This window comes from Bradyrhizobium glycinis, assembly GCF_016031655.1.
In the GTDB taxonomy this organism is placed as follows: domain Bacteria; phylum Pseudomonadota; class Alphaproteobacteria; order Rhizobiales; family Xanthobacteraceae; genus Bradyrhizobium; species Bradyrhizobium glycinis.
The window spans coordinates 566430-678587 of the sequence record NZ_JACCHQ010000001.1 but is presented as its reverse complement, the minus strand read 5'-3'; the positions used below and the strand labels follow the sequence as shown (position 1 = coordinate 678587).

At 64.4% G+C, this 112158-nt stretch carries 111 protein-coding genes and 1 tRNA gene (2 of these 112 running past the window's edge); 42 read left to right on the top strand and 70 right to left on the bottom strand.

Annotation, left to right across the window (positions count from 1 at the left end):
- The 4 genes from HZZ16_RS03225 to HZZ16_RS03210 form a co-directional block, all read left to right on the top strand.
- Positions 1 to 87, top strand: the 3' portion of a protein-coding gene (locus HZZ16_RS03225; protein WP_197947046.1) for an enoyl-CoA hydratase. Its footprint begins 684 nt before the window's first position; the window shows 87 of its 771 coding nt (coding positions 685-771); its start codon lies beyond the left edge, outside the window; it ends in the stop codon at positions 85 to 87.
- A 279-nt stretch (positions 88 to 366) separates the two neighbouring features.
- Positions 367 to 1563, top strand: coding sequence for an acetyl-CoA C-acyltransferase (locus HZZ16_RS03220; protein ID WP_197947045.1), 1197 nt, complete (start codon positions 367 to 369; stop codon positions 1561 to 1563).
- A 151-nt stretch (positions 1564 to 1714) separates the two neighbouring features.
- On the top strand, positions 1715 to 3004 hold the full coding sequence (locus HZZ16_RS03215; RefSeq protein ID WP_197947044.1) for an MFS transporter: 1290 nt from the start codon (positions 1715 to 1717) through the stop codon (positions 3002 to 3004).
- A 166-nt stretch (positions 3005 to 3170) separates the two neighbouring features.
- Entirely contained in the window at positions 3171 to 4646 is a 1476-nt protein-coding gene (locus HZZ16_RS03210; RefSeq protein ID WP_197947043.1) for an FAD-binding oxidoreductase, read from the top strand.
- Positions 4647 to 5695: 1049 nt separating this feature from the next.
- Here the strand turns inward: HZZ16_RS03210 and HZZ16_RS03205 are convergent.
- Both HZZ16_RS03205 and HZZ16_RS03200 read right to left on the bottom strand, forming a co-directional pair.
- Entirely contained in the window at positions 5696 to 7255 is a 1560-nt protein-coding gene (locus HZZ16_RS03205) for an acyl-CoA carboxylase subunit beta (RefSeq protein WP_197947042.1), read from the bottom strand.
- A complete protein-coding gene (locus HZZ16_RS03200) occupies positions 7185 to 8159 on the bottom strand; it encodes an IclR family transcriptional regulator (protein ID WP_197947041.1) in 975 nt (324 codons plus the stop codon). The genes HZZ16_RS03205 and HZZ16_RS03200 overlap by 71 nt, the downstream gene beginning before the upstream one ends.
- A 96-nt stretch (positions 8160 to 8255) precedes the next feature.
- Here HZZ16_RS03200 and HZZ16_RS03195 point away from each other — a divergent pair, with 96 nt between their 5' ends.
- The 4 genes from HZZ16_RS03195 to glsA all read left to right on the top strand — a co-directional run bounded on the left by HZZ16_RS03195 (position 8256) and on the right by glsA (position 13974).
- Positions 8256 to 8477 carry a biotin/lipoyl-containing protein gene (locus tag HZZ16_RS03195; RefSeq protein WP_197947040.1) on the top strand — a complete coding sequence of 74 codons (222 nt, stop codon included), beginning with the start codon at positions 8256 to 8258 and terminating at the stop codon, positions 8475 to 8477.
- A 167-nt stretch (positions 8478 to 8644) separates the two neighbouring features.
- Positions 8645 to 9811, top strand: coding sequence for a TAXI family TRAP transporter solute-binding subunit (locus HZZ16_RS03190; RefSeq protein ID WP_197947039.1), 1167 nt, complete (start codon positions 8645 to 8647; stop codon positions 9809 to 9811).
- Between the two features lie 218 nt (positions 9812 to 10029).
- Positions 10030 to 12105, top strand: a complete 2076-nt coding sequence (locus HZZ16_RS03185) for a TRAP transporter permease (protein ID WP_197947038.1) — start codon at positions 10030 to 10032, stop codon at positions 12103 to 12105.
- A 21-nt stretch (positions 12106 to 12126) separates the two neighbouring features.
- The gene (gene glsA, locus HZZ16_RS03180; RefSeq protein ID WP_197947037.1) at positions 12127 to 13974 is read left to right on the top strand and encodes a glutaminase A; all 1848 of its coding nucleotides are present in this window, start codon (positions 12127 to 12129) and stop codon (positions 13972 to 13974) included.
- 8 nt (positions 13975 to 13982) lie between these two features.
- Here glsA and HZZ16_RS03175 read toward each other — a convergent pair whose 3' ends face one another.
- The 14 genes from HZZ16_RS03175 to HZZ16_RS03110 all read right to left on the bottom strand — a co-directional run bounded on the left by HZZ16_RS03175 (position 13983) and on the right by HZZ16_RS03110 (position 27114).
- Complete coding sequence (locus tag HZZ16_RS03175) at positions 13983 to 14285, bottom strand: nucleoside triphosphate pyrophosphohydrolase family protein (RefSeq protein WP_197947036.1); 303 nt, start codon at positions 14283 to 14285, stop codon at positions 13983 to 13985.
- A 126-nt stretch (positions 14286 to 14411) separates the two neighbouring features.
- Positions 14412 to 14939, bottom strand: a complete 528-nt coding sequence (locus tag HZZ16_RS03170) for a carboxymuconolactone decarboxylase family protein (RefSeq protein ID WP_197947035.1) — start codon at positions 14937 to 14939, stop codon at positions 14412 to 14414.
- A gap of 506 nt (positions 14940 to 15445) precedes the next feature.
- A complete protein-coding gene (locus tag HZZ16_RS03165) occupies positions 15446 to 15805 on the bottom strand; it encodes a Zn-ribbon domain-containing OB-fold protein (RefSeq protein WP_197947034.1) in 360 nt (119 codons plus the stop codon).
- Positions 15802 to 16938, bottom strand: a complete 1137-nt coding sequence (locus tag HZZ16_RS03160) for a thiolase family protein (RefSeq protein WP_197947033.1) — start codon at positions 16936 to 16938, stop codon at positions 15802 to 15804. The genes HZZ16_RS03165 and HZZ16_RS03160 overlap by 4 nt, the downstream gene beginning before the upstream one ends.
- Positions 16939 to 17101: 163 nt before the next feature.
- A complete protein-coding gene (locus tag HZZ16_RS03155) occupies positions 17102 to 18301 on the bottom strand; it encodes a CaiB/BaiF CoA transferase family protein (RefSeq protein WP_197947032.1) in 1200 nt (399 codons plus the stop codon).
- Between the two features lie 123 nt (positions 18302 to 18424).
- Positions 18425 to 18631, bottom strand: coding sequence for a hypothetical protein (locus tag HZZ16_RS03150; protein WP_197947031.1), 207 nt, complete (start codon positions 18629 to 18631; stop codon positions 18425 to 18427).
- A 122-nt stretch (positions 18632 to 18753) separates the two neighbouring features.
- On the bottom strand, positions 18754 to 19923 hold the full coding sequence (locus tag HZZ16_RS03145) for an acetyl-CoA acetyltransferase (protein ID WP_122403737.1): 1170 nt from the start codon (positions 19921 to 19923) through the stop codon (positions 18754 to 18756).
- A 60-nt stretch (positions 19924 to 19983) separates the two neighbouring features.
- Complete coding sequence (gene eda, locus HZZ16_RS03140; RefSeq protein WP_197947030.1) at positions 19984 to 20634, bottom strand: bifunctional 4-hydroxy-2-oxoglutarate aldolase/2-dehydro-3-deoxy-phosphogluconate aldolase; 651 nt, start codon at positions 20632 to 20634, stop codon at positions 19984 to 19986.
- 26 nt (positions 20635 to 20660) lie between these two features.
- Positions 20661 to 21629 carry a sugar kinase gene (locus tag HZZ16_RS03135; RefSeq protein ID WP_197947269.1) on the bottom strand — a complete coding sequence of 323 codons (969 nt, stop codon included), beginning with the start codon at positions 21627 to 21629 and terminating at the stop codon, positions 20661 to 20663.
- A 24-nt stretch (positions 21630 to 21653) separates the two neighbouring features.
- Positions 21654 to 22640 (bottom strand): D-erythronate dehydrogenase, encoded by a 987-nt coding sequence (gene denD, locus HZZ16_RS03130; RefSeq protein WP_197947029.1) that lies wholly within the window; start codon positions 22638 to 22640, stop codon positions 21654 to 21656.
- Positions 22641 to 22714: 74 nt separating this feature from the next.
- On the bottom strand, positions 22715 to 23650 hold the full coding sequence (locus HZZ16_RS03125; RefSeq protein WP_197947028.1) for a carbohydrate ABC transporter permease: 936 nt from the start codon (positions 23648 to 23650) through the stop codon (positions 22715 to 22717).
- The gene (locus tag HZZ16_RS03120; RefSeq protein WP_197947268.1) at positions 23643 to 24560 is read right to left on the bottom strand and encodes a carbohydrate ABC transporter permease; all 918 of its coding nucleotides are present in this window, start codon (positions 24558 to 24560) and stop codon (positions 23643 to 23645) included. Before HZZ16_RS03120 ends, HZZ16_RS03125 begins: the two co-directional genes overlap by 8 nt.
- Positions 24561 to 24660: 100 nt before the next feature.
- Complete coding sequence (locus tag HZZ16_RS03115) at positions 24661 to 25980, bottom strand: ABC transporter substrate-binding protein (protein ID WP_197947027.1); 1320 nt, start codon at positions 25978 to 25980, stop codon at positions 24661 to 24663.
- Positions 25981 to 26046: 66 nt separating this feature from the next.
- Complete coding sequence (locus tag HZZ16_RS03110) at positions 26047 to 27114, bottom strand: ABC transporter ATP-binding protein (protein WP_197947026.1); 1068 nt, start codon at positions 27112 to 27114, stop codon at positions 26047 to 26049.
- 201 nt (positions 27115 to 27315) lie between these two features.
- Between HZZ16_RS03110 and gntR the strand changes: the two genes are divergently transcribed.
- The 5 genes from gntR (at position 27316) to HZZ16_RS03085 (ending at position 32394) form a co-directional block, all read left to right on the top strand.
- Entirely contained in the window at positions 27316 to 28416 is a 1101-nt protein-coding gene (gene gntR, locus HZZ16_RS03105) for an HTH-type transcriptional regulator GntR (RefSeq protein ID WP_197947025.1), read from the top strand.
- Positions 28417 to 28538: 122 nt separating this feature from the next.
- Complete coding sequence (locus HZZ16_RS03100; RefSeq protein ID WP_197947024.1) at positions 28539 to 30368, top strand: IlvD/Edd family dehydratase; 1830 nt, start codon at positions 28539 to 28541, stop codon at positions 30366 to 30368.
- Positions 30369 to 30497: 129 nt separating this feature from the next.
- Complete coding sequence (locus HZZ16_RS03095; RefSeq protein ID WP_197947023.1) at positions 30498 to 31229, top strand: SDR family oxidoreductase; 732 nt, start codon at positions 30498 to 30500, stop codon at positions 31227 to 31229.
- Between the two features lie 18 nt (positions 31230 to 31247).
- The gene (locus tag HZZ16_RS03090) at positions 31248 to 31994 is read left to right on the top strand and encodes an SDR family NAD(P)-dependent oxidoreductase (protein WP_197947022.1); all 747 of its coding nucleotides are present in this window, start codon (positions 31248 to 31250) and stop codon (positions 31992 to 31994) included.
- 7 nt (positions 31995 to 32001) lie between these two features.
- On the top strand, positions 32002 to 32394 hold the full coding sequence (locus HZZ16_RS03085) for a GFA family protein (protein ID WP_197947021.1): 393 nt from the start codon (positions 32002 to 32004) through the stop codon (positions 32392 to 32394).
- An 8-nt stretch (positions 32395 to 32402) separates the two neighbouring features.
- Here the strand turns inward: HZZ16_RS03085 and HZZ16_RS03080 are convergent, their stop codons facing one another.
- Positions 32403 to 33302 (bottom strand): DMT family transporter, encoded by a 900-nt coding sequence (locus tag HZZ16_RS03080; RefSeq protein ID WP_197947020.1) that lies wholly within the window; start codon positions 33300 to 33302, stop codon positions 32403 to 32405.
- An 87-nt stretch (positions 33303 to 33389) separates the two neighbouring features.
- Here HZZ16_RS03080 and HZZ16_RS03075 point away from each other — a divergent pair, with 87 nt between their 5' ends.
- From HZZ16_RS03075 to HZZ16_RS03065, 3 genes are all read left to right on the top strand, one after another.
- Positions 33390 to 34250: a LysR family transcriptional regulator gene (locus tag HZZ16_RS03075; RefSeq protein WP_197947019.1), complete on the top strand. Its 861-nt coding sequence runs from the start codon at positions 33390 to 33392 to the stop codon at positions 34248 to 34250.
- A 77-nt stretch (positions 34251 to 34327) separates the two neighbouring features.
- Positions 34328 to 35008: a site-2 protease family protein gene (locus HZZ16_RS03070; protein WP_197947018.1), complete on the top strand. Its 681-nt coding sequence runs from the start codon at positions 34328 to 34330 to the stop codon at positions 35006 to 35008.
- A gap of 63 nt (positions 35009 to 35071) precedes the next feature.
- Positions 35072 to 35494 carry a hypothetical protein gene (locus HZZ16_RS03065; protein ID WP_197947267.1) on the top strand — a complete coding sequence of 141 codons (423 nt, stop codon included), beginning with the start codon at positions 35072 to 35074 and terminating at the stop codon, positions 35492 to 35494.
- Here the strand turns inward: HZZ16_RS03065 and HZZ16_RS03060 are convergent.
- The 6 genes from HZZ16_RS03060 to HZZ16_RS03035 form a co-directional block, all read right to left on the bottom strand.
- Positions 35482 to 36306 carry an energy transducer TonB gene (locus HZZ16_RS03060; RefSeq protein WP_197947017.1) on the bottom strand — a complete coding sequence of 275 codons (825 nt, stop codon included), beginning with the start codon at positions 36304 to 36306 and terminating at the stop codon, positions 35482 to 35484. The two genes, HZZ16_RS03065 and HZZ16_RS03060, sit on opposite strands and share 13 nt — an antisense overlap.
- A gap of 9 nt (positions 36307 to 36315) precedes the next feature.
- Positions 36316 to 36771: a TonB system transport protein ExbD gene (exbD, locus tag HZZ16_RS03055; protein ID WP_025035680.1), complete on the bottom strand. Its 456-nt coding sequence runs from the start codon at positions 36769 to 36771 to the stop codon at positions 36316 to 36318.
- Positions 36772 to 36774: 3 nt separating this feature from the next.
- On the bottom strand, positions 36775 to 37719 hold the full coding sequence (gene exbB / locus HZZ16_RS03050; protein ID WP_197947016.1) for a tonB-system energizer ExbB: 945 nt from the start codon (positions 37717 to 37719) through the stop codon (positions 36775 to 36777).
- Entirely contained in the window at positions 37716 to 38405 is a 690-nt protein-coding gene (locus tag HZZ16_RS03045; RefSeq protein WP_197947015.1) for a Fe2+-dependent dioxygenase, read from the bottom strand. Before HZZ16_RS03045 ends, exbB begins: the two co-directional genes overlap by 4 nt.
- Positions 38406 to 38407: 2 nt before the next feature.
- Positions 38408 to 40804, bottom strand: coding sequence for a TonB-dependent receptor (locus HZZ16_RS03040; RefSeq protein WP_197947266.1), 2397 nt, complete (start codon positions 40802 to 40804; stop codon positions 38408 to 38410).
- A 207-nt stretch (positions 40805 to 41011) separates the two neighbouring features.
- Positions 41012 to 41251 (bottom strand): hypothetical protein, encoded by a 240-nt coding sequence (locus tag HZZ16_RS03035; protein ID WP_027571757.1) that lies wholly within the window; start codon positions 41249 to 41251, stop codon positions 41012 to 41014.
- Positions 41252 to 41625: 374 nt separating this feature from the next.
- Here HZZ16_RS03035 and HZZ16_RS03030 point away from each other — a divergent pair, with 374 nt between their 5' ends.
- The 3 genes from HZZ16_RS03030 to HZZ16_RS03020 are packed head-to-tail and all read left to right on the top strand — an operon-like array spanning position 41626 to position 46565.
- Positions 41626 to 42798 (top strand): efflux RND transporter periplasmic adaptor subunit, encoded by a 1173-nt coding sequence (locus HZZ16_RS03030; protein ID WP_197947014.1) that lies wholly within the window; start codon positions 41626 to 41628, stop codon positions 42796 to 42798.
- Positions 42795 to 45938 carry a multidrug efflux RND transporter permease subunit gene (locus tag HZZ16_RS03025; RefSeq protein WP_197947013.1) on the top strand — a complete coding sequence of 1048 codons (3144 nt, stop codon included), beginning with the start codon at positions 42795 to 42797 and terminating at the stop codon, positions 45936 to 45938. Before HZZ16_RS03030 ends, HZZ16_RS03025 begins: the two co-directional genes overlap by 4 nt.
- Before the next feature lie 60 nt (positions 45939 to 45998).
- Positions 45999 to 46565, top strand: coding sequence for an invasion associated locus B family protein (locus HZZ16_RS03020; RefSeq protein WP_197947012.1), 567 nt, complete (start codon positions 45999 to 46001; stop codon positions 46563 to 46565).
- Positions 46566 to 46575: 10 nt separating this feature from the next.
- Here HZZ16_RS03020 and HZZ16_RS03015 read toward each other — a convergent pair whose 3' ends face one another.
- The 3 genes from HZZ16_RS03015 to HZZ16_RS03005 all read right to left on the bottom strand — a co-directional run bounded on the left by HZZ16_RS03015 (position 46576) and on the right by HZZ16_RS03005 (position 47831).
- Positions 46576 to 46938, bottom strand: a complete 363-nt coding sequence (locus HZZ16_RS03015; RefSeq protein WP_197947011.1) for a DUF1428 domain-containing protein — start codon at positions 46936 to 46938, stop codon at positions 46576 to 46578.
- Positions 46939 to 47106: 168 nt separating this feature from the next.
- A tRNA-Gln gene (locus tag HZZ16_RS03010) sits at positions 47107 to 47180 on the bottom strand.
- 330 nt (positions 47181 to 47510) lie between these two features.
- Positions 47511 to 47831 carry a hypothetical protein gene (locus HZZ16_RS03005; protein ID WP_197947010.1) on the bottom strand — a complete coding sequence of 107 codons (321 nt, stop codon included), beginning with the start codon at positions 47829 to 47831 and terminating at the stop codon, positions 47511 to 47513.
- Between the two features lie 521 nt (positions 47832 to 48352).
- Here HZZ16_RS03005 and HZZ16_RS03000 point away from each other — a divergent pair.
- Genes HZZ16_RS03000 through HZZ16_RS02990 form a run of 3 tightly spaced genes read left to right on the top strand, consistent with a single transcriptional unit; the run spans position 48353 to position 52340 of the window.
- Positions 48353 to 50407, top strand: coding sequence for a BTAD domain-containing putative transcriptional regulator (locus HZZ16_RS03000; protein ID WP_197947009.1), 2055 nt, complete (start codon positions 48353 to 48355; stop codon positions 50405 to 50407).
- Positions 50408 to 50422: 15 nt separating this feature from the next.
- Positions 50423 to 51373 (top strand): phosphatase PAP2 family protein, encoded by a 951-nt coding sequence (locus tag HZZ16_RS02995; protein WP_197947008.1) that lies wholly within the window; start codon positions 50423 to 50425, stop codon positions 51371 to 51373.
- Positions 51360 to 52340 carry a G1 family glutamic endopeptidase gene (locus HZZ16_RS02990; RefSeq protein ID WP_197947007.1) on the top strand — a complete coding sequence of 327 codons (981 nt, stop codon included), beginning with the start codon at positions 51360 to 51362 and terminating at the stop codon, positions 52338 to 52340. Before HZZ16_RS02995 ends, HZZ16_RS02990 begins: the two co-directional genes overlap by 14 nt.
- A gap of 61 nt (positions 52341 to 52401) precedes the next feature.
- On the opposite strand, the gene rnz is transcribed toward HZZ16_RS02990, so the two are convergent.
- Together rnz and HZZ16_RS02980 are read right to left on the bottom strand one after the other, a co-directional pair.
- On the bottom strand, positions 52402 to 53304 hold the full coding sequence (gene rnz / locus HZZ16_RS02985) for a ribonuclease Z (protein WP_197947006.1): 903 nt from the start codon (positions 53302 to 53304) through the stop codon (positions 52402 to 52404).
- A gap of 57 nt (positions 53305 to 53361) precedes the next feature.
- Positions 53362 to 53970: a TetR/AcrR family transcriptional regulator gene (locus tag HZZ16_RS02980; protein WP_197947005.1), complete on the bottom strand. Its 609-nt coding sequence runs from the start codon at positions 53968 to 53970 to the stop codon at positions 53362 to 53364.
- A 199-nt stretch (positions 53971 to 54169) separates the two neighbouring features.
- On the opposite strand from HZZ16_RS02980, the gene HZZ16_RS02975 reads away from it, so the two are divergent.
- Both HZZ16_RS02975 and HZZ16_RS02970 read left to right on the top strand, forming a co-directional pair.
- A complete protein-coding gene (locus tag HZZ16_RS02975; RefSeq protein WP_197947004.1) occupies positions 54170 to 55414 on the top strand; it encodes an efflux RND transporter periplasmic adaptor subunit in 1245 nt (414 codons plus the stop codon).
- Between the two features lie 160 nt (positions 55415 to 55574).
- On the top strand, positions 55575 to 58763 hold the full coding sequence (locus HZZ16_RS02970; protein ID WP_197947003.1) for an efflux RND transporter permease subunit: 3189 nt from the start codon (positions 55575 to 55577) through the stop codon (positions 58761 to 58763).
- Positions 58764 to 58814: 51 nt separating this feature from the next.
- On the opposite strand, the gene HZZ16_RS02965 is transcribed toward HZZ16_RS02970, so the two are convergent.
- From HZZ16_RS02965 to HZZ16_RS02940, 6 genes are all read right to left on the bottom strand, one after another.
- The gene (locus tag HZZ16_RS02965) at positions 58815 to 59321 is read right to left on the bottom strand and encodes a hypothetical protein (RefSeq protein WP_197947002.1); all 507 of its coding nucleotides are present in this window, start codon (positions 59319 to 59321) and stop codon (positions 58815 to 58817) included.
- 85 nt (positions 59322 to 59406) lie between these two features.
- Entirely contained in the window at positions 59407 to 59853 is a 447-nt protein-coding gene (locus tag HZZ16_RS02960; protein WP_197947001.1) for a MaoC family dehydratase, read from the bottom strand.
- A gap of 400 nt (positions 59854 to 60253) precedes the next feature.
- Entirely contained in the window at positions 60254 to 60676 is a 423-nt protein-coding gene (locus HZZ16_RS02955; protein WP_197947000.1) for a hypothetical protein, read from the bottom strand.
- A gap of 12 nt (positions 60677 to 60688) precedes the next feature.
- Positions 60689 to 60910, bottom strand: coding sequence for a hypothetical protein (locus HZZ16_RS02950; protein ID WP_007592399.1), 222 nt, complete (start codon positions 60908 to 60910; stop codon positions 60689 to 60691).
- A 113-nt stretch (positions 60911 to 61023) separates the two neighbouring features.
- Complete coding sequence (locus HZZ16_RS02945) at positions 61024 to 61842, bottom strand: lytic murein transglycosylase (RefSeq protein WP_197946999.1); 819 nt, start codon at positions 61840 to 61842, stop codon at positions 61024 to 61026.
- Between the two features lie 40 nt (positions 61843 to 61882).
- Positions 61883 to 63736: a flavin-containing monooxygenase gene (locus HZZ16_RS02940; protein WP_197946998.1), complete on the bottom strand. Its 1854-nt coding sequence runs from the start codon at positions 63734 to 63736 to the stop codon at positions 61883 to 61885.
- A 176-nt stretch (positions 63737 to 63912) separates the two neighbouring features.
- On the opposite strand from HZZ16_RS02940, the gene HZZ16_RS02935 reads away from it, so the two are divergent.
- Positions 63913 to 65538, top strand: coding sequence for a long-chain fatty acid--CoA ligase (locus HZZ16_RS02935; RefSeq protein ID WP_197946997.1), 1626 nt, complete (start codon positions 63913 to 63915; stop codon positions 65536 to 65538).
- A 221-nt stretch (positions 65539 to 65759) separates the two neighbouring features.
- On the opposite strand, the gene HZZ16_RS02930 is transcribed toward HZZ16_RS02935, so the two are convergent.
- The 5 genes from HZZ16_RS02930 to HZZ16_RS02910 all read right to left on the bottom strand — a co-directional run bounded on the left by HZZ16_RS02930 (position 65760) and on the right by HZZ16_RS02910 (position 70959).
- A complete protein-coding gene (locus tag HZZ16_RS02930) occupies positions 65760 to 66668 on the bottom strand; it encodes an amino acid ABC transporter substrate-binding protein (protein ID WP_197946996.1) in 909 nt (302 codons plus the stop codon).
- Positions 66669 to 66804: 136 nt separating this feature from the next.
- A complete protein-coding gene (locus HZZ16_RS02925; protein ID WP_197946995.1) occupies positions 66805 to 68238 on the bottom strand; it encodes an amidohydrolase family protein in 1434 nt (477 codons plus the stop codon).
- 16 nt (positions 68239 to 68254) lie between these two features.
- Entirely contained in the window at positions 68255 to 69280 is a 1026-nt protein-coding gene (locus HZZ16_RS02920; RefSeq protein ID WP_197946994.1) for an ABC transporter substrate-binding protein, read from the bottom strand.
- A gap of 39 nt (positions 69281 to 69319) precedes the next feature.
- Entirely contained in the window at positions 69320 to 70096 is a 777-nt protein-coding gene (locus HZZ16_RS02915; RefSeq protein WP_197946993.1) for an ABC transporter permease, read from the bottom strand.
- Entirely contained in the window at positions 70096 to 70959 is an 864-nt protein-coding gene (locus HZZ16_RS02910; RefSeq protein ID WP_197946992.1) for an ABC transporter ATP-binding protein, read from the bottom strand. Before HZZ16_RS02910 ends, HZZ16_RS02915 begins: the two co-directional genes overlap by 1 nt.
- A gap of 188 nt (positions 70960 to 71147) precedes the next feature.
- On the opposite strand from HZZ16_RS02910, the gene HZZ16_RS02905 reads away from it, so the two are divergent.
- Positions 71148 to 71906, top strand: a complete 759-nt coding sequence (locus HZZ16_RS02905) for a GntR family transcriptional regulator (protein WP_197946991.1) — start codon at positions 71148 to 71150, stop codon at positions 71904 to 71906.
- Here the strand turns inward: HZZ16_RS02905 and HZZ16_RS02900 are convergent.
- Positions 71903 to 72319, bottom strand: a complete 417-nt coding sequence (locus HZZ16_RS02900) for a nuclear transport factor 2-like protein (protein ID WP_197946990.1) — start codon at positions 72317 to 72319, stop codon at positions 71903 to 71905. The genes HZZ16_RS02905 and HZZ16_RS02900 overlap by 4 nt on opposite strands.
- A gap of 150 nt (positions 72320 to 72469) precedes the next feature.
- Between HZZ16_RS02900 and HZZ16_RS02895 the strand changes: the two genes are divergently transcribed.
- Positions 72470 to 73705 carry an amidohydrolase family protein gene (locus tag HZZ16_RS02895; RefSeq protein WP_197946989.1) on the top strand — a complete coding sequence of 412 codons (1236 nt, stop codon included), beginning with the start codon at positions 72470 to 72472 and terminating at the stop codon, positions 73703 to 73705.
- Positions 73706 to 73902: 197 nt separating this feature from the next.
- Positions 73903 to 74226: a hypothetical protein gene (locus HZZ16_RS02890; protein ID WP_311973637.1), complete on the top strand. Its 324-nt coding sequence runs from the start codon at positions 73903 to 73905 to the stop codon at positions 74224 to 74226.
- Positions 74227 to 74327: 101 nt separating this feature from the next.
- Here HZZ16_RS02890 and HZZ16_RS02885 read toward each other — a convergent pair whose 3' ends face one another.
- The 7 genes from HZZ16_RS02885 to HZZ16_RS02855 form a co-directional block, all read right to left on the bottom strand.
- Entirely contained in the window at positions 74328 to 75251 is a 924-nt protein-coding gene (locus tag HZZ16_RS02885) for a DUF1932 domain-containing protein (protein WP_197946988.1), read from the bottom strand.
- On the bottom strand, positions 75251 to 76120 hold the full coding sequence (locus HZZ16_RS02880) for a substrate-binding domain-containing protein (RefSeq protein ID WP_197946987.1): 870 nt from the start codon (positions 76118 to 76120) through the stop codon (positions 75251 to 75253). Before HZZ16_RS02880 ends, HZZ16_RS02885 begins: the two co-directional genes overlap by 1 nt.
- Before the next feature lie 14 nt (positions 76121 to 76134).
- Positions 76135 to 76818, bottom strand: coding sequence for a 4-carboxy-4-hydroxy-2-oxoadipate aldolase/oxaloacetate decarboxylase (locus HZZ16_RS02875; RefSeq protein WP_197946986.1), 684 nt, complete (start codon positions 76816 to 76818; stop codon positions 76135 to 76137).
- Positions 76815 to 77528, bottom strand: coding sequence for a PIG-L deacetylase family protein (locus HZZ16_RS02870; protein ID WP_197946985.1), 714 nt, complete (start codon positions 77526 to 77528; stop codon positions 76815 to 76817). The genes HZZ16_RS02875 and HZZ16_RS02870 overlap by 4 nt, the downstream gene beginning before the upstream one ends.
- Before the next feature lie 73 nt (positions 77529 to 77601).
- On the bottom strand, positions 77602 to 78486 hold the full coding sequence (locus tag HZZ16_RS02865; protein WP_197946984.1) for an amidohydrolase family protein: 885 nt from the start codon (positions 78484 to 78486) through the stop codon (positions 77602 to 77604).
- Between the two features lie 31 nt (positions 78487 to 78517).
- Entirely contained in the window at positions 78518 to 79228 is a 711-nt protein-coding gene (locus HZZ16_RS02860; RefSeq protein ID WP_197946983.1) for a TetR/AcrR family transcriptional regulator, read from the bottom strand.
- 165 nt (positions 79229 to 79393) lie between these two features.
- Complete coding sequence (locus HZZ16_RS02855; RefSeq protein ID WP_197946982.1) at positions 79394 to 80536, bottom strand: mechanosensitive ion channel family protein; 1143 nt, start codon at positions 80534 to 80536, stop codon at positions 79394 to 79396.
- A 125-nt stretch (positions 80537 to 80661) separates the two neighbouring features.
- On the opposite strand from HZZ16_RS02855, the gene HZZ16_RS02850 reads away from it, so the two are divergent.
- Positions 80662 to 81912, top strand: a complete 1251-nt coding sequence (locus HZZ16_RS02850; protein WP_197946981.1) for a DUF763 domain-containing protein — start codon at positions 80662 to 80664, stop codon at positions 81910 to 81912.
- A gap of 35 nt (positions 81913 to 81947) precedes the next feature.
- On the opposite strand, the gene HZZ16_RS02845 is transcribed toward HZZ16_RS02850, so the two are convergent.
- From HZZ16_RS02845 to HZZ16_RS02800, 10 genes are all read right to left on the bottom strand, one after another.
- Positions 81948 to 82190, bottom strand: a complete 243-nt coding sequence (locus HZZ16_RS02845; protein WP_197946980.1) for a hypothetical protein — start codon at positions 82188 to 82190, stop codon at positions 81948 to 81950.
- Between the two features lie 33 nt (positions 82191 to 82223).
- A complete protein-coding gene (locus HZZ16_RS02840; RefSeq protein WP_197946979.1) occupies positions 82224 to 82487 on the bottom strand; it encodes a hypothetical protein in 264 nt (87 codons plus the stop codon).
- Between the two features lie 15 nt (positions 82488 to 82502).
- A complete protein-coding gene (locus HZZ16_RS02835) occupies positions 82503 to 82730 on the bottom strand; it encodes a hypothetical protein (RefSeq protein ID WP_197946978.1) in 228 nt (75 codons plus the stop codon).
- Between the two features lies 1 nt (position 82731).
- Positions 82732 to 82932 (bottom strand): hypothetical protein, encoded by a 201-nt coding sequence (locus tag HZZ16_RS02830; protein WP_197946977.1) that lies wholly within the window; start codon positions 82930 to 82932, stop codon positions 82732 to 82734.
- 14 nt (positions 82933 to 82946) lie between these two features.
- Positions 82947 to 83132 (bottom strand): hypothetical protein, encoded by a 186-nt coding sequence (locus tag HZZ16_RS02825; RefSeq protein ID WP_197946976.1) that lies wholly within the window; start codon positions 83130 to 83132, stop codon positions 82947 to 82949.
- Between the two features lie 36 nt (positions 83133 to 83168).
- Positions 83169 to 83597 (bottom strand): CBS domain-containing protein, encoded by a 429-nt coding sequence (locus HZZ16_RS02820; RefSeq protein WP_197946975.1) that lies wholly within the window; start codon positions 83595 to 83597, stop codon positions 83169 to 83171.
- A gap of 71 nt (positions 83598 to 83668) precedes the next feature.
- Positions 83669 to 84130, bottom strand: coding sequence for a DUF2267 domain-containing protein (locus HZZ16_RS02815; RefSeq protein ID WP_197946974.1), 462 nt, complete (start codon positions 84128 to 84130; stop codon positions 83669 to 83671).
- 128 nt (positions 84131 to 84258) lie between these two features.
- Entirely contained in the window at positions 84259 to 85494 is a 1236-nt protein-coding gene (locus HZZ16_RS02810) for a cytochrome P450 family protein (RefSeq protein WP_197946973.1), read from the bottom strand.
- A 100-nt stretch (positions 85495 to 85594) separates the two neighbouring features.
- On the bottom strand, positions 85595 to 85918 hold the full coding sequence (locus HZZ16_RS02805) for a hypothetical protein (RefSeq protein ID WP_197946972.1): 324 nt from the start codon (positions 85916 to 85918) through the stop codon (positions 85595 to 85597).
- Positions 85919 to 86024: 106 nt separating this feature from the next.
- Complete coding sequence (locus HZZ16_RS02800) at positions 86025 to 86798, bottom strand: ferredoxin--NADP reductase (protein WP_197946971.1); 774 nt, start codon at positions 86796 to 86798, stop codon at positions 86025 to 86027.
- 157 nt (positions 86799 to 86955) lie between these two features.
- Here HZZ16_RS02800 and HZZ16_RS02795 point away from each other — a divergent pair, with 157 nt between their 5' ends.
- Positions 86956 to 88152, top strand: coding sequence for an amidohydrolase family protein (locus HZZ16_RS02795; protein ID WP_197946970.1), 1197 nt, complete (start codon positions 86956 to 86958; stop codon positions 88150 to 88152).
- Positions 88153 to 88266: 114 nt separating this feature from the next.
- Here HZZ16_RS02795 and HZZ16_RS02790 read toward each other — a convergent pair whose 3' ends face one another.
- The 8 genes from HZZ16_RS02790 to HZZ16_RS02755 all read right to left on the bottom strand — a co-directional run bounded on the left by HZZ16_RS02790 (position 88267) and on the right by HZZ16_RS02755 (position 96506).
- Positions 88267 to 88722 (bottom strand): MarR family winged helix-turn-helix transcriptional regulator, encoded by a 456-nt coding sequence (locus tag HZZ16_RS02790; protein WP_197946969.1) that lies wholly within the window; start codon positions 88720 to 88722, stop codon positions 88267 to 88269.
- Positions 88723 to 88745: 23 nt separating this feature from the next.
- Positions 88746 to 89450, bottom strand: a complete 705-nt coding sequence (locus HZZ16_RS02785; RefSeq protein WP_057028850.1) for an ABC transporter ATP-binding protein — start codon at positions 89448 to 89450, stop codon at positions 88746 to 88748.
- The gene (locus HZZ16_RS02780) at positions 89447 to 90238 is read right to left on the bottom strand and encodes an ABC transporter ATP-binding protein (protein WP_197946968.1); all 792 of its coding nucleotides are present in this window, start codon (positions 90236 to 90238) and stop codon (positions 89447 to 89449) included. The genes HZZ16_RS02785 and HZZ16_RS02780 overlap by 4 nt, the downstream gene beginning before the upstream one ends.
- Positions 90235 to 92124, bottom strand: a complete 1890-nt coding sequence (locus tag HZZ16_RS02775; RefSeq protein WP_197946967.1) for an ABC transporter permease — start codon at positions 92122 to 92124, stop codon at positions 90235 to 90237. The genes HZZ16_RS02780 and HZZ16_RS02775 overlap by 4 nt, the downstream gene beginning before the upstream one ends.
- Positions 92125 to 92304: 180 nt before the next feature.
- Positions 92305 to 93507, bottom strand: a complete 1203-nt coding sequence (locus tag HZZ16_RS02770) for an ABC transporter substrate-binding protein (RefSeq protein WP_197946966.1) — start codon at positions 93505 to 93507, stop codon at positions 92305 to 92307.
- 36 nt (positions 93508 to 93543) lie between these two features.
- A complete protein-coding gene (locus tag HZZ16_RS02765) occupies positions 93544 to 94128 on the bottom strand; it encodes an amino acid synthesis family protein (protein ID WP_025035619.1) in 585 nt (194 codons plus the stop codon).
- A gap of 27 nt (positions 94129 to 94155) precedes the next feature.
- Entirely contained in the window at positions 94156 to 95052 is an 897-nt protein-coding gene (locus HZZ16_RS02760) for a UPF0280 family protein (protein ID WP_197946965.1), read from the bottom strand.
- Positions 95049 to 96506 (bottom strand): 6-hydroxynicotinate reductase, encoded by a 1458-nt coding sequence (locus HZZ16_RS02755; protein ID WP_197947264.1) that lies wholly within the window; start codon positions 96504 to 96506, stop codon positions 95049 to 95051. Before HZZ16_RS02755 ends, HZZ16_RS02760 begins: the two co-directional genes overlap by 4 nt.
- A gap of 266 nt (positions 96507 to 96772) precedes the next feature.
- Here HZZ16_RS02755 and HZZ16_RS02750 point away from each other — a divergent pair, with 266 nt between their 5' ends.
- Both HZZ16_RS02750 and HZZ16_RS02745 read left to right on the top strand, forming a co-directional pair.
- The gene (locus HZZ16_RS02750; RefSeq protein WP_197946964.1) at positions 96773 to 97255 is read left to right on the top strand and encodes a (2Fe-2S)-binding protein; all 483 of its coding nucleotides are present in this window, start codon (positions 96773 to 96775) and stop codon (positions 97253 to 97255) included.
- Positions 97255 to 100782, top strand: a complete 3528-nt coding sequence (locus HZZ16_RS02745) for a molybdopterin cofactor-binding domain-containing protein (RefSeq protein ID WP_197946963.1) — start codon at positions 97255 to 97257, stop codon at positions 100780 to 100782. The genes HZZ16_RS02750 and HZZ16_RS02745 overlap by 1 nt, the downstream gene beginning before the upstream one ends.
- A 120-nt stretch (positions 100783 to 100902) precedes the next feature.
- Here HZZ16_RS02745 and HZZ16_RS02740 read toward each other — a convergent pair whose 3' ends face one another.
- Entirely contained in the window at positions 100903 to 101868 is a 966-nt protein-coding gene (locus tag HZZ16_RS02740) for a catechol 2,3-dioxygenase (RefSeq protein WP_197946962.1), read from the bottom strand.
- A 365-nt stretch (positions 101869 to 102233) separates the two neighbouring features.
- Here HZZ16_RS02740 and HZZ16_RS02735 point away from each other — a divergent pair, with 365 nt between their 5' ends.
- The 3 genes from HZZ16_RS02735 to HZZ16_RS02725 all read left to right on the top strand — a co-directional run bounded on the left by HZZ16_RS02735 (position 102234) and on the right by HZZ16_RS02725 (position 105277).
- A complete protein-coding gene (locus tag HZZ16_RS02735; RefSeq protein WP_197946961.1) occupies positions 102234 to 103973 on the top strand; it encodes an ATP-binding protein in 1740 nt (579 codons plus the stop codon).
- Positions 103974 to 104190: 217 nt separating this feature from the next.
- On the top strand, positions 104191 to 104772 hold the full coding sequence (locus HZZ16_RS02730) for a peroxidase-related enzyme (RefSeq protein ID WP_197946960.1): 582 nt from the start codon (positions 104191 to 104193) through the stop codon (positions 104770 to 104772).
- 10 nt (positions 104773 to 104782) lie between these two features.
- Positions 104783 to 105277: an MgtC/SapB family protein gene (locus HZZ16_RS02725; RefSeq protein WP_197946959.1), complete on the top strand. Its 495-nt coding sequence runs from the start codon at positions 104783 to 104785 to the stop codon at positions 105275 to 105277.
- Positions 105278 to 105337: 60 nt separating this feature from the next.
- Here the strand turns inward: HZZ16_RS02725 and HZZ16_RS02720 are convergent, their stop codons facing one another.
- Together HZZ16_RS02720 and HZZ16_RS02715 are read right to left on the bottom strand one after the other, a co-directional pair.
- Entirely contained in the window at positions 105338 to 105505 is a 168-nt protein-coding gene (locus tag HZZ16_RS02720) for a hypothetical protein (protein ID WP_197946958.1), read from the bottom strand.
- 221 nt (positions 105506 to 105726) lie between these two features.
- Entirely contained in the window at positions 105727 to 105963 is a 237-nt protein-coding gene (locus tag HZZ16_RS02715) for a hypothetical protein (RefSeq protein WP_197947282.1), read from the bottom strand.
- A 170-nt stretch (positions 105964 to 106133) separates the two neighbouring features.
- Between HZZ16_RS02715 and HZZ16_RS02710 the strand changes: the two genes are divergently transcribed.
- Positions 106134 to 106289, top strand: coding sequence for a hypothetical protein (locus HZZ16_RS02710; RefSeq protein ID WP_197946957.1), 156 nt, complete (start codon positions 106134 to 106136; stop codon positions 106287 to 106289).
- A gap of 10 nt (positions 106290 to 106299) precedes the next feature.
- On the opposite strand, the gene HZZ16_RS02705 is transcribed toward HZZ16_RS02710, so the two are convergent.
- Complete coding sequence (locus HZZ16_RS02705; RefSeq protein WP_197946956.1) at positions 106300 to 106929, bottom strand: ParB-like protein; 630 nt, start codon at positions 106927 to 106929, stop codon at positions 106300 to 106302.
- A gap of 318 nt (positions 106930 to 107247) precedes the next feature.
- Between HZZ16_RS02705 and HZZ16_RS02700 the strand changes: the two genes are divergently transcribed.
- The 6 genes from HZZ16_RS02700 (at position 107248) to HZZ16_RS02675 (ending at position 112032) form a co-directional block, all read left to right on the top strand.
- Positions 107248 to 107589, top strand: coding sequence for a hypothetical protein (locus tag HZZ16_RS02700; protein ID WP_197946955.1), 342 nt, complete (start codon positions 107248 to 107250; stop codon positions 107587 to 107589).
- Between the two features lie 232 nt (positions 107590 to 107821).
- Entirely contained in the window at positions 107822 to 108109 is a 288-nt protein-coding gene (locus HZZ16_RS02695) for an acyl carrier protein (protein WP_007592476.1), read from the top strand.
- Positions 108110 to 108119: 10 nt separating this feature from the next.
- Positions 108120 to 108590, top strand: coding sequence for a 3-hydroxyacyl-ACP dehydratase FabZ family protein (locus HZZ16_RS02690; protein WP_197946954.1), 471 nt, complete (start codon positions 108120 to 108122; stop codon positions 108588 to 108590).
- The gene (locus tag HZZ16_RS02685) at positions 108587 to 109792 is read left to right on the top strand and encodes a beta-ketoacyl-ACP synthase (RefSeq protein ID WP_197946953.1); all 1206 of its coding nucleotides are present in this window, start codon (positions 108587 to 108589) and stop codon (positions 109790 to 109792) included. Before HZZ16_RS02690 ends, HZZ16_RS02685 begins: the two co-directional genes overlap by 4 nt.
- A gap of 21 nt (positions 109793 to 109813) precedes the next feature.
- On the top strand, positions 109814 to 111091 hold the full coding sequence (locus tag HZZ16_RS02680) for a beta-ketoacyl-ACP synthase (protein WP_197946952.1): 1278 nt from the start codon (positions 109814 to 109816) through the stop codon (positions 111089 to 111091).
- A gap of 8 nt (positions 111092 to 111099) precedes the next feature.
- Positions 111100 to 112032, top strand: a complete 933-nt coding sequence (locus HZZ16_RS02675) for a lipid A biosynthesis lauroyl acyltransferase (RefSeq protein WP_197946951.1) — start codon at positions 111100 to 111102, stop codon at positions 112030 to 112032.
- A 100-nt stretch (positions 112033 to 112132) separates the two neighbouring features.
- On the opposite strand, the gene HZZ16_RS02670 is transcribed toward HZZ16_RS02675, so the two are convergent.
- On the bottom strand, positions 112133 to 112158 hold the final stretch of the coding sequence (locus HZZ16_RS02670; RefSeq protein ID WP_197946950.1) for a polyamine ABC transporter substrate-binding protein. The gene runs 1081 nt beyond the window's last position; only the last 26 of its 1107 coding nucleotides appear in the window; its start codon lies beyond the right edge, outside the window; its stop codon occupies positions 112133 to 112135.

The following is a 112158-nucleotide window of genomic DNA, read 5'->3' as shown; positions in this document are numbered from 1 at the left end:
AATTTGAGCGTGAAAGTCTTCGGCGAGTCGTTCCTGACCGACGAGCCGACGCGGCTGATGGGCGCGTTCGTGAACCGGAAGCGGTAGGACCCAGGTTTTCGGTGCCCCGGACGCAGCGCAGCGCACCTTTGCGTTGCGCTACTGAGCCGGGGCCCATGCACCAACAAGGCCGGCGCGAATCTGGGTCCCGGCTCTGCGTCGGAACGTTGCACGTTGCGCCGGGTCCGGGACACGCACGAGCAAGTCACCGCCCCAACAATTCTCATCCGACCCACGACATTTTCTCATCCCTGTCGCGGTTGCATTTTTTGCGTCGCATCATATGATGATCATAATCTTACACGTCATCGCCAGGGAGTTCTCATCATGGCCGAAGCCGCCGATCCCGTCGTCATCGTCTCTGCCGCCCGCACCCCGCTCGGCCGCTTCATGGGCGAATTGTCGCCGCTCCCCGCCCACAAGCTCGGCTCGCACGTGATCGGGGCGGCGCTGGAGCGCGCCAAGCTGGCGCCCGAGAAGGTGGACGAGGTCTTCATGGGCTGCGTGCTGCCGGCCGGCCAAGGCCAGGCGCCGGCGCGGCAGGCGGCGCGGAGCGCCGGGCTCCCCGACGCCACCGGCGCGACCACGGTCAACAAGGTCTGCGGTTCCGGCATGAAAGCGACCATGCTGGCGCACGACATCATCCGCGCCGGCTCGGCCGACATCGTCGTCTCCGGCGGCATGGAGAGCATGAGCAACGCGCCCTACCTGCTGGCCAAGGCGCGCGGCGGCTATCGCGTCGGCCACGACCGCATCATCGACCACATGATGATGGACGGTCTGGAAGACGCCTACGAGACCGGCCGTTCCATGGGCGATTTCGGCGAGGCCACCGCGGAAGCCTATCAATTCACCCGCAAGGACCAGGACGACTATGCGATGGAGTCGCTCAGCCGTGCCCGCAAGGCGGTCGAGGGCGGCGCCTTCAAGGCCGAGATCGCGCCGATCACGCTGACGGAGAAGGCGGGACCGCGCGTGGTCGCCAATGACGAGCATCCGCTCAAGGTCGATCCCGCCAAGATCCCCGGATTGAAGCCGGCGTTCCGCGCCAACGGCACCATCACGCCGGCCGCCTCCTCCGCCAATGCCGACGGCGCCGCCGCGCTGGTTCTGACGAAGCGCTCGCTTGCTGACCGGGACGGCCTGCCTATCCTCGCCCAGATTAAGGGCCACGCCACCCACAGCCAGGAGCCGCAATGGTTCACCACGGCGCCGATCCCGGCGATCCGCAAGCTGCTGGACAAGGTCGGCTGGAGCGCGGGCGACGTCGACCTGTTCGAGATCAACGAGGCTTTCGCGGTGGTGGCGATGGCAGCGCAGCGCGATCTCGGCATTCCCCGCGACAAGCTCAACGTCAATGGCAGCGCCTGCGCGCTCGGCCATCCGATCGGCGCGACCGGCGCGCGGTTGATCGTGACGCTGCTGCATGCGCTGGAGGCGCAGAACCTCAAGCGCGGTGTCGCGGCGCTGTGCATCGGCGGCGGCGAAGCCACCGCAATCGCCGTCGAGCGGCCGGCGCGCTGATCGTCAATGTCTGAAATTGAGGGAAGTTCGACATTTCAGACTTCCCCTCTTTGTGCCAGTTTGGCAGGCGTGGCGAGCCCGCTACTGACACAGTGTTGGCAGCAAACACGCTCTAAGTAATTCCCCTCCTTTCGGTCTCCAAGGAAATTCGATGATCTCGAACTGGCTCGCGGCAACCCTCAATCGCCGCAACATCCATTACGGCTGGGTGATGGTCGGCGTGACCTTCCTTGCCGCGCTGATCAGCGCCGGCACGGTCGGCGCGCCCGGCGTGTTCATCGTTCCCCTGCAGAAGGAGTTCGGCTGGAGCACGGCGGAGATCTCCTCCGCGCTGTCGATCCGCTTCATCCTGTTCGGACTGATGGCGCCGTTCGCGGCCGCCCTGCTCAACCGTTATGGCCTGCGCAACGTCACGCTGGCCGCCCAGCTGATCGTGGTCTCGGCGCTCGTGCTTTCGCTCGCCATGACGGAAGTCTGGCAGCTCATTGCCCTGTGGGGCGTGGTGATCGGGATCGGCACCGGCATGACTGCCTTGGTGCTCGGCGCGACGATCGCCACGCGCTGGTTCGCGGCAAGACGCGGCCTCGTCGTCGGCATCATGACCGCGAGCGTCGCCACAGGCCAACTCGTGTTCCTGCCGCTGCTGGCGAGCCTTACCGAACGCTATGGCTGGCGGCTCGCACTCGGCTTCGTCTGCGTCATGCTCGGCGTCTCAGCGCTGGCGGTGCTGCTCGCGATGCGCGACCGGCCGAGCGACGTGGGCCTGCGGCCATTCGGTGACGAGGGCACCGAGCCCCTGCCCGCGCCGCCGGTGAGCCACGGCTCGATCACGGGCGTTGCGCTCGGCACGCTGCGCCACGCCTCGACATCGATGGCATTCTGGATTTTGTTCGCGACCTTCTTCGTCTGCGGCGCCTCCACCAACGGCCTCGTGCAGGTTCACCTGATCCCGATGTGCCTCGATTTCGGCATCCCTCAGGTGCAGGCGGCGAGCCTGCTGGCGGCAATGGGCATCTTCGACTTCTTCGGCACGATCATGTCGGGCTGGCTGTCGGACCGCTACGACAATCGCTGGCTCCTGTTCTGGTACTACGGTTTGCGCGGGCTCTCGCTGATCTTCCTGCCGTTCAGCGATTTCTCGTTCTACGGCCTCTCGGTCTTCGCGATGTTCTATGGCCTCGACTGGATCGCGACAGTGCCGCCGACAGTGCGGCTCACCGCGCAAAAGTTCGGTCCCGAGCGCGCCAACCTGGTATTCGGCTGGATCTTCGCCGGCCATCAGCTCGGCGCCGGCACCGCGGCGTTCGGCGCCGGGTTGTCGCGGACGGTCTACCAGAGCTACCTGCCCGCCTTCTTCATCGCCGGCGCGCTCTGCGTGTTCGCGGCCCTGATCGTGCTGGCGCTGTCGCGGCAGCCGAAACTGCAGCCGGCGGCGGCCTGAAGCCGGTTTAGTACCTGATCGTGGTGGTGACGCCGAACACCGCGGCGTCACCGATCCGCAACACGCGCTCGGCCACATTCCCATTAGACTCCTCGCGCCAAACGTGGACAATGCCCTCCGCACGTCACCGTGCGCAGTGCACACCAAGATGCGCCAGAGGAAACAAATGCCGGCTGCCCTCCCAGCGTCCCCACCCGCAATTCCGACCGCTCCCCTGACCGCCGAGATGCGCGATGCATTGCGCGCGATCGTCGGCGAGAAAGGCCTGATCGAGGACGAGCACGGCAAGCAGCCGTTCGTGACGGATTGGCGGGGATTGTTGGTCGGCAGCGCCGGGGCCGTCGTTCGCCCTGGCAGCACCGAGGAGGTCTCGAAAGTGGTCCGGCTCTGCCATGAGCATGGCGTCGCAATCGTGCCGCAGGGCGGCAACACCGGCCTAATGGGCGGGGCGACGCCCTGGCCTGCCCACACCGGCATCGTGCTGTCGCTCGGCCGCATGAACCGCGTGCTGGATGTCGATCCCGTCGGCTATTCGATGACGGTCGAAGCCGGATGCGTGTTGCAGACGCTTCAGGAGACCGCAAGCGCGCACGACCGCTTCCTGCCGCTCAGCCTCGGTGCCCAAGGCTCCTGCATGATCGGCGGCAATCTCTCCACCAACGCCGGGGGCGTGCAGGTGCTGCGCTACGGCAATGCCCGCAATCTCGTGCTGGGACTCGAAGTCGTGCTGCCGAATGGCGAGGTCTGGGACGGATTGCGCGCGCTCAAGAAGGACAACACCGGCTACGACCTCAAGCACCTGTTCATGGGCGCCGAGGGGACGCTCGGCATCATCACCAAGGCCGTGCTCAAGCTGTGGCCGGCGCCCAAGGACGTCTGCACGGCGTGGCTGGCGGTCCGCGATCCCCGCGCGGCGCTGGAAATCCTGTCCGAGGCGCACGCGGCATCCGAGGACAATGTCGGCTCCTGCGAGCTGCTGAGCCGGGCGGCCATCGACCTTTCCCTGCGTCACATTCCCGGCACGCAGGATCCGCTGAAGGCGGACACGCCCTGGTATCTGCTGCTGGAATGGTCGTCGGCGCGCCCGCACCGGGACGGGACCGAGGGCATGTCCGGCAAGATGGAGCAGTTTCTCGCCGATCAGCTCGAAGCCGGCCGCGTGCTGGATGCGGTGATCGCGCACACATTCGGTCAATCGCGCAACATGTGGCGCATCCGCGAAGCCATGGCGGAGGCTTCCCGCGCCGAGGGACCGGGAATCAGCTTCGACGTGTCGGTGGCGATCTCCAGAATCCCGGAGTTCATCGACAAGGGCCTCAAGGCCGTGCTCGACATTCTCCCGACCATCCGGCCCTATCCACTCGGGCATATCGGCGACGGCAATCTGCACTTTTCGTTCATGGGGCCGAAGGGCATGGACCAGCAAACGCTGAGCCAATACGCGGCCGCCATCACGCGCGCCGTGAACGATCTCGTCACCTCGATGGGCGGCTCGATCTCGGCGGAGCACGGCATCGGCATCGACAAGCTCGACGAGCTCAGCCACTACCGCTCCAAGACCGAGCTCGACATCATGCGCACCATCAAACGCGCGCTCGATCCGCACAACATCATGAATCCCGGCAAGGTGATCCGGCTGTGATGGCTGGGCGCCCGGCGCCAACAATTTGTTCAGCGTTGGCGGGTCGCAAAGATGTTGCGACCCGTCCGCGGTTCTAAGGGTGCTGTCCGCTGTCCTCAAGCCACCGAGCCGCCGCGCGGGTTGACAATCGTATATCCTCGCAGCGAACGCGCGTGGATTCGCGTCGCGCGCCCGCCCGAGTTGGCGTCATAGGCCATCCAGACGTCGCCTCCGAGGTGCTGCTCCAGGACGAAAACGTGTCCTCGCCGCGCAGCAACCATTCCCGGTGCGGGTGACGTCCGCGGAAAGCGGAGCCAGTTGGACGCAAGATTTAATTCCGGCACGATACGGCCGAACACGCGCAGAGCCGCGCCGCAGCCGCAGAACGAAGAAGGGCAACCAGCCGGACGGCCACCGACAATGCGAGCGCCGTGGGCACCGGAGACGGTCGATGGCGTGGTCGCGCTCGCAGTATCAGTCACTGTAAGTTGTGTCGAGCGATACGCTTGCAATGTGGGCCTGGAAATCAGCGAAGATCTGGAAGCCACTGAGGGCCTGGAAGCGCGCTCGCGTCCCGTCTGCGAATACGAGAAGTCGCAGGGCATGGTGACGTTGCATTCAGGAGCTTGATGAACGCGATAAGGGCGCGCTTCCGAAGCGACAGAACCCAAGGCAACTAAGAGGCACGCAGAAAATACTCGCTTGAACATTGCAGGACTCCAAATGAGAGACCCTGCCCCGGGCAACGAGAAACCAATAACAGTTTGGCTGAAATTGGCCTAAAGAGCGGCTGAAAATGGCTGCGATCGCGCGCCACGACTGCAAGGTCTCATATCCTGCACGTAGCGCCTGAGATGATTAACTCGCAGCGCACGAATGCTCGTGAAGCCACCTTCTCTCGTGTCCCGGACGCGCCGGCGTTGCGACGCTGAGCCGGGACCCAGGAGGCTGCGAGCACGCTGTTGCATGGGCCCCGGCTCTGCAGCGCACCGCCGCCGGACGATGCTTCGCATCTCCGGCAGCGTTGCGCTGCGTCCGGGGCACGAGCGTCATGGCTTGGCACAAGGATGCTACGGCCTGATCGAAAAGTTCTCCGGCGGCCCCGCTTTGCGCAGCGGCTCCGCCAGCCGGGCGAACTCGCACAGAAGCGATCGCGTCTTTCTGGGATCGATGATCTCCTCGACCCAGAACTTTTCGGCCGAGCGGAACGGCGAGCGGAGCTTGTTGAGCCGCTCCTCGATCTCCTTCAGCTTCGCCGCCTTGTCTTCCGCCGCGTCGATGTCGGCGCGGTAGGCGGCTTCGATGCCGCCTTCGAGCGGCAGCGAGCCCCAATAAGCCGACGGCCAGGCATAGCGGATCGAGAAGCGATCGGCCGGCTGATGCACGACACCGGCGACACCGAAAGCGTTGCGCAGGATCACGGTGCACCAGGGCACGGTGGTCTGGTTAACCGCCGCCATGGCACGCACGCCGTGGCGGATGGTGGCCGCCTTCTCCGCATCGAGGCCGATCATGAAGCCGGGGCAGTCCATGAGATAGACGACCGGCAGGTGGAAGGTCTCGGCGAAGTCGACCCAGCGCACCACCTTCTGGCAGGCATCCGCGGTCCAGGATCCGCCATAGTGGAAGCTGTCGCTGGCGAGCAGCAGCACCGCCCTGCCCTCGAGCCGCGCGAGGCCGACAATGATCGGCTTGCCGAAGTTCTTGGCGACCTCGAAGAACGAGCCCTTGTCGACGACGGACTCGATGATGGGCCGCATCTTGTAGACCTGCTTGCGGTTGCGCGGCACTGCGTTCATCAGCGCTTCGTCGCTGCGCTCGGGGCTGTCCGTGCAGGGCAAGGTCGGCGGCAGCTCGTAGACCGACGACGGCAGGTAGGAAAGGAAGCGCCGCGCGCAGGCGAAGGCCTCCTCCTCGGTATCGACGGCATGATCCACCGCGCCGGCGCGGGTCTGGATCTCGGCGCCGCCAAGCTCCTCCTTGGTGAGATCCTGCCCCAGCGCCTTCACCACCGGCGGACCCGCGACGAACATCGCGGACTTCCGCGTCATGATCGAATAGTGGCTGGCGGCAAGACGCGCGGCGCCGAGGCCCGCCACCGAGCCGAGACCGAGCGCGACCACCGGCACGCGCGACAGGTTCTCCGTCGTGAAGCGATACCAGCGCGTGCCGCCGATGCCGCCGGGCAGATTGGCCGCGCCCTTGGTCTCGATGGTCTTGACCGAACCGCCGCCGCCGGAGCCTTCGATGATGCGGACGATCGGCAGACGGAAATCATGCGCCATCTCCTCCGCCATCAGCGGCTTGGCCGAGATCGACGCATCCGCCGAGCCGCCGCGCACGGTGAAATCGTCACCGACCACGACCACGGTGCGGCCGTCGACGCGCGCGCGGCCGAACACGCAATTGGCCGGCGTGAGCTTCTTCAGATCGCCGCTGGAATCGTACTCGCCGATGCCGGAGACGGCACCGATCTCGTGAAAGCTGCCTTTGTCGATCAGCTTATCGATGCGCTCCCGAACAGTCAGCCGGCCCTGGTCATGCTGTCGCTTGACCTTGTCAACGCCGCCCATCTCCCGCGCGAAGGCTTCGCGCCGGGCGAGCTCGTCGAGTTCCGGCTTCCAGTTCATTCACTCCCTCCGAATGGATCGGCTTGTTATTGTTGTGCACGGCCATGGCGACCGGCTTACGCGAGATACGGTTGTTGAAGGCGTCGCCTTCCGCGCCTTCCATCAGGCTGCCGAGCGAGCGGCCAAGCTGGAGCATCAGCGGTGCGACCTCGTCGTGCAGACGCTGCTCGTCATACATCGCCGACAGAAGGCCGATCGTGATGACGACGAAGGTCTGGTACTGCGGCGACCAGATCGGCACCGCGAGGCCGTTGATGTGCGGGCTCCAGAGGCCGCAGGCAACGACATAGCCGCGCTCGCGCAGCATCTGCCGGTTGGCTTCGATGCGGGGCTTGAGAATCTTCGCAGCCTCGGGCACCTCGCGCTCCATGTCTGCGATGAAGGCATCGCCGATCTCGGGCGCAAGCGCCGCGGTGTAGGCCGCGCCTGCCGCGGTCGAGGCCATCGAGATGCGGCTGCCGGTGCCCTCGTGCAAGCCGAGCGCGGTCGGCGAACGCGCGAACTGGAGGTAGACGAGATGGAAGCGGTCGGGGACGACGAAGCCGACCGTGCCCGGCAGCTGTTCGGCGACTTCCTGCAGCCGCTGGCGAATCATGCTGCGCAGCTGCGCGCCCTTCATCATCGAAGCGCTCATCGCCACCGCGCTCGGGCCAATGCGATACTTTTGATCGCGCGGAAGATACACGAGCTGGCCCATGCGGGTCAGCGTATGTGTGAGCCGCGATACCGTCGAGCGCGGCAAACCGCAGCGATTTGAAATCTCGAGATTGCCGAGTCGCGCCTCGTGGCCCTCGAAGCATCGCAGCACGTCGAACGCGCGCGACACCACCTGGATCACATCACCCTCACCAGCTTCGCCAGCGAGCGCACCTTGCCTACTCAACCGCTCCGAACGTCGTCCCATGATCCCTACCGTTTGTGTTCCGCTCTGCGGAATTAAATTCCACTTGCAGACGACGCTACCTCAGGCATTTTGCGGCGACAACAAAAAGGCGATGGCATGCCAGAAATTAAGATCGTCACCGAGGTCGCGGGACGCATCTGCGCAACTCCCGTGCAAGTTGGAGGAACCGTCGCGGATGGCGATGACGTTGTGGTGGTCGAAGCGATGAAGATGGAGATCCCAGTGCCCTCGCCCGCGAACGGCACGATTACATCGCTTCTGGTGAAGGTCGACGACGTCGTTGCCGAGGGACAGGCAATCGCGATTGTCGCGAACTAACTGCGTTGTCCGGTCGTTTCCGCGACAATGTGTCAGTCGCATTCCCGCCCGGGCGGGTACGGCGTTGCCATCGCTTGATCGCGGTGACATGATCGGTTTCAAACAAAACGTTGTTTCAAACAAAGAATGAAAATCTTCGCGTCAAGCGAGGATCATTGGAGGGAAACATGCTTCGTGGGCTGCTCGTGCTCGCGCCTGCTCTGGTGGCGGGCATTTCTTTTGCGTCTACACGCTATTCGTTCGCCGAAGACATCAAGCTGCCGGCGACATTGACCTTCACCGCCTATGACACCGGCACCGCCGGATTCAACATCGCGGTCGGCGTCGGCAAGATGATGAAGGACAAATACGGCACCGACGTGCGCGTGCTGCCCGCAGGCAACGACGTCGCGCGCCTCGCGCCGCTTCGCGCCAAGCGCGCGGCTTCCGCAGCGATGGGATCGGGCACCTACTTCGCGCAGGAAGGCGTGTTCGAGTTCGGCTCGAAGGAATGGGGTCCGCAAGCACTGCAGATCCTGCTCTCGTCCGTCGACTGCAATTGCGGTTCGCTCGCGGTCGCCGCCGACACCGGCGTGAAGGAGCTGAAGGACCTCAAGGGCAAGCGCGTCGGCTTCGTGGTCGGCTCGCCCGCGCTGAACCAGAACTCGCTCGCGGTGCTCGCTTTCGCCGGGCTGACCAAGAACGACGTCAAGGCCGTCGAGTTCGCAAGCTACGGCGCGATGTGGAAAGGCCTGATCAACAACGACGTCGATGCCGCCTTCGGCACCACCATCACCGGCCCCGCAAAGGAGGCCGAGACTTCGCCGCGCGGCCTGATCTGGCCGCCGCTGCCCGCCAAGGACAAGGAAGGCTGGGCGCGGATGCAGAAGGTCGGCTCGTTCTTCTTTCCGCAGCTTGCGACCTGCGGCGCCGGCATCTCGCCGGAGAAGCCGGTCGAGCTCGGCAATTATCCCTACCCGATCTTCGTCGCCTACGCCTCGCAACCGGCCGACCAGGTCTACGCCATCACCAAGGCGATGATCGTCAATTACGACGCCTACAAGGATTCCGCGCCCGGCGCCGGCGGGCTTGCGGCCGACCGCCAGACCAAGAACTGGGTGGTGCCGGTGCATCCCGGCGCGGTGAAGGCGCTGAAAGAGGCCGGGCACTGGAGCGATGCGCAGGAGGCGCACAACAATCAGCTGATCAAGCGCCAGGAGGTGCTGGCGGCCGCGTGGACGGAGTACGGCAAGTCCAATCCGCCGTCGGACGACAAGGCGTTCCTCGATGGCTGGATGAAGGCGCGCGCCGCGGCGCTGGCGAAAGCCGGCATGCCGAACGGGTTCGAGGAATAGTCTTGGTGAGGGCATTGATCGTCGCCACGAGGGAGCTGCGCCCCCTCTCCCGCTTGCGGGAGAGGGTTGGGGAGAGGTTGTCTCCGCGGAGGGACTCCCCGAGAGGAGAAAACCCTCACCCGCGCCTTCGGCGCGACCTCTCCCGCAAGCGGGAGAGGTTTGGTCGCCCGCGGCCCGACCGCTTCAAACCACTGCCATTCGCCTAACGCACTGGGTCGATGATGTCTTCTTCCACCACCACCGCCCCGCACGACGAGCCCAAGCGGATCGTGTTCGACGATCCGCATGGCGCGGTCGGCAACTTGCAGGAGGCGGAGGTGACGCGCGTGCGCACGTTGCGTGGCGCCTGGCGCTGGACGCTGATTGTTGCGACCGCCGCAACGATCCTGCTCTGCATCAATCAGCAATTCTCGCTGCGCTTCTTCGTCGGCTACACCCAGCTCAACACGGAATATTTCTATCTCCTGATCGCGTTGATGCTGCCGTTCACGTTCCTGATCTTTCCGGGCGCCGAACGCGCGCCACTCGACCGCGTTCCCTGGTATGACCTCGTCTTGTTCGTCGTGACCTTCGCGGCGGCGCTCATGCTGATGGTTAACGTGCGCAAGGCGGCGGAGGCAGGCTGGGAATTCGGCGGCGCGCCCAACACGGTGATCGCCGCAGGCCTCGTAATGTGGCTGATGCTGATGGAAGCGCTGCGTCGCACCGGCGGCTGGAGCCTGCTCTTGAGCGTGCTGCCCTTCACCGTCTATCCGCTGTTCGCCGAAGCCCGCTGGCTCGGACCGTTCCGCGGCACGCAATCGACGCTCGAGCAGGCGACCGCCTATCATGTGCTCTCCGGCGAGAGCCTGCTCGGCATTCCCATCCAGGCCTTCGCCGACACCGTGATCGGCTTTTTGGTGTTCGGCACTGCGCTGATGATGACGGGCGCCGGAAAATTCTTCATCAACCTCGCCTTCGCGCTGTGCGGCACCTTCCGCGGCGGCGCGGCAAAAGTCTGCATCTTTGCCAGCGGCCTGCTCGGCATGATGTCCGGCTCGATCATCTCCAACGTGCTCACCGCCGGCACCATGACCATCCCGGTGATGAAGAAGAGCGGCTTCCGCGCGTCCTATGCCGCCGCGATCGAGGCCTGCGCCTCGACCGGCGCGGTGCTGGCGCCGCCGGTGATGGGCGCGACCGCCTTCGTCATCGCGCAATTCCTCAACGTCAGCTACGCCGACGTCGCGGTCGCGGCGATCATTCCCGCAGTGCTCTACTATGTCGGGCTATTCATGCAGGTCGATGCCTATGCCGCGCGCCACAAGCTGAAGGGCATTCCGCGCGCCGAGCTGCCGCGGCTCATGGATACGATCAAGGACGGCTGGTACTACGTCTTCGTCATCGCGCTCCTGATCGTGATGCTGCTCTACTTCAAGCGCGAGAGCCACGCGCCGTTCTACGCCACCGCGCTGCTGCTCGTGCTCAACCAGTTCTTCTCCAAGGACACGCGCTGGACGTTCGCGACGATCGGCAAGTTCCTGGAGGTCAACGGCCGCACCTTCGTCGAGCTGGTCGGCATCCTCGCCGGCTGCGGCCTCTTGATCGGCGCGTTCTCGATGACGGGCGTGGTGTCGAGCCTTGCCAACGACCTCCTGCACATCGCCGGCGACAACGCCTTCCTGCTGCTCGGCATGTGCGCGCTCACCAGCCTCATTCTCGGCCTCGGCCTGACGACGACGGCCTGCTACATCTTCCTCGCCATCCTGGTCGCGCCCGCGCTGGAGAAGCTCGGGCTCAATCGCATGGCCGTGCACATGTTCATCTTCTACTGGGGCATGCTGTCGTCGATCACCCCGCCGGTCGCGATTGCGTCATTCGCGGCCGCCGGCATCGCCGGATCGCCGGCAATGAAGACCGGCTGGGAATCGATGTGGGTCGGCAGCATCATCTATTTCCTGCCGTTCTTCTTCGTGCTCAATCCGGCGCTGGTGCTGCAGGGCCCGAGCCCCTATCTCGCCGGTCTCGGCCTGATGGGCCTCGCCGCCTTCGGCACGCTCTTCATCTGCGGCGGCATCCAGGGCTACCAGCCGTTCGTCGGCGACTTGCGCGGCACAGGCAGCCTGCAATGGCCCATTCGCGTGCTGCTCGTGATCGGCGGCTTCGTGGTGGCGACCCCGGGCGGCGGCATCATGCCGCTGTCGCAGATGCAGGTGACGTTGCTCGGCCTTGGCATCCTGCTGCCGACAATTCTGGTCGCGTTTCTCCTGGTCCGGCGCCAGCCTGTGATGCCGGACGGGTTGCGCGTACCCTGATTGCGTTGCACAAGGGAGGCGATGAAACCGCTCTCGCCTCTCGCCACCGCTTGGACCCGCTCGAAGCCACCCTTGCTGCGGTTTCTGGACAATTGTCTCAGCGAATTCTCCGCCGAGACGTCGGGCCATGTCGCCGATTACATTCCCGAACTCGGCAAGGCCGACCCCGCCTATTTCGGCATCAGCCTGGCGACGCTGGACGGCCACGTCTATGAAGTCGGCGACTCCAGGGTGCCCTTCACCATCCAGTCGATGTCGAAACCCTTCGTGTTTGCGCTGGCGCTGGACCTGCTCGGCGCCGGCAAGGTCGAAGGCGCGATCGGCGTCGAGCCCTCCGGCGATCCCTTCAACTCGATCCGGCTCAATTCCGAGAACCATCCGTTCAACCCGATGGTCAATGCCGGGGCGATCGCCTGCACCGGGCTGATCTACGACAGCAAGGGCGCGGAGGCGTTCGAGCAAATCCGCCTTGCGCTCAGCCGTTTTGCGGGACGCGATCTTTCTGTCGACGAGGCCGTGTATGCTTCCGAAAGCCAGACCGGCGACCGCAACCGCGCCATCGGCTATCTCTTGAAGACCAACGCGGTCATCTCGGACAACGTCGCCGGCGTGCTCGACGTCTATTTCCGGCAATGCGCCGTGCTGGTGACCGCGCGCGACATCGCGGTGATGGCGGCGACGCTCGCCAATCGCGGCATCAATCCGGTCACCGGCGAGCAGGTGCTGAGCGCTTACGCGATCTCGCGCACGCTGTCGGTGATGACGTCCTCGGGCATGTACGACTATGCGGGCGAGTGGATCTACCGCATCGGCATCCCCGCCAAGAGCGGCGTCGGCGGCGGCATCCTGGCCGCGCTCCCTGCCCGCCTCGGGCTCGGCAGCTATTCGCCAAAGCTCGACAAGCACGGCAGCAGCGTGCGCGGCATCAAGGTCTGCGAGGCGCTGTCCTCGCATTACGACCTGCACATGCTCAACCGCAGCGACGACGCGCGCAACGTGGTCATCGCCGACTACGACATCGGCAAGAGCCCGTCGCGCCGCGTGCGCCGCCCGCAGGAGCGCGAGATCCTCGCCGCGCACGAGCAGGAGGTGCGCATCATCGAGCTGGTCGGCACGCTGTCGCTGTCGGCGGTGGATTACATCTCGCGCCGGCTGGCGGGACGAATGCGGCCGCAATTCGTGATCTTCGATCTCCACCGCGTGACCTCGACCACGCGGGCCGGCGCGCGGCTTGTGGCGGAAGCCTTCGAGGAGCTTGCGGCACTGAACGTGACCGTCGTGCTGTCAGGCGTCAGGCGCGCGTCCAAGGAATGGAACAGCTTGCGCGAATGGACCGCCGAGCTGAAGAACGTCCGCGACTTCTATCTGCTCGATACCGCGATCGAATGGGCCGAAGACCAGATCGTGTATCGCTACGGCGGCTCGATCGATTTTCACGAGACCACCGAGCTTGCCGAGCAGCCGCTGCTGACCGGACTGAGCGAGGAAGAGCTGACGGATCTCGCCTCGCTCTGCACCATCAGGACCTATCAATCCGGCGCGAAGATCCTCGCGGCCGGCGATCCCGCCGATGCCCTGTACTTCCTGCGCAGCGGCGCGGTGCACGTTACCCTGCCCGACGGCGTCAGGCTGGCGACGCTCACCGCCGGCATGGCGTTCGGCGAGATGGCGTTGCTGGAACAGACCCGCTCCGCCGACGTCTTCGCCGACATGGCAGCGACAGCCTGCGAGGTGCCGCTGAAGGATTTCGAGCGCTTCCGCAAGCAGCACCCCCGCGCCAGCGAATGCATCATGCGGAACCTGGCCCAGCTCCTGGCCGATCGCCTGATCGTTGCCAACGCCAAGGTGGATATTCTGACCTCAACGTGAGCCGCGGCCTACCGGCTCGCCGCTTCGCTGATGCGTCGCCTGATCTTGGCGGCACTGGCATCGAGCAGCGCAGATGGCCGCTGGCCGGTGGCGGCGCACAGGCAGGCCCAGTAGTAGACGACATCGCCGAGCTCTTCGACGAGACCCGCCTTATCGAGCCAATCGTCGCGCAAGAGCTTCTTGATGTGCTCGGCGACTTCGCCGGCCTCGCCGGCAAGGCCAAGGCCGAGATAGGACAGCCGCTCGTTGGACGGATGCTCTTCGACTTTCGCAATGGTTGCGGCCCAGGCCGCATATTCGTCGATCGTCATCGGCATCCCTCGCGCTTGCGTCTAGCGCTTCCGGTTCTGATTGAATCAGAACCGAAGCTCTAGATTCTTGTTTTGATGCGTTTTCTTCACGCGAACCGGTGCCCACTTCGCTCGAAAACGCTTTAGTCAGCCCACCACTTCGGTGACGGGCTGAAGATCGATCTCGAAAGTCTCCAGGAACTTCGAGGTCATGATGTAGAAGCCGACCGAGAGCTGGAGCTCGACCAGCGCGGACGGCGTCAGCTTCGATGCGATCGCCTTGAAGGTCGCATCCGTCGGCTTCTTCAGCTTCACGATCTCGTCGGTGAAGGCGAGCGCGGCGCGCTGCACCTCGTTGAAGCAGGATGCGGCCTGCCAGTTCTCGAGCGCCTCGTTCTGCTCGTCGGTGACGCCGACATTCTTGCCGATGCGCTTGTGCGCGACGATCTCATAGGGGGCCTCGCACAGGATGCCGGTGCGGGTGATCGCAAGCTCGCGCACGACAGGATCGAGCTCGCCCTTGTGCCTGATCGCGCCGCCTAGGCGGCAATATTGCTCAAAGTAACTCGGCGAATGCGCCATCATCCGGAAGATGTTGGCATGACGGTTCTTGTCGAGGATTTCGCGGGTGCGGTCGGATGCCTTGGACGGGTCGCTGTACTGAATGCGGGCCATGATTTTATTGAGGTTTTCCCTGATCTTTTGATGCTTCTTGTCGCGATCGGCGCGGGTTTCCGATGACTCTATTCGCGCGGGGACGCAGGAGCAACATCATCGAGTCAAATTGCCGCCGCATTGCTGATCGACCCTGACACAGTCGATATTCGCCGCGGGGGGACAAATCGCGGCGGATACTCGCAAGGGGTGTTCCGAGTAAAACATAATTGGCCGTCGTGTGCGCTCACCACGCAACGATGAGTCACGCCCAAGTCTAGGGAGAAAAAGGCATGAAGGAAGCCACCAAGGGGGCTGCCTCGGGAGCGTTCGCGCATATGCTGGCGGTGACGGCGATGCTCGTCATCGCCAGCATCTTGTTCTACGGGCGTTGAGTTCGGCGTTTGAGGAGTTTTCGTCATTCCGGGGTGGCTCTCGCACAAGCCAAGCCCAGAATTCCCGTTCCAGGCTCGGTCACATGACCGCCCCCGAATGACGGATCCCTCTCCTCGGTCCCCCCGTCTACACTATCTGGCTTTGGCGAAGAACGGCACGAGCTTGCCGGCGAACGGCTTGAAGCTCGCGACCACCGAATCACCGATGGCGAGGTCATTCTCGCCATGGGCCATCATGCGAAAACCCTCGGCGCAATCGACCAGCAGGATCGTATAGGGCACGTGCGCGCGCGTCTCGGGCGTTGCGGCGCGGCAAACAAGCGAGGTCGCATACACGCTGCCCTTGCCGCTGGCGCGCTGCTCGCGCGGGCCGGATGCACCGCAGGCCGAGCAGAAGGCGCGGTGAAAATACTGCACATGGCCGCAGGCGGCGCAGGTCTGGTAGGTGATGGCCTCTTCACCCTGGGTCCAGTCCGCCAGTCGCTCGGTCATCTGACCCGCTCCAGGAACATGCTGACGTGAGACGACAGCACGCCGCCGTCGCCATGCAGCAGCGCAATCGAGGCGTCGCGCACCTGGCGGTTCGCCGCCCGCCCCGTCATCTGCACATGCGCCTCGACCAGATGCGCCATGGCCCCGCCGACACCGCAATGGCCGTAGCTGAGCAGGCCGCCATGGGTGTTTAGCGGCATCGCGCCGCCACGGTTGAAATGGCCGGCTCGCACGCGCGCGGCCGCCTCGCCGCGGCCGGCCAGCCCGAGGTCTTCCAGCAGCATCGCAAGCGTGATCGTAAAACTGTCATAGATCGCAGCATAGCGCACGTCAGAAATCGCGAGACCCGTGGCCGCCTTCGCGCGGGCGATGGAGATCTCGGCCCCGAGCTCGCTGAGCGCGGGCGCTGCCGTGACATGCTGATGCGTGTGGGCCTGGGCGCAACCGCGGATGCGCACGCCCGCTTCCCCGGTCCGCTCGCGGCTGACGACGAACGCCGCGCCGCCGTCGGAGACCGGGCAGCAATCGAGCAGCTTGAGCGGCATCGCCACTGGCTTGGAGGCCATGACATCGGCGACCGCAATGGGATCGTGAAATTGCGCACCGGGATGGCTGCAGGCGTGGGCCCGCATCAGTACCGCGAACTCGGCGAGGTCCTCTTCGGTCACGCCATATTCGTGCATGTATCTGCTGGCGACGAGGCCGTAATAAGCGGGAATGGTCGGGCCGAGCGGCACCTCGTAATCGGGATGACCGACCTGCGCCAGCGCCTGGATCGAGGCATCGCGGCTCTGGCCGGTGAGCCGGTTCTCGCCGGCGACGACGAGCACGTGTTTTGCGACGCCGGCTTCCACGAGATGATGTGCGAGCATGGTCATGGCGAGGCCCGTAGCGCCGCCGACCTGAACGGCATGGGCGTAAGACGGGCAGATGCCAAAATGCTCGGCGAAGACGGTGGCGAGCATGATGTGCGGGAAGACGGTGGAATAGCCGCAGAGGATGCCGTCGATGTCGGTGCGCTCGAGGCCGGCATCGTCCAGCGCGGCTTGCGCCGCTTGGCTCATCAGGTCGAGCGAAGAGGAGCCCTCGTGCTTGCCGAAAGATGTGAGGCCGACGCCGGTGATGAAGCTCATGGCGCGCCCCCGCTGTCATTCCGGGGCGCGCCCCTTGGCGCGAGCTCCGGTGCGCAATTGCGCACCTGAGAATCCATACTCCCGATCGTGGTTATGGATTCCGGGCTCGCGACTTCGTCGCGCCCCGGAATGACGGATGAGAGAGTTTGCGCCATACCTTCCCCTACTCCGGCGCGTCACACGTGACGCCGTCACGGATCATGGCCGCGATCTCGGCGGCGGAATAGCCGATCTCGCGCAAGATCTCGGCGCCGTGCTCGTTGAGCCGCGGCGCCAGGCGCACCGGCTCGGCTTCGGTCTCGGACCAGGTCGCCGTCACCTTCATGCTGCGGATCGGCCCTTCGGTCGGATGTGTCACCACCGGGAAAAAGCCGGTCGCCTCCAGATGCGGATCGTGCAGGATCGAGGCGAGATCGTGCATCGGCATCACCGGCACGTCAGCTTTCGTCAGCAGGTCGATCCATTCGGCCGTGGGACGCGTCTCGAAGATGCGGGCGAGCTCGGCATAGACGAGGTCGATATTGGCGGCGCGGCCGGCGAAGGTCGCGAATTTGGTATCGGTGCGCAGGTCGTCGCGCCCCGTGGCCTTGAAGAAGTTCTCCCATTGCTTGTCGTTGTAGACGATGACGCTGAGGTAGCCGTCCGAGGTCTTGTAGGGCCTGCGGTCGCGCGAGAGATGGCGGGCATAGCCGCCCTTGTCGAGCGGCGGCTCGAAGGTGAGCCCGCCCATGTGATCGCCCATGACGAAGCCGGCCATGGTCTCGAACATCGGGACGTCCAGACGTTGGCCGCGGCCGGTGCGGTCGCGGTGCACCAGGCTGGCGCAGATCGCGCCGACCGCGGTAAGGCCGACGATCCGATCCACGAGCGCGTTCGGGACATAGCGCGGCACGCCATCGCCCGTCTGCGCCATCAACGCCGGCAACGCAGTGGCGCCCTGGATCAGGTCGTCATAAGCGGGTTTTGCCGCATAGGGGCCGTCCTGGCCGAAGCCGAACACGCCAGCATAGACCAGGCGCGGGTTGATGGTGGAGACGACGTCGTAGCCGAGCTGCAGCCGCACCATCGCCTGAGGGCGGACGTTGTAGACCAGCACGTCGGCGTCCTTCAAAAGCCGCAGCACGGCCTCGCGGCCCGCCGGCTTCTTCAGATCGAGGCAGATCGATCGCTTGCTGCGGTTGGTGTTGAGGAACACCGGCCCCATGCCGGCGTGACGCATCGGACCGATCAGGCGGGTGACGTCGCCGTCCAGCGATTCCACCTTGATCACGTCGGCACCGTAATCGCCGAGCATCTGGGTCGCATAAGGCCCCATCAGCACGGTGGTCATGTCGATGACCTTGATGCCCTTCAGCGGCCCCATCGTTTGCTCCCGATTGCGCGGGGCTCAAGTGCCCCGCAATTTCGGTCCAGCTAACGGCAGTGCCGCCGCTCGCGCAAGAGCGGGCGGCGTATGGCGGCATGCGCCGCGGAGCGACGTCGGTCGCTATTTCTTCTGACGGGATTCCCGGATCTTCAAGAGCCGGTCGAGCTCGTCATTCTGCTGGTTGATCCGGTCAGCAATCCGCGACTCGTTCTGCTCGCCGGAGGCGGCAGCGGCCTGCTCGATGAGCTGGCGGATGTTGTCCTCGAGGATCGCGATGCGATCGTTGAGTGCGTCGAGGGAGAGTGAATTTTCGTATTCGTTGCTCATGATACTTTCCGCAAATCAATCAGGAGCCGTAGGGTGGGCAAGCGAAGCGTGCCCACCATGATCTGGCGCAAAGAAAGATGGTGGGCACGGCGCTTTCGCGCCTTTGCCCACCCTACGAGAGCTTACTTGAGCGGCTCGAGCACCGAAACGTAGTTGGCGACGGCTGCGCCGCCCATGTTGAAGATCCCGCCGAGCTTGGCGTTCTTGAGCTGCATCCCCTCGGGCGCCTGGCCCGCGAGCTGCATCGCGGTCATTACATGCATGGAGACGCCGGTGGCGCCGATCGGATGGCCCTTGGCCTTCAGGCCGCCGGACGGATTGACCGGCAGCTTGCCGTCCTTGAGCGTCCAGCCTTCTTTGATCGCGCGGGCGCCCTGCCCCTTCGGCGTCAGGCCCATGGCCTCGTACTCGATCAGCTCGGCGACGGTGAAGCAGTCATGGGTCTCGACAAAGGAGAGATCGGACAGCGTGACACCGGCCTTCTCCAGCGCGCGCTGCCAGGCGACCGTGCAGCCCTCGAACTGCAGGATGTCGCGCTTGCTCATCGGCAGGAAGTCCTGGGCGTGCGCAGTGGCGCGGAAGCCGATCGACTTGGTCATGCCCTTGGCGGTCTCGGCATCGGCCAGCACCAGGGCGGCGGCACCGTCGGAAACCAGCGAGCAGTCGGTGCGCTTCAGTGGACCGGCGACGTAAGGGTTCTTCTCGCTCTCGGCGCGGCAGAAGTCGAAGCCGAAGTCCTTGCGCATCTGGGCGAAGGGATTGGCGACGCCGTTCTTGTGGTTCTTGGCCGCGATCAGGGCCAGCGCATCGGACTGGTCGCCGTATTTCTGGAAATAGGAGCTGGCGATCTTGCCGAACACGCCGGCGAAGCCGCCGACCGTGTCGCCGTCCTCGGGCAGGTAGGAGGCCTTGAGCAGGTTCTTGCCGATCTCGGCGCTCGGCGTGCGCGTCATCTGCTCGACGCCGACGACCAGGACGATTCTGGCGGCCCCTGCGGCAATCGCACGCAGGCCCTGATGCACGGCGGCCGATCCCGTGGCGCAGGCGTTCTCGACGCGGGTTGCCGGCTTGAAGCGCAGCTTGGGATCGGCCTGCAGCACCAGCGAGGCGGTGAAATCCTGCGGCGAGAAGCCGGCATTGAAATGGCCGAGCACGATCTCGTCGACGTCGGAGGCCGAAATGCCAGCGTCCGCCAGTGCCTCGTTGGCGACGCGGGTGACGAGGCTTTCGACGGTTTCGGTGTCGAACTTGCCGAACGGCGTATGCGCCCATCCGACGATGCTGGCGGTCATGGTCGTCTCTCCCTGCAGGTCTTGTCCTGAGCTAAGTCTTAGCCCAGGGATGGCAAGACTTCACGCGGCTTTCAGCGCCTTGAGGGTCCGCTCGCAGATGGCAGTTATGCCGGCCCAGTTCCCGGCCCGGATCTCCGCCGTCGGGCACAGCCAGGACCCGCCAACCGCAACGACATTGGATTCGGCCAGCCAGGTCGCGGCATTGGCCTCGCCCACCCCGCCGGTCGGGCAGAATCGCACGTTCGGGAACGGCCCGCCGAGGGCGCGCAGGCCCTTGATGCCGCCGGCCTGCTCCGCCGGGAAGAACTTTGCGACATCGAAGCCGTAGGACAGCGCCATCATCAGCTCCGAAGCCGTGGCAATCCCCGGCGCGAACGGCAAGGAGCTGTCGGTCGCGGCCTTGAGCAGATCGGGGGTCAGGCCCGGACTGATGCCGAATGCGACCCCGAGCTTCTCGACCCGGCTGAAGTCTGCCGGATTGAGAATGGTGCCGATGCCGACGACCGCCTCGGGGACCTCGGTCATCACCGCGCGCGCCGCTTCGATCGCAACGGGGGTGCGCAGGGTCACCTCCAGCGTGCGGACACCGCCGGCAACCAGCGCGCGCGCCAGCGGCACCGCATCCTGGATGCGCTCGATGGTGAGGACGGGAATGACGGTCGCGGTCTTGAACAGCGCGACGAGGTGATTCTGTTGAGCAGCGGTGGTCATAGGTCTCGATTCACGTTGGTCGCTGTTTACTTGCTGGCCTGGCGGGGGGCCGCCGGCCGGTGCCGCTTCTTCGGAGGCATGGCATAGCCCGGAATGATGGCGCCGGGATAGCAGATCACGAGGCTGGCGAGGCGATGTCCTGATAGGGCCGCCTCGACCGGCTCGGCGCCGGCGAGCCGGGCCGCGATATAGGCGGCGGCGAAGCTGTCGCCGGCGGCGGTGGTATCGACCACGGGCTTGGTCATGGGCTCGGCGCGGACCTCGCTAGCGCCACCGGGATAGCGCAACAGGCTCACCGGCTCGGGCAGACGGAACACTAGCTCCGGCGTCGGGATGCGCGCCATCAGCTGATCGTGACTCTCGCCGGGATGGAGCGCAAGTAGGTCCTCGGTCGAGGTCAGCACGATGTCGGCGGCCGCGAAGGCGGTCGCAAACACCTCCCGCGCGATATCGCGATCCGGCCATCCCCGGGCGCGAAAATTGGTGTCGAACACGAAGCGGGTGCCGAGCAGGCGCGCGCGCTTGATCGCGCCGAACAGGCGCTCGCGCCCGGCCGCGTCGTAGATCGAGAGCGTGATCGCGGAGAGATAGACGATGTCATAGCTCATCAGCGAGTTGAGCAGCTCGTCCGTCTCCGGCAGGCTCATCAGCTGGCGCGCGGCCGCACTGTCGCGCCAGTGGAAGAACTGGCGCTCGCCCTTGCCATCCGTCTGGATCATGTAAAGCCCGGGCAGCTTGCCCGCGAGCCGCACGACACGCCGCGTGCCGACGCCTTCCGCATTCCAGGCCGCGACCATCTCATCGCTCAGAGCGTCATCGCCGAGCGCGGTGAGATAATCGACCTTGACGTCCAGCCGGGCCAGATACACGGCCGTGTTGAGAGTATCGCCGCCGAAGCCGCGCGAGTAGAGACCGCCACCCTGCCCGGCAGACGCGCCGCCTTGCGCCTGCCGGAGCTCGACCATGCATTCACCGATGCAAGCAACGCTCGCCATCATCAGGGCCCGCTCAGTCGGAGGTCAGGCGACGAAATTGCCGCCGAGCTCGTCTTCGATGTGAATGCGGATGATATCGTCGAACGTCTTCTCGGCCGTGGTGAAGCCGAGCTCGCGCGCACGCCTGGCGTCGAAATTGCGCGGCCAGCCGCCGACGATGCCGACGATGAAGGGATCGGGCTCGCGCTTGATGCGCGCGGCGACCTTCTCGCCCGCAACCCGCTTCAAGGCGGCGATCTGCTCGCCGACCGTGGCCGACAGGCCGGGCATGGTCAGGTTGCGGCGCGGCCCGACGGTCGCGAGATCCATGGTGCCGGCGTGGAGCAGGAAGCCGACGGCCGAGCGCGGCGTGGCGTGCCAGTGGCGGACGTCCTCGGAGACCGGGAGGATCGCTTCCTTGCCGGCCAGCGGCTCGCGCAGGATGTTGGAGAAGAATCCCGATGCCGCCTTGTTCGGCAGGCCCGGCCGGATGCAGATGGTCGGCAGGCGGATGCCGATGCCGTCGAGGAAGCCGCGGCGGGAATAGTCGGCCAGCAGGAGTTCGCCTATCGCCTTCTGCGTACCGTAGCTGAGCAGCGGGGTGTGGAAGAACTCGTCGCCGATCGCATCCGGAAACGGCGCACCGAACACCGCAATCGAGGATGTAAAGACCACGCGCGGCTTGTAGCCGCCGCCAACGAGCCTGATCGCATCGAGCAGCATCCGCGTGCCGTCGAGATTGATCCGGTAGCCCTTGTCGAAATCGAGCTCGGCCTCGCCGGAGACGATCGCGGCGAGATGGAAGATCACGTCGGGGCGGCCCGCGATCAGCTTCTCGGCGGCGCCCGGGACGGCGAAATCGCCCGACACGGTCTCGACCGGGAAGCCGGCCTTCTCCGGCTTCTTGGGCTCGAGCACGTCGTGCATGGTCAATTTCGTGATGTCGCTCTTGCCGAGCCGGCCGTCGCGCAGCAGCCGTTCACAGAGTTTGCGGCCGACCATGCCGGCGGCGCCGAGAACCAGAATGTGCAAGAGCTCAACTCCCTCTTATTGGCCGGAGCGCGCCGCTCTTGAAACCATTGGCGCGCCCTCGGCAAGCCCCGCGATCATTCCTTCACGGCGCCGGTCATCGCCGACACATAATGCTCCACGAAGAAGGCGTAAAGGATCACGAGCGGCAGCGAGCCGGCCAGCGCTCCCGCCATCAGCGAGCCCCAGCGGTAGATGTCACCGTCCACGAACTCGTTGACGATCGCGACCGGCACCGTCTTGTTGCTGGTCGATTGCAGGAACGTCAGGGCGTAGATGAACTCGTTCCAGCACAGCGTGAAGCAGAAGATGAAGGCCGAGATCAGGCCGGGAATGGCCAGCGGCACGACGATCTTGACCAGGATCTGCCAGCGGCTCGCCCCGTCAATCAGCGCGCACTCCTCGAGCTCGAAGGGGATGGTCTTGAAATAGCCCATCAGCAGCCAGGTCGAGAACGGGATCAGGATGGTCGGATAGGTCAGGATCAGCGCCAGCGGCGAATCGAACAGGCCGTACTGATAAACGACCGTGGCGAGCGGAATGAACAGGATCGACGGCGGCACCAGATAGGCGAGGAAGATCAGGCCGCCGACGAGATTGGCGCCCTTGTAACGCAACCGCACGATGGCGTAGGCGGCGAACACCGAGGCGACGATCGAGAGCACCGTGGCGCAGACCGCCACATACATCGTGTTCCAGAGCCAGTACGGATAGTAGCTCTCGAACAGCAGCTTGTGGAAGTGCTTGAAGGTCGGATTCCAGGTCCAGAACGGATTGTACTTGTCGAGATCGAGCAGCTGCTCGTCGGGCTTCACCGAAGTCAGCGCCATCCAGTAGAACGGGAACAGCAGAACGACGACGATGATCGCGAGCGGCAGATACAGCGTCACGATCCTGCGCGGCACCGACTGTAGATAGCTCATGCCCTCGCTGTGATCATCCTTCGCGACTGTCGGAGCCGAGCTATGCAGCACAGCCTTGAGATCGATCCGCGAGGTGGGGAGATCAGTCATTGTTTTCTCCCTGTTGCCACTTGCGGCGCTGCAGGCCGAACCAGGAGACCATGATCGCGGCAAGCAGGAATGGAATCATCGCGCTGGAAATCGCGGCGCCCTCGCCGAGCTGTCCCGCGATGATCGCGCGCTGGTAGGACAAGGTCGCCATCAGGTGGGTGGCATTGACCGGGCCGCCACGCGTCATCGCCCAGATCAGCTGGAAGTCGGTGAAGGTGAACAGCACCGAGAAGGTCATCACTACGGCGATGATCGGCGTCAGCAGCGGATAGGTGATGTAGCGGAAATTCTGCCAGCGCGTGGCGCCGTCGAGCGTCGCCGCTTCATAGAGCGAGGGCGAGACGGTCTGCAGGCCTGCGAGCAGCGTGATCGCCACGAACGGCACGCCGCGCCAGATATTGGCGAAGATCACGCAAATGCGCGCCCAGGTCGTGTCACCGAGAAAGTTGATGTTCTGGCTGATCAGGCCGAGCTGCTTCAGCGACCAGGAGATGATCGAGAATTGCGAGTCGAAAATCCACCAGAACGCGAGCGCGGAGAGCACCGTCGGAACGATGAAGGGGATGAGCACCATTGCGCGCAGCATCGCCTTGAACGGCATGTGCTCATTGAGCAGCAGCGCAAGGTAAAGCCCGATGCCGAATTTGAAGGCGCTGGCGACGAAGGTATAGAGCAGCGTATTGAACACCGACAGCCAGAAAATGGAATCGTCCCACAGCCACTCGTAGTTCTCGGTGGCGATGAAGTGCCCGACCCTGCCGATGCGCGTGTCCGTGAAGGACAGCCAGATGCCCAGCCCAAGCGGATAGGCCAGGAAGAAGATCAGGAACACCATGGCCGGCACCATGAACCAGAAGCCGAGCCAGTTGCGATTGTGTTTGAGCTGGGCCCAGGCGCCAGCCTCGCTCATCTGAGGCTTGGCCCGGGGAATTGCGACATCAGCCATGCCCGATATCCCTGATCGAAATGTTGACGAGCGGGCGACCGGACGGCCGCCCGCTCCGTGACCGTCAGCGATAGATGCGCTTCAGCTGGCGCTCGGCTTCCGCCATCGCGCCCTTCGCATCCTTGGCGCCGGTGCAGTAATTGGCGAACATGTCGACGACGATGAAATCGGCGATCGCGGTCGCCGCCTTCTCACCGACGGTGCCGATGCCGGACGCCGGCAGCGTGCGCTTGGAGGCCTGCGAGAACACGGCGTTCTTGGGATCGGCCGTCCAGACCGACGCCGATTCATAGGCGTTCAAGGTCTGCTGCAGATAGCCTTGCGCGCCATCCAGCCACTTCTCGTAGTTCTCCTTCTCCAGCATGAAGGCGACGAAGGCCTTCGCCGCGTTCGGATATTTGGTGAAGTTGAAGGCGAGGATCGGCAGCGTAAGCTGCAGCTCGGTCGGCTTGCCGATCGGTCCGACCGGGTGCAGAGCGTGATGGGTATCTTCCGCCAGTTCCTTCTTGGTGGGATCGGTCTTGGCGGCAACATAAATCGAAATGCCGTTGAGCGTGCAATAGAGCTCACCGGCCAGGTACGCCTTGTTGTTGGAGGAGTCGTTCCAGGACGCCGTGCCCGGGATGAAGGTGTCGTAAAGGGCCTTGCAATACTCCAGTGCCTTCGCGGTCTCGGGCGAATTGATGCTGACCTGATCCTTCTCATTGACGGTCCACGCATTGTGGCCCCAGAGGATCCAGTGCAGCCAGCCGTTGGCATCGCCGCTCGCGTGTCCGAGGGCAAAGCCGGCCGGCGTGTTGTTCGCCTTGAGCGCTTTGCACATCTCCAGGAAGCTTGGGAAATCTTTCGGGAATTCCTTGAAGCCCGCTTTGTCCGTCGCCGACTTCCGGTAGGTCATATAGCCGCCGTTGGTCGCGACAGGGATGCCCAGCCAGTCTTCGCCAAGCTTGCAGGTCTTTGCTGCAGCGTCCGTCCAGCCGCCATATTTCTTGCCGAGGTAATCGGCGACGTCGTTCATTTTCAGGACTTTGGTCGGGAACAGCTGCGGCAGCGTGTGCAGGCCCCAGGCGACGTCGAGGCCGGAGCCCGTGTTGGCTGCAACGGATGCTTTGGGCTGCACGTCCTCGAAAGACTCGCTGAACACGTTCATTTCGACGCCGGTCGCCGACTTGAATGCCGCCACCATTGCGTTGAACGCATCGTCCTCCGCAGGCACAAAGCGCTTCCAGCGCATCACCGTCAGCTTGGCGCCGGGCTCGGCCTTCCAGGGCGCGCTCTGCGCCCAGGCCTTGGCGAAGTCGAACAGTGCCGGCCCCGTCAGCATGCCGGTTGCGGCCAAAGCCGTGCCGCCTTGGAGCAGAGACCGGCGGGTAAAGTCTTGCATGTTGTCCTCCCTGTGATGCTTTTTGTCGTCTTATGTCTTTTCGCCTATGTCTTGTCGTCCGATGCGTCAGGCGTTCATGCGTTTGCCCGTTGCATCGTCGAACAAATGGACCAGCGACGGATCGGGCTTCAGCCGCACCTTGTCGCCCGGATTGAACTGGTGACGCTCGCGGAAGACCGCGACGACCTGCTCGCCGCCGAGCTTGGCGAACACCTGCGTCTCCGAGCCGGTCGGCTCGACCACAATGATCTCGGCCTCGGCGCCGTCATCGGCAATGGTGAAGTGCTCCGGCCGCACGCCGTAGACCGCAGGACGGCCGTCGGAGCCGGCCGGCGCGCTCTTGAGCGGCAGCTTGACGCCGTTCGGCCCTTCGAAGGTCGCAACGCCGTTGACGCGCACATGGCCTTTCAGGAAGTTCATCGCGGGCGAACCGATGAAGCCGGCAACGAACTGGTTGTCGGGCTTGTCGTAGAGCTCGAGCGGTGTGCCCATCTGCTCGACGATGCCGTCGTGCATGACGACGATCTTGTCGGCCATGGTCATGGCCTCGATCTGGTCGTGGGTGACGTAGACCGTCGTCGTCTTCAGTCGCTGATGCAGCTCCTTGATCTCGGTGCGCATGGCGACGCGCAGCTTGGCGTCCAGGTTCGACAACGGCTCGTCGAACAGGAAGACCTGCGGGTCCCGCACGATGGCGCGGCCCATGGCGACGCGCTGGCGCTGACCGCCGGAGAGCTGGCGCGGATAGCGGTCGAGCAGCGGCGACAGCGCGAGGATCTCGGCGGCGCGCTTGACGCGCTTGTTGATCTCATCCGAGCTGGCATTCCGCAGCTTGAGCGAGAAGCCCATGTTGTCGGCGACCGTCATGTGCGGATAGAGCGCGTAGTTCTGGAATACCATCGCAATGTCCCGCTCCTTGGGCTGGACATTGTTGACGACGCGGTCGCCGATCGAGATCGTGCCGGAGGTGATGTTCTCGAGGCCGGCGAGCATGCGCAGAAGCGTCGACTTGCCGCAGCCGGAGGGGCCGACCAGAACGACAAACTGACCGTCCTCGATCGGAATCGTGACGCCGTGCAGGACTTCAAAATTGCCGAACGATTTCCGCACGTCGCGGATTTGCACAGACGACATCTAGCTCCCTCCTCGAAAGTCCACGGCGCCTCTCGCGCCGCGACCGTCTTGTTTTTCGGACTTCACCGAACGAAGCCCGAGCTTAGCGGGCGACATTGTCGGTAGTTTGTGCGGTTTTGGCAATTTGTCTTTGGTTAGTCGTTGCTGGTAGCGCTGTCAACGTTCCTTTGTTTGCGGGACCGACTGTGTTAAGAGCAGCAAATGGGTCGAAAACGCACCAAGTCAGGCAAAATCCGGCTGGCCGAAGTGGCCGAGCTTGCCGGCGTCAGCCCGATTACCGCGTCGCGCTTTTTCCGCAATCCGGAGGCCCTGTCGGTCGCCAAGCGGACGCGGGTCGAGAGCGCCGCCAAGGAGCTCGGCTATGTGCCCAACCTTGCGGCACGCGCCCTGGCCTCGCAACGCACCGAGGTCATCGGCGTCTTGATCCCATCGCTCACCAACAACGTGTTCTCGGACGTGCTGCGCGGCATCTATGACGCCTCCGAAGGCAGCCGATACTCGATCCAGTTGTCCAACACGCGCTACAGCATTCTCCAGGAAGAGAAGTTGCTGCGTCTGTTCCTGGCGCAGAAGCCGGCCGGGCTGATCGTCACCGGCATCGACCAGACTGCGGAATCCCGCGCGATGCTTCAGGCCGCGGACTGCCCGATCGTGCAGATCATGGAGATCGGCCCGGACCCGGTCGACATGATGATCGGCTTTTCGCACTATGATGCGGCCCGCGCGGCGATCGCGCACCTGTTCGAGCAAGGCCACCGCAAGGTCGGCTTCGTCGGCGCGCGGATGGATCCGAGGGTGCAGCGGCGGCTGGACGGATATGTCTCGGCCATGAAGGATGCCGGATCGTTCGACCAGCGCCTGGTGGTCACGACGGCGACGCCGACCTCGGTGACGCTCGGCGGCGCCCTGTTCACCGATCTGCTGGCGCGCGAGCCCGACATGGACGCGGTGTTCTGCGCCAATGACGACCTCGCGCTGGGTGTGCTGTTCGAATGCCGGCGCCGGGAGATCGCAGTCCCCGGGCAGATCGCGATCGTCGGCTTCAACGACCTCGAATTCATGGCCTCGGCCGTCCCCACCCTCACCAGCGTTCGCACCAACCGCTACGAGATGGGCAAGACGGCCGCCACCATGCTGATCAACGCGATCGAAGGCCGGCGCCCGGAGCAGCCGGTGCTCGATCTCGGCTTCAAGGTAATCGAGCGGCAAAGCTCGTCGGCGCGACGTTCGGACAGCAGGCCAGCCGTATCAGGCGCGGCCGCGGCGAACAAAATGATAGCGTTACCAAGTAGCCACGACTAGTATCGGAATCGTGAGGAAACGACCCGCCAGCGGGAAGGCAGATCATCGCGCGCGCCGTTGGGCAACGTACATGCCGACACCATGAGACGGACGCCAGCGCGTTTGCATTGCAGGAGAAACCAATGACAAAGAAACCAACCAACGGGCACGCCACCGGCAGCAACGGGACCCGCCGTCATCTTCGCTCGCAGGAATGGTTCAACAATCCGCACAATCCGGGCATGACTGCGCTCTATATGGAGCGTTACCTGAATTACGGCCTCACCCGCGCCGAGCTGCAATCCGGCAAGCCGATCATCGGCATCGCCCAGACCGGCAATGACCTGTCCCCCTGCAACCGCCATCATCTTGAGCTCGCGCACCGCGTCCGCGAAGGCATCCGCGAGGCGGGCGGCATCGCGATGGAGTTCCCGACCCACCCCATTCAGGAAACCGGCAAGCGCCCGACGGCAGCGCTCGACCGTAACCTCGCTTATCTCGGCCTCGTCGAGATTCTCTACGGCTATCCGCTCGACGGCGTGGTGCTGACCACCGGCTGCGACAAGACCACGCCGGCCTGCATGATGGCGGCGGCGACGGTGAACCTGCCTGCGATCGTGCTGTCGGGCGGCCCGATGCTGAACGGCTGGCACAATGGCGAGCGCACCGGCTCCGGCACCATCGTCTGGAAATCGCGCGAGCGGCTCGCGGCCGGCGAGATCAATTATGAAGAGTTCATGGAGATCGTGGCCTCCTCGGCGCCCTCGGTCGGCCATTGCAACACCATGGGCACGGCCTCGACCATGAACGGGCTTGCCGAAGCGCTCGGCTTCTCGCTGCCGGGCTGCGCGGCGATCCCGGCACCCTATCGCGAGCGCGGCCAGATCGCCTACGAGACCGGAAAACGCATCGTCGAGATGGTCTGGGAAGACCTCAAGCCCTCGGACATCCTGACCCGCAAGGCGTTCGAGAACTGCATCGTCATCAATTCGGCGATCGGCGGCTCGACCAACGCGCCGATCCACATCAACGCGCTCGCCCGCCATATCGGCGTCGAGCTCACGATCGAGGACTGGCAGAAGGTCGGCCACGACGTGCCGCTCCTGGTCAACATGCAGCCGGCCGGCTTCTATCTCGGCGAGGAATTTCACCGCGCCGGCGGCGTACCCGCCGTGGTGCGCGAATTGATGAAGCACAAGCGCATCCATGAGGACGCGATCACGGTCAACGGCCGCGGCATCGGCGAGAACTGCAAGAACGCGCCCGCACCCGACAACGACGTGATCTGGACCTACGACAAGCCGCTGGTGAAGGACGCCGGCTTCCTGGTGCTGAAGGGCAATCTGTTCGACTCTGCGATCATGAAGACCAGCGTGATCTCGAAGGAATTCCGCGACCGCTATCTCAGCAACCCGAAGGACCCGAACGCCTTCGAGGGCCGCGCCATCGTGTTCGAAGGGCCGGAGGATTATCACGAGCGGATCGACGATCCCTCGCTCGACATCGACGAGCGCTGCGTGCTGTTCATCCGCGGCACCGGCCCGATCGGCTACCCTGGTGGCGCCGAGGTCGTGAACATGCAACCGCCTGCGGCGCTGATCAAACGCGGCATCCTGTCCCTGCCCTGCATCGGCGACGGCCGCCAATCCGGCACCTCGGGCTCGCCCTCGATCCTGAACGCCTCGCCGGAAGCCGCCGCCAATGGCGGCCTTGCGATCCTCAAGACCGGCGACAAGGTGCGGATCGACCTCAACAAGGGCAGCGCCAACATCCTGATCTCGGACGAGGAGCTGAAGAAGCGCCACGCCGAGCTCAAGGCGGCCGGCGGCTTCAAGCATCCGCCGAACCAGACGCCGTGGCAGGAGATCTATCGCAACACCGTCGGCCAGCAATCGACCGGCGCCTGCATGGAGCTCGCCACAAGGTACCAGAACGTCGCCGGCACGTTCGGCGTGGCGCGGGACAATCACTGATCGCCACACCGTCATTGCGAGCGAAGCAATCCAGAGATGCGTCCGCGGAGATGGTCTGGATTGCTTCGTCGCTAGGGCTCCTCGCAATGACGCCGGGTTGGCATTCCGACGAACATCAGGGAGAAGAAAATGGCAGACCGCCTCAAGGGAAAGCGCGCCGTCGTCACGGCTGCCGCGGCAGGCATCGGGCGCGCTTGCGCCATCGCATTCGCGCGTGAAGGCGCAACCGTCATCGCCACCGACATCAACGAAGCTGGCATCGCTGGCTTGACCAAGGAAGGCGTCGCCGAAGTGGCCAAGCTCGACGTCCGCAACACCGCCGAGGTCAACGCCTTCGCCAAGCGCATCGGCAAGATCGACATTCTGCTTAACGCCGCCGGCTTCGTGCACCACGGCACCATCCTGGAGTGCTCGGAGGAGGACTTTGACTTTTCGTTCGACCTCAACGTCAAGTCGATGCACCGGACCATCAAGGCTTTCCTGCCCGACATGATCGCGGGCGGCGGCGGCAGCATCGTCAACATCTCGTCCTGCGCGGCGCTACGGCCGCCGGCCAACCGCTATGTCTACAGCTCGTCGAAGGCGGCGGTATCGCTGCTGTCGCGCGCGGTGGCGCTCGATTTCATCACCAAGGGTATCCGCTGCAACTCGATCTGCCCCGGCACCGTCGAGACGCCTTCGATGCTCGACCGCGCCGCCGCGCAAGGCCCGCAGGGCAAGGAGATGTTCATCTCCCGCCAGAAGATGGGCAGGCTCGGCACCGCCGACGAAATCGCCGCCATGGCGGTCTATCTCGGCAGCGACGAGAGCGCCTTCACCACCGGCGTCGATCTCGTCGTCGACGGCGGCTACATGCTCTGACGTAAGAAGGCCTCCGGCATGAACAAGATCGATCTCAACGGCCGCATCGCAATCGTCACCGGCGGCGCGCAAGGCTTTGGCCGCGCCATCACCGAGCGCTTCGTTGCCTCCGGTGCCAAGGTCGCGATCTGGGACTTCGACGCCGCGCTGGCGGAGAAGACCGCAAAGGAGATCGGCGGCGAAACGAAAGTCTTCAAGGTCGACGTCACCGACACGGCGGCCGTCGAGCAGGCACGCGATGCAACGCTCAAGGCGTTCGGCAAGGTCGACATCCTCGTCAACAATGCCGGCATCGCCGGCGTCAACAAGCCGGTCTGGGAGACCGAGCTCGAGGAATGGCGCAAGGTGCTGCGCATCAACCTCGATGGCCCCTTCATCGTCAGCAAGGCGATCGTGCCCGAAATGCTCAAGCAGAAATACGGGCGGATCGTGAACATCGCCTCGATCGCCGGCAAGGAAGGCAATCCGAACGCCGCGCATTATTCGGCCTCCAAGGCCGGCCTGATCGCGCTGACGAAGTCGCTCGGCAAGGAGCTCGCCGCCCATGACATCCTCGTCAACGCGGTGACGCCGGCGGCCGCCAAGACCGCGATATTCGATCAGATGACGCAGCAGCATATCGACTTCATGCTGTCGAAGATCCCGAAGGGGCGCTTCGTGCTGGTGGAAGAGCTGGCGGCGATGGTCGCCTGGCTCGCGTCCGAGGATTGCGCTTTCTCCACTGGCGCTGTGTTCGACATCTCGGGCGGACGGGCAACCTACTGAGGACATCATGATCCGGGAAGGTGGTTGCCTGTGCGGCGCGGTGCGGTTCAAGGCGGAGGGCGAGCCGCTCAACGTCCGCATCTGCCATTGCCGCACCTGCCAGAAGGCGATGGGCTCGCCCTACTTCGCCCGCGCCCAGTTCGACCAGCGCGCGCTCAGCGTCGAGGGCGAGACCGCACGCTACGCCTCGTCCGAGAACATCGACCGCGTGTTCTGCAAGCAGTGCGGCACGCGCCTGTTCGCCTGGCGCCGCAACGGCACGCTCGCGGGCGTGGCGCTGGCCACTTTCGACGATCGCAATGCCTTCGCCCCGACCGAGCACATCTGGGTGAGCGAGAAGCTTGCCTGGGTGAAGCTCGATGACGGTCTGGTGCAATATCAGACGACCATCCCGACGTGAGGTCGCGATCAGCCTGAGGCGCGAGCCGCTTCGATGCGGCGTCCCGTCGCCGTTGCGATCCAAATCCCGGCAAACACCGCAACGATGCCGGCCGCCAGATTCCAGCGCAGCGGTTCGTTCAGCAGCCAGGCGCCGACCAGCGATGCCGTGATCGGGTTGACGGTCACCGAAATCGCGACGCGCGTCGGCGTTGTCCGCTCCAGCGCGAAGGCCCAGAGATAGAAGGTCAGCGCCGCGCCGAAGGCACCCAAATAGAGGGCTCCCAGCCATTGCGGCATGCCGAAGCCGGCGACGGGCGCAAAGCTGCCGCGGACATACGAGAGCAGGATGAGGCAGGATGCACCCGCCGCCATGCTCATGGTCGTAAAGGCGATCGGGCTGGAGCGACGGATCAACGGCTTCGACCAGATGCCGTAGAGCGCCATGCACAGCGCAGCCGCCATCATCAGGAGATCGCCACGCCAGGCGCCTGACGGCGCCGAGGCAAGGTCGGAGAGCAGCGCGACCGCAACGCCAAACGTCGCGGTCACGACGCCAATGGACTTGCGCCAGGTCAAGGCTTCCGCGCCGAGAGCAGCCCCGATCACCAGCGACAACAGCGGAAGCGTCGACAACGCGAGCGCGCCGCGCGCAGCGGTCGTGAAGATCAGCGACGCGTTGAACAGGATCGGGAACAGCGCGAAGAACAGCATGCCCAGTCCGACGGCAGCGGCCCAATCCCCCCGCTCCGGCCAGCGATCGCCGCGCAGCAGCGCCAGCGGCAGCAGCAAGAGAAAACCGATGCCGAACCGGAACGAGCCGATCGCGAGCGGATCGATGCTCCCGACGAGATAGCGCGTCGCGCCGATCGAGGTCCCGCCCAGCGCGCTCGACAAAACGGCAGCAAAAACGCCAAGGATCTCGCCCACGAATCCTCCCATCGGCTTTGCGGGCAGCATAGGAGGCGCGCCGAAACGGGGAATGGAATTTGCGTCATAGCAGGATAAGTTTTCGTCATGACCTCGCCTGATCTCGACCCAGACCTTCTGAAGGCTTTCCTCGCCGTTGCCGAGCATCGGTCGTTCACGCGCGCGGCCGCGACGCTCAACCGCACCCAATCGGCGGTGAGCGTCCAGATCAGGCGTCTCGAAGAACGGCTGGACGTCAGGCTGTTTCACCGCACGAGGTCGGGCGTGGCACTGAGCGTGGCCGGTCGGGAGCTGCTTGCCTACGCGAAGCGGCTTCTCGAGCTCAATGCAGAAGCGGTCGATGTGCTCCGTAAGCGCGAGGCCATGGTCCGCCTCGGGGTGATGGACGATTACGGCACCATCGTCGTTCCGCCATTGCTGGCGCAATTTGCCAAGAGCCATCCGGAGGTCCGGGTCGAAATCGAGACTGGGCTGACCGCCACAATGCCGGCCCGGCTCGGCGAGGCCTATGATCTCGTCATCGCCATGCATCCGGAAGGGCACGGCGATGGCGAGCTGCTGCGACGCGAGCAGGCGGTCTGGGCCGCAGCCGCGTCATACTCGGCCGGGGGGCCGCATGACACGCTGCCCGTCGCGCTCTATCCACCGGGTTGCCTGTTCCGGCAATGGGCCACTGAGGCCCTTGATGCCGCCGGCCGCCCCTGGCGGCTCGCCTTCGTCAGCCGGACACTTGCGGCAGTGGAAGCGATCGCGGCACAGGGCCTCGCCATCACGGTCGTGAAGGCGGGCACCCTGCCCCCTCGCCTCCGAGTCCTTTCGGAACGCGACGGCCTGCCGCCGCTGCCGGTCGCGGACATCCGCCTCCACCGCGCGCGCAACCTGTCGCGTCCGGCAGCACTGCTGGCGAACCATCTGCAGCGGGCAATTTCGCAATCGAGCGCCATATAACGGTGGATCGCAGAGGTGTGTGGCCCTATACGGCCAGCTTTGCAAAGCGCGCGGGCCGAAATGAAACGGATGAGCCGGTGAACATTTCCTTCTATGACCTTTCGGTGTGGGTCCTGCCCCTGGTGCTCGCCATTACCTTCCACGAGGCTGCGCACGCTTTCGTCGCGGACCGGCTCGGGGACAACACGGCCTCACAGCTCGGCCGGGTCAGCTTCAATCCCATCAGGCATATCGACCCGTTCGGCACCCTGATCCTGCCGGCGATGCTGCTGTTCGCGCATTCGCCGTTCCTGTTCGGCTATGCCAAGCCGGTGCCGGTGAACTTCCGCAAGCTCAACAACCCCAGACTCGACATGGTCTGGGTGGCGCTCGCCGGGCCCGCCACGAACATCCTGCTGGCGCTGGTCGCCGCGGTCGCTTTCCACGCCCTGCCCCTGGTGCCCGCAAGCTCGGCGAAGTGGGTTGCCGACAATCTCAAGAATGCGCTCATCATCAATGCCATCCTGGCGGTCTTCAACATGATGCCGATCCCGCCGCTGGACGGCGGCCGCGTTGCAGTCGGCCTGCTGCCGCGGGCTCTCGCCTTGCCGCTGGCCCGGCTCGAGCCGGTCGGTATGCTGATCCTGATCGGGCTCTTGATCCTGCTGCCGCTGGCGGGCTCGCAGTTCGGTCTAAATCTTGATGTTATTTCAGCAATACTGCGGACGTTGACCGGTTATGTGATTCAGGCTGTTCTCTTCCTGACCGGCAATGCGTAGTTGAACCGCGACACCAGAACACAAGCCGAAAGGCCAGAGGCCGACTTGGTCAAAGCTGCCGATATGCTGATCGCGCGACGCGCCGACACCCGCGCCCGCGCTGATTTCGCCACCTGGAAGATGATGGCCAAGCTCAACGGGGCGTCCGCGCTGCCTCCGGAGGCCCAGGAGTTCCTCAGCAGCTACAGGAACCTGTTGGCGCAGATGAGCGAAGGCGAGGCCACCGAGGCCACCATCGGTGCGATCTACAAGGCCTATTACGTCGAGATGGGTGGCGCTGGAACGCCGCCCGACGTCCGTCCCCGCCAGGCCGAACCGGCAGCGGACAATGTTACCGCCTTCCGGCGCCCGGCGCCGAAGCCGAAAGGCGCTGGCTTCTTCGGGACAGGCGCGGCCAGCGGAGCCCAGAAACGCCCCCTCCCCGTGGCGCTGATCTTCGCGTGCCTGGTCGTGGTCTACGTCGGGATCCGGCTCTACTGGCGCTGAGCCGTTTTTTTGTTGGTGGTCTTCTTCGATTTCTCAGGGGCGAAGTTGATCTCGAGCGTGCGCTCGAATCGCTCCTCGGTCAGTTGAACCGGAGGCGGCTGGAAAGGCTCCGCCTTGCGGATCATTGAGATCGCAGCCGCATCGTAGGCGGCGTCACCGGACGACGCGACCACCTCGACCGAGAGCACGTTTCCCTTTCGGTTGAGCGCGAAACTCACCGTGACTTTCTGGTTGGCGTTCTGTCTGCCTTCCGGGGTGATCTCGTGCTGCTTGATGCGCGCACTGATCTTTTTGTTCCAGTCCGCTGTGATCTTCAGGATGTCCTTGCCCACACCGACCACGGGAGCCATCGCCTTATCAGCCTCGCGCGTTGCGTCCTCGAAAGTCTGCCGCGCCTGGTCAATCTGCTTTGGCGATGCTTCCGCGGCTGGCGTTTCCACCGCAGCCACCTTCGGATCGTCGTCCTGCTCCTTCTTCGCTTTGTTTTCGCTAACGATACGATCGGGCTCCTCGACTTCTTGGGGTCGATCCTGCGGGAGCTCCGTCTCCTTTAATTCGGCTTTCTGCTCTGGAAGTTCCGGGCGCTCTTCCTGCGCCACTGAGTCGCTTGGTCCGACGGGCACGTTGGATTCTTGAACTTCCGGCGAAGCCATTTCGACCGCGAACTCGGCTCCGGCCGCGCCGAGACCATCGCCGTCGTCGTCGGCGCGCAAATGCGCCAGCGCGAGCGCAGCACCGCCGAGATGAAGCGCGAGCGCGGTGATCGCCGCCACGGTCCAGAGCTTTCGGGATGGTTTCGGTTCGTCCGACATGGCTGGCCTTTAAGGCTGAGCGGCGCCTGCCGCAGGCGCCCCCGGCGCGCCTTCGAGCGCGACCAGCTTCACCCGCGTATAGCCGCCCGAGCGCAGGAGCTCCATCACGCCCATCAACTCGCCATAGGGCACCGAGCGATCGGCGCGGAGGAAAACATACTTGTCCTTGCTCATGTCGGAAAGGCCGTCGAGGGTTCCGATCAACTCGGCCCGGTGAACGGGGTTCTCCCCGATCGCGAGCGTCAGATCGGGCTTGATGCTGAGATAGGTCGGCTTGTCCGGCTTCTTCTGCGGCGTCGCGCTGGACGTCGGCAGATCGATCGGCAAATCCACTGTCGACAACGGAGCCGCCACCATGAAGATGATCAGCAGCACCAGGATGACGTCGATGAACGGCGTGACGTTGATGTCATGCGTTTCCGAGAAATCGTCGTCGTCGTCATTGTCTGCGAGCGAAACGGCCATGATCTACTCCGCCGCGCGCGAATGCACGCTGCCGTGGCTGCGGTCGAGATCGCGCGACAGCAGCCGCCCCGCTGCGCCCGAGGCGCGGCTGACGAGCTCGAGATAGCCCTTCGTCACGCGCGAAAAGTGGTTGTAGATGATGACGGCGGGAATGGCGGCGACGAGGCCGATCGCGGTGGCGAGCAGCGCCTCGGCGATGCCGGGCGCGACCACGGCGAGGTTCGTGGTCTGCGACTTCGAGATGCCGATGAAGCTGTTCATGATGCCCCAGACCGTGCCGAAGAGGCCGACGAAGGGCGAGGTCGAGCCGATGGTCGCGAGCACGCCCATGCCGATCCGGATGCGCCGCTGCTCCGCGCGCACGATCTCGGCAAAGCTGGAGGCCGCTCGCTCCTTGATGCCGGCATCGCTGGACAGGCCGGCCGACATCCGCGCCTCGCGCAGCGCCGCCGCCAGGAACGACGGCAGGATGCCCTCCTTGGTGCCGAGCGCCATCTGCGCTTCGGCGAGCGAACGCGCCTCCGCGATCTTCTTCAATGCCGAACGCAGCTTGCTGGAGGCGACCGACAGCTCGATCGACTTGGCGATGAAGACGGTCCAGGTCATCAGCGAGGCGAAGGCGAGGCCGATCATCACCGCCTTCACGATGACGTCCGCCGACATGAACATCACCCAGGGCGACAATTCCTTCATGGCCGGAGCGATGGCTGCCGCCTCGGGCTTCGCACTCGCGGGATTGACGGCCACGGGAGCGGCACCCGCAACGGCGGGGGCCGTCGAGGCCGCAGGGGTGGCTGCCGGGGGAACGGTTCCGGCCGTGGACGGCTGAGCCGCCGATGGGGCCGGTGCCGACAGGACCGGTGTCTGGGCAAGAACAGGAGACGCAAGCCAGGCGGACGCCAGCATCAAGGCTGCGGCAAGGCTTGCTTGGAAGGACATGGTCTTCATACTTCGGCCCAGTAGCGAATGAGGTTGTGATAGATACCCGTCAATTTGACCGTTTCGGGATCGTCACGCCCGAGCCGTTCCACCAGCGCCTGTATCGCGGTGTCGAGGTCAAAGATCATGCTCCGGACTTGATCGTCCCGTATCATGCTCTGAAGCCAGAAGAAAGATGCAACCCGCACTCCCCTGGTCACGGGGGTGACCAGATGGAGGCTGGTCGAGGGATAGAGCACGCAGTCCCCGGCTGGCAACTTGACTTGGTGCGAGCCGTAGGTGTCCTCGATCACAAGTTCGCCACCGTCGTACTCCTCCGGCTCGGCGAGGAACAGCGTGACCGACAGGTCGGTGCGGATGCGAAGGCCGGTCAGGCGGTCGCCGCGGATCGCATTGTCGACGTGCAGGCCGAAATGGTGGCCGCTGTCGGCGGCATAGCGGTTGAACAGCGGCGGGAAGATCTGGAGCGGGATCGCCGCCGCGATGAAGCGCGGGTTCGACGTCAGCGCCGAGATGATGCGGTTGCCGAGTTTTCGCGCGACTTCGCTGTCAGGTGGCAGCTGTTCGTTGCGCTTGACCATGGCCGACTGCGCCCCTGCAGTCGAGCGGCCGTCCTCCCATTCGCTGGCATCCATGATGCGGCGGAAGTCCGCCACATCATCCTTGCTGAGAACACCAGGCAAGCACGTCAACATGATCAGAACTTCGCTGTCGTCACGATGTAGAAGGCCCGCCCCGGTGCGACTGCAACGAACGGGACGTTGCTGCGATAGAACGAGTCGTAATAGAGCTTGTTGGTCAGGTTCTGCGCGTAGAACTTCATGCTCCAGTTCTGGTCGATCTTCTTCTCGACGAACGCATCGAAGCGCCAATAGCTCGGCAGCTGGTTGGTGTTGGCCGCGAACGTGCCACCATAGAGCTTGGAGCGATACACCGCCTGGCCGCCAAGTTCCCAGCCATCGTCGAATTTGTACTTGGTGAGCATGCTGAAGGACTGGTGCGCGATGTTGGCGAGTTGCAGCCCGAGATTCGAAGCAACGCCGCTCTGCGTGACCTTGGACTGCATCAGCACCAGTCCGCCGAAGATGCTCCAGCGGTCGGTGATCTTGCCTTCCGCTTCGAGGTCGATGCCCTGGATCCTGTAGGCAGCGCCCGATGTGAGCACGCTGTTGACGGTCTCGCGCGCGTTGTTCTTGGTGGTTTGGAACAGCGCACCGGTCACCAGCAGGTGGCGATCCGCAAGCTCCCATTTGGTGCCGACCTCGATCGCCTTGTTGCGCTCGGGCCCGAGCAAGATGGTCGAGTTGGGGGGAACGCCGCCATAGTCGGTACCGGTCGCATCCAGCTCCGACCCGAACGGGTTGGCCGAAGTCGCATAGGCTGCATAGACGCTGCCGATCGACATCGGCTTGTAGACCACACCGACGTTGTAGTTCACCAGATCGGAACTCTGCTTCAGATAGTTCGCATTGTTGGACGCGCTCTGGCTGTAGCCGTCATAGCGGACACCGCCGTTGACGATGATCGTGTCCTGCCAGTTCGCGGTGTCCATGACGTACACGCTGCTGGTGTTGACGCCGTAACGGGTCGGGTTTCCAACAAGCGAGGGAATGCCGAAGGGAATGTAGGTGTATTGCGGAGAGTAGAGATTGACCCCCGTCACCGCGCCAGTGCTGGTGAACGCGGAGCCGGACAGTTCGGAGGCGAGGCCGGCGTAACGATCGATCGAGATGTTCTCGTTCGAATATTCGACGCCGAACACCGCGGTGTGCTTGACCCCGCCGGTGTCGAGCTTGAACGTGGCCTCGTTCTGGTTGGCCCATACGTCGACGTTCTGGTAGCGGCTCTGCGCGCTTGCCGTCGTGGTCCAGAGCAGCGGGTTGGGGCTGGTCGTATTCGGGTTCTGCGGCAGCGTGCCGATATAGTTGAGCAGCGAGTGCTCGCCGCGCACCTTGCTGGTCAGCGTGATCGCCTCGTTGACCCTGTATTCAATGGTACCGGTGCCGAAATCCTGCCGCGCGGTCTGGAAGTCGCGGTTGAGGAAGCCGTACCAGTTCTGACGCGGAATGCCCGCCGACGTCACCGGCACGTTGCCCTGCTTGTAATAGGGCACGCCAAAATCGGGATAGCCGCTGAGGTCGGTATGAACGTAGTTCGTCGTGATCTTGATGTCGTTGGTCGGGGTGTACTTGGTCGAGATGAAGCTGCCCCACCGATTGTCGGTCACGTAGTTGCGCCCGGCAACGTTGGCGTCCTGGAACAGGCCGCCAACGCGCACCGCGAAGGTGGGATCGATGACCTGGTTGACGTCGAGCGTGACGCGTTTGGTCATGTCGGTACCAAACTCGCTGTCGATCCGCTTGAAGTTGATGTCGCCGGCCTGCTTGGTGACGATGTTGATGGCGCCGCCGGCGGTGCCGCGGCCGGCATAGGAGGATGCCGGGCCGCGCAGAATCTCGATCTGCTCGGTGAAGAAGTTCTCGCGAATGGAAACGGCGGGATCGCGGATGCCGTCGATGAAGACGTCGTTGCGCGCGTCGAAGCCGCGGATGAAGAAACGGTCGCCGAACGCGTTGCCACCCTCGCCCGAGCCGAGCGTGACGCCTGCGGTCGAGCGCCCGATCTCCTTCAGCGTGGTGGCGTTCTTGTCCTCGAGCACTTCCTTGCTGAGCACGGTGATCGTCTTCGGCGTGTTCAGCATCTTCTCGGGAAACTTGCCCGAGGCCTGGACGTGATCGACCTTATAGGGCGCCGCCGGATCGGCATAGGGATTGCTGTCGGCAGCGCCGGACGGCGTGGCGGGAGCCGCCTGCTGCACCTGCTGGCGCTGCGCGGCGCGGCGAAGCGCGTTGCGGGCGCGGACCTGCTCGGGCGAAGGCTTTGAGGCCGTCGGACGCGAACGCTCGACCGGAGCATCGACCGTCACCGGCGGCAGGTTCGACTGCTGCGCCTGCGCGCCGCTCGACACCGACGCCACTGCGATCAAGCTCGCGACCGCTGAAACTTTTTTGCCGGAAACGCCCGCGGACCTCTCGTCCATCGGGTCGAACGCTACGACCGAACGCAACGACTTCGGTGCGACCACCTGCCCCATTACCAAACGCCCCATCTTCCTGTTCGCTCATTCACTTCGAACGAGCGATGGGCTGTTGGTATCGGCCGCAAAATAACGGGTCAATGCGAGGCGCTCGCGAGAACCCTTGAATCAGTCCAGATCAAAACGATTCTAAGCTGCAGTTTCAAATCGTTCTAAGACGAGACTGGACTCGTTCTAAAACAGTGCAGCGATCGCGCATCTCTCTCAGTCGCTGCTCGGCGGCTTCATCAGCGAGAACAATTCGTCGACAGTCTTCTGCGCAACCGCGCGCACGCGATCGGTTGAGTCCATGCCGGCGATGTTGACGCCGTTGACGACGGCTTTGATCTCGTCGCGAAAATCGGTGAGGAAGCGCAAGGGATCGCGCTGCTCGTTGGCGACACGCGCGATCAATCCCGTGATCAGAATCTGGCACGCGATCAGCTTGCCGTTCAGCTCGTCCATGCTTCGCTCCGTGTGATGCGGCGCCGATATGGACGATGCCGAAATCCCTGACAACCGAAACGGCGGCGACCCGACTTAGAACCGTTCTTGCGGCAGATCCGAACGACGGCGCGGCGCGGGGCCGATCGGCCCCGAGCACATCGTTGCGCTTGCTGCGAAGACTTGCACGCCGACCGGTCGCGGCGGAAAAACGCAGCACTGCACACGGCCGCGCCAGCGAGCTGCCTACACGGTGCAAAGCTTTCCAATTGTTTAGGATTCTCAACGGATAGTGCTGTTTACACTGGAACTTGGCGTGTATTATACATCATGCTGGAACCGTACGATTGCCCCGATATTCGTAGCCGAGGGCATGCGAGCCGACACGAGACGACATGACCAAGTCCCGGCCGATCCTTTGGCTTTTGATCATCGCGGCCGTGGCTGCCGCGGGCTATTATAGTTGGCAGAAGTTCGGCGTGGCCGAGGCTGGAAAAACCCAGACCGCACAAAAGGGTCCGCCTCGCCCGTCCGCCATCCCCGTCAGCGTTGCGCCGGTTCAGAAGACCGACTTTCCAGTCTATCTCACCGGTCTCGGCACGGTTCAGGGCTTCAACACGGTCCAGGTGCGAACCCGTGTGGATGGCCAGATCGACAAGCTCGAATTTAGCGAAGGCCAGATCGTCAAGCAGGGCGATCTCCTGGTTTCGATCGATCCCCGCCCCTATCAGGCCACACTTGACCAGGCCAAGGCCAAGAAGGCGCAGGACGAGGCCAGTCTCGCCAACGCTAATCTCGAGCTCCAGCGCGCCACGAAGCTCGGCGAATTCGCCACCGCCCAACGCGTCGACACGCAGCGGTCCACCGTCGCTCAGCTCACCGCCCAGATCGCCGCCGATGATGCCGCGATCTCCAACGCCCAAACCCAGCTCGATTACACCCAGATCAAGGCGCCGATCACCGGCGTTGCAGGCCTGCGTCAGGTCGACATCGGCAACATCGTCAACGCTTCGTCGCAGACCGCCATCGTCACGATCTCGCAGATCGAGCCGATCGCGGTGATCTTCACCGCGCCGGAAGACCAGCTCCCCTATATCGGCGAGGGCCAGAAGGCCGGCGCGCTCAAGGTGATCGCCTTCACCACCGACGGCAAGAAGACGCTGGCCGAGGGCAAGCTCGCCGTGATCAACAACCAGGTCGACACGAGCAGCGGCACGATCCGGCTCAAAGCGGTGTTCGACAACAAGGAAAGAACGCTGTGGCCTGGCCAATCGGTCTCGACGCGACTCCTGGTGCGAACGCTGAAGGATGCGACCGTTGTTCCGGATGACGCGGTCCAGCACTCCACCAACGGGCTCTACGCCTATACGGTCAATCAGGACAACAAGGCCGAGCTGCACAAGGTCAAGGTCAGCTACGGCATCGACGGGCGTTCGGTCATCGAGGAAGGATTGAGCCCCGGCCAGCAGGTGATCGTCGGCGGACAGTTCAAGGTCCAGCCCGGAAGCTTGGTGTCGACGGCGGTGGCAAGCTCGGATCCGGCCCAGAACAAGGTACGACAGCAATGACCGAGGGCGGGATTTCGGCACCTTTCATCCGATATCCCATCGGCACCTCGCTGCTGATGGCCGGCATTCTCTTCGTCGGCCTGGTCGCCTATCCCCTGCTTCCGGTCGCGCCCCTGCCGCAGGTGGACTTCCCGACCATCCAGATCAGCGCCAACCTGCCCGGCGGCAGCCCTGAAACGATGGCTTCGTCCGTGGCGCAGCCGCTCGAGCGGCAATTCGCCCAGATTCCGGGCATCGCGCAGATGACCTCGACGAGCTATCTCGGCACGACGTCGATCACCATCCAGTTCGACCTCAACCGCAACATCGACGGCGCCGCAAACGACGTGCAGGGCGCCATCAACGCGGCCAGCGGCCAGTTGCCGAAGAACCTGCCGTCGCCCCCGAACTACCGCAAGGTCAACCCCGCCGACGCGCCGATCCTGCTGTTGTCGGCGACATCGGAGACGCTGCCGCTGACGACCGTCAGCGACGCGGTCGACGCCCAGCTCGCTCAGCAGATCAGCCAGCTCTCGGGCGTCGCCCAGGTCTTCATCGGCGGCCAGCAGAAACCCTCCATCCGCATTCAGGTCGATCCCGCAAAGCTGGTCGCCAAGGGCCTGTCCATGGAGGACATCCGCAGCCAGATCGCGATCGCTACGGTCGACAGCCCCAAGGGCAATATCGACGGCGAGAAGCGGGCCTATACGCTCTACGCCAACGACCAGCTCACGCAGGCGCAGGACTGGAACGACGTCATCATCGCCTATCGCAACGGCGCTCCGTTGCGTATCCGCGATATCGGCCAGGCGGTCAGCGCCGCCGAAGACGCCAAGCAGGCGGCCTGGGCCAACGGCAAGCGCGGCGTGTTCCTGGTGATCTTCAAGCAACCCGGCGCCAATGTCATCGAAACGGTGGACCGGATCAAGGCGACCCTGCCCCGCCTCGTTGCAGCGATCCCGCCCGCGATCAAGATCGAGCTCATCAGCGACCGTACCACGACCATCCGCGCCGCGGTCGAGGATGTCCAGTTCACGCTGCTGCTGACCATCGCCCTCGTGGTCATGGTCATATTCATCTTCCTGCGAAGCTTCTGGGCCACGGTCATTCCTACCGTCACGGTTCCGCTGGCGCTGCTGGGCGCGTGCGCCCTGATGTGGCCGGTCGGCTATTCGCTCGACAATCTGTCGCTGATGGCGCTCACCATCGCGGTCGGTTTCGTGGTCGACGACGCCATCGTGATGCTCGAGAATATCACGCGCTACATCGAGGAAGGCGACTCGCCGATGGAAGCCGCCTTCAAGGGCTCCAAGGAAATCGGCTTCACCATCGTCTCCATCAGCATCTCGCTAGTCGCGGTGCTGATCCCGCTGCTCCTGATGGGCGGCATCATCGGGCGCCTGTTCCGCGAATTCGCCGTGGTGCTGGCGATGACGATCTTTGTCTCGATGTTCGTGTCGCTGACGCTGACGCCGATGATGGCCTCCCGCTTCCTGCGCGCCCATGGCGAGGTCACCCACGGCAAGCTCTATCAGTGGAGCGAGCGCGCCTTCGACGGCATGCTGCGCGGCTATGAATACGTGCTCGACCATGCCCTGGCCTGGCGGCGCACCACGCTTGCGATCTTCTTCGTCACGCTCGGCCTGTCGATCTACCTGTTCGTGCTGATCCCAAAGGGCTTCTTCCCGCAGCAGGACGTCGGCCTGATCACGGCCACCTCCGAAGCCTCGCAGGACATTTCGTTTAAGGAGATGCAGCGCCGCCAGGTCGAGCTCGGCAAGATCGTGATGGAAGACCCCGACGTCGCCACGATCGCGATGAACATCGGCGGCAGCGGCCGCGCCGGCAACAACGGCAACATGTTCATCACGCTCAAGCCGCGCAACGAGCGGGAGGCGTCCGCTCAGCAGATCATCGCGCGGCTGCGTCCGAAGCTCGAGAAAGTGCCGGGCGCGCGCCTCTACATGCAGGCGGCCCAGGACGTCCGGCTCGGCGGCCGGCCGACGCGCACGCAGTTCGAGTTCACCCTGCAGGACGCGGATCTAGCCGAGCTCAACGAATGGGCGCCGAAGATCCTCGCCAAGATGCAGACGTTGCCGGAGCTGCGCGACGTCGCGACCGACCAGCAGACGCAGGGCACGACGGTCCAGCTCAAGATCAACCGCGACACCGCCGCCCGCTACGGCATCCAGCCCCAGCTGATCGACGACACGCTGTATGATGCCTTCGGACAGCGGCAGGTCACGCAATATTTCACGCAGCTCAACACCTACAAGGTGATCCTGGAAGTCCTGCCGGAGATGCAGGGCGATCTCGAGACGCTGAACAAGCTCTATCTGAGATCGCCGCTGACCGGCGACCAGGTGCCGCTGTCGACCTTCGCGAGCTGGACCACCGATCCGGTCCGCCCGCTGTCGATCAGCCATCAGGGTCAGTTCCCGTCGATCACAATCAGCTTCAATCTCGCGCAAGGCGTCGCGCTCGGCCAGGCCACCGAGGCCGTGCAGAAAGCGATGGCGGAGCTCGGTACGCCGCCCACGCTGAATTCGAGCTTCCAGGGCACCGCACAGGCGTTCCAGCAGTCGCTCGGCACCGTGCCGCTCTTGATCCTCGCCGCGCTGGTCGTGGTCTATCTGATCCTCGGCATTCTCTACGAGAGCTACATCCATCCGATCACGATCCTGTCGACGCTGCCTTCGGCCGGCGTCGGCGCGCTCGCGATCCTGATGGCGGCCGGATTCGACTTCAGCCTGATCGCGCTGATCGGCATCATCCTCTTGATCGGCATCGTGAAGAAGAACGGCATCATGATGGTGGACTTCGCCATTGCCGCCGAGCGCGACGAGCACAAGACGCCGGAGGAATCGATCCGTCAGGCCGCGCTGCTGCGCTTCCGTCCGATCATGATGACGACGATGGCGGCCCTGCTCGGCGGCGTGCCCCTCATGCTCGGCCACGGCACCGGCGCCGAAATCCGCCAGCCGCTCGGCTATGCGATGGTCGGCGGCCTGATCGTCAGCCAGGCGCTGACGCTGTTCACCACGCCGGTCGTCTATCTCTACCTCGACAAGCTCAACAACTGGTTCTCGACTTGGGGCCGTGCGGACGACGAAGGCCAGCAGACGCCCGAGCACGGCAGCGTCAAGGAAGCAGCCGAGTAAGCTTGCGCCGCGCCTGCCGCGACGCTACAGCGAGACCCCGGTTCGCGAATGCGGTTTCCCATGCCTATGCAATCCAGACTTGTCGCCCTGGCCGCTGCTGTCCTTTTGTCAGCAGGCGCAGCACACGCCCAGCAGGGCACCAAGAAGAACGCCGCGCCCGCGCCGGCCGCACAGCCTGCGCCTGCCCCGACACAGGCGCAGGCTGACGGTGCTTCCGGACAGCCCGGCTGGATCGTCCGCTGCACCAGCGCAAGCCGTGACGCGCCGCTCGAATGCGCGATGGAGCAGAACGCGGTGCTGACCAAGACCGGCCAGACCGTCGTCCTGATCAACATCCGCATCGCGCCCGACACCCGCACGCCGATCGCGCTGCTGCAATTGCCGCTCGGCCTCAATCTTCCCGTCGGCGCCAAGCTCCAGGTCGACGAAGGCAAGACGGCCGACCTCCAGATCCAGACTTGCGAGAACCGCGGCTGCTACGCCTCGACGCCGATCGCAGCGGACCTGCTCGCAGCGTTGCGGTCGGGCAAGCAGCTGAAGGTCTCCTTCCAGAACATGGCCAAGGAAACGATCGCGATCCCGATGCCGCTGGGCGATTTCGCGGCGGCATACGACAAGATCAAGTAACCGGTGCGCCTCATGTCGCGATGTCGCTCGCCCGGAGCAGCGTCGTGAAGCCGCCATAGATCATGCGCTTGCCGTCGAAAGGCATGCCTTCCATTTTTAGCCGCGGATCCGCCATCACCTTCTTGTTGATGGCATCGCGGCTCTCGCGGTTCCGATAGACGATCCAGGCGAACACCACGATCTCGTCCTCCTTCGCGATCACCGCACGCGGGAACGAGGTGAGCTCTCCATAGGGAACGTCATCACCGATGCATTCGACATAATCGAGCGCGCCGTGCTCCATCCAGATGGCGCAGGCGGTCGTCGCCATCGCCTTGTAGGCCTCGAGATTGTCCTTCGGCACGGCGAGAACGAAACCATCGACATAGGGCATTTGCGGATCTCCTTGGGTTGTCCAGCCCAAGGACGATGGAGCGTGCCGCGACCCGACTTGGGAACGAGAGTACGACGTGAGGCAAACCGTCGCGAGCAGCGAGGCGGCCCATCAACCTGCCATCCTGCTCAAGGACCGGAACCATACCTTTGGAAAAGTGCCCGGAACTGGCTGGGGAACCTGGATTCGAACCAAGACAAACAGAGTCAGAGTCTGTTGTGCTACCGTTACACCATTCCCCACCGAAGCGCTTGAAATTACTAAGCATTCTTCGGGATTTCTGCAAGGCTGGCTGAAATTTTGCAAATCAGCGGCTTGCAGGCCGCTCATATAGCCGCGCTGATCTTCGCGGTCCAGTCCTTCTGTGAACATCGTCGCTTGTTCTCGCTGCGTTCACGCCCGAGCGAGATCGTCCTGGTCGTTTCGCACAGGCTTTTTCAAGGCATGGTTCTAAGCGGGGAGCGCCTGTTGGCAGCACCGCGCTTGGACACTCGCCTCGGAGATCTCAGTGGTGCACGGGACGTGCCCGCAACGGCCGGATCGGAAATGACCATTCCGGCCAGAGCACGTTATCAATACGGGCGGGCGATGTGGACGACGATCTCGCCTTTGCCGTTCGTAATCATCACCTGGCCGTATTCGTCCTGCGGCGGACTTTCCTCGTAGCGAAGCGGGATCGTCGTGATCTCCTGCGGGGCCTCGCCGCTCGGCTCCTGTGCATTCACGTCGAGGATCAGGATCTTCGGATTGATCCCTTGCGGCGAGCGCTTTGTCAGCCGGGCTTGCCAGCCGTTGGTCGGCACCCGCACATCTCCCGTCATGATCAGCTTGGGCGGCGCGCCGGGCGCGCGATCGATCCAGGCTCTGAAAGTGTTTCTCAGCAGGACTGTCATGATACGCCTCTCCCTTGCCTAGTTGCGCGACCCTTCGGTCGTGAACGAAACATAGGTGGACGCAGATCGTGAATGGCCCGTGAATCCGGTGCGCGCCAACACGCTGCTGCGATCACACGCGATTTGCCGCCACACGATCCTGCCGCGGGCGATACGTCGGACAAGGCGAACAAGTCGGATCGAGCTCGCGCGTGAGTTGTCGACGACGCGGCGAATGCCCCCGCATGCCGCCGAATATCCGCCGATTCACGCTGATTTCACGCCCGTCGGCTCGAAGTGATGAGCCATTTTTCATTCCGCCCGCAAGTCGCATTTCAATCATTCCGCAACCCTTGACCATCTGACGACCCGAGATGTACCATTCCCGAATTGCGTTAGATCCGGCGGGCTGTATTCCTGAGCTCACCTGTCATTGGCTTCGCAGACCGCGCGAACCGATCGTCTGCATTCTGCCAAGTCTGGCCACCCGGAACCTGCCCTCCTACACTGTCGTCGAGACCATCGACGGGGGATGGGACGAGATGTCCGGAGTCAACAGCAACGAGGCGGTTGGCGCAGACGAGCGCCGCCACCTGACACTTAAAATCATCGGAGCATTCTCGGCGTCCGTGGGCGGGCAAGAGGTCGGGCTCGGCCGAAAGGCGCAAGCGCTTCTCGGCTATATGATGCTCTCCTCCGCACGCCAGTTGCCCAGGAGCAAGTTGGTCGGGCTGCTCTGGAGCGAGAAGGAAGATCCGCTCGCAAAGGGTTCGCTGCGCCAATCGTTAAGCCAGATTCAGCGCGAGCTAAAAGCGCTCGGCTGTCCGTACTTCCACGCAGACCAGATCCACGTGGAACTCGAGATCGAACGAGTGACCTGTGATCTGGTCGAGATCATCTCCGATGCCGAGCGCGGTATCGTCCATCCACTCCTGCTCACGCGCGAACGGCTGACCGACGATATCCTCGACGACCTGGAAGGCGTCGATCCGGCATTCTCGGAATGGCTCGCAGAGACGCGGCCTCTGATCCACGAACGGCTGATCGACGCGCTGACGAGGCTGCTGCCCGGTGAGACCGACCCAGTCGTGACGGCAACCGCGGAAGCTGCAGCGAAGGCGATCCACCGGCTGGATTCCGAGAACGAGCGGGCCATTCGTGTTCTCATCAAGAGCCATCTCGCGACTGGAAGCATTGGCGCGGCACTCGCGATCTATGCGCGCCTCTGGCGCCAACTCGAAGATGCTTACGACATCGAGCCGCACAAACTCACGCAGGACTTGATTGCCGGCCTGCGGCAGCAGCAGCCCGAAACCGTCGTACGACCGGCTCCATCTGCCGTAGCGGCACCCGCTGTCGCCCTGACCGGATCCGTCGTCAGCCGACCGTCGGTCGCCGTCCTTCCCTTTCGCGCGCTCTCGCCCGCTCTGGAGCCTCAATTCACGATCGGCATCGTCGACAGCGTCGTCCAGGCTCTGTCGGGTTTGAAAGAGCTGTTCGTCATTTCCCGCGGCTCTACGATGATGCCGGCATCGCAGACGCCGGACCTGCGTGCCATCGGCCGCGATCTCAATGCGCAATATCTGCTTCACGGAAGCATTCAGCGCGCCGGCGATCAGATCCGGATCTCGACCGAGCTCGTTGCCGCCGAAACGGTCGAAGTCGTCCGCGTCGATCGTCTCAGCGGGACTGCAGCCGATGTCTTCGACCTGCAGGATCGCATCGCCGTCGAGGTCATACGCTCGCTGGCGCCCCAAGTCCGCGACCGGGAGCTTCACCGCGCCATGCAGAAGAGACCAGACGACCTCGACGCCTATCAACTGGCGTTGGTCGGTTACGATCAGATGTTCAGTCCTGACTACACGACATTCGTGACGGCGCGAACCAATTTCGAGCGGGCGCACATGCTCAGCCCCAATTGGGCTCCGCCGCTGTCCTACAGCGCGATCTGGCACATGCAGCGCGTGGCGCGCGGATGGTCCGCGAATGCACCGAACGAGCTCGACACCGCGCGCGCGCTCGCCGAACGAGCGCTCGAGCGCAACTCGGCCGATCCGCTCGCCAATGCCGTCGGCGGCTACACACTGTCGCAATGCAAGCACGATCACGCCGGGGCGCTCAAACAGCTCGACCGCGCCATCGAGCTCACCCCGAACCTCGCGCTCGCATTCGCATACCGGGCTGCCGTGCATGTCCGCTGCGAACGATATGCGGACGCACTCGGCGATGCAGCCATCAATTTACGCCTGTCGCCGCGAGACCGGCACGCCTGGTTCGCCGAGATGATCTCGGCTCAGGCCTACTTTGCCATGCACGACCTCACATCTGCCATCGAACACGCGACGCGGGTTGCGACGCAATTGCCCAGCAATCAGGTGAACCTGCGCGTCCTCGTTGCCGCACTCGTGGAGAGCGGACGCCTCGACGATGCGCAGAATTTTGCCCAAACACTGATGTCGGCGGGTGAGATCGACCTGAAGTGGATCGCGACGTCGCCATGGCCGAAGCCGACCCTGGCGCGCGTCGAAGCTGCGCTCTCACGGTTGGCATCGGCACTTCGGCACGGAGACGGCAAGAGCGGCGCCGACAAGTCTTAAACAGAGGAGGCACACATGGCAGGCGGATACGGAGGATATGGCGGATACGGCGGCTATGGCGGATATGGCGGCTACGGGGGCTATGGCGGGTATGGAGGCTACGGCGGCAACGCAGGCGGATCAGGCGGCGCCATGTTCAGCGACCGCGTCGATCGCCCATTCATAAGCGAGCGCGATATCGCCGGCGCCAGATTTGATCCCAGCGGCTTTGGCATGAGGCTGTGGTCGACCAGGTGGTACGCCTGGGTCGTGATGTCCGATCTCGCCAGTCGGGGAGATTGGCTCGACAGGCTCGGCGGCTTTGCGCTGCTCGGCGCCGGGCCAACCCCTTGGGCCGGAAGCCTTGACGACGATATCGTCGCTTTGAGGAACATGGCGGTTCACGAGCGCGCCGCGGCCCTCGGCGATATCGTCTCTGAGGCCGACGAATTCATCAGCAAGTTCCTGCATCTGGTGTCCGCGACGGCGACGACGCACCCGGCGACATCGCGCATGCTGATCGTCGCCGACGCGCTCACGGCATTGATAACGATGCACTACAAGGCTCATTTCAATCGTCCGCGTCCAACTCAGGTTGTCCCCGGCCTCATGTCGCCGATCCAGCACGGCGGGCACGCGTCCTTCCCAAGCGGTCACGCAACCCAGGCTCACGTCTTCGCGAGGCTGCTCACGAAAGTCATTCCGCCATCGCTCGGCCGCCCCGTCCCCCCGCCGGCAGCTGCAGGGACAACCACGATTGATAAGTCGCTCGGCGTTCTCGCCGACAGAGTGGCGCGCAATCGCGAAATCGCCGGCCTTCACTACCGCTCGGACACGGTGGCGGGCGTGACACTCGCAGGCGCGATCACCGACAAAATTCTCTTCGATCGAGCGTACCTGCCGAGGTTTGCAAAGCTCATCGACAACGCCAAGCGCGAATGGACGGAGACCGATGACTTTGCGGGAGGGAAAGATGCCCAAGACTGATCGCTACGGCTTGTACGCGGTCGTGCCTGACGGCTTCAACCTTCTCGAGGCCAGCCCGGACAAGCTCGATCTCTACGGCATTCCGCAAAAGCCGGATGTTCTCACCGAGCCGGAGCTGTTCGAATTTTGGACAACTCTGGTTTCAAAGGACTTTTTCGCGAAACAACCGACGTTCAGCACCATCGATCCCCCGTCGCTCGGAGGGGCGCTCGAGTCGATGCTGAATTGGTCGGGGGCGCTGATCTCCACGCCCTGGCCGCAGCGGATTGTTTTCGCCGCAGGCAAATGGAAGGCGCCGGCCGTAAGTCTGCCATCGGCGCCGGCGCTGAATACGCACTCCGACGATCCAAAATCGTTGTTGTGGGTGGGCCTCGACGGCCGCAACGGCAAGTTACCCAATACGTCCCTTCCTCAAATCGGCACCGGCCACTGGCCCAACCGCAAGCCAAATCACTTTGCCTGGTGGGATTGGTGGCACAACTCGGACGAGAGGGAAACGACGCCACAAGCGATCACGGTGATCGACAATCTCCCGATCCAGACCGACGATGAAATCCTCGCGGGTCTTGCGGTGCAGGTCAGCGGAGACGTTCTGTACTTCATCAAGAACCAGACCACCGGCGAGTTCCGCTCGTTTCTCGCCCGACAGCCCCCCGGAAAGATCGAACCGCTCGGATCATCGGTGGAATGGGTGGTGGAGCGGCCGACAGACCCGGGAAGCGGCGACCTGTTTCCGCTTCCGGATTATGGTTCCGTGGATTTCAGCTACTGCGTGGCGCGGGCCGCGGATGGAGCGGTCGGACCAGGGCGCATGATGACGCTCGCCGACAACGCACTCACGATCGAGATGCGCGAGACTTTCGCAAATCCCGAGCGTACCGTTATTGTGTCACGCGCGGAACTACGGCAGGAGAACGCGAGCGACCCGATCGGCGTCACATGCACTTTCCAAGATCCGATGGCGTGAGCGTTGCGCGTTTCTTCGGGACAACAGACGGCCGCATCGGCGTCGCCTCGCTTTGTGCTGATTAGACGACGATGTGGTCGAAGTCTGCGGCGATCCGGCTGTTCGGGAAGATCCTTGCCGCTTCAGTCAGGATCTCCTCGTCTTCGTAGCGCCCCGATATATGCGTCAGCGCGAGCTGCCCGACGTTGTTCGTGGCCGCAAAAGAGGCCGCTTCTGCCGCGGTGAGATGGCCGTAATTCCGCGCGGTCGGCGCGTCGCGATCGAGGAACGTCGCCTCGATCACTAGCATGTCGGCGCCGGCTACGTATTGCGACAGCCCATCGGTGGTTTCGGTGTCGCCGATCACGACGAGCTTCTTGCCGCCGCTCGGCGGGCAGAGGACGTCCTCCGGGTCGATGGTTCGGTCGGCAAGCACGATCGGTCGGCCGGCGGCCAACTCGCCGCGCAAGGGGCCGTCGGGGACACCGAGCGCGATAAGGCGATCAGGCCGAAGATGACGGCGCGCGGGGCTTTGGAAGACGAAGCCAAAACTGTCGGTGTCGCGGTGGCGGACGGCAAAACAATCGATGGTGAATTCACCGGCGTCGATCACTAGTCCTTCGGTCAGCGCTGCGAATTCGACGGCGATCGGCGCCCTGCCCGCGCCCCACAGGCCGGCGAGCATGCGGGCGACGAGGTCGAGCGTGCCTGCGCCGCCGTGAACGGTCATCGTCTCGGACGTCCGCCGCAAACCGAGCGTCGAGAACAGCCCGGGGATGCCGAGCACGTGGTCGAGATGGGCGTGGGTGAGCAGGATGCGGTCGAGCCGCCGGAAGCCGGCGCCGCTGCGCAGCAGCTGGCGCTGCGTGCCCTCGCCGCAATCGACCAGGACGCGCTTGCCTGCGGCTTCCACGAGAAGCGCCGGATGGTTGCGCTCCGCCGAGGGAACGCTCGCCGATGTCCCGAGAAACGTCAGGGCGAACATGGTCGCTGCAAATCCAAGAGGTGGCCGCGGCGGCGCGCAAGATGCGGGCCGGCGATGCTATTGCGGTCTGTCAGATGATTGCGCCTCGACCGCCTGCACGGCAACACGCGCCACTTGCCGCAGCGCTTCGCGATCGGCGCCTGACGACGCCATCACGCCCATGCCGACGGACACCGCCGAGACATAGCGCGCGAGCGCGGCCGGATCGGCGCTCTCCTTGAGATCGCCCTCCGCCTTGGCCCGGACGAAACGGTCGCGGAGCTGGTCCTCGTTCTGGGCGCGGCGCGCGGCGAGCTCGAAGGGGACGTTTTCTGAGCCGGTGCCGCAGGCGATGCCGCCCTGCACGAGCAGGCAGCCGGGCGGATTGGCGGGATCGGTCTGCTTGTCGGCGATGCCCATCAGCATGCGCTCGGCAACGGCTCGGGCTGTGGGCGCCGCGACCACCTCGTCCATCCAGATGTTGCGCAGCTTGGTGTAGCGGTCGAGCGCGGCCTTCAGCAGGCCTTCCTTGTTGCCGAAGCAGGCGTAGAGACTGGGCGGATTGATGCCCATGGCCTCGGTGAGCTGGGCAATGGTCGCGCCCTCATAGCCATGGCGCCAAAACACTTCCATCGCCTGGTCCAACGCCGTTTCGGCGTCGAATTCGCGGGGGCGTCCCATGCCCATGTGCCTGTCTCCTCGGATTCGGCGTCTGGTCTCAGCCTAACGCCGGATCCTATCTATTTGTTCTAGCTTTCTTTTTCTTGTGTCTTCCAATCGTCGCGGTACCGGCGTACAATTTTCTTAGTGATTGGTACATAAGTATCTTGCACTGCGGTATCCAGCTCCACATCTGTAGTGAACACTACATATCTGGAGCGCGCAAATGCACCCCTCCCAAAATACCTCCCGCACCGGCCGTTTCCGCCGCCTTCTCGGCGGCGTCGCCATCGTGGGCGCCCTCGCCGCGGCCGGCTCGATCGTGACCGGCCGCTATTTTCATGCGGCGCAAGCGACCGCACCGGCGGCCGCGGCTGAACAAGCTGTTTCCGTCACCGTCGCGATGATCGAGCCCCGGCAGACCGTGCTGTGGGACGATTTCTCCGGCCGGCTCGAGGCGATCAACCGCGTCGAGCTCCGCCCGCGTGTTGCGGGTGCGATCATGTCAGCGAACTTCACCGAAGGTGCGCTGGTGAAGGCCGGCGACGTGCTGTTCAAGATTGATCCCGCTCCCTATGCGGCCGAGGTCGACAAAGCTGCCGCCCAGCTCGAGGCCGCGAAAGCGCGCGTCGTCTTCACCCAGAGCGAGCTCGAGCGCGGCGCGCAGCTCGTCGGCAACGCCGTGGTCACCCGGCGCGACTACGACCAGCGCGACAACGCCAATCGCGAAGCGATCGCCAACGTCAAGGCGGCCGAGGCGACACTGCAGACCGCAAAGCTCAATCTCGACTACACCGAAGTGCGCGCCCCCGTGGATGGCCGCGTCGGCAAGATCGAGGTCACCGTCGGCAATCTCGTCGCCGCCGGCACCGCCTCCCCGGTGCTGACCTCTCTGGTCTCGGTCAATCCGATCTACGCCTCGTTCGATGCGGACGAAGAGGTGGTGCTGCGCGCACTGAACTCGATCGCAGATAGCACCGGCCAACGCGGCCAGCTCGATCAGATCCCGGTCGAGATGACGACCTCGGGCGGCTTGTCCGCGAAGGGCAACATCCAGCTCATCGACAATCAGGTCAACGGCCAGAGCGGCACCATCCGTGTCCGCGCGATGTTCCGCAACGACGACGGGCGCCTCATCCCCGGCCAGTTCGCGCGCGTGCGCATGGGCCAGCCGAAGCAACAGGCGCTGGTGATGATCGACGAGCGCGCGATCGGCACCGACCAGGACAAGAAATTCGTGATGGCAGTCGGCGACGACAACCGCGCCGTCTACCGGCCGGTCACCCTTGGCGGCGCCGTCGACGGGCTTCGCATCGTCACCTCGGGCCTGAAGTCCGGCGACCGCATCGTCGTCAACGGCCTGCAACGCGTGCGTCCGGGCGCCCTTCTCAAGACGGAGATTGCACAGATGGGCGCACGGGGCCCACAGCAGGCGTCAAACCACAGCAACCAGGACGTCGTGCAACGCTAGTGCTCTCTGTCATTCCGGGGCGCGCATAGCGAACCCGGAATCTGGAAATTACGAACTCCGACCACTTCACCTCTGGATTCCGGGTTCGCGCGCGATGCGCGCGCCCCGGAATGACAGAGCGGCGCTCGGAGAACCGCAGGATATTGCCCAGGGCAAGGCCATGAATCTCTCAAAGTTCTTCATCGATCGTCCGATTTTCGCCGGCGTGCTGTCGGTCCTGATTTTCCTGGCCGGCCTGATCTCGCTGTTCGCGATGCCGATCTCGGAATATCCCGACGTCGTGCCGCCCTCCGTCGTGGTGCGCGCGACCTATCCCGGCGCCAACCCCAAGGTGATCGCGGAGACGGTGGCGACGCCGATCGAGGAGCAGATCAACGGCGTCGAGAACATGCTCTACATGTCGAGCCAGGCGACCACCGACGGCGCGATGACGCTGACGGTGACGTTCCGCCTCGGCACCGACCCCGACAAGGCGACGCAGCTGGTGCAGAACCGGGTGCAGCAGGCCGAGCCGCGCCTGCCCAATGTGGTGCGCCAGCTCGGCATCATCACCAAGAAGTCGTCGCCCGACCTCACCATGGTCGTGCATCTGTTGTCGCCGAACGGCCGCTACGACATGACGTATTTGCGCAACTATGCCGTGCTCAACGTCAAGGATAGGCTGGCGCGGATCGACGGCGTCGGCGACGTCCAGCTCTATGGCGCCGGCGACTATTCGATGCGGGTCTGGGTCGATCCGCAGAAGGCGGCCGAGCACGGCCTGACCGCCAGCGACATTGTAAGGGCGATCCAGGCGCAGAACGTCGAGGCCGCCGCCGGCGTGGTCGGCTCGTCGCCGAACGTCAAGGGCATCGATCTCCAGCTCTCGGTCAATGCGGAAGGCCGACTCGCCAACGAGGAGCAGTTCGGCGACATCGTGGTCAAGACCGGCACGCGCGGCGAGGTCGTTCGCCTGCGCGACGTCGCTCGCATCGAGCTGGGGGCTTCCGAATACGGACTGCGCTCGCTGCTGGACAACAAGCAGGCGGTGGCGATTCCGATCTTTCAGGCGCCCGGCTCCAACGCGCTGCAGATCTCCGACAATGTCCGCGCCACCATGGCGGAGATCAAGAAGAACATGCCGGAAGGCGTGTCCTACCAGATCGTCTACGATCCCACCCAGTTCGTGCGCTCCTCGATCGAGGCTGTGATCCACACGCTGTTGGAGGCGATCGCGCTGGTGGTGCTGGTGGTGATCCTGTTCCTGCAGACCTGGCGGGCCTCGATCATCCCCCTGCTGGCCGTGCCGGTGTCGATCGTCGGCACGTTCGCGGTGATGCACGTGTTCGGCTTCTCCATCAACGCGCTCAGCCTGTTCGGGCTCGTGCTCGCCATCGGCATCGTCGTCGACGACGCCATCGTCGTGGTCGAGAATGTGGAGCGCAATATCGAGGCCGGGCTGTCGCCGCGCGATGCCACCTATCAGGCGATGCGCGAGGTCTCGGGTCCGATCATCGCGATCGCGCTGGTGCTGATCGCGGTGTTCGTGCCGCTCGCGTTCATCTCCGGCCTCACCGGGCAGTTCTACAAGCAGTTCGCGCTGACGATCGCGATTTCGACGGTGATCTCCGCCATCAACTCGCTGACGCTGTCACCGGCATTGTCGGCGCTGCTGCTCAAGGGCCACAACGAGCCGAAGGACCGGCTGACGCGGATCATGGAGAAGAGCCTCGGCTGGTTCTTCCGCGGCTTCAACAAGGCCTTCACGCGCTCCTCGGACAATTACAGCGGCACCGTCGGCAAGGTGATCTCGGGCAAGGCCGCGGTGATGGGCCTCTATGTGGTGCTGGTCGGGCTGACGGCGTTTCTGTTCCAGCAGGTGCCGAGCGGCTTCGTGCCCGGCCAGGACAAGCAGTACCTTGTCGGCTTCGCCCGCCTGCCCGACGGCGCCACGCTCGACCGCACCGAGGAGGTGATCCGCAAGATGAGCGACATCGCGCTGACCCAGCCCGGTGTCGAGAGCTCGGTGGCCTTCCCGGGCCTGTCGATCTCCGGCTTCACCAACTCCTCCAACGCCGGCATCGTGTTCTCGACGCTGAAGCCGTTCGACGAACGCAAGGATCCCTCGCTTAGCGGCCCCGCGATCGCGGCCGAGCTGAACAAGAAATATGCCGGCATCCAGGAAGCCTTCATCGCCATGTTCCCGCCGCCGCCTGTCAACGGCCTCGGCACCATCGGCGGCTTCAAGCTGCAAATCGAGGACCGCGCCGGTCTCGGCTATGACGCCCTGAACGAGGCGACTAACGCCTTCATGGCGGCGATGCAGAAGGCTCCAGAGATCGCCGGCGTGTTCTCCAGCTTCCAGGTCAACGTGCCCCAGCTGTTCGCCGACATCGACCGCACCAAGGCGCTGCAGCTGGGCGTGCCCGTGACCGAAGTGTTCAACACGCTGCAGATCTACCTCGGTTCCTACTACGTCAACGACTTCAACAAGTTCGGCCGCACCTATTCCGTCCGCGTCCAGGCCGACGCGCCGTTCCGCGCCCGCGCCGACGACATCAGACAGTTGAAGGTGCGCTCGTCGTCCGGCGACATGGTGCCCTTGTCAGCGCTGCTCAAGATCCGCCAGAGCGCGGGGCCGGAGCGCGCGATCCGCTACAACGGCTTCCTGTCGTCCGATATCAACGCAGCGGCTGCGCCGGGCTTCTCGTCGGGCCAGGCGCAGGAAGCCGCCACGCGGATCGCGGCGGAAGTACTGCCGCCGGGCTTTGCCTTCGAATGGACCGACCTGACCTATCAGGAGTTCATCGCCGGCAATTCCGGCATCTGGGTGTTTCCGCTGGCGATCCTCCTGGTGTTCCTGGTGCTGGCCGCGCTGTATGAGAGCCTGACCCTGCCGCTGTCGATCATCATGATCGTGCCGATGGGCTTGCTCGCCGCGATGTTCGGCGTCTGGATCTCCAAGGGAGACAACAACGTCTTCACCCAGATCGGCCTCATCGTGCTGGTCGGCCTCTCCGCCAAGAACGCGATCCTGATCGTCGAATTCGCCCGCGAGCTCGAATTCGCCGGGCGCACGCCGATCCGGGCCGCGATCGAAGCCAGCCGCTTGCGGCTGCGCCCGATCCTGATGACGTCGATGGCGTTCATCATGGGCGTGCTGCCGCTGGTGCTCTCGACCGGCGCGGGCTCGGAGATGCGGCGCGCCATGGGCGTTGCCGTGTTCTCGGGCATGATCGGCGTCACCGTGTTCGGCCTGTTCCTGACGCCGGTGTTCTATGTGCTGCTCAGAACCGTCACGGGCATGAAGCCGTTGATCCATCACGGCAGCGACATCAGCGCGGCGCCGGTCCACGGGCCTGCCGAGTGACAAGAGTCCCGCCGCGCAACGCCCGCGGCGGGTCCAACAGGATCGGACCGATTATTTCCGGTTCTCCTCGCAGAATTTCAACGCCGCCAGCGCCTCGCCGGCCCGCGGAATCTGCATCTCGATGCTGTCATCCTCGTCGTCCTCGAAGTCGAGCGTGAGGCGCTTGGCCTTCGCGAGGCGGTCCATGATCGACTGGTCGTATGCGAAGATGCCGCGCACCGTGGTCTTGTCCATGACCTCCCACTTGGCCTTCTTCATGATGTCGGCGTCGTCGGTGCCGACATCGGCGCGGAGGATCTCACCGGCCTTGTCCCATTCCCAACCGTCGTAGATCATCACGATCACGATCGCCTGCTCGGAATAAGTGATCACGATGACGTAGTCGCGGTTCTCGTCATCCTTGTCCTTGTAGCCGCGGCTGGCATTGCAATGGGTATCCTGCGCGCGCTTCTCGATGGTCCAGTCGCCGACCTTGGATTGTTGCGCAAGCGCGGGCCTCGAAGCGGTTGCGCTGAAGGCGCAAACAAGAATTCCGGCAGCGAGAAGAGATCGTTTCATATCGCCTCCAGCGCGTTCCCCGCGCCGAGATGACCATCTCCGCCGGGAGCTCGCAAGGGGGAGAGGCGAACGCCCAGCGGCCATGCTACCCCCGCCGCGGCACGATCGCGATCGGAGTGAAGGTGTAAACCTCCTCGCCGTTCTGGTTGAACATGGTCCATTTCACCAGCGCGACTCCCTGCGGCTTCGATTTCGACGGCGTCAGGCTCATGACCTCGCCGACCAGGTGCAGGCGGTCGTTGGGCCGTACCGGCATGGTCCAGCGCAGGCCGTCCACACCGGCGCCGATCAGCGGATGCGGGCCGAACGGACGGGTCTGGATCGCAAGGTTCATGGCGATCGCGGCGGTGTGCCATCCCGAGGCGGCAAGCCCCTTGAACAGGGTCTGCTTCGCCGCCTCGTGGTCGAGATGCATCGGCTGCGGATCGAACTCGGCCGCGAAGCGCTTGATGTCGACCTCGGTGACCACGACTTCGGGGGATTTGAATCGCATTCCGATGGTGAGATCGTCGAACCACTCGACCTGCGCCATGATTGTGCCTCGCAATATGACGAGCCGCTCCCGAAGAGACAGCTCAAAATGGCCTGAGACATGCGGGATATAGCCGGCCCGCAGCGCACAAACCAGCGCAAGGTTCCTCACGAAACCCCTTTCCCGATGCGACGAAACACGCCTGAAACAGATGGCCGGTTAAGTGGTTGTCAAAATAAATACAGGGACGGCCACCATGCAGTTCATCCTCGACCTGATCTACGAATTTTCGTGCTGCCAGAACCTCGTTGCCCAGCCGCTGCGGGAGGACGAGCTATGATCGAGCTAATCTCAGCCCTGCTCGCGCTGTGCAGCATCGGCGTCTTCGCGGCGCATGCGTTCGACGCCTATCGCACCACGCATTCCTGACCGTTCTTCCCTCCCGTCTTCCTTCCCGACGCTAGAAAGGTCGCCGGTAGAAGTGCTCGGAATGCGTCGCCGGCGGAAACCGGTTGGCGAGCGCAAGCGCCCCCTTTTCGTCCGTCTCGAGCGCGATCTTCTGCGCCAGCATCACGTCGCCCGGCACCAGGAAGCCTGACGGGACGAAGCACCACCCCATCGTCGCGCGCCCCTCACTGTCGACCTCGTGGACGTTGGCGGCTGTGCCGTAGTGGATGCGATAGGTCCTGCCAGTGTCGCAACCGACGACGTCGAAATACCGGTATTGCTCGAATTGCGCGCGCTGCGCCGGTGACAGCCATTCGGCCAGGAGCCGGCGGCCGCGCGCATCCGGCGTGTTCTCGCCGAAGAATCGGCGATAGAGTTCACGCAGCGCATGCAGGCGCGCACGCGCCGGCGCGCGGAGCCAAACTGCCGCGAACATGAGCAGCTCAGATCAACCGCCGACCAGACGGGGATAGAACAGCGTTTCCTGCGCGGTCGGATCGAACGATCGGATGCGGGTCACTTCGCCGGGTCCGGTTCGAAGCGCGGCGGTGAAGCCCGCTCCGGTCAGCTCACGAAAGCGCCGTTCGGCTCGCGCCAGCGCTTCGGCATTGCCAGGATCAAACTCGTGGCGCGTATCGCCAGTCTGGTCCATCACGATCTGGGTAGCCATGTTGAGTCTCCTCATGCCCAGCCCTGAACTTGATCAAAGCAAACCTCGTGCCGTCGGTTCCAGAAGGCAACAACTTTCTCTTGCCTTCGCATCACACGTCGCTGAGCAAGAGCTCAGCGCGAGGCCGCAGCAGCCCCGCCCTCGTCGATCTGCCGGCCCATCAGCGCGATCGCCTTCTGGTACACGCCGGCGGCATTCCAGGCCTCGATCGCGGCGAAATTCGGCTCGCCCGGCTGGTATCCGGCTCCCGCGCGCCAGCCATGGGCTTTGAGGAAATTTGCCGTCGAGTTTAGCGCATTGGCCGCAACTTCGAGATTTCCGGTGCCGTAGGCCAGAATGTTCTTGGGCATGAATTGGGTCTGGCCGACCTCGCCATGCATGGAGCCGCGGGTCGATCCCGACAGCGTACCGCGGTCGATCAGCTTCAGGGCGGCATAGAGCTGGTCGGTGAAGAATTCGGGACGGCGGCAGTCATAAGCGAGGGTCGCGATCGACGACAGCATGTTCTGGTTGCCGCGCTGGCTGCCGAAGCCGGTCTCCATGCCCCAGATCGCGATCAGCGGCCCGGGCGGGACGCCGTAGCGCTGCTGGATCGAGGCGAACAAGGCGGCCTGCGACTGCTTGAGCTGCCGGCCCTTGGCGACGATGGTGGTGGCGCCGCGCTTGGCCAGGAACTGGTCGAGCGTCAGCGAAAAGCTGCGCTGGCCGCGGTCGGCCGCGATCGTGGCGCTGGCATAGTTCGTCTGCATCAGCGCCGACAGCGCGGTGGGGCCGATGCCCTTGGCTTGCGCCTCCGCGCTGAACTCGCGCTTCCAGGCCTCGAAACCGGCCGGCGAGCTACCGCATTGCGCGGCCTCGGCGGAGGATGCCAGGCAAGCGAGCAGCGTCATTGCGCCAAGAACCGCTCCCGCAACAGCCCTGCCCCTGATCATGCCCGACCTCTCCTGTCCTGTACCGCTCGGCGGCACAATCTTACCCGGCAGAACGCGCCGACTCCATGGCCTGATCATAGGACAATTCGAGGCCTTCCAGCCTGCCCTCCTTGCGCCATTTGTCGAGCAGCCGCAGGAATGCCACCGGCCCGCGCCAATATTGGCTGTTTCTTGCCGCGATCGGATCGAACACACCTTCGTTGTTGTAGTAGCCCGGCGTGCATTCGGCGAGATAGGTCTGTCGGCCGAGCGCGGCCTTGACGACCTCCTCGACCCAGGCATTCTCGGCGGCAAGCGTCGGCTCCAGGGTGCGTGCGTTGCACGCGCGCGCCTGCTTGATGACATAGGCGATGTGCTGCGACTGCTCATCGATGATGTGCGGAAAATTGGCGCTCTGGCCGGCCTGCACGGTGACGATCAAGAAGCAGTTCGGAAAGCCGCGACTGTAGAAACCGTGCAGCGTCTTGACGCCGTCCCGCCAGCGCTCGGACAGGCTCATGCCGTCGCGGCCATAGACCTCGAAGCCCATGCGGCGAGCGTAATCGGTGCCGACCTCGAAGCCGCTGGCATAGATCAGGCAGTCGAGCTCGTAGGCCCTGCCGCCAGCGACGACGGCATGCTCGGTGATGCGTTCGACGCCCTTCCCCCCGGTATCGACGAGATGCACGTTGGGACGGTTGAAGGTGTCGAGATATTCGTCGTGGAAGCACGGCCGCTTACAGAACGCCTTGTACCAGGGCTTGAGCGCAGCCGCGGTCGCCTCGTCCTTGACCACCGTGTCGACGCGGGCGCGGATCTCCTCCATCTTGCGGTAGTCGGCCTGCTCGATCACCTTCAGCGCCTCCTCCAGCGAGGTCACCGGCTGCGGTTGCCGGCGCGGTGCCAGCAGGATCTCGCCGAGCAGGCCCGTCCAGCCGTCCTGCACCAGGTCCTGCTCGAACGGCTCGCCTGAAATCACGGCCGTAAAATTGTCCATGCGCTCGCGCTGCCAGCCTGGCTTGAGGCTCTGCGCCCAGGCCGGGTCCGTCGGACGATCATCGCGAACCCCGATCGCGGACGGCGTTCGCTGGAACACATAGAGCTCCTTTGCCGAGCGGCCGAGATGCGGCACGCACTGCACGGCGGTGGCGCCGGTGCCGATGATGCCAACGCGCTTGTCGGCAAGACCGGTCAGGCCGCCGTCGGCATTGCCGCCGGTGTAGCCGTAATCCCAACGACTGGTATGAAAGCTGTGACCTCTGAACGTCTCGATGCCGGGAATGCCTGGCAGCTTCGGACGGCTGAGCGGTCCACCGGCGAGGATAACGAAGCGGGCGCGGATCTGATCGCCCCGATCGGTCTCGACCAGCCAACGCGCCTCATGCTCCTGCCAGGTCATCCGCGAGATGACGGTCTGAAACAGCGCGCGCTCGTACAGCCCGAAATGCCGACCGATGCGGCGCGAGTGCTCGTAGATCTCCGGCGCCCTAGCATATTTGCGCACCGGCATGTAGCCGGTCTCTTCCAGCAGCGGCAGATAGATATAGCTCTCGGTATCGCAGGCGGCGCCGGGATAACGATTCCAGTACCAGGTGCCGCCGAAGTCGGCGGCCTTTTCCACGATACGAAAATCCGCGATGCCGGCCTCGCGCAACCGCGCGCCACACAAGAGGCCGCCGAAGCCACCGCCGACGATGAGCACTTCGGTCGCTTCGCTGATAGCCGCGCGCGCAAATCCGGGATCAGCCCAGGGGTCGTCGAGATAACGGCCGAACTCGCCCGCGACCTCGACATACTGCGCCTTGCCCTCGGCGCGCAGACGGCGGTCGCGCTCGTCGCGATAGCGGGCACGGAGAGCGGAAATATCAACCGTAGAAGCGCCGCTTGCATCGGTCTTGTGTCTTTCCGCTGACATTCGATTCCTCCGCGCATGCTGCCTCGCCGACAGCTCACCGCACGTTAGCGCCGAAAAAGCGCGGCATGCAATCAGGCTCTTTGTTTTTTACGTGAACGCTGCATGACGTTCCGCTAACCTCAAGCGCAAATCACGATCCTACGCCATGCAACGACATGGCTATCCGGAGGGAAACCATGCAGGGATTGATGATGGACATGCCGCTGCTGATCAGCGGCCTGATCCAATACGCGGCCGATTATCATGGCGAAGCCGAGATCGTCGCACGCGAGATCGAGGGCGACATCCATCGCTACACCTATGCCGACGCGCATCCGCGCATCAAGCGCATGGCGCTGGCGCTGAAGCGGCTCGGGATGAAGCAAGGCGACCGCGTCGGAACGCTGGCCTGGAATACGCACCGGCATTTCGAGATGTTCTACGCCGCGCCAGGCATGGGCTACGTGCTGCACACCGTCAATCCCAGGCTGTTTCCCGAGCAGCTCGTCTACATCATCAACCATGCCGAGGACCGCCTGCTCTTCATCGACCGCGCCACGCTGCCGATCGTGGAGGCGATCGCGCCGCAGCTGAAGACGGTCGAGGCCTATGTCGTGATGTCCTCGCGCGAGCGGATGCCGGAGACGAAGCTCGCGAACGTCCATTGCTACGAAGAGCTTCTGAACAAGGAGAGCGATGCCGGCTTCGCCTGGCCGGAGTTCGACGAGAAGTCCGCCTCCACGATCTGCTACACTTCGGGTACGACGGGCAATCCCAAGGGCGTGATCTATTCGCACCGCGCCGCGATCCTGCAAACCATGACCTGCTGCAATTTCGACTTCCTGCCGGGACACGTCGAAGGCGTGCGCGAGGTGATGATGCCGATGGCGCCGCTCTTCCACGGCAATGGCTGGAACATGCCGTTCACCGCGCCCTATACCGGCTCCAAGCTGGTGCTGCCCGGCCGCAACTACGAGCCGGACAAGCTCTATGAATTGCTGGAAGGTGAGAAGGTGACGTTGTCGGCGGGCGTGCCGAGCTTCTGGCTGATCCTGCTCGACTGGCTCGGGCGGACCGGCAACAAATTCTCGGCCTTGCGCGCGACGCTGTCATCGGGCTCGGCCCCGCCGCGCGCGATGGTCGAGAAGCTCAAGCGCGAGTACAATGTCGACTACATCCAGGCCTGGGGCATGACCGAGGCGCTGGGCTGCTCGATGCCCGGCCTGCGGCCTGGCTCGGAGCATCTCAGCGAGAAGGAGAAATTCGACCGCCGCCAGGTCTCGGGCCGCGCCTGTTTCGGCACGCATTTGCGCATCGTCGACGACGCCGGCGTCGAGCTGCCGCGCGACGGCAAGACCGTCGGGCATTTGCGCGCCCGCGGGCCCTGGGTCGCCTCCGGCTACATGAAGCTGGAGGAAGGCCTCGACCGCGACGGCTGGCTGATCACCGGCGACATGGCCGTGATCGACCCACAAGGCCACGTCACGCTGACCGATCGCTCCAAGGACGTGATCAAGTCCGGCGGCGAGTGGATCTCCTCGATCCAGCTCGAGGACATCGCACTGTCCCACCCCGACGTGCTGCAAGCGGCCGTTGTCGCCATCAGCCACGAGAAATGGCAGGAGCGTCCCCTGCTCCTCGTCGTCCGCAAGAAGGGAGCGACCGTCGATGGAAAGACGCTGCTCGAACACATGCGTCCGAAGATCGCGAGCTGGTGGCTGCCGGACGCCGTCGAATTCCTCGACGAATTCCCGATGACCGGCACCGGCAAGGTGCTGAAATCGGCGCTGCGCGAGCGCTTCAGGGAGTACAGGGTCGCATAACGCCCGAAGATCCGCCCGTCGTTCTTCCCTTCTCCCCTTGTGGGAGAAGGTGGCGCGAAGCGCCGGATGAGGGGTCTCTCTCCGCACGGCAAGCGCGGAGACAGACCCCTCACCCGAGCGAGCTTGGGTCTACCAGCGGAGCTGCCCTCTCCCACAAGGGGAGAGGGCACAGCGATGTGCAGCGCGAAGCCGGCGATCTGCTGGCGCTTCGGGCCCGCGCCTCAGTTCACCGCGTAGACATCGGGATCGGCACTGGAGCTCGGTTTCTTGAAGGCGTTGCGCAAAGCCGGCGACATCGGGACGTTATAGTTGAGGCCGTTCGGCGGCGTCGGCGATTGCAGCCACTTCTTGTAGAGCACCTCGATCTCCGGGCTGGCATAAAGCTCCGCGGTGGCGCGGTCGGCGAGCGCCTTGAATGGCGCATCCTCCCGCCGCAGCATGATGCCGTAGGGCTCGGGCTTGGAGAAAGCCTCCTCGCTGATCATGTAAGCCTGCGGCTCCTTCGACCGTGCGATCGCGACCGCGAGTTGGACGTCGTCGAGCGCGTAGGCCTGGGCACGGTCGGTCTCCAGCAGCAGGAAGGCCTCGGCCTGGTCCTTGGCCGGCATGATGTTGATGCCGAGATTGCGCTCGGTGTTGACCTTGGCGAGCTGCGTCAGGTTGACGGATCCCGCAACTGCCGTGACCGCCTTGCCCTTGAGATCGTCGATGGTCTTGATGTTCGCCGCCTTCCGGGCCGCGAACCGCGTCGCGCTGAGGAAATGCGTGTTGGTGAAGGCGACCTGCTTTTGGCGGTCGGCATTGTTGGTGGTCGCCGAGCAATGCAGGTCAAGCGTGCCGTTGACCATCAAGGGGATCCGGTTCGAGGACGTCACCGCGACGGTCTCGACCGAAATGTCTGGCATGCCGAGTTGCTTCTTCACGGCATCGACGATACGGAGGCAGATATCCATGGCAAAGCCGACCGGCTTCTGGTTGCCGTCGAGATAGCTGAAGGGCACCGAGGCCTCCTGATAGCCCAGCGTGATCTTCTTGGTCTCCTTCACCTTCTGAAGCGTGCCCGTGAGCTCTTCGGCCGAAGCTGCACCGGCAAGACATGTCAGGGCCAGGAGAATGGTCGGTAGGCGCATCAGGGGCTCCTCGAAGGGGAATGGTGTCGAGCTATCGCGGAGCTGATAGCCGACAGGTCGGTCAAGCGCCAGACCAGGCTGCGTCTACCTGCTATCGCTGTTTGATATATATTCCTCCGCGACGCGCATCGGCGCGTCACTCGCAGGTCAACTGCTGCTCGAACCAGCCGCTCAGCCGATCCGACAGGGACGGCCACGTTCGCCTGAAGCCATCGAGCTTGCCGACATTAGCGCGGTACATCGCCTGCAATTCCCGCTCGACCGCCGGCAGGTCGACGCCAACGCAGACCCCCTCCCGCGCGATTGTCCGGCCGGCGACGACGACCTCCTTCACCAGGGACGCGTTGCCACGCGCAAACAGCAGCGCCATGGGATCGACCGGCATGATCTGGTCTCGATCGAGCCGATCGAGATCGATCACGACGTAGTCGGCCGGATTGCCCGCGGCGAGCTCACCATTCCCAGGCGCGCCGGTCGCATGGCGCCCGTTGCGGATGGCGAGCGAAAACATCTCGGCCGGCGTCCATGTCGCCTTGAAGCCGAGGCCGCCATGGACCATCTGCACCAGCCGCATCTCGCGCAAAATGTCGTCATCCTCGTCCAGCGCCAGGCCGTCGACGCCGACGGCGATGGCGCAGCCGCATCCGTGCGCGGCGGCGATCGGGGCGAGGCCCGAGCGCAGATGCATGTTCGAGCTGAAATTGGTGACGATGCGCGCGCCGGAGGCCGCGATCATCTCGAGCTCTTCGGGCCGGGCGTGGATGCAATGCGCCAGCGTCAGCCGCTCGGAAAGAAAGCCGACGTCGCGAAGCCAGCGCACCATGTCCGGAAAGTGCTGGTCGGCCCAGGCGCGCTGGTACACCGTTTCCAACAGATGCATGTGAATGCGCCGGCCGGTCCGCGCGGAATGTTCCGCCACCGCCTCCAGCAGCGGCTTGGAGCACCATTGCACGCCGGCTGGCCCGAGCTGCACGTCGATCATCGGCCCGGCGATGGCCGTGCCAATCGCGTCGGTCAGCTCGATATAGGCCTTCGGCGATAGCGGCGCGCGAACGAAGAGATCCTCGATGGTCTTGCGATCGTCGCCGGGAAGCCCTGAAAGCACCGGCTCGGCATCGCCGTAGACGACGGGATTCTGGTCACGCACCGCCAATGCAAACGCGATGCGGATGCCGACGTCGGATGCGGCTTTCGCGATGGCCTTGGCCTCGTCGACCAACGGCAGCGTCCCGCTCGGGCGCGTGTAATGGACCATCATCGCCGCGCAGCCCGCCCTGGCGGAACGGGCCAATGCCGAGACGGCTGTCAGATAGGGATCGACCGGCGAGCCCAGCGCGGTGCGTAGAATCCAGCTTTCCAGGGGCATGCCGACCGCGCCGAAGGACGACGCCGTGGCGCGGGCATGATCATGTGCGTTGACGAAGGCGGGGATGACGAAGGAGCGAGGTCCCGGCCCCGCTCCTTCCGAAATTTCGGTGATGAAGCCGTCGCCGTGCCGCAGCACGACGTTATCGCTGACGCCACGGTCAGGGCCACGGAACAGGCAGGCTGCCGAAATCTCCGTGGCCATGGCTGTCCCTCCAAGTTCAGTTGGCGGTATATACCAGCTCCCGCTCCGCGCGCGGCGGCAGGAATTCGCGCGAGAACACCTCTGCCGGCGTCGGCGCGCGGGCGAGCTGATAGCCCTCGACCACGATGCCGATGGCGCGGGTCATGCGATCGTCCTTGATGTCGCCGATGCCGATCTCCTTCATCTCCGGCGAGACGATCAGCTTCTCGAAGGAATATTGCAGCCGGCGCTTCTCCACCTCGGCGTTGATGAGATTGTCGTAGTTCAGTGCCGCCTTCATGCCGGCATTCTGGTCCTTGGCGACCGCGATAGCGCCCTTGTTGATGGCGCGCACCAGGCCCGCGACGGCCTTCGGGTTCGAGGCGATCAGCTTGCGGGAGACCATCACGCCGTTGGAATAGAGATCGAGGCCATATTCACCGAACGAGAACCATTTGAAGTCCTTGTCCGGATCCTGGCGGTTGAGCACCAGGTTGAAATAGCTCGTGATGTTGAACACGAGGGCGGCATCGATGTCGCCCTTGATCAGCATCGGCTCCTGCAGATTTGGCGCCATGTTGGAGATCTTGATCTTCTCGCCGTCGAGCCCGTTCTTGCGGGTGAACACCGGCAACAGGCGCGTCGTCGGCGTGCCCTGCGCACCGCCGAGCGTGTGGCCTTCGAAATCCTTGATGGTGTTGATGCCGCTGCTCTTCTTGGCAACGATCGCAAACGGCGGCTGGTTCCACATCATGTAGACCATGACGGGCGCCTCCTGCGGCTTGGTCGAGGCGTTCTGGATGATGGCGTTGACGTCGCCGAAGCCCGCGTCGTAGGCCCCGGACATCACGCGCGTGACGGTGGCGCCGGAGCCCTCGCCCTGATCGATGATGACGTTGAGACCTTCTTCTTTGAAGAAGCCGTTGTCCTTGGCATAGAAGAAGGCGGCGTCGCTGCCCTGGGTTTTCCAGCCCAGCGTGAACTTGATCGTTGTCTCCTGCGCCGTGACGGCACCGGCGGACAGCGTCAATCCCAGCAGCGCGGCGGTTACTTTCCTCAACATCGAGATCTCCTCAGCTTCGTTGCGTGACGGTTTTGGAAATCAGGTGGCGATCACGTCGTTCTTGCGCGTGGCCCAGCCGGTGACCTGCCCTTCGATCAGCGAGAAAACGACGTAGAGGGCCACGCCGAGCCCGGCGAGCACGAACAACCCCGCGAACACCAGCGGCACATTGAAATTGGAGGACGCGGTCATCATGACGTTGCCGATGCCGCGGTTGGAGGCGACGGTCTCCGACAGCACCGCGCCGACGAAGGCATAGGAGATCGCCACCTTCAGCGAAGCAAAGAAGAACGGCATGGTTCTGGGCAGACCGACATTCCAGAGGATGTCGAGCTTGCTGGCGCCGAGCGCTTTCAAGACGTCCTCGAGTTCAGGCTCGGTGGTGGCAAGGCCCGTCGCGATATTGACAACGATCGGGAAGAAGCAGATCGACAGCGCGGTCAGCACCGCCGGCACGGTGCCGGAGCCGAACCACAGCACGAAGATCGGCACCACCGCGACCTTGGGAATCGAGGAGAAGCCGATCAACAGTGGATAGCAGGTGTCGTAGGCCGTCTTCGAGACGCCGATGATCGCACCGAGGGCGACGCCGAACGCGACGCCAAGCACGAAACCGAACATGGTGGTGGCGAGCGTCTGCACGATATGCGGCCACAGCACCGGGAAGCGTTGGACCAGCGTCACGAACACCTGCGAGGGTCGCGGCAGCACCAGGTCGGACATGCCGGTCATGAGGCAGAACAGCTCCCAGGCGACGAAGAACAGCACGATCAGCCCCGCCGACCACGCCTTCTGCCTGATATCGATCCCGAACATCAGCCTGCCCCCTGATCAACCGCGCTGCGCGCATCCTCGATGAAGGCGCGCAGCTTCTGGTTCAGCGCGACGAAATCCGGCTCGAACGTCATCGCCACGGTGCGCGGCCGCGCGTACGCGACGCGGCTGTCGTCGAGGATGCGGCCGGGACGCGCGCTCATCACGCAGATACGGCTGGCAAGGAATCCCGCCTCGCGCAGATCGTGCGTGACCAGCAGCACGGTCGGCTTGTGCGTGATCCAGAGGGTCTGGAGGATCGCCCACAGCTCCTCGCGGGTGAACTGGTCGAGCGCGCCGAAGGGTTCGTCCAGCAGCAGCATGCGCGGCTCGTGGATCAACGCGCGGCACAGATTGGCGCGCTGGAGCATGCCGCCGGAGAGCTGCCAGGGATAGCGATTACCAAACCCTTTGAGGCCGACCTGCTCCAGCAGGGCATTGGCTTTGTCGCGGAATTCGGTCTTGCGCAGCCTGCGGTAGTTCGAGCGGAACGGCTCGACGATCTTCAGCGGCAGCATGATATTCCGCTCGATCGTCATCCACGGCAGCATGGTCGGGTTTTGAAAGGCCATGCCGACCCGCATCGCCCGCGCCGCCACCTCGCGGCCGCCGACGATCACGACGCCGCTGGTCGGCTGAACCAGGCCGCTGACGAGACGCAAGATGGTCGATTTGCCGCATCCGGACGGGCCGACCAATGCGACAAACTCGCCGTCGGCGATCTTGAGCGTGGTCTTCGACAAAGCAGGCACGGCGCGGTCGCCGCGCCCGAAGGTCACCGAGGCCTCGGACAACTCGATGGCGGTCGCCGCGGAGCCTTCGGGAATAGGCCGACCGTCGAACTGGGCGTTGGGTTGCATGCGCATCACAGGAAAAGTGCATGCAAGCTGGATGCCAGTGGTCGGGCCCCGCAAAATCAATGACCTAGCCGAAAACCTGCGCCAAACCGCCGGATTCGATTTAGGCAATCCGAGAGCCAAACTGCATGCAATTGAAGCGCTGAATCGATGCGGGCCTGTGCTAAAGAGAGATGTCACTCCTATGGGATTCGCCGATGGCGGCGCACGTCAGCAGCAAGACTTCTGAGTCGTCGGACAAGGTCAGCGTGATCTGCCGCGCGCTCCGGCGTGCCATCATCGAGCAGGCGCTGGAGCCCGGCGCCAAACTGCCGGAGGACGCGCTCGGCGAGCGCTTCGGCGTCAGCCGCACGATTGCCCGTCATGCGCTGGGCCAACTCGCCGCCGAAGGCCTCGTCGAGCTCCGCCGCAACCGGATCGCCGTGGTGGCGACGCCGAGCTGGCAGGAGGCGCGCGATGCCTTCGACATCCGCATCGAGCTCGAACGCCTCGTCGTGCGCCAGCTCGCGGGCAAGCTGACCAAGGCGCAGATCGCCGAGCTGAACGCCCATGTCGATGCCGAGGATCGCGCCCGCGGCGGCACCGATGCGGTGTCGATCCGACTCGCGACCGAATTCCACATCCTGCTCGCCCACATGACGAACAGCCCGATCCTGGTGCGCTATGTCAGCGAGGTCGCCTATCGCTGCTGCCTGACGCTGTCGCTGTACAGCCGGCCGCATTCCACCGAATGCGCCATCAACGAGCACCGCGCCATCATCGCAGCGCTGGCCAAGGGCGATGCGGCCAAGGTGATGGAATTGATGCATCATCACCTGGATTCCGTGGCAAATCGTGCGCTGGTCGCTCCCACTCCACAGCGCGGCCGCGATCTGCTCGACATCCTCGCACCCTATGCGGACGAGGTGACGAGCAATCGGGTGATCAAGCTGCCGAAGCTGGCTCGACGGAGTTAGGCCTCGATCCCGCGCTGAACGAGGATGCGCTCAGCACTATCGTTCCAGACGTCCATCTTCACGATCTGCCCGCCCCTCACGACGAAGCGATCGACGTAGCGGTTGCCTTCGAACGGCGTGCCGTCCATCCACTCGCCATAGAGCGTGCCGACGCTGTAGACGATGGTCTCGTCCGCGCCCGGACAGACGTCGAACCGGTCCATCTTCTTCTTGACCCAACGATAGCGCTTCGCGTTCAAGCCGGTCGGCCCGCGCGGATGGTCGAACGCGCGCCCGCCGGTGAACGTGATCACCGTGCCCGGCTTCATATAGGCCGCAGCGGCGTCGGGATCCGGTATCATCGAGGCGGTGAGATAGGCTTCAACAATCTCGGCGTCAGTCATCGGGCGCTCCGCTTTTGCGGGAGTAGACATCGCGAGGTTCTCTCCGGATGCCGCTATTTTACAATTCGGCGCTCAAAGTGCATGCACATTTTTTGGACAATCGAACCTCAGCACTGCACACAATCTGGAGCTGCCCGCGCCTACGGCTTCCGCTAGGTTGCCACAGCTGAATCCAACGCCATGACCAGCCAAACCGCCTTCGACCTGATCTTCCGCAACGCGCTGTTGCGCTCTTCCGCCGCACCTGTCGATATCGGCGTGAAGGACGGCCGTATCGCCGCGATCGCGCCAAAGCTGGCCTGCGAGGCCGCCGAAGTTGACGTCGACGGGCACCTTGCCCTGCCCGGTTTCGTCGACACCCATATCCATCTCGACAAGGCCTGCCTGCTCGGCCGCTGTGGGCATGACCACGGGAGCGTCTCGGAGGCGATCCGCGCCGTCGCCGCGATGAAGAAGGATTTCACGATCGAGGACGTCTACGCACGCGGCGCCAGAGTGCTCGAACGCGCCATCGTCAACGGCACGACGCGCATGCGCACCCATGTCGAGATCGACCCACGCATCGGCCTGCGCGGCTTCGAAGCGGTCAAGGCGCTGAAGCACGATTACGCCTGGGCGATCGATCTCGAGCTCTGCGTCTTTCCACAGGAAGGCCTCACCAACGATCCCGGAGCCGAGGAGCTGCTGATCCAGGCGCTCCGCGAGGGTGGTGGAGCGATCGGTGGCTGTCCCTACATGGACACCGACCCGAACGCGCACCTTGCGCGCATCTTCGATCTTGCCCAGGAATTTGACGTCGACGTCGACCTCCATCTCGACTTCGATCTCGATCCCTCCTGGTGGCACCTCGACGAGGTCTGCCGCCAGACCGAGCAGCGCAAGTACGGCGGACGAGTCGCGATCGGCCATGCGACAAAACTGTCGGCGTTGCCGCCGGACCGGATGAAGGCGGCCACCGCGCAACTGGCAAGATCAGGCGTTGCGGTCACCGTCCTGCCCGCGACCGATCTCTATCTGATGGGGCGCGAGGCCACGCACAACGCGCCGCGTGGGCTGACCCTCGCCCACAAGCTTGCCGGCGACGGCGTGCTCTGCTCGGTCGCGACCAACAACGTGCTCAATCCCTTCACGCCGTTCGGCGATGCCTCGCTGCTGCGGATGGCGAACTTCTACGCCAATGTCGCACACGCCTCGGTGAGCGACTTCGAGACCTGCCTTGATCTCGTGACCGAGCTGCCGGCCCGGCTGATGAACCTCGCCGACTACGGCATCAAGGTCGGCAATCCCGCCGATCTGATCGTGCTCGATACCAAGAACAGCCGATTCGCCATCGCCGAGCTGCCCGACGTCCTGATGGGCTTCAAGGGCGGCCGGCAAACATTCGCGCGACCGCGGCCGACGCTGTTCAAGAGCTGAAAGCGTTTCGCGGCCGACATTCCGGGAATTGCGCGCACAACCCGGTTGGCCGCGGAGCCACGGCAGTTTGATTTTACCGCCGGTTCGCACCCGCTCGAGTTCGGTAGAATCCCGGACCGTAACCGAACGCATTGCGACGCAGGCCACGCCCGCCATAACTACGACGTGCACTGACCATCTGCGTTCAGTGGGGAGGTATGAGTCTGTTCAGCGCATTCAGCAGCATCGATGATTCCGTCCAGGCCCGAACACCGATCGATACGGCGGTGAAGCGGCTGGACGGCATCGGCCACGTTCTCTCGGGTCTCGATATCTCGGGCATCCAGACGCAGGCCGACGTGAACCGTACGCTCTGGACGCTCGATGCCGCCAGCAAGTGCGTTCGCGCCGTGCTGGCGGAGTTTCGCACCCAGCCGGCCACCGAGCAGCTCGTCCGTAAATCCCGCAATCTGATCGATCTGATCGAACGTGCGCGCGACCAAGTCGTGAGCTTCGAATCCCGCGACCCGGCCCTGAGCTGACTAAAGCGCGATGCGATCAGGATGAATCGTCATCGCGCTTTAGGTTATTGTTTGAGCATGATCTTTTCGGAAAACCGCTACACACTTTTCCGGATCATGCTCTATTTCGTGCGATTGATCCTGGCGAGGATCCGGTCCGCCTCGATGCGCCAATCCACGCTGCGGGCGAACTCTCTGCTGCCCCTGATGCCGAACAGCCCTTCATCGGCGAGATCAGCCATCCAGGCCTGCCGCTCCGCCGTGCCTTGCGCCGACCACGGCGTCAGGCCCGCTTCGCGCACGGTCTCGGCGACCTCGCGCACCTCTTCGGCCCGGCGGCGGCCGTGCTCGATCACGCGCTGGAAGCAATAGGCCCCCTGCTGTTCCCAATCGATGCCGGGGAACGTTTCCGCAAGCGAAGCCAGCACCGCATCCTCGACGCCATAGGCGCGCGCGGTCGTGAAGCTCTCGATGACCATGGCCTCCAGGCCCTTGATCATGATGCTGCGGCACATCTTGACGGCCGAGGACACGCCGAGCTTGTCGCTGGCCACCTTTGCGGCAAAGCCGATCGCGTTCAGCAGCGGCTCGAGCTCTCTCGCGCCGGGCCCGCCGAGCAGCAAAGGCACTTTGATGCGATACGGCGGCACCGAGGTCATCACCGCGCCCTCGACATAGCGCCCGGCTGCCCCATCGATCAGCGCCGCCGCGCGCTGCTTGGCACCGGGAGAGGCCGAGTTGAAATCGAGGAACCAGGTGCCCTGGTTGATCGCGCTCGCACAGGCCTTTGCGACGGGGACGGCCTGGCTCGCGGTGACTGCCGAGATGATAAAATCGGATCTCGCGGTCAGCTCAGCGTGAGAGGTTGCAAGAGCGACACCGAATTTCGCCGCATGCTCCTTCAGCGCCGCGCCCTGCTCGCCACCGAGCTTGATGTCGTAGGCTGAGACCTTGATGTCCTGCTCGCGCAAATCCTCGGCCAGAATCCTACCGACCTCGCCATAGCCGACCAGCCCGATCTGCCAGCGCCTGGGATCACCTGCCATCAGTTTAGTCCCCGTGTCGTCTCGTCGAAGAGCTCCTCGACGGCATAGCGGTGCGGGATCAGCGCCTGCTGGAATGCGTAGTCGACGATCAGCTCGAGCGGTTTTCTGTTGGCCTCGATCCCGAACGGAACGAGGTCGGGCGTTGGCACGGGCCCTGCCTGCGCCTTGTTCCGCTTCAGCAGATCATAAACGCCCGCGACCACGTCGGGGCGCGATTTCGCTAGGCTCTCGGTCACGACCACGAGATGATTGACCGGCACCACGCCGCGCCGCGCGTACCATCTGGCGGCCTCCGCGGCCGGATCGGGAAACAGCGGCTTCAGCTTGGGATCATCGGAGGTCTCGCCGAGCACGGCATCGAGCTCGCCGTCGCGCAGCATTTGTAGGATCTTCTTGTCCTTCGGCGCGCGCTCCGTGGTGTCGACATATTCGGCGACATGCGGATCCTCGAACGTGATCCAGCGAATCTTGTCGAGATCGACGCCGTAGTCGTTGGCGAGGATGCCCCTGATCCAGGCGCCCGTCGTGGTCGTGAAGGAGCGGATGCCGACGCGCTTGCCTTCGAGATCCCTCGGCCCGAGCGTCCGATGCGCAGGATTATAGAGAGCGTAGGAATGCTGGAAGCGGCCGAGCATGGTCGCCGGCAGCAGCACCAGCGGCTGACCGTGCGCCTTAGCCATCAGATAGGTGACGATCGCCATCTCGCAGACGTCGAAGGCCTGCTCGCGCACCATCGGCTTGAACGCCGTATTGGTCGGCGTGTACTCGACGAAGTCGAGATCGAAGAGGTCGGAGCGGAGTTCGCCGCTCTTCACCGCCTTGACGTGAGGGTGGCTGCCGAGCACGGCCTTCAGCTTGAGACGATCCATCCGTCCGCTCACCTTCAGAGGTCCTCGGGCGTGTCGACATAGACGAGGCCCGCTTTCGCCAGGGCCTCGCGCATGTTGTACATGTCGAGGCCGAGCTCGCCCGAGGCGAGCCGCTTACGCTTGCCGCCTTCATCCGCGGTGCGCTTCTTCGCCTTCTCCGCGACTTCGGCCACATCGCGTTTCGACACCACCACGACACCATCATCGTCGGCGACAACGATGTCGCCGGGATCGACATTGACGCCGGCACAGACCACGGGGACGTTGACCGAGCCGAGCGTGGCTTTCACAGTGCCCTTGGCCGAGACCGCGCGCGACCACACCGGAAATTTCATCTCGTGCAGCGCTTTGACGTCGCGGCAGCCGGCATCAATGATCAGCCCCTGTACGCCGCGTGCCTGAAGCGAGGTCGCGAGCAATTCGCCGAACATGCCATCGGTATTGTCAGTGGTGCAGCCGACAACCAGAATGTCGCCCTTGCGACACTGCTCGACGGCGACATGGATCATCCAGTTGTCGCCGGGCTGCGCCAGCACGGTGACCGCAGGACCGGCGATCGACGCACCCGCCCAGACCGGGCGCAAGTAAGGCTTCATCAGGCCGATGCGGCCGTAAGCCTCGTGCACAGTCGAGACGCCGAATTCAGCCATGCCGGCGGGATCGCCACGTTTGATGTTGCGAACGACGACCGGTTTCATGCGAGCTCCTCCGCCACGGTCGGAAACAGGCGCTGATAGGCCTCGCCATAGGTCATGGGAACGCCGGTGTTGCGGCTGCCCTGAATGCCGCGGTTGAGCGCGACACGCTCGTAATAGCCCCAGAGATGCTTTTGCGCAGCGAGAATCTGGAACGCCTCGTACTTCTCTTTCCAGACCTCGTCGATCTTGAGAATGGTGTCCGGCTTGTAATTGCATTGCTCGGGCTGGTGTGGCTCGAACAGGAACACCGGCGGGGCCGAATATTTGTATTGCGCGCCGGGCTTGTGGCCCATGGCCTGCGCGACCACACGTGTCTCCTGCGCGAAATGCGCCGCGTTCGGATGATCGAAATTATAGGGGTCTTCCAGCGCATGGGTCAGGACGAAGCTCGGATTGAGCTCGCGGTAGATGTCGACCATGCGGTCGAAATGTGCTTCCGTCAGCTTCAGCGGATAATCGCCGCAATCGAAGAACTCGATTTCGGCGCCAAGCAGCTTGGCCGCCCGCTCCGCCTCGTCCTTGCGGCCGGCCTTGACTGTTTCAAGCGTCGCGCCCTTCTCCTTCCAGGCGAACTGGCTCTCGCCGCGTTCGCCGAAGGAGAGGCAGACGATCTTCATCCGATAGCCCTTCTTCGCGTGCAGTGCGATGGCGCCGCCGGCGCGCCAGACGAAATCGCCGGGATGGGCGGTGACGACGAGGCCTGTTGTCATGGGCTACTCCTTTCGCTCGTATGCATGCGTCCACAGTGCATGTCCACGCAGCGTGTCGATCGCGATGACGTCGTCACGTCTCGAACCCGAACAGGCGCGCGGGATTGTCGACCAAAATCTTGGTCTGAAGCTCCGGCTCCGGTGCGAACAGCGGGATCAAATCGACGAGATCGCCGTCGTTCGGCATCACCTTGACGTTGGGGTGCGGCCAATCCGTGCCCCAGATGACGCGATCCGGCGCGGTCTCGACGATCTTTCGCGCGAACGGCACCGCATCGGTGAACGGCGGACCGGCCGAGGAGACGCGCTCCGAGCCGCAGATCTTTACCCAGCACTTCTCGTCGCGCTGCATCAGCTCGATCAGGATCTTGAACGGGAGTTGGTCGAGCCCGTCCGCCGCCTTTACCCGGCCCATATGGTCGATGGTGTAAGTCAGCGGCAGCCTTGTCAGCATGTCGGCATATTCGGGCAGATCGATCGCATCGAAATGCAGGTCGACGTGCCAGCCGAGCGGCGTGACCAACGCGACGATGCGGTCGAACACGCGCTTGTCGGGGACACCGCCGAGATGGCGCACGAAATTGAAGCGGCAGCCGCAAAAACCACCCTCGTGCAGCACGCGCAGGTCGCGCTCGGTGATGGTATCGTCGATGTTGGCGACGGCCCGGTAGGCGCCATTGCTCTCAGCGATGGCATCGAGCGCCACCCTGTTGTCGGTGCCGTGCACGCTGGCATTGACGATGACGGCGCGCTCCACGCCGAGCTTGGCATGCAGCGCGCGAAAATCCTCCAGCGGTGCATCCGGCGGTGTGTAGGAGCGATCCGGCGCGTAAGGATATTTCGCGCCGGGCCCGAAGATGTGGCAATGCGCGTCGCACGACTGCCTCGGCAGCCTGAACTTCGGCGTGCGCGTGTTCGGATCGGGCGGCGGAATGGTCGGCGTGTACATCATCGTCATGAGGTGAACCGCCGAAGCGAGACCGCGTGCTTCACGCCTTGCTGCCGACAAGCGGCCGGCGCCGCGCCGGCGTGGCCTGATCCAGCGCGGGCGCCTGGAAGGCGGCGACGGTGGCCTGCACCAATTGCTCGATGGCGCTGGCGGCATCGCTGCCGTCGGCCTCGCCGCGCGACAGGCGCGACACGCGCTCCGGCGTCACCAGCGAATAATAAAGTGCACCGAGCAGGAAATGGCTGCGCCAGACGATGTCCGTGCGCGGAATGTGCGGCAGGCTCTCGTGCACTGCGTCGATGAAGGCGTGGCTGGTGTCGTCGAAGGTCTGCGCGATGATCTTTCGCGCGACCTCGTTACCTTCCGCCGACATCACTGCGCGCAGCCGCGTGAAACGCGCCCCGCCGCCGGCGAGATCGCTGCCCGAGGTGAAAGCCGGCACCACATAGGCGCGAACGATCGCCTCCAGCCGGTCCTGGAGATCGCGCACGCGCTTTGCGGCGGCGAGCAGCTCGGAACGGCGCAGATTCATCGGCCCGCAATGGCGCCGGTAGATCTCCAGCAGCAAACCGTCCTTGGTCTTGAAATGATAGGTCACGCTGCCCGGATTCGCCCCGGCAGCCAGCGCAATGTCGCGTACCGATACGGCGTTGAAGCCGTTGGTGGCGAACAGCTCCTCCGCAGCAGCGAGGATCGCCTCGCGCATGTTCGGCTTGCGGGCCGCTTCCTTGCTGGTGGGCTTGCGTACCATGTGATTTGTACTATCGTACAAAAGATCAGGTCTCGTCAACAAGAACGTGGTGACGGCAGGACGGCGCAGGCGGGTCAGCGCCGTCTCGGAAGACGAGGCGTGCGCGGCAGGCCGCCGCCATCGGTCGGATGCGATCGCCTGGCCCGGCAAGAAGGTCAACGCCGTTCAGTTAGTGGCGCTCGCCCGCATCTTTTCCGGCGGTGCGGGACGCGGTTTGAAATCGCCATGTTCGTTTCCCGACGGGATCAGGATGGCGCGTTCGCGCGGCAGCGCCTCCGGCATCTCGTCGCGGATGAAGGCGATGAGCTTCTCCCTGATCTCGCAGCGCAGGTCCCACGACTGCGGTGCGTTCCTGGCGCTGACCAGCGCGCGAAGCTCGATGGTGCGCGCATCGGCATCGATCACCTGGAGATTAACGACCTCCCCGTCCCACAGCTTCGACTGCTTCACCGCCTCCTCCAGCCAGCGCCGGATGCGCGAGACGTCGGCGCGATAATCGACATGCAGCGCGACGACGCCGATGAGGGATGCGGTATCGCGCGTCCAGTTCTGGAACGGCTTTTCGATGAAGTAGGACAGCGGCACCACCATGCGGCGCCAGTCCCACAGCCGGATCACGACATAGGTCGAGGCGATGTCCTCGACCCAACCCCATTCGTTCTCGATGATTACGGCATCTTCGATGCGGATCGGCTGGGTGATCGCGATCTGCAGGCCGGCGATCAGATTGCTCAGCAGCGGGCGCGCGGCAAGACCGACGATGATACCGGCGGCGCCTGCGGAGGCGAACAGGCTAACGCCGTATTGCCTCACCGAATCGAACGTCATCAGCGCGGCGGAGACCGTGATGATGACGATGATGGTGTCTGTGACGCGCTTGAACACGCGCACCTGCGTGACGTGCTTGCGCGCGATGAAATTCTCGGTGACATCGCCAAAGTTCTGTAAGTAGCGCGCCGCGCTCATGTCGACGATCCGGATCGAGATCCAGCCGATCAGCGCTATGAAGGCCACGACGAACAGCCGCGTCAGGGGGGTGCGGATCATGTCGTCCAGCGGTGCCAGCGGCAGCACCATTGCGACGGCGGCAAGGCAGAGCGCCATCTTCGCGGGCCCTGCCGTACGCGCGATGAACACGCTCAGCAGTGGAAGGCGCGTTCCGAAAGCGCGGTTGAGCAGCCATGTGGCGATCCGGTAGGCGAGCAGGGCGAGAAGGATTGCACCGGCAATCAGGCTGAGGCCGATGAACCATGACGGTATCCAGCCGAACATCCCGTCGATGTCGGCCATGAGGGCCTGCCAATCCATGGATTGTCCCCATCATTGCATTCACGCAACCCGCACAACGCCTCCCGGCCGGCTTCGCTCCCCCGCCTCATGCAATGCAGCATCCCGCAGGTGCAATAGTCGTTGAGCTGCGCTAGCTTGGCGGCATGACTCGACGTACCGGCAGCGCCGATCTTCCTCTTCACACCGGGCGGGTTCCGCCCTGGCTGGCAAGCCGCATGTCCTCTCTCGGAGCGATCGTCACCCAGGCGATCGTGCATCATTACGGCCGCGACGCATTTCTGCAGCGCCTGTCGCACCCATTCTGGTTCCAATCGTTTGGCGCCGTGATGGGAATGGACTGGCATTCGTCCGGCATCACCACCTCGGTGATCGGCGCACTGAAGCGCGGGCTCGGACCGCTTCAGGACGAGCTCGGAATTTACGTCTGCGGCGGCCGAGGTCAGCATTCGCGCAAGACGCCGGACGAGCTGTTGCAGCTTGGCGACCGCGTCGGATTCGACGGCGTCAAGCTGACCCGGGCTAGCCGTCTGGTGGCCAAGGTCGACAGTGCCGCGGTCCAGGACGGCTTCGACCTTTACCTGCACGGCTTCTTCGTGACCACTGAGGGCAAATGGACGGTGGTGCAGCAGGGCATGAACGGCGACAAGCGGCAGGCGCGGCGCTATCACTGGCACTCCGAGGCCCTGAAGAGCTTTGTCGATGCGCCGCACAGCGCAATCGACGGGCCGCAGCAGGGGGAGATCGTCAATCTCACCGATCATCGCGCCGACATCTCTCGGACGGCACAGCTCGAGCTGTTGAGCGACCTCGGTCCGGATCGCATCGTCTCCGAATTCGAACGGCTCACGGGGACCCCGTCCACGCCGGCACAAGGCATGCTGCCGCATCTGATCATGCCCGAGCATCATGATGTGCGGCCGAAGGACGTGTTCGCGCGCCGCCTGCACGGCACGCTCGCCGCCGCAGCCGAGCGCGGCCCGGTGGATTTTCCGGAGCTGCTGCTGACGCCGGGCGTCGGCGCGCGCACGGTGCGCTCGCTGGCCATGGTCGCCGAGGTCGTGCACGGCGCGCCCTATCGCTTCACCGACCCCGCGCGTTTCTCGCTCGCCCATGGCGGCAAGGACCGGCATCCCTACCCCGTTCCGATCAAGGTCTATGACGAGACCATCCGGGTGCTGAAGGGCGCGATCCAGAGCGCAAAGCTCGGACGCGACGAGGAGATGCAGGCGATCAAGCGCCTCGACGACCAGGCACGGCGGTTGGAGCGGACCACTGGCGGCCCTTCCGTAGAGGCCTACATCGCCGGCGAGCGCGCCGCCTCGCCCGCTCTCGACGGCCGCTCGGTGTTCGGCTGGGAGCGTGACCTTGCGCCCACAAAAAAGCGGACCGGCTGAACACCGGTCCGCAAGTTGGCGGGAGGAACGCCCTCTCAGGTCTTGTCGGCCTCCGGCTTCTCATCGAGCCGGTTTGCTGCGTGGTCCTGATATTGTTCGGTCTGGATGGACTTGCCGTCCATGCCACGAATGTCCGAATGCTGTTTCTTGTCTCGGTTGGACAGGACCATGTTGTCGCCGATCATGTCCTTCGGCACGTCGGTCAATCCGCCGGTGCCGTCCCCCTTGCCATGCATGCCCGATCTGAAGTGCGTCTTGCTGCCGTGCCCACCAGGCATCCGTCTCTCCTCTTGCAATGACCTTCCGATGAATCAGTGCTTCTGTTGCGCCGTCGTCGGTTTGGGCGGCTTGTGGCCGCTCTGGCCGGGATCGTTGTGCTTGTTGTGATCGCTTTCCTGGTTGAGGCCGCCGCGGCTCACTGGAAACTCGCTGTGACGAGCTTCGGGGTTGGCACGATGGACGCGCGTGTCTTCCGGGTTATGACCGGCGGCCTGCTCGAGCTCTCGCGCATCCGGAACATCGGGCTTCCGCTCGAGGATGCGCACCTGCTGTTCGTGAGTCTTCTTGCCCTGCATTCTGGGCCTCCAATCTTACCGGCCTCTTCGGGGCGAACCGCTCCGCGCGACGTCCTTGTCGATACCACCACCGATGTTCACGTCGTTCTCGACGTCGCCTTCGATCGTGTTCTCGCCCAAGACGTCCTCGAGGTCGTCAGGCGAAACGCCTGCCATGTTCGCTCCTTTCGATCCGCCGATCAGGGGATTATCACGGATGTCCTTTTCGGTCGGCGCGTACAGCTTGGGTTGCTTGTTGGTCATGTCACCTGCCTCCGCCCTTTCCGGCCTCGTCGTGTGTGTGATGGGAATCGCGTTCTCCACCGCCGCCCGAAATCCGGCTGTGGCTGCGCTGCGGATCGTCAGCCGGCGGCTTCTTTACCTCCAGTGGCGCCTTGGCGTTCTCATGCGACGCGCCGGGTCCGCCCTGACGAATGCTGTTTGGTGTCTTGGTGGATGTCGACATGAATGCCGTCCTCCTCAACGATCTTGCTGATAGCCTTGATTGGTCGTGTTCTGCTTGATGTTGCCCTGCTGTCCCTGCTGGTCCGGATTCTGCACACGCCGCTGACCGTGCGGCGTCTGGTCTGCTCGGACCTGCTTGTTGTCACCAGTTCCCTTCGGGCTTTGGTTGGCGTCCGGGACGGGTGGCATCTTGCTAGCCATGAGAACCTCCTTCTGGAACGTGACGCCGTGAGGCAGTCACTGCCGCTCCCGCGCAGCGGGTGCGGAGATGTCCTTCAATGCGTCTTGCGCGCACTCGTCGTCTGTCCTGCTGATGTCTGCGAGCGCAACGACGCCGACCAGGCGCTTCTGGCGGTTGATCACCGGCAGACGCCGGATCTGGTGCGTGGCCATCACCTGTGAAGCGCCTTCCACATCGTCGTCTTCAAAACAATAACAAACGCCCTTGGACATCACTTCGCGTACCGACGTGTTGCCCGGCGAGCGTTCCTCGGCGACCGCGCGCGTGACGATGTCCCTGTCCGTGATCATGCCGATAAGGCGATCGTTCTCGCCCACCGGCAAGGCTCCGACATCGTCGTCGCGCATCCAGCGAGAGGCTTCCCGTATGGTCATGTTGGGATCGGCAATGTGGACGGATGGTGTCATGATCTCGCGAACTTGCATGCTGGATCTCCGGTCATCTTTCGGGATATCCGTCTGCTAACGCCGGCCTCGCGGCGAAGGTTTCCATTGGCCTAGTGCGACATACCCCTCTCATCCGTCGTGCCGGGTTCCATGCTCCAGATCGCCCGCACCTCCTCCGGCAAGGCCTCCCGGACCTTGTCGATCTGGCCCGCCGTCAAGTGCCGGGAAAGAACATTGAACACCGCGCGTGCGGCATCCTCCGTATCGACCGGTCGCCCGAACTTCAGTTCCTCCGCGATGAGCTGAAGAAACTCTTCCAGCGACCGCACCCGACTTGGCATTGCCGATGGCCGGAACTGATCATAGTACGCGCCGCGGACCAGCAGCGGCAGTTGTGATCCCAGATGCGCCGCAAGCTCCACCGGCAGGCGATCGCGTATCGCGCGCAGCACCGCGGCCGTTACGCGCCACGACTGCTGATCGTCCAAACCGATTTCTTCGCTGATCTCGTTGAGCCAGAGATGCGTCGTCTGTGCTGTCTTGTCGAATACCGGTATCGCGCTGGAACTCATTGTGAACCTCCGCTTCGGATTTCGAGGTTTGGATCACAACAGGTGCGATCACGCACCGTTCCTGGCCGAGGCGCAAACTTCAGATGAATTTGTATCCGGAACGAGAGCGGTGTTGGAGTTGCGGCTCGTCAAGCGGCGCGCTGGGTCGACATTGTCATGGCGTCGTCCAAAACCGGTAGCTTCTCGAGCGCGCGAAGGCCCGGCCTGCGACGCCACCGAATTTGCGAAGGCTCGACAGCCAGCCGGAGTTTCGGCCAACGCACGAACAGCGCCTCCAGCGCGCGGGCCGCCTCGATGCGCGCGAGCTGATGGCCGAGACAGAAGTGGATTCCCGTGCCGAACGAGATATGGCGGTTCGGCTTGCGTTCGAGATCGAGGGTCTCGGGACGATCATGAACCGCGGGATCCATGTTCGCCGCGGCGAGCATCACCATGACGCGATCGCCCTTCTTCAGGCGCACGCCTTCGACCTCGACATCGCGCCGCACGTAGCGCGGCTTGGAGAATTGCACCGGCGAGACGAAGCGCAGGAACTCCTCGACCGCGAGCCCGACGCGGCTCCAATCCTGTTCCAGCCAGTCGCGCAGCTCGGGATTCCTGAGCAACTCGTAGACGGAACCGCTGATGAGATGGGTGGTGGTTTCGGATCCCGCACCCAGCAACAGAAACACCATCGAAACCATTTCATCCGGCGTGATCTGGCCGCCTTCGCGCTCGACCTGAATCAGCTCGGCAATCAGGCCCTCGCCGCCCTGTACACGCGCGATCTGCAACTGCTGCTCGAGATAGGCGCGCATCTTGCGCACGGCGAACAACAGGCGAAAGAAGCTGACGACATTCGTCAGCGACGACATCGCGTTGGCCCAGGCGATGAACTTTGGACGATCTGCCAGCGGCAGGCCGAGCAGCTCCGAGATCACCGCGAGCGGCAGGATGCGCGCATAGCGCTGGACCAGATCGGCCGGGCTTCCTTGCGCGAACAGCTCGTCGGCCAGACCGTCCGCGATGGCCCGGATGTGCGGCTCCATCGCCACGATCGCGCGGCGGCGAAACGCTTCGTCCACGATGCTGCGCAGCCGCGTGTGATCCGGCTCATCCATCGTCAGCATGTTGTTGGCGATGGTCCTGACGAACCTCGGCATCCACCAGCGCAAGCCCGCGACGTCGCCACCCTCCTTGCGCAACGTGAAGGTCGCACCGTCCTTCAGGACCTGCGCGGTGGCATCATGGGTCGTGGTGATCCAGACATTGCCGACGATGGGAAACCGCGTCGCGACCACAGGGCCGGACATGCGCAATTTCGCGATCGCCTTGGGCGGATCGCGGAAGAAGGCCTCGCTGGTGAAATCGAGGCGCACTGTCATGGGATCACCGGAGCATTGGTGGCGCATCACCGAGATGGTGCGCGGCGCGGCCGGCGCAAGGGTGCGTCTGCTCGTCAGCCGCAGGCGCGGCGAGCCGGGCCTATCCGCGTCCGGAGGAGCGCTGGCCGCTCTTGCGCTGCAGTTGGGTGTAGGCGTCCCAATGGCTCCAGCTGCCATTGCTGAGGCTTTGCAGGTCCGTTGCCAGCGGACGGCGCGTGCGCTTGTCGTGATCGGCGATCGCGCGCTCCGACTGCGCGATCTTGCGCTTGAGTTCTGCGATCGTCTTCTGCGTCTGGCCGTTGCGCTTCGAGGTGGCGATCTCGCCCATCGTGAAGCGCGCGGTCTCCAGCGCCTTCAGCTCGGCGCGGTTCTTCTTCAACTGAACCCGGTGCCAGGCGATATTGCTGTCGCTGTCCGCAACCATGTGGGAACTCCGCTGATTCGGTCCCACATAGTATCGTGCGCCGAATCGGCGCCGCAACGCCCCGGCGGTGGCGAAAATGCGATCTTCTCGCGCAGAAATTCCGGATCTAGCGCTCGGCGAACGCCTTCTCGACCACGAACTGGGCCGGCTCGCCGTGATTGCCCTCGAGGAAGCCGCGCTCCCCCAAGAGGACCCGGGTGTCCGCCACCAGCGCCGGGCTGCCGCAGATCATGACGCGGTCATGGGCGGCCTCCAGCACCGGCAAGCCGATGTCGGTGAAGAGCTTGCCTGAGGTGATGAGGTCGGTGATGCGGCCGCGGTTGCGGAAGGGATCGCGCGTCACGGTCGGGTAGTAGATCAGCTGACCCCGGATGTACTCGCCGAGCAGTTCGTCCTTCGGCAGGTGCTCGGTGATCATCTCGCCATAGGCGAGTTCCTTGACGTGCCGGCAGCCGTGCAGCAGCACCACCTTCTCGAAACGTTCGTAGGTCTCGGGATCCTTGATCACGCTCAGGAACGGCGCAAGCCCCGTGCCCGTGCCGATTAGGTAGAGGTTGCGCCCCTCTTCCAAATTGTCGATCACCAGCGTGCCGGTGGCCTTGCGGCTGACGATGATCTCGTCGCCTTCCTTCAAATGCTGGAGGCGCGAGGTCAAGGGACCGTCCGGCACCTTGATCGAGAAGAACTCCAGCGTGTCCTCGTAATTGGCGCTGGCAACGCTGTAGGCCCGCAGCAGCGGCTTCTCGCCGACCTTGAGCCCGATCATGGTGAATTCGCCGTTGCGGAAGCGGAAGGTCGGGCTGCGGGTGGTCTTGAAGGAGAACAGCGTATCGGTCCAGTGGTGGACGCTCAAAACGCTTTCCTGATTGAAATTGCTCATCTCACCTTCCCTGTCGCGTCAATTGCGGTTCCGAGGCCGGCAGCTATGCGTCGTTTGTACACGATCATTCGTATACTAATGAATAATCCGGCTTGATCCCGCGGTCAAGGCTGCCCAAGATCGGAAGCGTTGCAGTTACGAATAAGGAGCCCCTTCCATGGCGCATGACGCACCCCAGGCCACCGGACCCTCGAAACTGGTGATCCGCAATATCGGCCTGATCCTGTCCGGCGCTTTGGAAAAGCCGATTCTGGATGGCGACACCATCGTCGCCGAGAACGGCAAGATCAGCGCGATCGGCCGCTTCAAGGACGTCAACACCGAAGGCGCCACCACCATCGTCGACGCCAACGGCACCACCGTGGCGCCGGGCCTGATCGACAGCCACGTCCACCCTGTCGCCGGCGACTGGACGCCGCGGCAGAACCAGATCAACTGGATCGACAGCTATCTGCACGGCGGCGTCACCACCATGATCTCCGCCGGCGAGGTGCACATGCCCGGCCGCCCCCGCGACGTCGTCGGCCTCAAGGCCATGGCCGTGTTCGCCCAGCGCGCGTTCTGGACCTTGCGTCCCGGCGGCGTGAAGGTTCACGCCGGCGCGCCGGTGATCGAATGCGAGATGGTGGAAGAAGACTTCAAGGAGATGGCGGCGAACGGCGTCAAGCTGCTCGGCGAGGTCGGCCTCGGCGGCGTCAAGGACGGCCCGACCGCGCGGAAAATGGTCGGCTGGGCGCGCAAATACGGCATCCAGAGCACCATCCACACCGGCGGCCCCTCGATCCCCGGGTCCGGCCTGATCGACAAGGACGTCGTGCTGGAGGCCGACACCGACGTGGTCGGCCACATCAACGGCGGCCACACCGCCCTGCCCGACGACCAGATCCGCTGCATCTGCGAGGGCTGCAAGCGCGGCCTCGAGCTCGTGCACAACGGCAATGAGCGTTCGGCCCTGTTCACGCTGCGCACCGCGCGCGAGATGGGCGACTTGCACCGCGTCATCCTCGGCACCGACGCGCCCGCCGGCTCCGGCGTGCAGCCGCTCGGCATCCTGCGCATGGTCTCGATGCTGTCCTCGCTCGGTGACCTCCCGGCCGAGATCGCGTTCTGCCTCGCCACCGGCAACACCGCTCGGATGCGGCAGCTCGATTGCGGCCTGATCGAGGTCGGCCGCTCCGCCGACTTCGTCATCATGGACAAGGCCCAGCACTCGCCCGGCAAGAACATCCTGGAGAGCGTCCAGCTCGGCGACCTCCCCGGCATCGGCATGACCATCATCGATGGCATCGTGCGCACCCAGCGCAGCCGCAACACGCCACCGGCCGGCAAGGTGCCGGAGGTGGTGGCGAAGTAAGCCAGGAAAATGGTGCCGTAGGGTGGGCAAAGCGCAGCGTGCCCACCTCTGCCAAGGCGATAAAGATGGTGGGCACGGCGCAAGAGCGCCTTTGCCCACCCTACGAGACCACCTTCACCTCAGCTTGTTCAGCAGCACCATCAGCGTCTCGCGCTCTTTCGCGTCGAGCGGCGCCAGTGTCTCGCGGGTGATCGCCAGCGCGTTCGGCGCCAGCTTCTCGGCAAGCTGCTGACCGGCGCGGGTCAGGCTCACGAGCAGGCGCCGCCCGTCCTCCGGATCCTGGCTCGTCTCGGTGAGGCCGCGCGCGGTGAGACGATCGATCACGCCCTTGATGGTCGCGACGTCCATCGCCGTGAGGCGCCCGAGCTGATTCTGCGAGCACGGCCCGGTCTCGGCCAGCTTCGACAGCGCCGCCCATTGCGTCGGCGTCAGATTGGTGCCGATGTCGCGGGCGAAGATCGAGCTGTGGCGCTGCCAGACCTGCCGTAAGATGAAGCCGACCTGTTCGTCGAGCACGTAAGGCGGTTTCGCCGGTTTGACGTTCTTCTTTGCCGCAACGCTTCTCGCCATCCGTTCGCAGCCTTCCCCTTGCCTCACAACGACAGATGCGCGTCGCGGATATCCGGGCGCGCGTCGAGCTCGGCCATGGTGCCGCCGAAGCAGATCCGGCCGCGCTCGATGATGTAGGCGCGATCCGAAATCAGCCGCGCGAAATGCAGATTCTGCTCGGAGACGACGATGCTGACGCCTTCCTTCTTCATGGTCAGGATGGCATCGACCATCTGCTCCACGATCTTCGGCGACAGCCCCTCCGACGGCTCGTCCAGCAACACCAAGGACGGATTGCCCATCAGCGTGCGCGCGATGGTGAGCATCTGCTGCTCGCCGCCGCTCATGCGCCCACCCGGGCGGTTCTTCATCTCGCCCAGGTTTGGAAACAGCGCGAACAGCTTTTCGCGCGTCCAGTGCGGCGCGTTCGGACGCTTCGGCTGGCGGCCGACTTCGAGGTTTTCCTCGACAGTCAGGTCCGTGAAGATGCGTCGCTCCTCCGGCACGTAGCCGAGGCCCTCGCGCACGATCTCGTGCGTCGGTTTCGTCGAGACGTCCTTGCCTTCGAACGTGATGCGGCCGGAGCGCTGCGCGACGAGGCCGACGATCGAGCGGAACGTCGTCGACTTGCCGGCGCCGTTGCGTCCCAGCAGCGCCACCACCTCGCCCTCGCCGACCTCGAAGCCGATGTCGAACAGGATATGCGCCGGACCATAATGGCTGTTGAGGTCCTGCACCGTGAGCTTCATGTGGAGGCTCCCTCGCGGTGGCGGGAATCGTAGACCAGGCCCTCGCCGAGATAGACCGCCTGCACCTGGGGATTGCCGCGCACTTCCGCCGGCGAGCCCTCCGCGATCAACGTCCCGCGATTGAGCACGAGGATGCGGTCGGCATGCTCGAACACCACGTCCATGTCGTGCTCGGTGAAGAGAACACCGATGGATTTTTCCCGGGCAATGCGCGCGGTCAGCCGCATCAATTCGACGCGCTCGCGCGGTGCCATGCCGGCCGTCGGCTCGTCCATCAGCAGCAGTCTGGGTTGGTTGGCGAGCGCGACCGCGAGCTCGAGCCGCTTGAGATCGCCATAGGCAAGCTCGCCGCAGGGACGGTCCGCATAGCCGCCCATGCCGACCAGCTCGAGCAGGCGGCCGGCCTCGTCGCGATCGAACTTCGGTGCCGAGCCGAACAGATTGAACAGCTGCCTGCCATGGGAGATCAGCGCGACCTGCACGTTCTCGCGCACGGTCATGGTGGCGAAGGTCGCGGTGATCTGGAATGTGCGGCCGACGCCGAGCCGCCAGACCTCGCGCGGCTTCCGGCCCGTGATCTCTTCGCCGAGCAGGCGGACGTGCCCGCTGTCAGGCATGTTCTGGCCGTTCAGCATGTCGAAGCAGGTGCTCTTTCCCGCTCCGTTCGGCCCGATCAGCGCCAGGATCTCGCCGGCCCGCAACGCGAACGAGACGCCGCGCACGGCATGGATGCCGCCATAGGACTTGGTCAGGCCTTCGACCGCAAGAAGTGGAGGTGCAACGCTCATTCGGCAGACTCGATCGGCTTGGCGAGCAAGGGGGATCCCGGGGGCGATGCTTTCTTCCGGCGCTGCGCCAGCATCTCGAGCATGCCGACGATGCCCTTGGGGAAGACGACGACGATCAGCATGATGAAGCCGCCGAGAACGAGCTTCGACAGATCGGTCTGGCTCACTAGCCAGATGTTCAAAGCCTTGTAGACGATGGCGCCGATCACCGCGCCCGATACCGTCTCGACGCCGCCGAGCAACACCATGACCAGCGCGTCGACCGACAGCGAGATGCCGAGATTGTCGGGGAAGACGCTGCCCTTGAGATAGGCGAACAATGCACCGCCGATGCCGGCGGTCGTACCGGCGATGACGAAGGCGGTCCACTGGATGCGCTTGGCATCAATGCCGATGGCTTCGCTGCGCAGGACCGAGTCGCGCGTGGCACGAAGCGCGTAGCCGAACGGCGAGAACACCATGGCCCGCAGCGCGACGGTCACCAGCGCCGCGACGCCGAGCGCAAGCCAATAGAAACGCGACGGACTTGCCGCCCAGCTCGACGGCCAGAGGCCCAGAATGCCGTTGTCGCCGCCGGTCACGTTCACCCACTGGAATGCGATCGACCAAACGATCTGCGCGAAAGCGAGCGTCAGCATCGCGAAATAGACACCGGAGAGCTGTACCGCGAAGAAGCCGAACACGGCCGCGCCCATGCAGCCGAGCAGCGGGCCGAGCAAGAGGCACACGATCATCGGCAGACCCGCCATCTTGGCGAGGAAGGCGATGCCATAGGCGCCGAGGCCGAAATAGGCGGCGTGACCGAACGATGCGAGGCCGCCGACCGACATCAGGAAGTGCAGGCTGACGGCGAAGATCACGAAGATCGCGATCTCCGAGCCGACCGTCAGCAGATAATTGCCGGCGAACAGCGGCAGCATCGCCGCGACGACGAGCGCCGCAAGCGCCATCAGCCGCTCATTCGAGGTCAGCGGCCGCCATGGATTGACGGTGAGGCCCGGCGTCTTGCGCGCGGCCGCCTCCGGCTTGCCGAACAGGCCCCACGGACGCACGATCAGCACCACCGCCATCACCAGGAAGACCAGGATGATGGAGATCTTCGGGAAGATCAGGATGCCGAACGCATTCAGCTCGGAGACCAGCACCGCCGCGACGAAGGCGCCGACGATGCTGCCGAGACCGCCGATCACGACCACGACGAACACCTCGACGATGATCCGCAGATCCATGGCATGATGCACGGCATCGCGCGGGATTTGAAGCGCGCCGCCGAGGGCTGCGAGGAAGACGCCGACGGCGAACACTGATGTGAACAGCCATTTTTGATTGACGCCGAGCGCAGCCACCATGTCGCGGTCCTGCGTCGCCGCGCGCACCAGCACGCCCCAGCGCGTGCGCTGGAACAGCAGCCAGAGAATCCCGAGCACGACGGGTCCGAGCACGATCAGGAACAGATCGTAGCTCGGAATGTTCTGGCCGAAGAAGTCGATCGCACCCTTGAAGCCGGGCGCGCGGCGGCCGACGAGATCGTCGGGCCCCCAGATCAGCACGACGAGATCCTCGACCATCAAGGTCAGGCCGAAGGTGGCGAGCAGCTGGAACAGCTCGGGCGCATGATAGATGCGCCGGAGCAGCACCATCTCGACGATGACGCCGATCAGCGCCACCGCGAGCGCGGCCAGCACGATGCCGCCCCAGAAGCCGAAGGCGCCGGACAGGCGCTCTGTCAGCGTGAAGGCGATGTAGGCGCCGATCATGTAGAAGGCGCCGTGCGCGAAATTCACGATCCGGGTCACGCCGAAAATGATCGACAGGCCCGACGCCACCAGGAACAGCGACGCTGCGCTGGCGAGACCGGTCAGAAACTGTACGACGTAAAAGGCCATCGGCGGTCCGGGTTAGGTGTTTAGGTCACCTCTCCCCGCTTGCGGGGAGAGGTCGAATTTGCGCGAAGAGCAAATTCGGGTGAGGGGGAGTCTCCGCAGGGCTAACTGTCACCTCCCTCGCGGAGGCTCCCCCTCACCCCAACCCTCTCCCCGCAGGCGGGGAGAGGGAGAAGGAAGACATCAATCCTTCGGACGCAGCTTCTCGACTTCGGCATCACCAGGCAGATAGTCCGCACCCTTCTTGTAGGACGAATCCACCATCACGCCCTTGCCGTCCTTCAGCGCGGTCTTGCCGACGAAGGCCCCTAACGTCGACTGGTGGTCGATCTTGCGGAAGGTGATCTCGCCGAACGGCGATGGCATCGTCAGCCCCTCCGCCGCGGCAATCAGCTTCTCGGGATCGGTCGAACCGGCCTTCGCCAGGATCGCGGCCGCCGACTTGATGGTCTGATAACCGACGATCGAGCCGAGACGCGGATAGTCGTTGTACTTGGCCTGGTACGCCTTCAGGAACGTGTCATGCTCGGGCGTCTTGATCGAGTACCAGGGATAACCGGTGACGATCCAGCCCTCCGGCGTCTCGTCCTTGAGCGGGTCGAGATATTCGGGCTCGCCGGTGAGGAAGGAGACGACCTCGCGCCCCTTGAACAGGCCACGGGTGTTGCCTTCACGCACGAGCTTGACGAGGTCGGCACCGAACGTGACGTTGAGGATCGCTTCCGGGTTGGCGGCGGCAACCGCCTGCACCACCGGGCCGGCGTCGATCTTGCCCTGCGGCGGCCATTGCTCGTCGACCCACTGGATGTCCGGGCGCTTCTCCGACATCAGCTTCTTGAACACCGCGACCGCCGACTGGCCGTACTCGTAGTTCGGCGCGATCGTCGCCCAGCGCTTGGCCGGCAGCTTGCTGGCGGCTTCCACCAGCATCGCCGCCTGCATGTAGTTGGAGGGACGCAAGCGGAAGGTGTATTTGTTGCCCTTGGACCAGGTGATGGCGTCCGTGAGCGGCTCGGCGGCGAGGAAGAACACCTTCTTCTGGTTCGCGAAGTCGGAGACCGCAAGACCAATATTCGAGAGGAACGTGCCGGCGAGCATCGCGACGCCCTCGCTCGAGACGAGCTCGTTGGCCGCGGTCTGCGCGTCCGCCGGCTTGCCGCCGTCGTCCTTGGAGATGACGACGAGCTTCTTGCCGTTGATGCCGCCCGCCGCGTTGATTTCCTCGACCGCGAGCTGCCAGCCCTTGCGATAGGGGTCGGTGAATGCCGGCAGCAGCGAATAGCTGTTGATCTCACCGATCTTGATGTCCTGCGCCAGGGCCGAATGGGCCATGCCGCCCGCCAGAAGCGCGAAGGCCGCGCCGACGAAGTAATTTCTTGCTCGCATCCCAACCTCCAGTTTGAACTCGCTTACGACTTCTATCTATCTCAGACCGTCTTCGCCCTTGATCTCCGCAACCGTCAGCCCGCCGACGCGCGGCAGCGGACGGCCGCTGTCGGTGACGGCGACCGCGACCATGATCTCGTTGGCGCGCGGCGCGTCGTTGATCTGCACTTCCATGCCATCGAAATGACTGCGCACGAAGGCGGCGTCCTTGTGCCCCAGCGGAATGTCCAGCGTGGTGCCCGGACCGCTGCGCTTCTTCGACGAGGGGATCAGCGCCGCGCCCTTGCCCAGAACCTTGCGCACCGGCGCGCCCATCTTGGGGTGGAGGATTGCGGCGGCATGCTCCAGCTCGCCGTTCTCGCCGACCGCCGCGGCCTTGCCGTAGCTGTGCGCCTTGGCGCCGTCGATGCCGAGCGCCGCCACCGCGCGTTTCGACAAGAGCTCGCCCAGCTCCTCGCCGATCGCGATCAGCGGCGAAAGATCCTCGACATATTTTCCGGCAAACGGATTCTCGATGACGGCAATCGCCGCCGCACGCCGGGTCGGCGGTGACACCTGTCGGCCCATCTCCATCTGGGTCTCTTCGACGACGGTGACGATCTTGCGGATGATCGCGCTCATGGCTGCTTCCTCTGGACACTTCCCTGTTCAGGCATGAACCGCATTCTCCAGCTTGCGCGGGCGCGATCCTGGCCGCTCAATATCTTTCGGTCCGATGACAAGCATATCACCACAAAGCTGCAGCACGGCACCCTCGATCAGCCGACGATCGAATAAACGCCGTGCACATTCCGCGCCAGATTCGAGCGCGGCGCCGATCTCATCGTGAGACAGCTCACCGACATCGCACGTCACGAGCCGCGCGCCGAGATCGCTGTCGGGCTGAAGCTCGTTCGCAGGCTTTCGGATGATTGCGGGATGCCCTGGCAGATCAACGGCATTGGCGATCACGGTCGCGGCCGCATCGGCCTGCGAAGCAGTTGCTGCCAGCACGGTCACGGCATCGGCGATCCCGAGCGAAAAGCTGCGGCCGTGTCGGCCGCTGGTCGCGACGCCCCGCACCGGATCGTCCGCGTCGATCCGCATCGTCCGCATTACGCCTTCGCGATCAGGCCGATCCATCAGGCCGACCGAAAAATGCTCGCCGTTGCCGAGATGCAGCGCGATGTCGCCGCCATTGTTGACGTAAACCCGATCGAGCGCCGCAACGCGCAGCATCGCGGCCAGAATCTCCTCCGCGACGCTACCGGCAACGGCCGCCATCGGCGTGATGAAGCAATCGGCGGCATAGGGCGCCACCGCGGCGTGCATGCGGCGCGCGACGACGCCCTTTAGCGACGTGCGCCTCTCAGCGGCGGAGCGCAATTCCGGCAGCTCCGCGCAAAGCTCGTCGAGCAATCCGGTGAACCGCAGCGCGGCAGCCTCATAGGCGGCCTGTACCGCATCCGTGCGTCCCCTCGCCTCCACGATCAGATCGATCGGTCCATCCTGCAAATGCAGCCGCCGGCCATCAGACAGCAATGCGATTTGCGGGCGCCTGGTCATGTGCGGGGCCCCGGAATCGGGCTCTGCCAGGGCAATTGGCGGACATCGTCGCCGCTCTGCACCTCGGAGAGCGGCTTCACATAATCCATGTGTCCGCCGAGCGCGGCATAGTCGGACAGCTTCATCGTGAACTCGATCGGCGCGACCAGGGCCGGTGTCGGCACATAGCCGAACGCGCCTGACGGCATCTGCGTCACGTCGACCATGTAGGTGATGCCGCCGCCGGGCCAGACATAGACCGGCGCGCCGCCGCTGGTCACACGCGTCAGCGCATCCTTCACCGAGCGCGTCAGCCGCACCGGATTGTCCGTGACGCCGGCGCGCAGCGAGCCGCCCGCGCCCGCCATGAACAGCACCGTGCACAACGCGGGCTCGCAATTTTCCTGGATGCGCTCGACCGAAAACTTCAGGTCATCAGGCATCTCGGTCTCGACCGGTTTCAAGGCTTCGTCGAGCACGTAATAGGACGAATGCTCCCCGGTGGTGGAGACCATCAGCATGGTCAGACCGGGCTTCGCTTCCTTGGGATCGAATGGGCCGAGGATCGACAAGGGATCGGAGATGTTGGTGCCGCCCCAGCCCGTGCCTGGATCGGCAACCTGAAAATAGCGGCCGGGCGTCGAGCGACGGCCCTTCATTTTGATGCCGGTGTCGGCGATGTCGAGCAGCTTGCCGGCCTGGTGCTCCGAGAGCACGCCGGTGATGTGGTCATCGACCACGACGACCTCGTCCACCTTGCCGTGCCATTGCTTGGCGAACATGCCGATCGTCGCCGAGCCGCAGCCGACGCGCATGCGCTCTTCTTTCACGCCGTTGACGATCGGCGGCTGGCCGGCCTGCACCACCACGGTGGCGCCGCCGTCGATGGTGAGCTCCACCGCCTTGCAATTGGCAAGGTCCATCAGCGTATCGCAGGTGACGCGGCCCTCCTTCTTGGAGCCGCCGGTGAGATGATGCACGCCGCCGAGCGAGAGCATCTGCGAGCCGTATTCGCTGGTCGTGACATGGCCGACCGCCTCGCCCTGGGCGCGCACGGTCGCGGTCTCCGGTCCGAGATAGCGGTCGGTGTCGATCTTCACCTTGATGCCGCAATAGGAGAAGATGCCCTCGGTGACGACGGTCACCATGTCGACGCCGTCGACCTCCGCAGAGACGATGAACGGCGCCGGCTTGTAGTCGGGATAGGTGGTGCCTGCGCCGATCGCCGTCACGAAGGTCGAGGGCTCATGGACGATCTTGCCGTCCCAGTCCTCGGTGCGGCTGAACGGGACGAGCTTGCCGCCATGAGAGACGGTGCGCTCCAGGATGACGTGCGGATCGACGCGGACGAGCTTGCCGTCGTGATTGGCATAGCGATCGCAGGCACCCGCCGCGCCCGGCTTGATGTAGCACATCACCGGACAAGCATCGCAGCGGATCTTGTCGATGACGGCGCTCGTCGTTTCTGTCACCATGTCTGGGCCGGCGGACATCGCTAGTTATCATTCGTATACGAACGATGTTGCGCGCGCTGCCCCGGGGCTGTCAAGCGGCGGTGCAGCGCAAAAGATGCCGCTGCCGCATAAAGCCTCATTTGCCTATCCGCCCTGTCCACAAAGAAGGCAGCCGCGCTGCAGTGCGGCATGCACGGCTTGCACGTTTGTGTACAAACGGTATCGTCGCGGCGCCGAATTTTCGCGATTGCATGATCTTGGATATCGTCTTGGGCTTGGGAACGAGGATGACGCAGACACCGATCCGCCTCACCGTGAACGGCAGGATCCACGAGGTCACGGCAGCACGGGACACCCCGCTGCTCTACGTGCTGCGCAATGATCTCGGACTGAACGGCCCGAAATACGGCTGCGGCTTGGGGGAATGCGGCACCTGTACTGTCCTGATCGACAGACTGGCGGCACGCTCCTGCGTAATTCCGGTGAGCGGCTGCGCCGGCCGCGACATCGTGACGCTCGAAGGCCTCGGCACAAGCGACAAGCCCGACGTCGTGCAGCAGGCCTTCATCGACAAGCAGGCCGCGCAATGCGGCTATTGTCTCAACGGCATGATCATGACCACCAAGGCGTTGCTCGCGATCAATCCGCACCCGACCGAGCAGGAGGCGCTGGCGGCGCTGCGCTACAATCTCTGCCGCTGCGGGACGCATGTCGAGATCCTCCGCGCCGTGATGCGCGCCTCTGGCCAGCTCACCGAGGCCGCAGATTGATGGCCTCCCTTGTTTCGAACGGAGCCGAGCGCGCGGGTTCGCTCATCGTCGCCCGTAGCGTCGACGAGGTCACGTCGGAGACCTTCGTCCGCATCACCGCGGACGGTTCGGTCACAGCCTATAACGGCCATGTCGATCTCGGCACCGGCATCCGCACGGCGCTGGGCCAGATCGTCGCCGAAGAGCTCGACGTCTCCTTTGCGCGCGTTGTCGTCGTGCTCGGCGACACGGCATTGGTGCCGAACCAGGGCGCGACGATTGCGAGCGAAACCATCCAGATCACCGCCGTGCCGCTGCGGAAGGCCGCGGCGCAAGCGCGGCACTTTCTGATCGCGCGCGCGGCGGAACGGCTGGACTTGCCGGAAGCCGAGCTCAAGATCGAGGACGGACTCGTTCGCGGCCACGACAACCGCAGCATCAGCTATGGCGAGCTCATCGGCGACGAGGCGATCCGCCTCGAACTCGCCGACCACGTGCAGCTCAAGCCGGTCGGCGACTACGCCATCGTCGGCCAGTCGGTACCGCGCGTCGATTTACCTGCCAAAGCCACGGGCGAGCTGACCTTCGTGCACGACATCCGCGTGCCAGGCATGGTGCATGGCCGCGTGGTGCGGCCACCCTATGCCGGCGTCGATGCCGGACCGTTCGTCGGCACCAGCCTCATTGCGGTCGATGAATCCTCCGTGCGCGACATTCCCGGCCTTATCGCCGTCGTGCGCATCGGCGATTTCGTCGGAATCGTTGCCGAGCGCGAGGAGAATGCGATCCGTGCGGCAGAGCAGCTCGAGGTGAGCTGGAAGCCGACGCCGACGCTTGCCGATCTTGGCGATGTCGAGACCGCCCTCCGCGCCCATCCATCGACGCCGCGCACGCTGATCGACAAGGGCGAGGTCGACAAGGCGATATCGGCCGCGGCCAAGCCGATGCGGCGCACGTACGTGTGGCCGTATCAGATGCACGCCTCGATCGGCCCCTCCTGCGCCGTCGCCGATTATAGGGATGGTAACATCCGCGTCTGGTCGGGCACGCAGAATCCCCACGTGCTGCGCAGCGATCTGGCCCTGCTGATCGAGCGTCCCGAGAGCGAGATCGAGGTGATCCGGCTGGAGGCCGCCGGCTGCTACGGCCGCAACTGCGCCGATGACGTCACCGCCGACGCGCTGCTGCTGTCGCGCGCGGTCGGCCGTCCGGTCCGCGTGCAGCTGACGCGCGAGCAGGAGCACGCGTGGGAGCCCAAAGGCACCGCACAGCTCATCGACGTCAATGGCGGCCTCAACGCTGACGGCAGCATTGCCGGGTACGACCTCGCCACGCGCTATCCCTCGAACGCGGCGCCGACGCTGGCCTTGCTGCTGACCGGCCGCCTCTCGCCGGAGCCCGCAGTGCTCCAGATGGGCGACCGCACCGCGATCCCGCCTTACGATTACGAGCACATGCGCGTCGTCGCCCACGACACGCCGCCGATCGTGCGTGCCTCCTGGTTTCGCGGCGTCTCGGCATTGCCGAATACTTTTGCGCATGAATCCTATATCGACGAGGCTGCAACCGAAGCCGGCGTCGATCCCATCGAATATCGCCTGCGCTATCTGAAGGATCAGCGCGCGATCGATTTGGTCAATGCGGTCGCCGAGCGCGCAGGCTGGACGCCGCGGCCGGTCCGCGAGGAGAAGGATGGCGATGTCGTGCACGGGCGCGGCTTTGCCTATGCGCTCTACGTCCACAGCAAGTTTCCGGGCTATGGCGCGGCTTGGTCGGCCTGGGTCGCCGACGTCGCGGTGAACAAGACGACCGGCGATGTCAGCGTGACGCGCGTCGTCGCGGGGCAGGATTCCGGGTTGATGATCAATCCGGACGGGGTACGCCACCAGATCCAGGGCAACGTCATCCAGTCCACCAGCCGCGCTCTGATGGAAGAGGTGTCGTTCGAGCGCGGCACGGTGGCTGCGCGCGAATGGGGCGCCTATCCCATCATCCCCTTCCCCGACGTGCCCAAGATCGACGTGCTGATGCTGCCGCGGCAGGATCAGCCGCCGCTCGGCGTCGGCGAGTCCGCCTCGGTGCCGAGCGCGGCGGCGATTGCGAACGCCATCTTCGATGCCACCGGCGTGCGCTTTCGCGAGCCGCCGTTCACGCCCGAGCGCATCCTGAAGCGGCTGCACGGTGAGGCAGCGGCGACACCTCAGGCCCTGCCCGCGCCCGCAGCCCCGCCTCCGTCTCGCATCTGGCAAAACCCGTTCGCCAGGCGCGCCGGCATCTTCGCAGCGATTGCAGCCGTCTGCACCGCTGCGATCGGCGTTGGCACGGCGCTTCTTCCCGGCCGCGCCATCGCGCCGATCGCGCGGCCCGACGCGTCGGTCTATTCCGCGGCGACGATCGCCCGCGGAGAGCAGCTCGCCGCGCTCGGCAATTGCGCGGAGTGCCACACCAAGATCGGCGGCGCACCAAATGCCGGCGGCCGCGCCTTGGAAACACCGTTCGGCACGATCTACGCGACCAACATCACGCCCGACGTCGAGACCGGCATCGGCGCCTGGTCCTACCCCGCCTTCGAGCGCGCCATGCGCGACGGCCTGCATCGCGACGGACGCCAGCTCTATCCCGCCTTCCCCTACACGCACTTCGCCAGGACCAGCGACGCCGATCTGCAGGCGCTTTACGCTTACCTGATGGCGCAACCTGCGGTACGCGCGACGATTCCGGCGAATGCGCTCGCCTTCCCCTTCAATCTGCGCCCGCTGCTGGCGGGCTGGAATGCACTGTTCCACGATGCGCACGAATTCAAGCCCGACCTGTCAAAGTCCGAGCTTTGGAATCGCGGCGCCTATCTGGTCGAGAGCCTCGGTCATTGCAGCGCCTGCCATTCGCCGCGCAACGGGCTCGGCGCCGAGCAACGCAACGCCTATCTCGCCGGCGGCTTTGCCGAGGGCTGGGAAGCGCCGGCGTTGACCTCGCTCTCGCTCGCGCCGATTCCGTGGAGCGAGGATGAGCTCTACGCCTATTTGCGCACCGGCCATTCGCGTTATCACGGCGTCGCGGCCGGCCCGATGGCCCCTGTTGTCCGGGACCTCAAGGCTCTGCCTGACCAGGACATCCGTGCGATGGCGGTCTATCTCAACTCATTCAATGACGCCGCGGTCGACCAACAGGTGCAGGATGCGCTCGCCACCAGGCTCGAGAGCGCGACCCAGGTCACTGTCGCATCGTCGACCGGTGCGCGGCTCTACCAGGGCGCCTGCGCGGTGTGCCATGAGGTCGGCGGCCTGCCGCTGTTCGGCAGCCGCCCATCGCTCGCACTCAACAGCAACCTGCACAGCAGAACGGCCGACAATCTCGTGCAGGTGATCCTGCACGGCATTGCCGAGCCCGTCTCGAGCGATCTCGGCTACATGCCCGCGTTCAGGAACAGCATGAGCGACGCGCAGATCGAGGAGCTCGTCAGCTTCCTGCGCCGGCAATTCGCACCTAGCAAGCCGGCCTGGACCGGCGTGCGCGAGACGATCGCGCGGGTACGAAGTTCAGCTCACTGACGTCATTCCGGGGCGCCGCGAAGCGGCGAGCCCGGAATCCATAATCCCGGCTGGTGGTTATGGATTCCGGGCTCCCTCGCTACGCTCAGGCCCCGGAATGACACTGAATGAAACGTCAGGCTAACCGTGCTTCATCTCAACCGGCGGCGTGCCGTGGGTGTGGAAGGACTCGATCGTCTTCAATCCCCAGGCCTGGCCCTTCTTGCGCTCCTCCTCGGTCCACACGATCGGCTTCCAGTCGGGCGCGAGAATGAGACGCGCGCCGGCATTGGCGACTTCGACACGGTTGCCGCCAGGCTCGTAGACGTAGAGGAAGAAGGTCTGCTGGATGGCGTGCTTGTGCGGGCCGGTCTCGATATGCACGCCGTTCTCGAGAAAAATGTCCGCGGCGCGAAGAATCTCCTCGCGGCTGTCGAGCGCGTAGGTGACGTGGTGGAAGCGCCCCGGCACGCCGGAATGGTCGAGCGAATAGGCGAAATCGTAGCTCTTGTTCGACATCGTCAGCCACATCGCCGCCTCACGGCCGTCGTTGAGCACGATCTGCTCGGTGAGGCGGCAGCCGAGATAGGTCTCGAAGAACTCGCGGTTGGCCTTGATGTCGACGGCAAGGCAGTTGAGGTGGTCGAGGCGGCGGACATTGACGCCGCGGGCGGGGAAGCGCTGGGCCTGGTTCTTCAGCGCAGGCTTGAGTTCGGGCGGCGCCTGATACCATTCGGTCTCGTAATAGAGTTCGACGATGTGCCCATCGGGATCGCGGCAGCGGAAGGTCGGCCCCTGCCCCATGTCGCCGTCGATCCAGCCGATGTCGAAGCCGGATCCCCTCAGCGCGGCGACGCGCCGCTCCAGCGCCTGCTGGCTGCGCGCACGCAGCGCCATGTGGCCCATGCCTGAGGTCTTCGATGCCGTGAGCTTGAGCGAATAGCGCTCGTAATCGTCCCAGCCGCGCAAATAGACCGACTCGCCCTTCTGGCCGCTGACGGTCATGCCCATCACATCGACGAAGAACTTCAGGCTCTCGCCGGGCTTCGGCGTCAGCAGCTCCATGTGGCCGAGATGGGCGAGATCGAGGATCGGTTCGGGCTGCATGGTTTCCTCCTGGAGCAGCGCCGGGCCTTCTGCGCGGCGCTCATTTGTACTAATGTACAAATGATTAGGTCCAGTCAACAAAGCAACCGATGTCCCTGCTGCGATCGGCGCCTGACCGCCGTCCTCCGGACGAGACGGGCAGCCGGCCCGGATGGTAAACGCTTCCTTAAGGGCCACCTCACCTGAAGGGTCCGGAAATGCAGCATTTTCCGGGTGATTTCGCCCTTAGGCAGGCGTTGGCGACAAGGCTCCGGACCGAATACCGCGGATTTAACGGAGCGGGCGCGTCCGGCGTTTAACCGTTTGTGCAGCGACGGCCGCGCATAGTCGGGCAAATCCCTTTGCTCTTGCCAGGTTCATCCATCGTGACATCCTTTGGACGCGTGATTTCGGTTCGCGGATCGCTCGCCCGGGTCGGGCTTCTGGCGGAAAGCCGGATGCCGATCTCGGAGGTGCGGGCAACCGTCGGCCGTTTCGTCAGCATTCGCTGCGCCAGCTCGGTCATCGTTGCGATGATCACGGAGGTCTCCTGCGAGAATCTGTCGGGCTCGGACAATTACATCGCCATCGCCTCGGTCGACCTGCTCGGCGAGATCCTCAATGCCTCGGATAAGGCCAAGTTTCAGCGCGGCGTCACCAATTATCCGACCATCGGCGATGCTGTCGACCTGATCACGAGCCAGGAGCTGCGCACGATCTACGCGCCGACAGGCTCGGACCAGATCAACGTCGGCTTCCTGCAGCAGGACCGCTCGGTCATCGCCTATGTCGACGTCGAGGAAATGTTGTCGAAGCATTTTGCCGTGCTGGGATCGACAGGCGTCGGTAAATCGACCGGCGTCTCGCTGCTGCTCAACGAGATCCTGAAGGCGCGCCCGAACCTGCGCATCTTCCTGCTCGACGTGCACAACGAATATGGCCGCTGCTTCGGCGACCGCGCGCTGGTGCTCAATCCGCGAAACCTGAAGCTGCCGTTCTGGCTGTTCAACTTCGAGGAAATCGTCGACGTGCTGTTCGGCGGCCGCGCCGGCGTCCCGGAAGAGCTCGACATCCTCGCCGAGGTGATCCCGCTCGCCAAGGGCGTCTACACCCAGTATCAGAACGCCGACCGCATCGGCCTCAAGCGCATCGATCCCAAGCAGATCGGCTACACCGTCGATACGCCGGTGCCCTATCGTCTGGTCGACCTGCTGTCGCTGATCGACGAGCGCATGGGCAAGCTCGAGAACCGCTCCTCGCGCATCATCTATCACAAGCTGATTTCGCGCATCGAGGCGGTGCGCAACGACCCGCGCTACGCCTTCATGTTCGACAACGCCAATGTCGGCGGCGACACCATGGCCGAGGTCATTAGCCACCTGTTCCGCCTGCCCGCCAACGGCAAGCCGATGACGGTGATGCAGCTTGCCGGCTTCCCGGCCGAGGTGATCGATTCCGTTGTGTCCGTGCTCTGCCGCATGGCCTTCGACTTCGGCCTGTGGAGCGACGGCGTCTCGCCGCTGCTGTTCGTCTGCGAGGAGGCGCATCGCTACGCCTCCGCCGACCGCAACATCGGCTTCGGCCCGACCCGCAAGGCGGTGTCGCGCATTGCCAAGGAAGGTCGCAAATACGGCGTCTATCTCGGCCTCATCACCCAGCGCCCCGCCGAGCTCGACGCCACCATCATCTCCCAGTGCAACACGCTGTTCACGATGCGCCTCGCCAACGACCGCGACCAGGCGCTGCTGCGCGCCGCAGTGTCGGACGCCGCCGCGAACCTGCTCTCCTTCGTACCGTCGCTCGGCACCCGCGAGGTGCTGGCGTTCGGCGAAGGCGTGGCGCTGCCGACCCGCTTGCGCTTCAAGGAGGTGCCGCCGCACCAATTGCCGCGCGGCGAGGCCACCATCTCGAGTGTGCCGTCCGTCACCTCCGGTCACGACATGCATTTCGTCAGCGCGGTGCTGGAACGCTGGCGCGGCGCCACCTCGCAGCGCGATGTGCCGAACGACCCCGTGTTCTCGGCACCGCCGGCGAAGACGATGTCCAGCCTCGAAGCCCCGATGCTGCAGCCTTCGATGGGCCTCGACCCGGACCGCTTCTCGCTGCTGAAGAAGCCGCTGCGGTAACTCAGCTCTCGTGTCCCGGACGCGCTGCAACGCCCTTAGCGTTGCTGCGCAGAGCCGGGACCCATACCACGCACACCCTCAGAAGTATGGGCCCCGGCTCTGCAGCGCACCGCCGAAGAGGCGCTGCGCCGCGTCCGGGGCACGAGACTGTGCGACGCATCTGGAGCGTCTGACCCGCATCGACTATGGTTCCCGCCTCAAGCCGGAATCCATGCCCATGACCAAGACCGCCACGCAACGCTTTCCCGCACCCGCCCTCGACACGCTGCCCGACGACATCCGCTCGCGCCTCCTTGCCGTGCAGGAGAAGAGCGGATTCGTGCCGAACGTGTTCCTGACGCTGGCCTATCGCCCCGACGAGTTCCGCGCCTTCTTCGCCTATCACGACGCACTGATGGAGAAGGACGGCGGCCTCACCAAGGCCGAGCGCGAGATGATCGTGGTGGCGACGTCGGCGGCCAACCAGTGCCAATATTGCGTGATCGCCCATGGCGCGATCCTGCGCATCCGCGCCAAGAACCCGCTGATCGCCGACCAGGTCGCGATCAACTATCGCAAGGCCGACATCACGCCGCGGCAGAAGGCGATGCTCGATTTCGCCATGAAGGTCTCGGCTGACGCGCAGCGGATTTCCGAGGACGACTTCGCCGCGCTCGCGCCGCACGGCTTCAGCGACGACGACATCTGGGACATCGCCGCGATCGCCGCCTTCTTCGCGCTGTCGAACCGGCTGGCGAATTTCACGGGCATGCGGCCGAACGAGGAGTTCTATCTGATGGGCCGCCTGCCGAAGACATGATCGAGGCGCCATGACCGAGCTCGATTGGCCCGAAATCCTGCTGCGCCTCGGCACAGCGACGCTCGCCGGCGGCGCGATCGGCCTCAACCGCGACCTGCAAGGCAAGCCGATCGGGCTGAAGACGCTCGGCATCGTCGGGCTCTCCACCGCGAGCGTGGTGCTGCTTGCACTGCAGCTCGCCGAACCTGCCAGGGTCGTCGACGCCGCCAGCCGTGTTATCCAGGGCATCCTCACCGGCATTGGCTTTCTCGGCGCTGGCGTCATCGTACACCAAAGCACGGGGTTTCGCGTTCAGGGCCTCACCAGCGCGGCCTGCACGTTCCTTGCCGCTTGCCTTGGCATCGTCTGCGGCGCCGGACAGTGGAGAATCGTCTTCATTGCCTTGGCGCTGGCCTTCGTCCTGCTGACGATTGGCCGCCGTCTCGAGCGCCGGCTGCATCGTATGCTTGGCGGCAAGAACGAGGCGCATGAGGTCGAAAGCGCCCCAGAAGAGCAGCACCGATAGCAATCGGTTAGACGGATTCGCCGTCGGACCTGGCCACGAAAGAGCCAGCCACGATCTCGCTCACGGTTTCCGCCGCAGGCTCCAGAGGCTGCCGGCCCCGACGATGGCGGTGATGAGCAGGACGGCGACGAAAGTCTGGATGATGGTGAAGTTCAGCGCGTCACGCGCGACGAACAGCGCCGTGATCGCGCCGGCGAGGACAAAGAGGATGCGAAAGATGACACTCATGGCCGTGCCTCCAAGATCTGCATGACTTGGAGCCCGGGGCCCTCCCATCGGGGCACAACGCTGTCTCTGCAACCATGCAGGCAAACCTTAGCCGGTCAGGGGCGAGGCAGGTTTGCGACAGGTCAAGCCTGACCCGGTCATCATCAGTCGGCAGGTGCGACGTGATGTCCACCTAGCGGCGCGCCGCCGCTGCATCGCTCACGGCTGCGAGGCGTATACGGCTAGTGCTTTGCCATCAACTCGAGCGCGGGAGCAAAGCGCTCCGCGAACGTCAACGTCTTGGCATGGTGGACTGCGGCAAAGGATGCCGAGATTCCCGCCGAAGCGAGCGCGAGCAAAGCAATTGCGAAAGCCAGACGGCGCATCTTCGCCTCCTGTATGAGCTCGACTACTTCATAGAGATGCGACGGCTCTGTTTCAGGACGGTTTCGTGGGTGGGGGAAATTGATTTCGCTCAAGCGGCTGTGATGAGAACCTGCTTATCTCGGCACATTCGGTAACCGACTAACAAGGGCCGATGTGTTTGCAGCGCCGGCCGCGTTGGGAATTTCGTACCCGCGACCGCGATCCCAGGCACTGCGGCGACGAGCAGCATTCGCTGGAATGGGAGTCATCAAGGACTACGCAAATGAAAATCGTGATCCAGAAGCTCAATGGCCTGTGGCACCTCATCGTCGGATCATGCCAGATCCGGACACCGTTCCTGGACACCCAGGACCGCGCGCTCGTGGTCACTTACGCCCGCCGCGCCTACCCCGGCGCCAGCATCTTCCAGCGCGACTGACGTGATACCCTTACTCGTCGTCCGCCGGACCGCACCAGCCTGGCAGATAGATCGCATTCTTGCTTCTGGCCGCGGCCATTGCCTTCTCGAGCGCCTTGTCGAAATCGGCCTCCACCGCCTTGCGCGAGACCTGCCGGCGCAGGAAGTCGGCCCACAGGAATTCGGAGAACGGCGTGGTGTCCTTGGCGAAGCCGCCCATGCGGCGCAATTCGCCGGCAAGGCTGCGGAACGGATCGTCCTTGAGGTCGGCGACTGATTTCGGCAGGTCGCGGAACGACCGCCGCTCACCCTTGGCGTCGTAAGGATAGACCCAGCGCTTGTTGTCCATGACGCCCCAGAAGGCCTCGCGCTCCACCATCCTGAGGTCGCCGACGACGGTTACCAGCACCTCCTTGACGCCTTCATCGTGCAGCGCGCGGCCGAGGTGATGATGGTCGATCACGTAGTAGCGCGCGTCGGGGCCGTACACGACGGGGATCATGTGCTTGCCGAGCAGATCCGCCTGCTTCTTCTTGCCGTGCTCGCGCCAGCGCCTGCGCTTCTCCTTGACCTCGCGCATGCCGACCGTCATCTGCGTCGGCCGGAGCGACAGGATCGGAACCGGATGCACTCTCGGCTCGCGCGCGTTGGTCGTGGTCATGGTCGAAGGCCCTTCGCATGGATGCAACTAACGGGTTCGGGTTCCCGCGACTATGCCATGGGTCCTGCGGCGGCAAAATCCGTTCGGAGGACGCGCAGTCACAAGTCGATACCGCCCAGAAGAAAGACGACCTCAATAACTGTCGCGATCCCGCGTTGCAACGCAACGCGCGCCACCGGGCCGTTCCTGGATCGCGGCATACCGGTCCATGCGCAAATAGTACGAGCGCATAAATGCACCCTGGCATTGCAAAGATTTACTGCAACGCGTGCCTCACCTATGCTATCTAGATCGCTGCTTCGGAGTGATCCCCGCCCCATGAACAACCAGCGGCCCATAAGCTCTGACGAGGAGCACCGGGTGCTCCAGTTCAGGCCGCGCACCCCGCCTTCCCCCGGTGTCCAGCGCGGCAAGGGCACCGTGCAACCGCTGCGCGTCACGCCCGAACGGTTGGACCTGTCGCGCTACGAACAGCCGCGTGCCGAGCCCGACAATTTCCGGCAGCGCATGCTTGCCAACATCGCGGCGCTGGCCTTCACCATCGCGCTGACGGCGATCGGGATCTGGCTCGCGGTCAGCATCGCCGACCTGCGCCGGACCCAGGATTGCGTGCTGATGGGCCGCCGCGACTGCGTCAGGATCACGACGCCGCATATTTAGGACCGGCCCGGCACGGACCTCTTGGCGGACGGGCCCGCCGGCATCCCCAGTCGCGTCCGTTGCTGTCCCCCGGGGCCTTCCCGGCTCCATTGAACTCAGGGCGGCGCTCCGATATACGGGCTTTCGACCCGGCCAGAGGGGGGTTTGAGGGCGTCATCAGGGGCGCACTGCCCAGCCACCGTGCCACTCTGGACAATCCGACAAATACCTGCAATATATCAAAGGCTTAGTGATGTCTTCCACATTCGATCAGGTCGCCACGATCATCGCTGAAACCTGCGACATCCCGCGCGACACGATCACGCCGGATAGCCATGCCATCGATGACCTCGGCATCGACAGCCTCGATTTCCTCGATATCGCCTTCGCGATCGACAAGCAGTTCGGCATCAAGCTGCCGCTGGAGAAGTGGACTCAGGAGGTCAACGACGGCAAGGCGACCACCGAGCAGTATTTCGTGCTGAAGAACCTGTGCGCCCGCATCGACGAACTGGTTGCGGCCAAGGGCGCGAGCGCCTAAGGGCGCAGTCATGCAACTCGAATACTTCCACATGATCGATCGCATCGTCGACCTCAAGGTCGACGAGAAGACGATCGTCGTCGAAGCGCAGGTCCCGCAGGAAAGCACCATCTTCGAGGGGCACTTCCCCGGTTATCCCTTGATGCCCGGCGTGCTCCTGATCGAATCGATGGCGCAGGCCTCGGGCTGGCTTCAACTCGGCGTGTTCCGGTTCGAACGCATGCCGATCCTGGCCGCCGTGAAGGAGGCCAAGGTCCGCGGCTCGGTCTTCCCCGGCGAGCTCATGAGCATCGAGGCGAGCCTCACCCATGAAGGCTCGGGCTATGCCATGACCGAGGCCAAGATCCGGGTCGGCGGCAAGCTGCGCGCGAATGCGGCGCTCACCTTCACGCTGATTCCCTTCCCCAATGCGGATATGCGCTCCCACATGGACGCCATCGCCAAGCGCGTCGGATTTCCGCAACAGGCCATCTCGTCATGACCGACACTCCCGCTTTGAAGCCAGGCCAGACCGAGGTCTGGATCACCGGCATTGGGCTCGCCACCTCGCTCGGCGAGGGCCTCGACGCAAACTGGGCCGCGCTTTCCGAAAAGCGCATCAACGTCGACGAGAAGGGCTTTGCGCCTTACATCGTGCATCCCTTGATGCCCGTATCCTTCGACAGCCAGATCCCGAAGAAGGGCGACCAGCGCCAGATGGAAGCCTGGCAGCGCATCGGCACCTATGCCGCCGGTCTTGCGCTCGATTCCGCCGGCATCAAAGGCAACAAGGATATCTTGTCGAAGATCGACATGGTCGTCGCCGCCGGCGGCGGAGAGCGCGACATCAACGTCGACAGCGGCATTCTCACCGCTGAGGCCAAGGGCGCCAACGCGCCGGGCTTCCTCAACGAACGGCTGATGAGCGATCTCAGGCCGACGCTGTTCCTGGCCCAGCTGTCCAACCTGCTCGCCGGCAACATCGCCATCGTGCACGGCTTAGGGGGCACCTCGCGCACCTTCATGGGTGAAGAGGTCGCCGGCGCCGATGCCGCCCGCATCGCGCTCGCGCGCATCGCCTCGGGCGAGAGCGACATCGCGCTGGTCGGCGGCTCGCACAATGGCGAGCGCAAGGACTTGCTCGTCCTCTACGAATTCGGCGACTTCAACCTGAAGGGCAAGTTCGCGCCCGTCTGGGCGCGCAAGGACCATCCCGGCTTCGCGCTCGGCTCGGCCGGCGCCTTCCTGGTGCTGGAATCGAAGGCGCATGCGGAAGCGCGCGGTGCAAAGCCATTCGCCAAGCTGTCGAGCGTCGTTGCAGACCTCGCCAAACGCAAGCAGCCCGGCGACATGGCCGCGACACTCGAGAAGCTGTGGGCCAAGCTGCCCAAGCGCGAGGGCAAGGGCGCGATCATCACCGGCGCGACCGGCGCGGAGCCCGCGACCTCTGACGAGCGCGACTTCCTGAAGAACCATACCGACTTTCCGGTGCGCTCGACCGGCACGGTGTTCGGCCACGCCATGGAAACGCAATTTCCGCTCGGCATTGCCCTCGCCGCATTGTCGATCTCGCGCGGCGCGCTGTTCCCGCCGAATGATTCCACGGGGACCGAGATTGAAATGCAGGGCGCGCCCACCCAGATCGTGGTCGTGGGAGCCGGACACTGGCGCGGCGAAGGCATGGCGCTGGTCGAGGCGGTTTAATCAGCTCAAGCGGGGATCGACATGACTGCACCACGCGACAAACTCGGGCGTCCCGTCGTCGTCGTCACCGGCATGGGCATCATGACCTCGCTCGGTGCCGGCAAATCGGACAATTGGGCAAAGCTCGTCGCCGGCGAATCCGGCATCCGCACCATCACGCGTTTTCCGATCGACGGCCTCAAGACCACGATGGCCGGCACGGTCGATTTCGTCAGCGTTGATCCGTTCTCCTCCACCGCCCTGTCGGAGCGAATGGCCGAGCTGGTGACGCAGGAAGCGCTGGAGCAGGCCGGCATCGGCGCCAAGGCCGATTTCCCCGGTCCGCTCTTCCTCGCGGTCGCACCGGTCGAGGTCGAATGGCCGCAGCGTCGCGAGCTCGGTCGCGCCGTGGGCCAGCAAGACATCACCTATGACGATCTGCTCCGCATTTCTGGCGGTGGCAAATTCAGCACCTATCATCATCGCTTCATGTTCGGCTCGGTTGCCGCCTATCTCGCCGAGACCTTCGGCACCAAGGGCTCGCCGATCTCGCTATCGACGGCGTGCGCGTCCGGAGCCACCTCGATCCAGCTCGGCGTCGAGGCGATCCGCCGCGGCGAGACGGATGCCGCGCTGTGCGTTGCGACCGACGGCACGGTGAACCCGGAGGCGCTGGTGCGCTTCTCGCTGCTCTCGGCGCTGTCGACCCAGAACGACCCGCCGCAGGCGGCCTCCCGTCCCTTCTCCAAGAACCGCGACGGCTTCGTGATGGCCGAGGGCGCAGGCGCGCTGGTGCTGGAGAGCTACGAGGCGGCAACCGCGCGCGGCGCGAAGATCCTCGGCGTCATCGCCGGCTGCGGCGAGCTCACCGATTCCTTCCATCGCACCCGCTCCTCGCCCGACGGCAAGCCGATCATCGGCTGCATGAACAAGACGCTGGCCGATGCCGGCATGACGCCGGACCAGATCGACCACATCAACGCGCACGGCACCGCGACGCCCGAGAACGACAAGATGGAGTTCAATACGACGTCGGCCGTGTTCGGCGAGCTCGCGCAGAAGATTCCGGTCACCTCCAACAAGTCGATGGTCGGTCACACCATCTCGGCCGCCGGCGCGGTCGAGGCGATCTTCTCGCTGCTCACGCTCGAGCATCAGCGCATTCCGCCGACCATCAACTACGACAATCCGGATCCCACGATCCTGTTCGACGTCGTCGGCAACAAGGCGCGCGATGCCCGCGTGACCGCGGTGATGTCGAACTCGTTCGGCTTCGGCGGCCAGAACGCTTCGCTGATCCTGACCCGCGAACCGGCCTGACCGGACGCATGGCGCTGCTTCCTGCGAGCACGAAAGCCCGCGCGCGGGAGGCTGCCAAATCGCTCGGCGGCAGCCTGATCGGCGCCGCGACCGTCGCGATGCTGCGCACCACGCGCTATTTCGATGCGGCCAAGACCTCGGACTTCTTTGCGCGCGCCGTGAAGCTGATCGGGCCGCGCCTGCGCGAGCACCGCATCGGCCGCGCCAACCTCGCCGCCGCCTTTCCCGAGAAGTCGCCGGAGGAGATCGAACGGATCCTGATGGGCGTCTGGGACAATCTCGGCCGGGTCGGGGCCGAGTTCGCCCATATCGACCAGGTCTGGGACTATGATCGCGACCATCCGGAGAAGAGCCGGATGGAGATTCCCGAACGCAGCATCGAGCTGTTCGACCAGATCCGCGACGACGGCAAGCCGGCGCTGATCTTCGCCGCGCATCTTGCGAACTGGGAATTGCCCGCGCTCGCCGCGGTCGCGCATGGATTGGACACCGCGATTCTCTATCGCCGGCCGAACATCGCCTCCGCCGATCGCATCATCCAGGAGATGCGCCAGGTCAACATGGGCACGCTGATCCCGGCCGGCCGCGACGCGCCGCTGCGGCTCGCGCAAGCGCTGAAGGACGGCAAGCACGTCGCCATGCTGATCGACCAGTATCTGACGGCCGGCGTCGAGGTCACGTTCTTCGGCCGCAAGACCCGCGCCAATCCGATGCTGGCGCGCCTCTTGCGCCAGGTCGAATGCCCGATCCACGGCGTGCGCATCATCCGCCTGCCCGGTGGCCGCTTCCGCGGCGAGCTCACCGAAGAGATCCAGCCGGTGCGCAATGCCGATGGCAAGATCGACATCCAGGGCACGACGCAGGCGATCACGAGCGTGGTGGAAAGCTGGGTCCGCGAGCATCCCGAGCAGTGGCTGTGGCTGCATAGAAGGTGGCGGTAGCAGCCCCTCTGCCGTCATTCCGGGGCGGTCCGCAGGACCGAACCCGGAATCTCGAGATCCCAGGTTCGATGCTTCGCATCGCCCCGGAATGACCTGAGCCTCACCTTCCCGTCTTCACCTTGGTCC

Coding starts and splice junctions, on each gene's coding strand:
- HZZ16_RS03220 (WP_197947045.1), top strand. CDS start 367: ATGGCCGAAGCCGCCGATCCCGTCGTCATCGTCTCTGCCGCCCGCACC.
- HZZ16_RS03215 (WP_197947044.1), top strand. CDS start 1,715: ATGATCTCGAACTGGCTCGCGGCAACCCTCAATCGCCGCAACATCCAT.
- HZZ16_RS03210 (WP_197947043.1), top strand. CDS start 3,171: ATGCCGGCTGCCCTCCCAGCGTCCCCACCCGCAATTCCGACCGCTCCC.
- HZZ16_RS03205 (WP_197947042.1), bottom strand. CDS start 7,255: ATGAACTGGAAGCCGGAACTCGACGAGCTCGCCCGGCGCGAAGCCTTC.
- HZZ16_RS03200 (WP_197947041.1), bottom strand. CDS start 8,159: ATGGGACGACGTTCGGAGCGGTTGAGTAGGCAAGGTGCGCTCGCTGGC.
- HZZ16_RS03195 (WP_197947040.1), top strand. CDS start 8,256: ATGCCAGAAATTAAGATCGTCACCGAGGTCGCGGGACGCATCTGCGCA.
- HZZ16_RS03190 (WP_197947039.1), top strand. CDS start 8,645: ATGCTTCGTGGGCTGCTCGTGCTCGCGCCTGCTCTGGTGGCGGGCATT.
- HZZ16_RS03185 (WP_197947038.1), top strand. CDS start 10,030: ATGATGTCTTCTTCCACCACCACCGCCCCGCACGACGAGCCCAAGCGG.
- glsA (WP_197947037.1), top strand. CDS start 12,127: ATGAAACCGCTCTCGCCTCTCGCCACCGCTTGGACCCGCTCGAAGCCA.
- HZZ16_RS03175 (WP_197947036.1), bottom strand. CDS start 14,285: ATGACGATCGACGAATATGCGGCCTGGGCCGCAACCATTGCGAAAGTC.
- HZZ16_RS03170 (WP_197947035.1), bottom strand. CDS start 14,939: ATGGCCCGCATTCAGTACAGCGACCCGTCCAAGGCATCCGACCGCACC.
- HZZ16_RS03165 (WP_197947034.1), bottom strand. CDS start 15,805: ATGACCGAGCGACTGGCGGACTGGACCCAGGGTGAAGAGGCCATCACC.
- HZZ16_RS03160 (WP_197947033.1), bottom strand. CDS start 16,938: ATGAGCTTCATCACCGGCGTCGGCCTCACATCTTTCGGCAAGCACGAG.
- HZZ16_RS03155 (WP_197947032.1), bottom strand. CDS start 18,301: ATGGGGCCGCTGAAGGGCATCAAGGTCATCGACATGACCACCGTGCTG.
- HZZ16_RS03150 (WP_197947031.1), bottom strand. CDS start 18,631: ATGAGCAACGAATACGAAAATTCACTCTCCCTCGACGCACTCAACGAT.
- HZZ16_RS03145 (WP_122403737.1), bottom strand. CDS start 19,923: ATGACCGCCAGCATCGTCGGATGGGCGCATACGCCGTTCGGCAAGTTC.
- eda (WP_197947030.1), bottom strand. CDS start 20,634: ATGACCACCGCTGCTCAACAGAATCACCTCGTCGCGCTGTTCAAGACC.
- HZZ16_RS03135 (WP_197947269.1), bottom strand. CDS start 21,629: ATGGCGAGCGTTGCTTGCATCGGTGAATGCATGGTCGAGCTCCGGCAG.
- HZZ16_RS03125 (WP_197947028.1), bottom strand. CDS start 23,650: ATGACTGATCTCCCCACCTCGCGGATCGATCTCAAGGCTGTGCTGCAT.
- HZZ16_RS03120 (WP_197947268.1), bottom strand. CDS start 24,560: ATGAGCGAGGCTGGCGCCTGGGCCCAGCTCAAACACAATCGCAACTGG.
- HZZ16_RS03115 (WP_197947027.1), bottom strand. CDS start 25,980: ATGCAAGACTTTACCCGCCGGTCTCTGCTCCAAGGCGGCACGGCTTTG.
- HZZ16_RS03110 (WP_197947026.1), bottom strand. CDS start 27,114: ATGTCGTCTGTGCAAATCCGCGACGTGCGGAAATCGTTCGGCAATTTT.
- gntR (WP_197947025.1), top strand. CDS start 27,316: ATGGGTCGAAAACGCACCAAGTCAGGCAAAATCCGGCTGGCCGAAGTG.
- HZZ16_RS03100 (WP_197947024.1), top strand. CDS start 28,539: ATGACAAAGAAACCAACCAACGGGCACGCCACCGGCAGCAACGGGACC.
- HZZ16_RS03095 (WP_197947023.1), top strand. CDS start 30,498: ATGGCAGACCGCCTCAAGGGAAAGCGCGCCGTCGTCACGGCTGCCGCG.
- HZZ16_RS03090 (WP_197947022.1), top strand. CDS start 31,248: ATGAACAAGATCGATCTCAACGGCCGCATCGCAATCGTCACCGGCGGC.
- HZZ16_RS03085 (WP_197947021.1), top strand. CDS start 32,002: ATGATCCGGGAAGGTGGTTGCCTGTGCGGCGCGGTGCGGTTCAAGGCG.
- HZZ16_RS03075 (WP_197947019.1), top strand. CDS start 33,390: ATGACCTCGCCTGATCTCGACCCAGACCTTCTGAAGGCTTTCCTCGCC.
- HZZ16_RS03065 (WP_197947267.1), top strand. CDS start 35,072: ATGCTGATCGCGCGACGCGCCGACACCCGCGCCCGCGCTGATTTCGCC.
- HZZ16_RS03060 (WP_197947017.1), bottom strand. CDS start 36,306: ATGTCGGACGAACCGAAACCATCCCGAAAGCTCTGGACCGTGGCGGCG.
- exbD (WP_025035680.1), bottom strand. CDS start 36,771: ATGGCCGTTTCGCTCGCAGACAATGACGACGACGACGATTTCTCGGAA.
- exbB (WP_197947016.1), bottom strand. CDS start 37,719: ATGAAGACCATGTCCTTCCAAGCAAGCCTTGCCGCAGCCTTGATGCTG.
- HZZ16_RS03045 (WP_197947015.1), bottom strand. CDS start 38,405: ATGTTGACGTGCTTGCCTGGTGTTCTCAGCAAGGATGATGTGGCGGAC.
- HZZ16_RS03040 (WP_197947266.1), bottom strand. CDS start 40,804: ATGGGGCAGGTGGTCGCACCGAAGTCGTTGCGTTCGGTCGTAGCGTTC.
- HZZ16_RS03035 (WP_027571757.1), bottom strand. CDS start 41,251: ATGGACGAGCTGAACGGCAAGCTGATCGCGTGCCAGATTCTGATCACG.
- HZZ16_RS03030 (WP_197947014.1), top strand. CDS start 41,626: ATGACCAAGTCCCGGCCGATCCTTTGGCTTTTGATCATCGCGGCCGTG.
- HZZ16_RS03025 (WP_197947013.1), top strand. CDS start 42,795: ATGACCGAGGGCGGGATTTCGGCACCTTTCATCCGATATCCCATCGGC.
- HZZ16_RS03020 (WP_197947012.1), top strand. CDS start 45,999: ATGCCTATGCAATCCAGACTTGTCGCCCTGGCCGCTGCTGTCCTTTTG.
- HZZ16_RS03015 (WP_197947011.1), bottom strand. CDS start 46,938: ATGCCCTATGTCGATGGTTTCGTTCTCGCCGTGCCGAAGGACAATCTC.
- HZZ16_RS03005 (WP_197947010.1), bottom strand. CDS start 47,831: ATGACAGTCCTGCTGAGAAACACTTTCAGAGCCTGGATCGATCGCGCG.
- HZZ16_RS03000 (WP_197947009.1), top strand. CDS start 48,353: ATGTCCGGAGTCAACAGCAACGAGGCGGTTGGCGCAGACGAGCGCCGC.
- HZZ16_RS02995 (WP_197947008.1), top strand. CDS start 50,423: ATGGCAGGCGGATACGGAGGATATGGCGGATACGGCGGCTATGGCGGA.
- HZZ16_RS02990 (WP_197947007.1), top strand. CDS start 51,360: ATGCCCAAGACTGATCGCTACGGCTTGTACGCGGTCGTGCCTGACGGC.
- rnz (WP_197947006.1), bottom strand. CDS start 53,304: ATGTTCGCCCTGACGTTTCTCGGGACATCGGCGAGCGTTCCCTCGGCG.
- HZZ16_RS02980 (WP_197947005.1), bottom strand. CDS start 53,970: ATGGGCATGGGACGCCCCCGCGAATTCGACGCCGAAACGGCGTTGGAC.
- HZZ16_RS02975 (WP_197947004.1), top strand. CDS start 54,170: ATGCACCCCTCCCAAAATACCTCCCGCACCGGCCGTTTCCGCCGCCTT.
- HZZ16_RS02970 (WP_197947003.1), top strand. CDS start 55,575: ATGAATCTCTCAAAGTTCTTCATCGATCGTCCGATTTTCGCCGGCGTG.
- HZZ16_RS02965 (WP_197947002.1), bottom strand. CDS start 59,321: ATGAAACGATCTCTTCTCGCTGCCGGAATTCTTGTTTGCGCCTTCAGC.
- HZZ16_RS02960 (WP_197947001.1), bottom strand. CDS start 59,853: ATGGCGCAGGTCGAGTGGTTCGACGATCTCACCATCGGAATGCGATTC.
- HZZ16_RS02955 (WP_197947000.1), bottom strand. CDS start 60,676: ATGTTCGCGGCAGTTTGGCTCCGCGCGCCGGCGCGTGCGCGCCTGCAT.
- HZZ16_RS02950 (WP_007592399.1), bottom strand. CDS start 60,910: ATGGCTACCCAGATCGTGATGGACCAGACTGGCGATACGCGCCACGAG.
- HZZ16_RS02945 (WP_197946999.1), bottom strand. CDS start 61,842: ATGATCAGGGGCAGGGCTGTTGCGGGAGCGGTTCTTGGCGCAATGACG.
- HZZ16_RS02940 (WP_197946998.1), bottom strand. CDS start 63,736: ATGTCAGCGGAAAGACACAAGACCGATGCAAGCGGCGCTTCTACGGTT.
- HZZ16_RS02935 (WP_197946997.1), top strand. CDS start 63,913: ATGCAGGGATTGATGATGGACATGCCGCTGCTGATCAGCGGCCTGATC.
- HZZ16_RS02930 (WP_197946996.1), bottom strand. CDS start 66,668: ATGCGCCTACCGACCATTCTCCTGGCCCTGACATGTCTTGCCGGTGCA.
- HZZ16_RS02925 (WP_197946995.1), bottom strand. CDS start 68,238: ATGGCCACGGAGATTTCGGCAGCCTGCCTGTTCCGTGGCCCTGACCGT.
- HZZ16_RS02920 (WP_197946994.1), bottom strand. CDS start 69,280: ATGTTGAGGAAAGTAACCGCCGCGCTGCTGGGATTGACGCTGTCCGCC.
- HZZ16_RS02915 (WP_197946993.1), bottom strand. CDS start 70,096: ATGTTCGGGATCGATATCAGGCAGAAGGCGTGGTCGGCGGGGCTGATC.
- HZZ16_RS02910 (WP_197946992.1), bottom strand. CDS start 70,959: ATGCGCATGCAACCCAACGCCCAGTTCGACGGTCGGCCTATTCCCGAA.
- HZZ16_RS02905 (WP_197946991.1), top strand. CDS start 71,148: ATGGCGGCGCACGTCAGCAGCAAGACTTCTGAGTCGTCGGACAAGGTC.
- HZZ16_RS02900 (WP_197946990.1), bottom strand. CDS start 72,319: ATGTCTACTCCCGCAAAAGCGGAGCGCCCGATGACTGACGCCGAGATT.
- HZZ16_RS02895 (WP_197946989.1), top strand. CDS start 72,470: ATGACCAGCCAAACCGCCTTCGACCTGATCTTCCGCAACGCGCTGTTG.
- HZZ16_RS02890 (WP_311973637.1), top strand. CDS start 73,903: ATGAGTCTGTTCAGCGCATTCAGCAGCATCGATGATTCCGTCCAGGCC.
- HZZ16_RS02885 (WP_197946988.1), bottom strand. CDS start 75,251: ATGGCAGGTGATCCCAGGCGCTGGCAGATCGGGCTGGTCGGCTATGGC.
- HZZ16_RS02880 (WP_197946987.1), bottom strand. CDS start 76,120: ATGGATCGTCTCAAGCTGAAGGCCGTGCTCGGCAGCCACCCTCACGTC.
- HZZ16_RS02875 (WP_197946986.1), bottom strand. CDS start 76,818: ATGAAACCGGTCGTCGTTCGCAACATCAAACGTGGCGATCCCGCCGGC.
- HZZ16_RS02870 (WP_197946985.1), bottom strand. CDS start 77,528: ATGACAACAGGCCTCGTCGTCACCGCCCATCCCGGCGATTTCGTCTGG.
- HZZ16_RS02865 (WP_197946984.1), bottom strand. CDS start 78,486: ATGACGATGATGTACACGCCGACCATTCCGCCGCCCGATCCGAACACG.
- HZZ16_RS02860 (WP_197946983.1), bottom strand. CDS start 79,228: ATGGTACGCAAGCCCACCAGCAAGGAAGCGGCCCGCAAGCCGAACATG.
- HZZ16_RS02855 (WP_197946982.1), bottom strand. CDS start 80,536: ATGGATTGGCAGGCCCTCATGGCCGACATCGACGGGATGTTCGGCTGG.
- HZZ16_RS02850 (WP_197946981.1), top strand. CDS start 80,662: ATGACTCGACGTACCGGCAGCGCCGATCTTCCTCTTCACACCGGGCGG.
- HZZ16_RS02845 (WP_197946980.1), bottom strand. CDS start 82,190: ATGCCTGGTGGGCACGGCAGCAAGACGCACTTCAGATCGGGCATGCAT.
- HZZ16_RS02840 (WP_197946979.1), bottom strand. CDS start 82,487: ATGCAGGGCAAGAAGACTCACGAACAGCAGGTGCGCATCCTCGAGCGG.
- HZZ16_RS02835 (WP_197946978.1), bottom strand. CDS start 82,730: ATGACCAACAAGCAACCCAAGCTGTACGCGCCGACCGAAAAGGACATC.
- HZZ16_RS02830 (WP_197946977.1), bottom strand. CDS start 82,932: ATGTCGACATCCACCAAGACACCAAACAGCATTCGTCAGGGCGGACCC.
- HZZ16_RS02825 (WP_197946976.1), bottom strand. CDS start 83,132: ATGGCTAGCAAGATGCCACCCGTCCCGGACGCCAACCAAAGCCCGAAG.
- HZZ16_RS02820 (WP_197946975.1), bottom strand. CDS start 83,597: ATGCAAGTTCGCGAGATCATGACACCATCCGTCCACATTGCCGATCCC.
- HZZ16_RS02815 (WP_197946974.1), bottom strand. CDS start 84,130: ATGAGTTCCAGCGCGATACCGGTATTCGACAAGACAGCACAGACGACG.
- HZZ16_RS02810 (WP_197946973.1), bottom strand. CDS start 85,494: ATGACAGTGCGCCTCGATTTCACCAGCGAGGCCTTCTTCCGCGATCCG.
- HZZ16_RS02805 (WP_197946972.1), bottom strand. CDS start 85,918: ATGGTTGCGGACAGCGACAGCAATATCGCCTGGCACCGGGTTCAGTTG.
- HZZ16_RS02800 (WP_197946971.1), bottom strand. CDS start 86,798: ATGAGCAATTTCAATCAGGAAAGCGTTTTGAGCGTCCACCACTGGACC.
- HZZ16_RS02795 (WP_197946970.1), top strand. CDS start 86,956: ATGGCGCATGACGCACCCCAGGCCACCGGACCCTCGAAACTGGTGATC.
- HZZ16_RS02790 (WP_197946969.1), bottom strand. CDS start 88,722: ATGGCGAGAAGCGTTGCGGCAAAGAAGAACGTCAAACCGGCGAAACCG.
- HZZ16_RS02785 (WP_057028850.1), bottom strand. CDS start 89,450: ATGAAGCTCACGGTGCAGGACCTCAACAGCCATTATGGTCCGGCGCAT.
- HZZ16_RS02780 (WP_197946968.1), bottom strand. CDS start 90,238: ATGAGCGTTGCACCTCCACTTCTTGCGGTCGAAGGCCTGACCAAGTCC.
- HZZ16_RS02775 (WP_197946967.1), bottom strand. CDS start 92,124: ATGGCCTTTTACGTCGTACAGTTTCTGACCGGTCTCGCCAGCGCAGCG.
- HZZ16_RS02770 (WP_197946966.1), bottom strand. CDS start 93,507: ATGCGAGCAAGAAATTACTTCGTCGGCGCGGCCTTCGCGCTTCTGGCG.
- HZZ16_RS02765 (WP_025035619.1), bottom strand. CDS start 94,128: ATGAGCGCGATCATCCGCAAGATCGTCACCGTCGTCGAAGAGACCCAG.
- HZZ16_RS02760 (WP_197946965.1), bottom strand. CDS start 95,052: ATGACCAGGCGCCCGCAAATCGCATTGCTGTCTGATGGCCGGCGGCTG.
- HZZ16_RS02755 (WP_197947264.1), bottom strand. CDS start 96,506: ATGGTGACAGAAACGACGAGCGCCGTCATCGACAAGATCCGCTGCGAT.
- HZZ16_RS02750 (WP_197946964.1), top strand. CDS start 96,773: ATGACGCAGACACCGATCCGCCTCACCGTGAACGGCAGGATCCACGAG.
- HZZ16_RS02745 (WP_197946963.1), top strand. CDS start 97,255: ATGGCCTCCCTTGTTTCGAACGGAGCCGAGCGCGCGGGTTCGCTCATC.
- HZZ16_RS02740 (WP_197946962.1), bottom strand. CDS start 101,868: ATGCAGCCCGAACCGATCCTCGATCTCGCCCATCTCGGCCACATGGAG.
- HZZ16_RS02730 (WP_197946960.1), top strand. CDS start 104,191: ATGACCAAGACCGCCACGCAACGCTTTCCCGCACCCGCCCTCGACACG.
- HZZ16_RS02725 (WP_197946959.1), top strand. CDS start 104,783: ATGACCGAGCTCGATTGGCCCGAAATCCTGCTGCGCCTCGGCACAGCG.
- HZZ16_RS02720 (WP_197946958.1), bottom strand. CDS start 105,505: ATGAGTGTCATCTTTCGCATCCTCTTTGTCCTCGCCGGCGCGATCACG.
- HZZ16_RS02710 (WP_197946957.1), top strand. CDS start 106,134: ATGAAAATCGTGATCCAGAAGCTCAATGGCCTGTGGCACCTCATCGTC.
- HZZ16_RS02705 (WP_197946956.1), bottom strand. CDS start 106,929: ATGACCACGACCAACGCGCGCGAGCCGAGAGTGCATCCGGTTCCGATC.
- HZZ16_RS02700 (WP_197946955.1), top strand. CDS start 107,248: ATGAACAACCAGCGGCCCATAAGCTCTGACGAGGAGCACCGGGTGCTC.
- HZZ16_RS02695 (WP_007592476.1), top strand. CDS start 107,822: ATGTCTTCCACATTCGATCAGGTCGCCACGATCATCGCTGAAACCTGC.
- HZZ16_RS02690 (WP_197946954.1), top strand. CDS start 108,120: ATGCAACTCGAATACTTCCACATGATCGATCGCATCGTCGACCTCAAG.
- HZZ16_RS02685 (WP_197946953.1), top strand. CDS start 108,587: ATGACCGACACTCCCGCTTTGAAGCCAGGCCAGACCGAGGTCTGGATC.
- HZZ16_RS02680 (WP_197946952.1), top strand. CDS start 109,814: ATGACTGCACCACGCGACAAACTCGGGCGTCCCGTCGTCGTCGTCACC.
- HZZ16_RS02675 (WP_197946951.1), top strand. CDS start 111,100: ATGGCGCTGCTTCCTGCGAGCACGAAAGCCCGCGCGCGGGAGGCTGCC.